The 112,616-nt window shown below is 70.1% G+C and carries 106 protein-coding genes and 1 pseudogene (1 of these 107 running past the window's edge); 47 read left to right on the forward strand and 60 right to left on the reverse strand.

All coding sequences use genetic code 11. The annotated features are described in order from the left end of the window. Positions 1-198: 198 nt before the first annotated feature. On the forward strand, positions 199-2,208 hold the full coding sequence (locus ACIBHX_RS39270; RefSeq protein ID WP_397072537.1) for a prolyl oligopeptidase family serine peptidase: 2,010 nt from the start codon (positions 199-201) through the stop codon (positions 2,206-2,208). Position 2,209: 1 nt separating this feature from the next. Here ACIBHX_RS39270 and lanKC read toward each other — a convergent pair whose 3' ends face one another. The 5 genes from lanKC to ACIBHX_RS39295 all read right to left on the reverse strand — a co-directional run bounded on the left by lanKC (position 2,210) and on the right by ACIBHX_RS39295 (position 8,714). Then, positions 2,210-4,726, reverse strand: coding sequence for a class III lanthionine synthetase LanKC (lanKC, locus tag ACIBHX_RS39275; RefSeq protein ID WP_397072538.1), 2,517 nt, complete (start codon positions 4,724-4,726; stop codon positions 2,210-2,212). Between the two features lie 30 nt (positions 4,727-4,756). After that, complete coding sequence (locus ACIBHX_RS39280) at positions 4,757-5,344, reverse strand: hypothetical protein (protein WP_397072539.1); 588 nt, start codon at positions 5,342-5,344, stop codon at positions 4,757-4,759. Between the two features lie 70 nt (positions 5,345-5,414). Beyond that, positions 5,415-7,304, reverse strand: a complete 1,890-nt coding sequence (locus ACIBHX_RS39285) for a prolyl oligopeptidase family serine peptidase (protein WP_397072540.1) — start codon at positions 7,302-7,304, stop codon at positions 5,415-5,417. Further along, on the reverse strand, positions 7,301-8,539 hold the full coding sequence (locus ACIBHX_RS39290; protein ID WP_397072541.1) for an MFS transporter: 1,239 nt from the start codon (positions 8,537-8,539) through the stop codon (positions 7,301-7,303). Before ACIBHX_RS39290 ends, ACIBHX_RS39285 begins: the two co-directional genes overlap by 4 nt. 64 nt (positions 8,540-8,603) lie before the next feature. Continuing rightward, complete coding sequence (locus ACIBHX_RS39295) at positions 8,604-8,714, reverse strand: class III lanthipeptide (protein ID WP_397072542.1); 111 nt, start codon at positions 8,712-8,714, stop codon at positions 8,604-8,606. A 154-nt stretch (positions 8,715-8,868) separates the two neighbouring features. Between ACIBHX_RS39295 and ACIBHX_RS39300 the strand changes: the two genes are divergently transcribed. Both ACIBHX_RS39300 and ACIBHX_RS39305 read left to right on the forward strand, forming a co-directional pair. Further along, positions 8,869-10,137 carry an FAD-dependent oxidoreductase gene (locus ACIBHX_RS39300; RefSeq protein WP_397072543.1) on the forward strand — a complete coding sequence of 423 codons (1,269 nt, stop codon included), beginning with the start codon at positions 8,869-8,871 and terminating at the stop codon, positions 10,135-10,137. Then, positions 10,134-11,726, forward strand: coding sequence for an MFS transporter (locus tag ACIBHX_RS39305; protein WP_397072544.1), 1,593 nt, complete (start codon positions 10,134-10,136; stop codon positions 11,724-11,726). Before ACIBHX_RS39300 ends, ACIBHX_RS39305 begins: the two co-directional genes overlap by 4 nt. Positions 11,727-11,819: 93 nt before the next feature. On the opposite strand, the gene ACIBHX_RS39310 is transcribed toward ACIBHX_RS39305, so the two are convergent. Further along, a complete protein-coding gene (locus ACIBHX_RS39310) occupies positions 11,820-12,722 on the reverse strand; it encodes a hypothetical protein (RefSeq protein ID WP_397072545.1) in 903 nt (300 codons plus the stop codon). Positions 12,723-13,133: 411 nt separating this feature from the next. Between ACIBHX_RS39310 and ACIBHX_RS39315 the strand changes: the two genes are divergently transcribed. After that, positions 13,134-13,421, forward strand: a complete 288-nt coding sequence (locus ACIBHX_RS39315; protein ID WP_397072546.1) for a hypothetical protein — start codon at positions 13,134-13,136, stop codon at positions 13,419-13,421. 100 nt (positions 13,422-13,521) lie between these two features. On the opposite strand, the gene ACIBHX_RS39320 is transcribed toward ACIBHX_RS39315, so the two are convergent. Next, positions 13,522-13,935 carry a VOC family protein gene (locus tag ACIBHX_RS39320; protein WP_397072547.1) on the reverse strand — a complete coding sequence of 138 codons (414 nt, stop codon included), beginning with the start codon at positions 13,933-13,935 and terminating at the stop codon, positions 13,522-13,524. Between the two features lie 51 nt (positions 13,936-13,986). On the opposite strand from ACIBHX_RS39320, the gene ACIBHX_RS39325 reads away from it, so the two are divergent. Next, positions 13,987-14,649, forward strand: coding sequence for a TetR/AcrR family transcriptional regulator (locus ACIBHX_RS39325; protein ID WP_397072548.1), 663 nt, complete (start codon positions 13,987-13,989; stop codon positions 14,647-14,649). Between the two features lie 42 nt (positions 14,650-14,691). On the opposite strand, the gene ACIBHX_RS39330 is transcribed toward ACIBHX_RS39325, so the two are convergent. After that, on the reverse strand, positions 14,692-15,507 hold the full coding sequence (locus ACIBHX_RS39330; protein WP_397072549.1) for an NAD-dependent epimerase/dehydratase family protein: 816 nt from the start codon (positions 15,505-15,507) through the stop codon (positions 14,692-14,694). Next, entirely contained in the window at positions 15,504-16,148 is a 645-nt protein-coding gene (locus ACIBHX_RS39335) for a GntR family transcriptional regulator (protein ID WP_397072550.1), read from the reverse strand. The genes ACIBHX_RS39330 and ACIBHX_RS39335 overlap by 4 nt, the downstream gene beginning before the upstream one ends. Before the next feature lie 251 nt (positions 16,149-16,399). On the opposite strand from ACIBHX_RS39335, the gene ACIBHX_RS39340 reads away from it, so the two are divergent. Both ACIBHX_RS39340 and ACIBHX_RS39345 read left to right on the forward strand, forming a co-directional pair. Further along, entirely contained in the window at positions 16,400-17,845 is a 1,446-nt protein-coding gene (locus ACIBHX_RS39340; protein ID WP_397072551.1) for an exo-alpha-sialidase, read from the forward strand. Positions 17,846-18,132: 287 nt separating this feature from the next. Further along, positions 18,133-20,919 carry a hypothetical protein gene (locus ACIBHX_RS39345; RefSeq protein WP_397072552.1) on the forward strand — a complete coding sequence of 929 codons (2,787 nt, stop codon included), beginning with the start codon at positions 18,133-18,135 and terminating at the stop codon, positions 20,917-20,919. 43 nt (positions 20,920-20,962) lie between these two features. On the opposite strand, the gene ACIBHX_RS39350 is transcribed toward ACIBHX_RS39345, so the two are convergent. Next, positions 20,963-21,454, reverse strand: a complete 492-nt coding sequence (locus tag ACIBHX_RS39350) for a hypothetical protein (RefSeq protein ID WP_397072553.1) — start codon at positions 21,452-21,454, stop codon at positions 20,963-20,965. Between the two features lie 175 nt (positions 21,455-21,629). On the opposite strand from ACIBHX_RS39350, the gene ACIBHX_RS39355 reads away from it, so the two are divergent. Together ACIBHX_RS39355 and ACIBHX_RS39360 are read left to right on the forward strand one after the other, a co-directional pair. Further along, the gene (locus ACIBHX_RS39355; protein ID WP_397072554.1) at positions 21,630-23,456 is read left to right on the forward strand and encodes a sialidase family protein; all 1,827 of its coding nucleotides are present in this window, start codon (positions 21,630-21,632) and stop codon (positions 23,454-23,456) included. Between the two features lie 13 nt (positions 23,457-23,469). Then, on the forward strand, positions 23,470-24,897 hold the full coding sequence (locus ACIBHX_RS39360; RefSeq protein ID WP_397072555.1) for a sialidase family protein: 1,428 nt from the start codon (positions 23,470-23,472) through the stop codon (positions 24,895-24,897). Positions 24,898-24,945: 48 nt separating this feature from the next. Here ACIBHX_RS39360 and ACIBHX_RS39365 read toward each other — a convergent pair whose 3' ends face one another. Further along, on the reverse strand, positions 24,946-26,250 hold the full coding sequence (locus ACIBHX_RS39365; protein WP_397072556.1) for a xylan 1,4-beta-xylosidase: 1,305 nt from the start codon (positions 26,248-26,250) through the stop codon (positions 24,946-24,948). A 284-nt stretch (positions 26,251-26,534) separates the two neighbouring features. On the opposite strand from ACIBHX_RS39365, the gene ACIBHX_RS39370 reads away from it, so the two are divergent. Continuing rightward, positions 26,535-27,950, forward strand: coding sequence for an LCP family protein (locus ACIBHX_RS39370; RefSeq protein WP_397072557.1), 1,416 nt, complete (start codon positions 26,535-26,537; stop codon positions 27,948-27,950). A gap of 62 nt (positions 27,951-28,012) precedes the next feature. Continuing rightward, complete coding sequence (locus tag ACIBHX_RS39375; RefSeq protein ID WP_397072558.1) at positions 28,013-29,470, forward strand: LCP family protein; 1,458 nt, start codon at positions 28,013-28,015, stop codon at positions 29,468-29,470. Between the two features lie 58 nt (positions 29,471-29,528). On the opposite strand, the gene ACIBHX_RS39380 is transcribed toward ACIBHX_RS39375, so the two are convergent. Next, complete coding sequence (locus ACIBHX_RS39380; RefSeq protein ID WP_397072559.1) at positions 29,529-29,822, reverse strand: ArsR/SmtB family transcription factor; 294 nt, start codon at positions 29,820-29,822, stop codon at positions 29,529-29,531. 111 nt (positions 29,823-29,933) lie between these two features. Here ACIBHX_RS39380 and ACIBHX_RS39385 point away from each other — a divergent pair, with 111 nt between their 5' ends. After that, on the forward strand, positions 29,934-30,977 hold the full coding sequence (locus tag ACIBHX_RS39385) for a cation diffusion facilitator family transporter (RefSeq protein ID WP_397072560.1): 1,044 nt from the start codon (positions 29,934-29,936) through the stop codon (positions 30,975-30,977). Between the two features lie 9 nt (positions 30,978-30,986). On the opposite strand, the gene ACIBHX_RS39390 is transcribed toward ACIBHX_RS39385, so the two are convergent. Genes ACIBHX_RS39390 through ACIBHX_RS39400 form a run of 3 tightly spaced genes read right to left on the reverse strand, consistent with a single transcriptional unit; the run spans position 30,987 to position 34,026 of the window. Continuing rightward, entirely contained in the window at positions 30,987-32,090 is a 1,104-nt protein-coding gene (locus ACIBHX_RS39390; protein ID WP_397072561.1) for a LacI family DNA-binding transcriptional regulator, read from the reverse strand. A gap of 36 nt (positions 32,091-32,126) precedes the next feature. After that, the gene (locus ACIBHX_RS39395; RefSeq protein WP_397072562.1) at positions 32,127-33,020 is read right to left on the reverse strand and encodes a PfkB family carbohydrate kinase; all 894 of its coding nucleotides are present in this window, start codon (positions 33,018-33,020) and stop codon (positions 32,127-32,129) included. 4 nt (positions 33,021-33,024) lie between these two features. Next, the gene (locus tag ACIBHX_RS39400) at positions 33,025-34,026 is read right to left on the reverse strand and encodes an SIS domain-containing protein (RefSeq protein ID WP_397072563.1); all 1,002 of its coding nucleotides are present in this window, start codon (positions 34,024-34,026) and stop codon (positions 33,025-33,027) included. Between the two features lie 184 nt (positions 34,027-34,210). On the opposite strand from ACIBHX_RS39400, the gene ACIBHX_RS39405 reads away from it, so the two are divergent. The 5 genes from ACIBHX_RS39405 to ACIBHX_RS39425 all read left to right on the forward strand — a co-directional run bounded on the left by ACIBHX_RS39405 (position 34,211) and on the right by ACIBHX_RS39425 (position 39,360). Further along, complete coding sequence (locus ACIBHX_RS39405; RefSeq protein ID WP_397072564.1) at positions 34,211-35,512, forward strand: ABC transporter substrate-binding protein; 1,302 nt, start codon at positions 34,211-34,213, stop codon at positions 35,510-35,512. A gap of 7 nt (positions 35,513-35,519) precedes the next feature. Continuing rightward, positions 35,520-36,407 carry a carbohydrate ABC transporter permease gene (locus ACIBHX_RS39410; protein ID WP_397072565.1) on the forward strand — a complete coding sequence of 296 codons (888 nt, stop codon included), beginning with the start codon at positions 35,520-35,522 and terminating at the stop codon, positions 36,405-36,407. After that, positions 36,401-37,237: a carbohydrate ABC transporter permease gene (locus ACIBHX_RS39415; protein ID WP_397072566.1), complete on the forward strand. Its 837-nt coding sequence runs from the start codon at positions 36,401-36,403 to the stop codon at positions 37,235-37,237. The genes ACIBHX_RS39410 and ACIBHX_RS39415 overlap by 7 nt, the downstream gene beginning before the upstream one ends. Positions 37,238-37,445: 208 nt before the next feature. Beyond that, entirely contained in the window at positions 37,446-37,865 is a 420-nt protein-coding gene (locus ACIBHX_RS39420) for a hypothetical protein (protein ID WP_397072567.1), read from the forward strand. A gap of 76 nt (positions 37,866-37,941) precedes the next feature. Next, positions 37,942-39,360 (forward strand): LuxR C-terminal-related transcriptional regulator, encoded by a 1,419-nt coding sequence (locus ACIBHX_RS39425; protein ID WP_397072568.1) that lies wholly within the window; start codon positions 37,942-37,944, stop codon positions 39,358-39,360. On the opposite strand, the gene ACIBHX_RS39430 is transcribed toward ACIBHX_RS39425, so the two are convergent. Next, positions 39,357-39,584, reverse strand: coding sequence for a hypothetical protein (locus ACIBHX_RS39430; protein ID WP_397072569.1), 228 nt, complete (start codon positions 39,582-39,584; stop codon positions 39,357-39,359). The two genes, ACIBHX_RS39425 and ACIBHX_RS39430, sit on opposite strands and share 4 nt — an antisense overlap. Positions 39,585-39,705: 121 nt before the next feature. On the opposite strand from ACIBHX_RS39430, the gene ACIBHX_RS39435 reads away from it, so the two are divergent. From ACIBHX_RS39435 to ACIBHX_RS39445, 3 genes are all read left to right on the forward strand, one after another. Beyond that, on the forward strand, positions 39,706-41,031 hold the full coding sequence (locus ACIBHX_RS39435) for an NAD(P)/FAD-dependent oxidoreductase (protein WP_397072570.1): 1,326 nt from the start codon (positions 39,706-39,708) through the stop codon (positions 41,029-41,031). A gap of 93 nt (positions 41,032-41,124) precedes the next feature. Continuing rightward, a complete protein-coding gene (locus tag ACIBHX_RS39440) occupies positions 41,125-42,105 on the forward strand; it encodes a Dyp-type peroxidase (RefSeq protein ID WP_397072571.1) in 981 nt (326 codons plus the stop codon). A 5-nt stretch (positions 42,106-42,110) separates the two neighbouring features. After that, on the forward strand, positions 42,111-42,920 hold the full coding sequence (locus tag ACIBHX_RS39445) for a family 1 encapsulin nanocompartment shell protein (RefSeq protein ID WP_397072572.1): 810 nt from the start codon (positions 42,111-42,113) through the stop codon (positions 42,918-42,920). A gap of 17 nt (positions 42,921-42,937) precedes the next feature. Here the strand turns inward: ACIBHX_RS39445 and ACIBHX_RS39450 are convergent, their stop codons facing one another. The 3 genes from ACIBHX_RS39450 to ACIBHX_RS39460 all read right to left on the reverse strand — a co-directional run bounded on the left by ACIBHX_RS39450 (position 42,938) and on the right by ACIBHX_RS39460 (position 46,202). Further along, positions 42,938-44,140, reverse strand: a complete 1,203-nt coding sequence (locus tag ACIBHX_RS39450; RefSeq protein WP_397072573.1) for a hypothetical protein — start codon at positions 44,138-44,140, stop codon at positions 42,938-42,940. Between the two features lie 153 nt (positions 44,141-44,293). After that, on the reverse strand, positions 44,294-44,833 hold the full coding sequence (locus tag ACIBHX_RS39455; protein WP_397072574.1) for a hypothetical protein: 540 nt from the start codon (positions 44,831-44,833) through the stop codon (positions 44,294-44,296). A 325-nt stretch (positions 44,834-45,158) separates the two neighbouring features. Then, positions 45,159-46,202: an MASE1 domain-containing protein gene (locus ACIBHX_RS39460; protein WP_397072575.1), complete on the reverse strand. Its 1,044-nt coding sequence runs from the start codon at positions 46,200-46,202 to the stop codon at positions 45,159-45,161. A gap of 203 nt (positions 46,203-46,405) precedes the next feature. Between ACIBHX_RS39460 and ACIBHX_RS39465 the strand changes: the two genes are divergently transcribed. Then, complete coding sequence (locus tag ACIBHX_RS39465; RefSeq protein ID WP_397072576.1) at positions 46,406-47,239, forward strand: alpha/beta fold hydrolase; 834 nt, start codon at positions 46,406-46,408, stop codon at positions 47,237-47,239. A gap of 533 nt (positions 47,240-47,772) precedes the next feature. Here ACIBHX_RS39465 and ACIBHX_RS39470 read toward each other — a convergent pair. Both ACIBHX_RS39470 and ACIBHX_RS39475 read right to left on the reverse strand, forming a co-directional pair. Beyond that, positions 47,773-48,153, reverse strand: a complete 381-nt coding sequence (locus ACIBHX_RS39470; RefSeq protein WP_397072577.1) for a hypothetical protein — start codon at positions 48,151-48,153, stop codon at positions 47,773-47,775. 191 nt (positions 48,154-48,344) lie between these two features. Further along, positions 48,345-49,382 (reverse strand): TIGR03118 family protein, encoded by a 1,038-nt coding sequence (locus ACIBHX_RS39475; RefSeq protein ID WP_397072578.1) that lies wholly within the window; start codon positions 49,380-49,382, stop codon positions 48,345-48,347. A gap of 290 nt (positions 49,383-49,672) precedes the next feature. On the opposite strand from ACIBHX_RS39475, the gene ACIBHX_RS39480 reads away from it, so the two are divergent. Both ACIBHX_RS39480 and ACIBHX_RS39485 read left to right on the forward strand, forming a co-directional pair. After that, a complete protein-coding gene (locus tag ACIBHX_RS39480; RefSeq protein WP_397072579.1) occupies positions 49,673-50,437 on the forward strand; it encodes a DUF2182 domain-containing protein in 765 nt (254 codons plus the stop codon). A 145-nt stretch (positions 50,438-50,582) separates the two neighbouring features. After that, the gene (locus ACIBHX_RS39485; protein WP_397072580.1) at positions 50,583-51,974 is read left to right on the forward strand and encodes an AAA family ATPase; all 1,392 of its coding nucleotides are present in this window, start codon (positions 50,583-50,585) and stop codon (positions 51,972-51,974) included. Here the strand turns inward: ACIBHX_RS39485 and ACIBHX_RS39490 are convergent. The 4 genes from ACIBHX_RS39490 to ACIBHX_RS39505 all read right to left on the reverse strand — a co-directional run bounded on the left by ACIBHX_RS39490 (position 51,967) and on the right by ACIBHX_RS39505 (position 55,768). Then, the gene (locus ACIBHX_RS39490; protein WP_397072581.1) at positions 51,967-53,172 is read right to left on the reverse strand and encodes an amidohydrolase family protein; all 1,206 of its coding nucleotides are present in this window, start codon (positions 53,170-53,172) and stop codon (positions 51,967-51,969) included. The genes ACIBHX_RS39485 and ACIBHX_RS39490 overlap by 8 nt on opposite strands. Positions 53,173-53,182: 10 nt before the next feature. After that, complete coding sequence (locus ACIBHX_RS39495; RefSeq protein WP_397072582.1) at positions 53,183-54,019, reverse strand: hypothetical protein; 837 nt, start codon at positions 54,017-54,019, stop codon at positions 53,183-53,185. Further along, positions 54,016-54,546, reverse strand: coding sequence for an RNA polymerase sigma factor (locus ACIBHX_RS39500; RefSeq protein ID WP_397072583.1), 531 nt, complete (start codon positions 54,544-54,546; stop codon positions 54,016-54,018). The genes ACIBHX_RS39495 and ACIBHX_RS39500 overlap by 4 nt, the downstream gene beginning before the upstream one ends. Positions 54,547-54,667: 121 nt before the next feature. Then, entirely contained in the window at positions 54,668-55,768 is a 1,101-nt protein-coding gene (locus ACIBHX_RS39505; RefSeq protein ID WP_397072584.1) for an ROK family protein, read from the reverse strand. Between the two features lie 79 nt (positions 55,769-55,847). Between ACIBHX_RS39505 and ACIBHX_RS39510 the strand changes: the two genes are divergently transcribed. The 7 genes from ACIBHX_RS39510 to ACIBHX_RS39540 all read left to right on the forward strand — a co-directional run bounded on the left by ACIBHX_RS39510 (position 55,848) and on the right by ACIBHX_RS39540 (position 62,172). Further along, on the forward strand, positions 55,848-57,107 hold the full coding sequence (locus ACIBHX_RS39510) for an ABC transporter substrate-binding protein (protein ID WP_397072585.1): 1,260 nt from the start codon (positions 55,848-55,850) through the stop codon (positions 57,105-57,107). Further along, a complete protein-coding gene (locus tag ACIBHX_RS39515; RefSeq protein WP_397072586.1) occupies positions 57,104-57,970 on the forward strand; it encodes a carbohydrate ABC transporter permease in 867 nt (288 codons plus the stop codon). Before ACIBHX_RS39510 ends, ACIBHX_RS39515 begins: the two co-directional genes overlap by 4 nt. Next, positions 57,967-58,773, forward strand: a complete 807-nt coding sequence (locus tag ACIBHX_RS39520; RefSeq protein WP_397072587.1) for a carbohydrate ABC transporter permease — start codon at positions 57,967-57,969, stop codon at positions 58,771-58,773. The genes ACIBHX_RS39515 and ACIBHX_RS39520 overlap by 4 nt, the downstream gene beginning before the upstream one ends. Further along, positions 58,770-60,050: a Gfo/Idh/MocA family protein gene (locus ACIBHX_RS39525; RefSeq protein ID WP_397072588.1), complete on the forward strand. Its 1,281-nt coding sequence runs from the start codon at positions 58,770-58,772 to the stop codon at positions 60,048-60,050. The genes ACIBHX_RS39520 and ACIBHX_RS39525 overlap by 4 nt, the downstream gene beginning before the upstream one ends. Before the next feature lie 41 nt (positions 60,051-60,091). Next, entirely contained in the window at positions 60,092-61,081 is a 990-nt protein-coding gene (locus ACIBHX_RS39530; protein ID WP_397072589.1) for a CapA family protein, read from the forward strand. Between the two features lie 178 nt (positions 61,082-61,259). Beyond that, entirely contained in the window at positions 61,260-61,592 is a 333-nt protein-coding gene (locus ACIBHX_RS39535) for an STAS domain-containing protein (protein ID WP_397072590.1), read from the forward strand. 13 nt (positions 61,593-61,605) lie between these two features. Next, positions 61,606-62,172: a flavodoxin family protein gene (locus ACIBHX_RS39540; RefSeq protein ID WP_397072591.1), complete on the forward strand. Its 567-nt coding sequence runs from the start codon at positions 61,606-61,608 to the stop codon at positions 62,170-62,172. Here the strand turns inward: ACIBHX_RS39540 and ACIBHX_RS39545 are convergent. The 8 genes from ACIBHX_RS39545 to ACIBHX_RS39580 form a co-directional block, all read right to left on the reverse strand. After that, positions 62,144-62,785, reverse strand: coding sequence for a helix-turn-helix domain-containing protein (locus ACIBHX_RS39545; protein ID WP_397072592.1), 642 nt, complete (start codon positions 62,783-62,785; stop codon positions 62,144-62,146). The genes ACIBHX_RS39540 and ACIBHX_RS39545 overlap by 29 nt on opposite strands. A gap of 83 nt (positions 62,786-62,868) precedes the next feature. Then, on the reverse strand, positions 62,869-63,633 hold the full coding sequence (locus ACIBHX_RS39550) for an SDR family NAD(P)-dependent oxidoreductase (RefSeq protein ID WP_397072593.1): 765 nt from the start codon (positions 63,631-63,633) through the stop codon (positions 62,869-62,871). Positions 63,634-63,747: 114 nt separating this feature from the next. Continuing rightward, complete coding sequence (locus ACIBHX_RS39555) at positions 63,748-64,356, reverse strand: hypothetical protein (protein ID WP_397072594.1); 609 nt, start codon at positions 64,354-64,356, stop codon at positions 63,748-63,750. 116 nt (positions 64,357-64,472) lie between these two features. Then, positions 64,473-65,045 (reverse strand): hypothetical protein, encoded by a 573-nt coding sequence (locus ACIBHX_RS39560; RefSeq protein WP_397072595.1) that lies wholly within the window; start codon positions 65,043-65,045, stop codon positions 64,473-64,475. A 103-nt stretch (positions 65,046-65,148) separates the two neighbouring features. Continuing rightward, a complete protein-coding gene (locus tag ACIBHX_RS39565; RefSeq protein WP_397072596.1) occupies positions 65,149-66,939 on the reverse strand; it encodes a S8 family serine peptidase in 1,791 nt (596 codons plus the stop codon). 36 nt (positions 66,940-66,975) lie between these two features. Further along, positions 66,976-67,245 carry a hypothetical protein gene (locus ACIBHX_RS39570; RefSeq protein WP_397072597.1) on the reverse strand — a complete coding sequence of 90 codons (270 nt, stop codon included), beginning with the start codon at positions 67,243-67,245 and terminating at the stop codon, positions 66,976-66,978. Further along, positions 67,242-67,535, reverse strand: a complete 294-nt coding sequence (locus ACIBHX_RS39575) for a hypothetical protein (RefSeq protein ID WP_397072598.1) — start codon at positions 67,533-67,535, stop codon at positions 67,242-67,244. Before ACIBHX_RS39575 ends, ACIBHX_RS39570 begins: the two co-directional genes overlap by 4 nt. Positions 67,536-67,553: 18 nt before the next feature. Beyond that, the gene (locus ACIBHX_RS39580) at positions 67,554-68,888 is read right to left on the reverse strand and encodes a hypothetical protein (RefSeq protein ID WP_397072599.1); all 1,335 of its coding nucleotides are present in this window, start codon (positions 68,886-68,888) and stop codon (positions 67,554-67,556) included. Between the two features lie 199 nt (positions 68,889-69,087). Between ACIBHX_RS39580 and ACIBHX_RS39585 the strand changes: the two genes are divergently transcribed. Then, on the forward strand, positions 69,088-69,882 hold the full coding sequence (locus ACIBHX_RS39585) for an SAM-dependent methyltransferase (protein ID WP_397072600.1): 795 nt from the start codon (positions 69,088-69,090) through the stop codon (positions 69,880-69,882). A gap of 158 nt (positions 69,883-70,040) precedes the next feature. Next, positions 70,041-70,196, forward strand: a complete 156-nt coding sequence (locus ACIBHX_RS39590; RefSeq protein WP_397072601.1) for a hypothetical protein — start codon at positions 70,041-70,043, stop codon at positions 70,194-70,196. A 49-nt stretch (positions 70,197-70,245) separates the two neighbouring features. On the opposite strand, the gene ACIBHX_RS39595 is transcribed toward ACIBHX_RS39590, so the two are convergent. From ACIBHX_RS39595 to ACIBHX_RS39630, 8 genes are all read right to left on the reverse strand, one after another. Beyond that, complete coding sequence (locus tag ACIBHX_RS39595; RefSeq protein WP_397072602.1) at positions 70,246-72,177, reverse strand: hypothetical protein; 1,932 nt, start codon at positions 72,175-72,177, stop codon at positions 70,246-70,248. Between the two features lie 69 nt (positions 72,178-72,246). Continuing rightward, a complete protein-coding gene (locus tag ACIBHX_RS39600) occupies positions 72,247-73,230 on the reverse strand; it encodes a LacI family DNA-binding transcriptional regulator (protein ID WP_397072603.1) in 984 nt (327 codons plus the stop codon). Then, on the reverse strand, positions 73,227-74,897 hold the full coding sequence (locus ACIBHX_RS39605) for a glycoside hydrolase family 36 protein (protein ID WP_397072604.1): 1,671 nt from the start codon (positions 74,895-74,897) through the stop codon (positions 73,227-73,229). Before ACIBHX_RS39605 ends, ACIBHX_RS39600 begins: the two co-directional genes overlap by 4 nt. Next, positions 74,894-75,706 carry a carbohydrate ABC transporter permease gene (locus ACIBHX_RS39610; RefSeq protein ID WP_397072605.1) on the reverse strand — a complete coding sequence of 271 codons (813 nt, stop codon included), beginning with the start codon at positions 75,704-75,706 and terminating at the stop codon, positions 74,894-74,896. Before ACIBHX_RS39610 ends, ACIBHX_RS39605 begins: the two co-directional genes overlap by 4 nt. After that, positions 75,703-76,611 (reverse strand): carbohydrate ABC transporter permease, encoded by a 909-nt coding sequence (locus tag ACIBHX_RS39615; RefSeq protein ID WP_397072606.1) that lies wholly within the window; start codon positions 76,609-76,611, stop codon positions 75,703-75,705. The genes ACIBHX_RS39610 and ACIBHX_RS39615 overlap by 4 nt, the downstream gene beginning before the upstream one ends. Positions 76,612-76,639: 28 nt before the next feature. Then, positions 76,640-77,980, reverse strand: coding sequence for an ABC transporter substrate-binding protein (locus ACIBHX_RS39620; protein ID WP_397072607.1), 1,341 nt, complete (start codon positions 77,978-77,980; stop codon positions 76,640-76,642). 254 nt (positions 77,981-78,234) lie between these two features. Continuing rightward, the gene (locus ACIBHX_RS39625; protein WP_397072608.1) at positions 78,235-79,485 is read right to left on the reverse strand and encodes an ABC transporter substrate-binding protein; all 1,251 of its coding nucleotides are present in this window, start codon (positions 79,483-79,485) and stop codon (positions 78,235-78,237) included. A gap of 45 nt (positions 79,486-79,530) precedes the next feature. Next, positions 79,531-80,385 (reverse strand): AraC family transcriptional regulator, encoded by an 855-nt coding sequence (locus tag ACIBHX_RS39630; protein WP_397072609.1) that lies wholly within the window; start codon positions 80,383-80,385, stop codon positions 79,531-79,533. Between the two features lie 97 nt (positions 80,386-80,482). Here ACIBHX_RS39630 and ACIBHX_RS39635 point away from each other — a divergent pair, with 97 nt between their 5' ends. The 3 genes from ACIBHX_RS39635 to ACIBHX_RS39645 are packed head-to-tail and all read left to right on the forward strand — an operon-like array spanning position 80,483 to position 82,112. Beyond that, complete coding sequence (locus ACIBHX_RS39635; RefSeq protein WP_397072610.1) at positions 80,483-81,235, forward strand: phytanoyl-CoA dioxygenase family protein; 753 nt, start codon at positions 80,483-80,485, stop codon at positions 81,233-81,235. A 21-nt stretch (positions 81,236-81,256) separates the two neighbouring features. Next, positions 81,257-81,643: a hypothetical protein gene (locus tag ACIBHX_RS39640; protein ID WP_397072611.1), complete on the forward strand. Its 387-nt coding sequence runs from the start codon at positions 81,257-81,259 to the stop codon at positions 81,641-81,643. A gap of 16 nt (positions 81,644-81,659) precedes the next feature. Continuing rightward, complete coding sequence (locus tag ACIBHX_RS39645; protein WP_397072612.1) at positions 81,660-82,112, forward strand: MarR family winged helix-turn-helix transcriptional regulator; 453 nt, start codon at positions 81,660-81,662, stop codon at positions 82,110-82,112. 27 nt (positions 82,113-82,139) lie between these two features. On the opposite strand, the gene ACIBHX_RS39650 is transcribed toward ACIBHX_RS39645, so the two are convergent. Further along, entirely contained in the window at positions 82,140-83,333 is a 1,194-nt protein-coding gene (locus ACIBHX_RS39650; protein ID WP_397072613.1) for an MFS transporter, read from the reverse strand. 82 nt (positions 83,334-83,415) lie between these two features. Continuing rightward, the gene (locus ACIBHX_RS39655; protein WP_397072614.1) at positions 83,416-84,342 is read right to left on the reverse strand and encodes a LysR family transcriptional regulator; all 927 of its coding nucleotides are present in this window, start codon (positions 84,340-84,342) and stop codon (positions 83,416-83,418) included. Positions 84,343-84,572: 230 nt separating this feature from the next. Between ACIBHX_RS39655 and ACIBHX_RS39660 the strand changes: the two genes are divergently transcribed. From ACIBHX_RS39660 to ACIBHX_RS39675, 4 genes are read left to right on the forward strand one after another with little or no spacing between them, the layout of a single operon-like run. After that, positions 84,573-85,460 carry an ABC transporter substrate-binding protein gene (locus tag ACIBHX_RS39660; protein WP_397072615.1) on the forward strand — a complete coding sequence of 296 codons (888 nt, stop codon included), beginning with the start codon at positions 84,573-84,575 and terminating at the stop codon, positions 85,458-85,460. 2 nt (positions 85,461-85,462) lie between these two features. Continuing rightward, on the forward strand, positions 85,463-86,308 hold the full coding sequence (locus tag ACIBHX_RS39665; RefSeq protein WP_397072616.1) for an amino acid ABC transporter permease: 846 nt from the start codon (positions 85,463-85,465) through the stop codon (positions 86,306-86,308). After that, a complete protein-coding gene (locus ACIBHX_RS39670; protein ID WP_397072617.1) occupies positions 86,305-87,069 on the forward strand; it encodes an amino acid ABC transporter ATP-binding protein in 765 nt (254 codons plus the stop codon). Before ACIBHX_RS39665 ends, ACIBHX_RS39670 begins: the two co-directional genes overlap by 4 nt. Before the next feature lie 23 nt (positions 87,070-87,092). Beyond that, positions 87,093-88,226, forward strand: coding sequence for an NAD(P)/FAD-dependent oxidoreductase (locus ACIBHX_RS39675; protein WP_397072618.1), 1,134 nt, complete (start codon positions 87,093-87,095; stop codon positions 88,224-88,226). A gap of 13 nt (positions 88,227-88,239) precedes the next feature. Here ACIBHX_RS39675 and ACIBHX_RS39680 read toward each other — a convergent pair whose 3' ends face one another. Next, on the reverse strand, positions 88,240-89,475 hold the full coding sequence (locus ACIBHX_RS39680; protein ID WP_397072619.1) for a serine hydrolase: 1,236 nt from the start codon (positions 89,473-89,475) through the stop codon (positions 88,240-88,242). Between the two features lie 8 nt (positions 89,476-89,483). After that, positions 89,484-91,664: a prolyl oligopeptidase family serine peptidase gene (locus ACIBHX_RS39685; RefSeq protein ID WP_397072620.1), complete on the reverse strand. Its 2,181-nt coding sequence runs from the start codon at positions 91,662-91,664 to the stop codon at positions 89,484-89,486. Between the two features lie 81 nt (positions 91,665-91,745). Here ACIBHX_RS39685 and ACIBHX_RS39690 point away from each other — a divergent pair, with 81 nt between their 5' ends. Further along, positions 91,746-92,366, forward strand: a complete 621-nt coding sequence (locus tag ACIBHX_RS39690) for a TetR/AcrR family transcriptional regulator (protein WP_397072621.1) — start codon at positions 91,746-91,748, stop codon at positions 92,364-92,366. A gap of 40 nt (positions 92,367-92,406) precedes the next feature. Here ACIBHX_RS39690 and ACIBHX_RS39695 read toward each other — a convergent pair whose 3' ends face one another. Beyond that, positions 92,407-92,946 (reverse strand): CGNR zinc finger domain-containing protein, encoded by a 540-nt coding sequence (locus tag ACIBHX_RS39695; RefSeq protein WP_397072622.1) that lies wholly within the window; start codon positions 92,944-92,946, stop codon positions 92,407-92,409. A gap of 79 nt (positions 92,947-93,025) precedes the next feature. Here ACIBHX_RS39695 and ACIBHX_RS39700 point away from each other — a divergent pair. From ACIBHX_RS39700 to ACIBHX_RS39715, 4 genes and pseudogenes are all read left to right on the forward strand, one after another. Next, a pseudogene (locus ACIBHX_RS39700) lies at positions 93,026-93,979 on the forward strand (zinc-binding alcohol dehydrogenase family protein). 58 nt (positions 93,980-94,037) lie between these two features. Then, on the forward strand, positions 94,038-94,424 hold the full coding sequence (locus tag ACIBHX_RS39705) for a tautomerase family protein (protein ID WP_397072623.1): 387 nt from the start codon (positions 94,038-94,040) through the stop codon (positions 94,422-94,424). A gap of 96 nt (positions 94,425-94,520) precedes the next feature. Further along, positions 94,521-94,856, forward strand: a complete 336-nt coding sequence (locus tag ACIBHX_RS39710; RefSeq protein ID WP_397072624.1) for a YciI family protein — start codon at positions 94,521-94,523, stop codon at positions 94,854-94,856. Further along, positions 94,853-96,175, forward strand: coding sequence for an RNA polymerase sigma factor (locus tag ACIBHX_RS39715; RefSeq protein WP_397072625.1), 1,323 nt, complete (start codon positions 94,853-94,855; stop codon positions 96,173-96,175). The genes ACIBHX_RS39710 and ACIBHX_RS39715 overlap by 4 nt, the downstream gene beginning before the upstream one ends. Here ACIBHX_RS39715 and ACIBHX_RS39720 read toward each other — a convergent pair. Then, positions 96,144-97,109, reverse strand: a complete 966-nt coding sequence (locus ACIBHX_RS39720) for a hypothetical protein (RefSeq protein WP_397072626.1) — start codon at positions 97,107-97,109, stop codon at positions 96,144-96,146. The two genes, ACIBHX_RS39715 and ACIBHX_RS39720, sit on opposite strands and share 32 nt — an antisense overlap. Positions 97,110-97,189: 80 nt before the next feature. Here ACIBHX_RS39720 and ACIBHX_RS39725 point away from each other — a divergent pair, with 80 nt between their 5' ends. After that, entirely contained in the window at positions 97,190-98,272 is a 1,083-nt protein-coding gene (locus ACIBHX_RS39725; RefSeq protein ID WP_397072627.1) for a sensor histidine kinase, read from the forward strand. Continuing rightward, the gene (locus tag ACIBHX_RS39730; RefSeq protein WP_397072628.1) at positions 98,260-98,931 is read left to right on the forward strand and encodes a response regulator; all 672 of its coding nucleotides are present in this window, start codon (positions 98,260-98,262) and stop codon (positions 98,929-98,931) included. The genes ACIBHX_RS39725 and ACIBHX_RS39730 overlap by 13 nt, the downstream gene beginning before the upstream one ends. 12 nt (positions 98,932-98,943) lie before the next feature. Here the strand turns inward: ACIBHX_RS39730 and ACIBHX_RS39735 are convergent, their stop codons facing one another. The 12 genes from ACIBHX_RS39735 to ACIBHX_RS39790 all read right to left on the reverse strand — a co-directional run bounded on the left by ACIBHX_RS39735 (position 98,944) and on the right by ACIBHX_RS39790 (position 110,619). After that, positions 98,944-99,624 (reverse strand): winged helix-turn-helix transcriptional regulator, encoded by a 681-nt coding sequence (locus tag ACIBHX_RS39735; RefSeq protein ID WP_397072629.1) that lies wholly within the window; start codon positions 99,622-99,624, stop codon positions 98,944-98,946. A 4-nt stretch (positions 99,625-99,628) separates the two neighbouring features. Then, a complete protein-coding gene (locus ACIBHX_RS39740) occupies positions 99,629-100,294 on the reverse strand; it encodes an alpha/beta fold hydrolase (RefSeq protein WP_397072630.1) in 666 nt (221 codons plus the stop codon). After that, entirely contained in the window at positions 100,291-101,229 is a 939-nt protein-coding gene (locus ACIBHX_RS39745) for an LLM class flavin-dependent oxidoreductase (protein WP_397072631.1), read from the reverse strand. The genes ACIBHX_RS39740 and ACIBHX_RS39745 overlap by 4 nt, the downstream gene beginning before the upstream one ends. 70 nt (positions 101,230-101,299) lie before the next feature. Beyond that, positions 101,300-102,712 carry an amino acid permease gene (locus tag ACIBHX_RS39750; protein ID WP_397072632.1) on the reverse strand — a complete coding sequence of 471 codons (1,413 nt, stop codon included), beginning with the start codon at positions 102,710-102,712 and terminating at the stop codon, positions 101,300-101,302. A 100-nt stretch (positions 102,713-102,812) separates the two neighbouring features. Next, complete coding sequence (locus ACIBHX_RS39755) at positions 102,813-103,520, reverse strand: aspartate/glutamate racemase family protein (RefSeq protein ID WP_397072633.1); 708 nt, start codon at positions 103,518-103,520, stop codon at positions 102,813-102,815. Next, positions 103,517-104,749 carry an NAD(P)/FAD-dependent oxidoreductase gene (locus ACIBHX_RS39760; protein ID WP_397072634.1) on the reverse strand — a complete coding sequence of 411 codons (1,233 nt, stop codon included), beginning with the start codon at positions 104,747-104,749 and terminating at the stop codon, positions 103,517-103,519. The genes ACIBHX_RS39755 and ACIBHX_RS39760 overlap by 4 nt, the downstream gene beginning before the upstream one ends. Beyond that, complete coding sequence (locus ACIBHX_RS39765; protein ID WP_397072635.1) at positions 104,750-105,619, reverse strand: family 3 encapsulin nanocompartment shell protein; 870 nt, start codon at positions 105,617-105,619, stop codon at positions 104,750-104,752. Further along, entirely contained in the window at positions 105,616-106,440 is an 825-nt protein-coding gene (locus tag ACIBHX_RS39770) for a class I SAM-dependent methyltransferase (protein WP_397072636.1), read from the reverse strand. The genes ACIBHX_RS39765 and ACIBHX_RS39770 overlap by 4 nt, the downstream gene beginning before the upstream one ends. An 11-nt stretch (positions 106,441-106,451) precedes the next feature. Then, positions 106,452-107,273 carry an SDR family NAD(P)-dependent oxidoreductase gene (locus ACIBHX_RS39775; protein WP_397072637.1) on the reverse strand — a complete coding sequence of 274 codons (822 nt, stop codon included), beginning with the start codon at positions 107,271-107,273 and terminating at the stop codon, positions 106,452-106,454. Further along, positions 107,257-108,216, reverse strand: a complete 960-nt coding sequence (locus tag ACIBHX_RS39780) for a sulfotransferase (RefSeq protein ID WP_397072638.1) — start codon at positions 108,214-108,216, stop codon at positions 107,257-107,259. Before ACIBHX_RS39780 ends, ACIBHX_RS39775 begins: the two co-directional genes overlap by 17 nt. Positions 108,217-108,226: 10 nt before the next feature. Beyond that, on the reverse strand, positions 108,227-109,375 hold the full coding sequence (locus tag ACIBHX_RS39785) for an MFS transporter (protein ID WP_397072639.1): 1,149 nt from the start codon (positions 109,373-109,375) through the stop codon (positions 108,227-108,229). Beyond that, positions 109,372-110,619 carry a DegT/DnrJ/EryC1/StrS family aminotransferase gene (locus ACIBHX_RS39790; protein ID WP_397072640.1) on the reverse strand — a complete coding sequence of 416 codons (1,248 nt, stop codon included), beginning with the start codon at positions 110,617-110,619 and terminating at the stop codon, positions 109,372-109,374. Before ACIBHX_RS39790 ends, ACIBHX_RS39785 begins: the two co-directional genes overlap by 4 nt. 469 nt (positions 110,620-111,088) lie before the next feature. Between ACIBHX_RS39790 and ACIBHX_RS39795 the strand changes: the two genes are divergently transcribed. Further along, positions 111,089-112,270, forward strand: coding sequence for an acyltransferase family protein (locus ACIBHX_RS39795; RefSeq protein ID WP_397072641.1), 1,182 nt, complete (start codon positions 111,089-111,091; stop codon positions 112,268-112,270). Between the two features lie 15 nt (positions 112,271-112,285). On the opposite strand, the gene ACIBHX_RS39800 is transcribed toward ACIBHX_RS39795, so the two are convergent. Then, positions 112,286-112,616, reverse strand: partial view of a TIGR03620 family F420-dependent LLM class oxidoreductase gene (locus tag ACIBHX_RS39800; RefSeq protein ID WP_397072642.1) — the 3' portion only. It continues 554 nt past the right edge of the window; the window shows 331 of its 885 coding nt (coding positions 555-885); its start codon lies beyond the right edge, outside the window — the gene reads right to left on this strand; the stop codon is at positions 112,286-112,288.

The raw sequence follows: 112,616 nt of genomic DNA on the forward strand, positions 1-112,616 counted from the left end.
CTACCTGGTGGCGATCGGCCTCATAGGCCTGGCCCTGGTCACCGCCCACGCCCTGCTCCCCCCCCCGACCCCGGGCGGCCGGGCGGGCGCGGCGCCCCCCCCCCCCCCCGGGGGGGCGGGCGCGGCGCCCCCCCCCCCCCCCCCCCCACCACTCCGGTCGGGTCCCCTTCGCGCATGAAATGTGATATTTCACATATCGTGGAACTTCTCTCCCGTACCGGCCGCTTCACTTACGGCTCCCCCCGCGCGATAACGGTGCACGACGACCAGGTGGCGCTCTTCCTGCGCTCGACCGGCCCCGAGGACCCGGTCGAGAAGCTGTGGACCGTCGATCTCACCACCGGCCAGGAACGACTCCTGGCAGATCCGGACGCTCTGGCCCCCCACCGCGGCGACCTCGCTCCCGAAGAACGGATGATCCGCGAACGGGTCCGCCTGTGGGCTCCGGGCATCGGCACCTACGACAGCGACGGCGTCCACGCCGTCTTCACCCTTGGCGGCCGGCTCTTCCGCAGCCACCTCGCCACGGGCGAGACCGAGGAACTCCCCACCGGCGGGCCGGCGTTCGACCCCAGGATCAAGGGCGACAAGATCGCCTATGTCGTCTCCGGGCGGCTCCTGGTGCTCGACAGCGAGATCACCCGGATCATGACGACGGAATCCCACGTGAGCTGGGGCGTAGCGGAGTTCGCCGCCGCCGAGGAACTGGGGCGGCTGCGGGGGCACTGGTGGTCACCGGACGGCGGGCTGCTGCTGGCCGCTCGGGTGGACGAAACGGGCGTGCCCCGCCGCCACCTGGCCGACCCCGCGCGCCCCGAGCAGTCCCCGCTTCGCCTGCCGTACCCGCAGGCCGGAGGGCCCAATGCCCTGGTCGAGCTGCATCTGCTGGGACTGGACGGCGCCCGCAAGCAGGTGCTCTGGGACGACCGCCGCTTCCCCTACGTGTCAGCCGTGGACTGGAGCGACCGGTTGGTGATCACCGTCCTGGATCGGCTCCAGCAGCACGGTCGGCTCCTGGAGGTCAACCTGGCCACCGGCACCACGTCGGAGCTGCAGGCATTCGGCCACCCGCAGTGGATCGAGCACGTGCCCAGCACCGATGGCGACCGGGTTCTGGAGATCGTCGAGAGGGGCGAGGTCCAGGCGCTCGCGATCGACGGCGAGGTCGTCACCCCGCCCTCGCTCTATGTCCGCAAGGTGGCCGGGCGGCTCGGCGCGGACTACGTTCTGGAGGCCCACGAGAGCGACCCCGTCGAGCAGCATGTCTACCGCCTGTCCCCCGACGGCGACCTGACCAGGATCACCCACGAGTACGGCGTTCACAGCGCCATGGTCAGCGGCTCCACGCTGGTGCTCACCTCCGGCACGCTGGAGAGCATGCGGACCCGCCGTTTCATCGGCGACCTGGAGGTCGGCGACCTGTCCGCGGCCGTGCCGTACCGGCCTCGCCCGATCCTCGAGCGTGTGACCGTGCACCAACTGCCGGCAGCGGTCCTCTATCCCGAGGATCACGTGCCCGGCGAGCGGCTGCCGGTCCTGCTCGACGTGTACGGCGGGCCGGGGCACCAGGTGATCGCCGCCGAACCGGGCCGGTGGATCCGCAAGCAGTGGTGGGCCGACCAGGGCTTCGCGGTCGTCACCATCGACAACCGCGGCACGCCCAACGTCGGGGTCTCCTTCGGACGGGCGATCTTCCGCCGGTTCTCCCAGGTGGCGCTGGACGACCAGGTATCCGGGCTGCACGAGCTGGCCGAAAAGCACCCCGACCTGGACCTGTCCCGGGTCGCGGTCCGGGGCTGGTCCTACGGCGGCTACTTCGCCGCGCTGGCCGTGCTGCGCCGGCCCGACGTCTTCCACGCCGCCTGCGCGGGAGCGCCGCCCACCGACTTCCGCTGGTACGACACCGCCTACACCGAGCGCTACCTTGGCCTGCCCCAGGACAACCCCGAGGGCTACGCCGCCGACTCGCTCATCGCCGACGCCCCGAACCTGTCCCGCCCCCTGCTGCTCATCCACGGCCTGGCCGACGACAACGTCTACCCGCTGCACACGCTGCGCCTGTCCGAGGCGCTCACCCGAGCCAGGCGTCCGCACTCGACCGTGCTGCTGCCCGGGGTCAGCCACATGACGCCTGACGGCATGGCGGAGCACGTGATGGCCCTCGAGCTGGACTTCCTCCGCCGAAACCTTCCTCACCGTCCGGCATGATCTACTCTGCGATGGAATCCAGCGTGAACAGCGGGTCGGGGGCCCCGGTGACCAGGTGGTGCGCGGTCAGGAGCACCCCGGCCGAGCCGCTCCACAGGTCGGCGCTGAGCTGGAGGAACCGGTCGCCGACGAAGCGGATGCCGCCGTCGTCACCGGGGATCGCGTACTTGAACAGCCCGGCGCCCGACCTGATCGCCTCGGCCCGCAGGCCCGCCTGGGAGAGCGTGAGAGCCAGCCCGGCCATCCCCTGGAAGAGGCCCACGCCGACGGTGAACCGTACCGTGCAGTTGCGCAGGCAACGACGCAGCACGCCGGCCAGCTCGGCGTCCTCGACGACGGTGAGATACCGGGAAAGGACCGAGGCGTAGCCCGCGCTTCCCGCGAAGAGGTAGGGCATGTTGCGCTGGTCCACGGCAGACACCCGGAACCCGAGCGCGTCCGTCTCCACGGGAAGCCGGTGCCGCAGTTCGTCGCGCAGCAGCTGGAGCCCGCGTTCGAGCGGCTCCCGATCGCCGGTCAGGCGGGCCAGGTAGTAGAGGGCGAGCGCGACGCCCGGCCGCCCGTGCACCAGGCCGGCGGCGTCGTCGGGCCCGAGCTGCCCCGGCGTGCCGAGCAGTTCCCCGGCCCGGTCGAGGTGATGCTCGTCCCGGGTGCGGCCGTAGAGGGACAGGTGCGTCATGGCGACGCCCGCCGCGCCGCCTCCGTAGGTCGCGGAGGTACGGCTCAGCGGATGCCGGTCCGCGGCGGCCAGCAGCTCCGCGGCGGCCTCCGCCTCCCCCAGCGAGGCCAGCACCCAGGCGATCCCGGCGCTGCCGTACAGCAGGCCGGGCGGCATCGAGTGGCGCTCGGCCAGCGACTCGTCACGCAGCCGGGCGACGATCTTCCTGTCGACCGGGCGGCCCGCGACGTGGAGGGCGTGGAGCACGCCCGCCGTGCCGTGCGCCACGCACCGGGTGTTGGAGGAGAACCCGGCTGGGGTCGTCGGGTAAACCCACCGGGGGTTGCCGGGCTGCGCCATGGTCTCGATCGCGTCGGCCGTACGGCTGCTCAGCCGGCTCAGCCAGGTCAGCGGGTCGCTTGCGACCTCGTCGGGCGTGGGCAGGGCCCGGCGCCGGGGGCGCGGATGGACGCGGGTGACCCGGGACCAGAGGCGGTCGGGCAGCGGGGCGAGCGCGGTGACGTCGTGGTGAATGTGGTCGAGGACCTCCGGCGCGCGGATCACGACCTCGTGCAGCGGGAAGACCATCAGCTGCGCCACCGCCGACAGCGCGTAGTCGTCGAGGTCGCGCGGGCTCACCGAGCGGCTGGGCTCGAACGCCTCACGCGGGATGTAGCCGGGCGCCCCCAGCGGTACGGCGGGGCCGTCGGCGAGGAGGTGGGCGGCCTCGAAGTCGACGAGCCGGACCCGCAGGTGGTCGTCGACGAGCATGTTCTTGGGGTTGACGTCGACGAAGGCGTACCCCAGCTCGTGCAGCGCCGCGATGGCGGCCTCCGCCTGGCCGAGGATGTCCAGGCACCGCCGGTAGTACTCGGCGAACACCTCCGGCGGCTGCTCGATCTTGACGACGGGCGAGTTGGCCACCACCCACTTGCTCAGCGTCGTCCCGGGCACGAGCTCGGTGACCAGGTAGGTGTTCTCCCAGTGGGAGAACAGCTCGATCGGCTCCGGGCACAGCCCGGGGGCCTGGGCGTGCACGGCCTTGAGCGTTTCGTACTCCTGCTCCAGCCGCAGCTGGGCGCTGCGTGCCTCGGCGTCGTAGCCGGTGTGGGCCCAGGCCTCCTTGACGAACACCTCGCGTCCGTCCGCGGCACGGGCGCGGTAGGCGCCGCCCGCGTTGCTGTGCTGGAGGACGGCCTCGAAGGTGTAGCCGGCGAAGCTGACCGCCTCGTCGCCGTCGTCCTCCGGGGCGGCGAACAGGTCGGTCACGCCGGGCGGGAGCACGAACTCGGGCCGCCGCTCGTCGGGGATCTCCCGCCCGGCGGGGTCGAACAGCGTGGCCTCGCGGGTGCCGTCGGGCCGCAGCCGGAACCGTTCGCGGAAGGAGCCGTAGCGGTAGAAGACGCAGGAGCCGAAGCGCCGGTCGCTGCGGACGTACGGCCCCGCGAAGCCGGCCAGGTCGTGCTCCAGGCGGATCAGCAGCGCGCGGGCGACCTCCGGGTCCGGCGGGTAGAGGGCGCAGAACTTGCCGCCCTGGGCGCGGTTGCCGTGCTTGCTGTGGACCCACAGGAAGAACGACTTCCCGCTCAGGTGCTTGAACGACACCGAGAACTCCACGCAGGCCGCGGCGACCAGGTCGAGGACCCGCTGGGCGTCCTCGACCGCGCTGGAGACGTGGATCTTCCACCCCTGCTCAGGCACCTCCACGCCGGGCGGCGCCCAGTCGGTCCAGATCTCCCGGCTGCTCCGGCTCCAGTCCTGCGGCATTCCAGCGGGCCGGTACGGCAGGCCGGGGTCGATGAGCTCGAGTGGTTCGTAGTAGTCGGCGTGCGCCAGCGTGAACGCGAGCTGTTCCTGCATCGCGCTTCCTTCCTCGTCGAAGTCGAAGTGTCAGAGCCAGCCGCGTCGAACCGCTTCGACGCCCGCCTCGAACCTGCTCGAGGCCTGCAGCCGGGCGGTCAGGCGGGCGATGCGCCGCCGCAGGTGCCGTACCGACACCCCGAACTGATGCGCGGTGGCTTCGTCGGTGCTGCCGGAGGCCATGAGCGCGAGCAACCGGCGGTCGTCGTCGGTCAGACCGGGTTCAGGCAGCTCGCGGGCCTCGTTCCAAAGCCGTTCGAACAGCCGCAGGAACCCGGTCAGCAGACCCGGCTGGCGCACGACGAGCGCGCCCCGGGCGTGGTCCTCCGGGTCGATCGGCACGACGGCCACCCGCTCGTCGATGACGACCAGCGGGTCCAGCCGCCGGTCGAGCACACGGACGCGGGCCCCGGCGGCCAGCAGCCTGTCCGGGTCTCCCAATGTGCGACGTTCGTGGACGAACCGCAGGTCCACGCCCCTGCGCAGGTAGAGCGCCGTCGGTGATGGGTGGACGCAGAACAGGCTCGTCCGGGTGAAGAACGACAGCTCCTCCAGCCGTTCGCGCACCTCGTGCTCGCCCTCGATCCACTCCACGCCGAGCTCGTCGGGCAGCGACATGATCACATCTCCCTCGTGGCAATTTGGCCCCCTTCGCTGGAGATGGCGTGACATATCCGTTCCGTCGCCGTTACACGGCGAGCCCGGTGTGCCGGGCGACGAAGGCGAGCGCCGCGGCCGACCGCCAGATCCCCCGCTCGCCGCCGGCCCCGGTGTGCCCGGCTCCCTCGATCGCGTAGTGCAGGACCGGCCCCCTCCCCGGGGCGCGCTGCAGGCGGGCGGCCATCTTGCGGGAGTGCAGCGGGTCAACGCGCGTGTCGTTGCTGCCGGTGATCAGGATCGCGGCGGGGTGGCCGCGGGACACGTTGTGGTAGGGCGAGTAGCCCAGCAGCGCCTCGAACTCCGCCGGGTCCTCGGGCGAGCCGTACTCCTCCCGCCAGACCGCCCCCAGCCCCCACCTCTCGTAGCGGATCATGTCGAACGGCGCCCCCGCGCAGCCCACGACCGCGTACGCCGCGGGGCGCTGGACCGCGGCCGCCATGGCCAGCAGGCCGCCATTGCTGCCGCCCAGCAGGGCGAGCTCGTGACGCGGGGACCAGCCGTGCCTGACGAGCCAGTCGCCGGCCGCGTGCAGGTCCGCGAGTGCGGTGGGCTTGTTCGCGCCGCGGCCGTCCTCGTGCCAGCGGCGTCCCCGCTCGCCGCCGCCCCTGACCCCCGCGACGGCGACGCAGCCACCGCTGAGGACCCACGCCAGCAGGTCCGGCTGGTAGGCGGGCCGGGCAGGGACGCCGAACCCGCCGTAGACGGCCAGGATCGTCGGCCGCGGACCGCGCGCGCCGTGGGAGAGGATCGTCAGCGGGACCTCGGTGCCGTCGGCGGAGCGGTAGGCGTGCCGGCTGACCTCGACGTCCACGCGTGCGGGCGGCGGGCCGTACGGGGTCACCCGCCCGGTGCGCGCGTCCAGGTGCCACACCGACGGCGGGGTGTCCCAGCTCGCGTAGCCGAGCGCCAGGACCTCCGGGTCACCGGTCGGCCTGACCCAGCTCACCGTCCCCTCCCCCGGCAGCCCGGCCTCGGCCAGCAGCGCGCCCGTCGCGGGGTCGTGCACGGTCATCCGGCTGACGCCGTCCCGGTGGCGCAGCGCGACCAGGCGGGTCGAGGTGAGGGTGATACCGAGCAGGACCGTGCTGTCCTCGGGCACGAGCACCCGCCAGGGCCCTCGCCCGTCGCCCGCGAGCACCTGCCCGAAGTCGCCGCAGGTGGCCAGCAGCCGGCCGTCGGCGTCCACCGCGACGTCGGCGTCGATCGACAACGGCTGGAGAAGACCGCCGGTCCTGACGTCGGCGACGCTCGTGCGCCTGGCCCGAGCGGTCCCGTCCCTGGCGGCGACGACCAGCCACCTGTCGTGCCAGAGCGCCACGTGGTAGCGGGTGGTCGCCGCCTCGTCGCCGATGACCTGTTCGTCCCCTCCTGCGGTGTGGTGGTGGACGCCTGCGCCGCGGGTGTAGAAGAACGACTTCTCGTCGGCGCGCCACTCGACCGGCGAGTAGCGGGTGTCGGGGATCGACTCGACGACCTGGCCGGTGGCCACGTCCACCAGCGACAGCGGGGTCCTGTCCTCGGCTCCTGCCACGCGGACCTGGACGGCCACGAGGCTCCCCGCCGGCGAGGGGTGCCAGCGCGCGATGACCGCGTCGGGGTGCAGGCCGGACGCGGCCACGACCGTCCGCCAGCCCGCCTCCCACACCTGGAGCTCGCCCTCGGCGACCCGGAACCTGCGGGCTCCCGCGTACTTGACCGCGGCTTCCGCGCCGCGGGGGGCCAGGTCGCGCAGCATCCGGGCGAACCGCTGCCTGCCGGGCAGGCCTTCCAGGTAGCCGACGCTGAGGGACTGCTGGTCGCGCAGCCAGCTGCGGGTGTCCTCGGAGTCGGGGTCCTCCAGCCACCTGTACGGGTCGGCGACGGGGCGGCCGTGGAAGGTCTCGGTCACTCCGTCGCGCCGCGCTTGCGGATATTTCACGAAAGCACCTCTGCCGGCGGTGGGGCAGGCGTACGGCCCCGCCGTACCGCGATCAGCAGGATCGTCACCGCGACGAAGGCGATGCCCTGGCACACCCAGATGCCGTCACGGATGCCGAGGCGCTCCCCCAGAACCCCGCCGAGCAGAGCGCCGACGGCGCTGGCGAGCGTGATGAGCGACGACATCAGGGTGGTCATCCGGCCGAAGTACTCATCGCCGATATCGTCGGACAGGATCGTGATGAGCGCGAGGTTGCTCGCCGCGCCGAACAGCCCGGGCAGCGCGATGCCGATCGTGACCAGCGTGAGGATCGACCAGAGAGGCCCACCTGCCAGCGGCAACGCGGTGGTGGCCACGACCGAGGACAGCGAGCACATCAGCATGAGGCGGCGCGGCGGGATGCCGCGCTTGAGCACCCTCGGGGCCAGCAGCGAGCCCAGGGCGCCCAGCAATGTGGCGACCACCATCGGGGCGCTGTAGAGGGCGACAGGCAGGTGCAGCGTGTCCAGCAGGTAGAGCGCGCGCTGGGCGAGCGTGCCGTTGGTGGCCACGTTCAGGATGACCGCGTAGATCGCGTAGGCGGTGAGCAGCGGGTTCCCGAGCACCACCGAGACCCCGGCGCGCATCTCGCGCAGGATCCCGGTCCTGGGCTTGGGTTCGGTCGTGCGCCGGTCAGGCGAGCGGAGCATCCGCAGGAAGGAGGCGCTGAAGGCGTAGGACAGCGCGTCCACGAGGAACATCAGTGGAGCGCCCACGGTCGCCAGCAAGGGGCCCGCGATGCTCCCGGCGATCGTGCGCGAGACCATCTCCGACGACTGCAACCGCCCCCGCGCCGCGCTCAGGTCCTTGACGTTCTCCAGGCCGCGCAGATGGGTGAAGTACAGCGCGTACACGAAGATCTGCGACAGCCCGATCAGGAAGCCCACCCCGCACAGCACCGCCACCGACAGCTGTCCGGTGAACGCGGCGGCCGCGCAGGCGAGCACCACGGCGCCGCAGATCAGGTCGACCAGCACGAGCACGCGCCGCGGCCGGAGAATCCGATCCGCCAGCACCCCGCAGATCGGCCCGAAAACCAGCGCGGGAATGGTCGCGCTGACCACGATGAAAGAGATTTCCCGCGGGGTGGCGTGCAGGCTGGTCACGGCGACCACGGAGGTGGCGGTGGCCGTCAGGGAACTGCCGAAAACCGAAGCGGTCTGCCCCGCCAGATAAAGCCGTAGATCCGAAACCATGGTTACTCCGAATCGGGAGACGGGCGCGGGAGCGAGCAGGTTGCTCCCGCGCCCCGGATGATTCCTAGTTCTCCGCGTTGCCGCAGTGCGACCAGCTCAGCGTGCTGAGAGCCGCGTCCTCTTCGACGCCGGCGTCGACAGCGATCTGGGCCTGCAGCTTCAGAACGTCACTCATTTCGAGTTCCTTTCGATGCGTGCCATGAATTTGTTCACGGCGCCTGATCAACATCATTACTTACGACCGCGCCCGTGTTGTGGTCAGCAACCGGACATAGACGATGTCAAGTAGCTGACATTCGACGGAGAAGAGGCCAGATTAATGTGAATTCGTGGTCCAGAGAAATGGAATAGTCGTCATCGGCGCCGGGCTCACCGGAATGTCGGTCGCGATGATGCTCGCCCGGCGCGGCCTGCCCGTGCTGGTCGTCGAGCGCGACCGGCGCGAGGCGTTCGGCCGGCGCGAGGGATATCCCGCCCTGCGGGCAGGAGCGGCGCACGCACGACGTCCTCACCAGCTCATGGCAGGGGCGCGTGACGTGCTGCGGCGGTCGCTGCCCGATGTGGCCAAGCGGGTCTACGAGCTGGGCGCCCGGGACGTGATCGAATACCCCGGCGCGTCACAGGCCGCCTTCATGAGCCTGCGCAGAGCGCTGCTCGAACGCGCCATGCTCGAGTGCGCGGACGGCCTGCCGACGCTGACCCTGCGGTTCGGGGAGCGCGTGCTCGGGCTGTCCTGCGCGGACGGAACCGTCCAAGGAGTCCGTACGGCCGGCGGCGTCCTGCCCGCCCGGCTGGTCGTCGACGCGACCGGGATCCGCACGCGGCTCGGCACGCCGTACCTCGGGATGAGGTCGTACCTCTACTACACCTCACGGCCGGTACGGCTGACCGCGGAGGGGTTCGCCGCCACGCGGGGGGCGGTGTCGCTGCGAGCCGAGCCGGAGCTGGAGGAGGGCGGGCACGTGCGGCTGTTCCTGCACGATCCGCCATTCGCCTCGATCCTGGTCGCGCTGCGTGGCGAGGGGCAGCCGCCGGAGCAGCGGGTGGTGGAGGAGACCTACCGGGCGGTGCTGTCGTCGCGGCGGCTGGGAACGCCGCTGCGGGGCGTGGAGCCGCTCGCGCCGATCCAGGACTTCGGCTATCTGCGCAGCAGGATCCGGCTGTCGCCCACCTCGCAGGTGCACGGGCTCCACCAGGTCGGGGACGCGCTGGCCGCGCTCAACCCGCTCACCTCGCGCGGCGCCGGGCTCGGGCTCATCCAGGCGGAGCTGCTGGCCGAGGCCGTCGCCCGCGACGTGGACGACTTCGCGGCCCAGCAGGAGGTCATGGCGAGCGCCTACCACGAGTGGGTCGCGCCGCACTGGGCGATGGGCGTGGTCCAGGCGTTCCTGCGGCCGGGCGCCGAGCCGCCCGCCGAGGCCGCCGACCTCGTGGCCACCGCCAGGCGCAGGTGGCGCCGGATCCGCGAGCTCCGCCAGGCCTGGCACGGGGATCAGGGGGCGCTGCTGAAGGACCACAGGAAGACCGTGCTGGAGGTGCTGGCGCTCCAGGCACCGCCCGCCGTACTCGACTCTCTGCCCGAAAGGACGAACCCGTGAAGTACGGACATCCCCCGGCGTTCTGGTCCGGCGTGACGATCACCATGGTCGGGGTGCTGTTGCAGTTGCCGGACTACCTCATGGCGGGCGACATGCACTACCACCTGGCCGGGATGCCGATCTCGACCGGGATGGGCATCGGCATGGTCCTGATGTTCATCGGCGTCGGCATCACCGCCTACGGCCTCTTCCCTCCCGCGCGGAGCCGGCGGCCCGAGCTGAGCAACGTGAGCATCGCGCCGCTCGACGACGCCAGGATCAAGCCCGCCCACGTCGGGCTGCTGCTGGTCATGGCCGCGGCGATCACGATCGACGTGATGAAGCCGACCGCGTTCGCCTTCATCGTCCCGGGCGCCGCCGCCGAGTACGGCCTGCGCGGGCCGCTGAACCCGACCGCCCACGCGCTGCCGGTCGGCCTCTACCCGCTGGCCGGCATCGCCGGCACCATGATCGGCTCGTTCGTCTGGGGGTGGCTGGGCGACCGCATGGGGCGGCGCGCGTCGATCCTGCTGGCGGCCATCATCTTCATCGCGACCTCCACCTGCGGGACGATGCCCGAGTTCTGGATGAACCTGGTCACCTGCCTGGTCATGGGGCTCGGCGTCGGCGGCATGCTGCCGCTCACGTTCGTGCTGCTGTCGGAGACCGTGCCGCGCAGGCACCGAGGCTGGATGATCGTGCTCATCGGCAGCGACATCGCCGGCGCCTACATCATCGTGAGCTGGCTGGCCTCCACCTGGGCCTCGCCCGGGCAGTTCGGCTGGCGGCTGCTGTGGCTCGTCGGCCTGCCCACCGGGCTCGTCCTGATCCTGCTGAACCGCTGGATCCCCGAGTCGCCACGGTTCCTGATCATGCAGGGGCGCTCCGCCGAGGCCCGGGCCGTCATGCGCAAGTACGGCGCCGCCGTCGTCGAGACGCCCTCCTCCGAGCTCGCCGTCGAGCAGTCGCTCCATCGGGGCTCCCGGCTGATCCTCAGCAGGCCCTTCCTCGGGCTGACCGCCGTCGTCGTGCTGCTCGCTCTCAGCATCGGCACCACGCAGTACGGATTCCAGCAGTGGATGCCCTCCAACCTTCAGCGGCTCGGCTTCTCCCAGGTCAACGCCAGTGAGATCCTCCGCAACGCCGCGATCATCGGATTCCCGTTCAGCCTGCCCGTCGCGCTGCTCTACGGGTTCTGGAGCAGCAAGAAGACCGTCATCCTGGTGATCGCGCTGATGGGCGGATCGCTGGCCGCCTTCGCACTGCTGGGCGACCGCGTCGCCGCCAACCACGGCCTGCTCTACGTCCTGCTGGTCGTGCCCGTGTGGGGGATCAGCATCCTCAATGCCGTGCTCGCCGCCTACACCGCCGAGATCTACCCCACCGTGATCCGCGCCCGCACCAGCGGCCTGTCGGCCGGCGCCACCAAGGCCGGCGGCGTGCTCATCCTCGCGCTCGTGGTCACGGCGGTCGCCGTCCCCTCGGTCCGCGTCACCGCCGCCATCGGCGTGGTCCCCATGGCCCTGGCCGCCGTCGCCCTCATCGCCTTCGGCCCGGAAACCCGCCACAAACAACTCGAACGCATCACCGCCGAAGAGCTGGCGGCGTGAACCTCAGCCGATTGTTTGGTCGACTCTAGGGGTGTCCGATGGATCCTTGTTCGTAACACACCCGGACAGAAATCCACTGGACACGCCCCCAGGCTACTTGACGCAGCCCTGAATGGTGTTCATCGGACTGCAGTTATCGGGGATGTTGTCACGGATAACCGAGTTATGGATGCTGACATTGGCGTTGCCGGTGGCGATTCCGCCGCCGCCGGATCCCTTGTTCCGCATGACCACGACGCGATCGAGCGTGGTGGTTCCCAGGTTGGAGATGCCTCCTCCCAGGCTGCCGGATGTGTTGTCGGTCACTATGCTCTGGATGACGTGCGACACGCCAGATCCCTGAGTGTTCAGCCCACCGCCGTTGATCGGTGCACTGTTCTTGGTCAGGGCGCTGTTGGACATCGTCAGCATCCCGAAGTTGAGGATGGCGCCGCCTCCGACGCCCGTCGACGAGTTCTCTTTCAGCGCGCTGTGGGAGATCGTCGCCTTGGCGCCCGGAGTATTAACGAGCGCGCCACCGTTTCCTGCGTGGTTTCCGGCCATGAGGGTCTGGTCCAGAACCACGGTGCCCGCGTTGAGGATCCCACCGCCTTGGCCCGCCGTACTTCCGCCACGGATGGAGATCCTTTGGACATGAAGGGTTCCCCCGGATGCGACCTCCAGGACACGGAAGGCGTCGGGTGCGCTCGGATCGCGCCTGATAGTCGTGCTCGCCCCGCCCACCAGAGTGATGTCGCCGGTGATGACCGGGAGTGCGTCGCCGGCGTCACTCGTGGTGGTGTAGTTGTAGACACAGGCCGGCGCGAGAAGGAGCCTGGCGACTCCCATCCCGTTGGCTGTTTTGATCTGAGTGACGAGCGCGTCCGGGTCGCACGGGACGTGCACGTCCTTCGCCAGACCGGACATCGCCTGTGCCGGCTGCGACGCCGCACCCAGCGTGATCCCCGCGAGAGCAGCGGCCCCCATGCCGCCGATGATTCTAGAAAAAGAGCCCATCGGGCCGCCCCTATATAGAAATGGACATTCGTCCTGTCGGTAACGAATGGCGTGCCTGTCGACATCGCCGACAACAGGGAAACATGCCGGGGCTAAGTGGATGTTCGGGGCGCCTCTTTGTTCGGAACAGTTGACGAAGCTTTGCAGGCGCCTTTCATGGCGCCAGCCGCCTGCTGCGATGCCCGACGTCCAAAATCCTGCTCTGGCCGAGCCAGCATCTACCTCAGCGAGACGGCGCGCCCGGAAGGGCTTTCCTAGCTGATCCTTGACGGATCACAGACAAGGCCGCGCGAGCGGTGTCGGCGATTCCACCCGGGCTGATGGCAATGTGCTGGAGGGTCCTCCAGCGGCCTTTGAGCAGGGCGAATCCGCGTTCACCGAGGTGATCTCAGCGGAATAGCCTCCGGCCAGTTGCTCGCCTACACCTCAGCGCCCGCGCTGGTCACCCTCACCTACGCGGTCTTCGCGCTCGGGGCGGTGCTGCTCTTCCCGGCTTTCGTCGCCCTGGCCCGGTGGGCGGGTGGCGGCCTGGCCTTCTGGGGCGCCACCCTGCTGGTCGCCGGGCTCCTCGCCCGCCTGTACTTCGCCGGTGCCGACCAGACCGCCTTCCAGCTCACCGAGGTCATCGGGCGGGACCAGGCGACGTACGCGATCATGAAGGAGTACGTCGACATCTCGCTGGTGACCGGGCCAGACTGACCACGATCGCCTTGTACGGCAGGCCAGGGAGACCGAGACGCCAGGAAAGGGAAGCGCCGTGGCCTGCTGAGCCGCGCGTCGGTCGGCCGTCTGGCGCGGATCAAGGCCCGGTTTGGGTGTGCTGGGCGGTGGTGTAGAAGCGCACCTCGTGCCCGTCGGGGTCGTGCAGGTTCGGCAGGATCCAGCCGATGGTGGCGAGGTGCACCCCGGCGTGTTCCTCGCCGAGCGAGGTCAGGTGTTCGGCGAGCGCGTCGATGGCGGGCTTGTCCGGCACGCCGATGGCGAAGTAGTCGAACCCGGCCGCGACCTTGGCCCGGTCCGGGTCCAGGCGCAAGGCGAGCACGGGGCCGCCGCGCGGGTGGTCGAGGGCGCAGCCCATCAGGACGCCCTGCTCGGTGAACTCGATGCCGATCTCGTAGCCGAGCCGGCTCTGGTACCAGGCCAGGGAGCGTTCCAGGTCGCTGACCGGGAGCTTGAGGTGGTGCACTCCGTCGAGCCGCGGGATGTCCGACATGACCCCTCCTGTTTGCAGTCTCACTGCATCGATGCAGTTATACTGCATTCCATGTCGGACCCCGTCAAGCGCGATTTGCGCGCCGCCCGTGTCGCCGAGACCGAGGACAAGATCCTTCGCGCCGCCACCGACCTGTTCCTCCGGCACGGCTACGCCGCCACCACCCTGACCGCCGTCGCCGAGCAGGCCCGCGTCGGCGCCCGCACCCTGTACGTCCGCTTCGGCACCAAGGCCGCCTTGCTCAAACGCTGCGTCGACGTCGCCTTCGCCGGCGACACCGCCGCGATCGACATCCGCGGCCGGGACTGGTACACCCGGGCCGGCACCGCGCCCACCGCCGAGCAGCGCATCGCAGCCCTGGCGGGCGGCGGCCGCCAGATGATGGAGCGCGCCGGGGACATCCTGGCCGTCGCACTGCAGGCCGGCGCGACCGAGCCGGACCTGGCCGCCGCCGCCCAGGCCGGCCGCCAAGCCACCCGCGACAACATCGCCCAGTTCTGGACCAAGATGGCCGACGACGGGCTGCTGCCGCCCGGCCACGACCTCGACTGGCTGACCGACACGACCGCCGTGCTCGTCCACGCGGAAACGTACCTGCTGGCCCGCGACATGATCGGCTGGACCCCCGACGGCTACGAGCAGTGGCTCACCACCACCCTCACCCACCTGCTCACCGATCCCGGCCCACCCGCACACGAGCGTCCGCCAAGCTGATCCGAGGCAAGAACGAGCCGATCCTCTCGTGTCCTGCGGGTATCAAGGAATACGGTCGGCGTCCGGTCTGGCGGCCCAGCCTCCGTACTCGTACTGCGTGTACTGACCACCCTGATAAGGCTCGGTGTACGGCTGGAGCCGGTCGGCGAACTCCTCCGCGTCGTCCTCCGGCCGGTATCCGAGGGCACTCGCGGCGGGGCTCTGCGACCACCACGAGCGCGTGTTGCGGGAAACCCCGTAGATCGTGACGTGGCCGATCCCGGCCGGAGCCGCCAGGCACGCCTCGTAGAGCCTGGACGCGTCGGAAGGGCTCAGCCAGGTGTGCAGGTGACGCGGCTCCGACGGTTGTTCCTCGAAGGAGCCGATCCGCACCGAGACGACGTCGAGACCGAACCGATCGGCGTACATGCTCGCGACCGCTTCCCCGAAGGCCTTGGCCGCGCCGTACAGGCCGTCCGGACGTACGGCCTCCAGCCCGTCGAGCGTACGGCCCGCGGGGTGGAACCCCGTGATCCGGTTGGAGCTGGTGTTGACGACCCGCGGCACTCCCTCGAGCCGGCAGGCCTCGAACACGTTGTAGACGCCTTCCAGGTTCGCGCCCTTGAGCGCGGCGAAGTTCGTCTCGTCAGCCACGCCGCCGAGGTGCACGACCGCGTCCATGCCGCGTACGGCGGCCCTGACCTGGTCGAGATCGGTGAGGTCGGCCTGGACGAACTCCTCGTGCTCCGCCGCCTGGCCGACGGGCCGGATGTCGGACAGGCGGACCTGAACGATCTTGCGAAGGAGAGTGCCGCGCAGCGAGGTGCCGATGGCGCCGGCGGCTCCGGTGACCAGGACGCGGCCCGGAAGCCCGCTCATCCGTTCTCCTCTCCGGCCAGGCTGAGCCCCCGCAGGTAGTTGCTGCGGGTGGCCGCGGCCGCGGCGCCCGCGTCGTGGTCGAGGACGGCCTGGATGATCTCGGCGTGCTCGCGCGCGGACTGCCCATCGGGTCCGCGGTTGCGGAAGTACAGCGACACGACGCGGCTGGTGTGCATCTCCAGCGAATCGATGCTGGAGGCGAGGAACCGGTTGCCCGTCCTGCTGACCAGCACGCGGTGGAACGCCATGTCGGCCAGGCGGGCCCTGTCGATGGCGCCGTCCTCGATCGCCCGCAGAAGGTCGCTGTTGTGCCTGCGCATGGCCGCCACGTCATCGTCGGTCGCGTACGGCGTGCCAAGCTGGGCGGCCAGCGTGTGGAGCGCGCCGAGCGGGGCGATGATCAACGCCAGGTCATCGGGCTCGGCCTCGGCGACCTTGGGCCTCCGGCGGGGCATGGCGGTCACCATGCCTTCGCGCTCCAACTGGATGAGCGCCTCTCGGACGGGAGTCCGGCTTACGGAGATCTCCTGCGCGATCGTCGCGTCGTCGAGAATCTCCCCAGGTCGCAGACGACCCTCCACCAGCCCGCTGCGGAGATACGCGTACGCCACATCCCGCGCCGACGTAACTGAGTGCTCCAAAACCACAAACAATATATAGTATGAAGTACACCGGAAGGTCAATCGTGGCGTGCACCGCCACTGCTTCGGCATGTCACAGCAACCCCCTGCACGTCTCGACCTGGGCAGGATGAGGCCCGCCAGTCATGGGGGACGAGCAGCCCTAATTCTGGTTCTGGTCGGGAGGATATGCGGTCTCCGGCATTTGGGCCTCCAAAGTCTTCGACAGGAAGCCTATTTTCAGGGAGCCATTCCAGCACCAGGAGGTACCCGTGTTATTACCCTCCGTACGCAGATGGGCTGTCGCGCCCGCCGCCGCGCTCTTCGCGCTGGTCCTGGCGGCAGCGCCCGCCCTGGCGAACGTCGCGATCACCCAGATCGGTGAGGACCCGTTCACCAACGCCACCAGCCAGCACAAGACGCAGGTCGAGCCCGACACCTTCCAGTACGGCTCGACCATCGTCGCCGCCATCCAGACAGGACGCTTCTTCGACGGCGGCTCCTCGGGAATCGCCTTCGCCACCTCTACCAACAACGGCGCCACCTGGACACAGGGCGTGCTGCCCGGCATCACCACGTTCCAAGGCGGGCCGTACGACAGGGTCACCGACCCGGCCGTCGTCTTCGACGCCAAGCACGGCGTCTGGCTGGCCTCCACGCTCGGGCTGTCGGAGGCGGGCGGCGTGCACGGCGCCGCCGTACTCACCAGCCGCTCCACCGACGGGCTCACCTGGGGCAATCCGATCGTGGTCAACGTCGGGAACGACCCCGACAAGAACTGGATCGTCTGCGACAACACCGCCACCAGCCCGTTCTACGGCAACTGCTACACCGAGTGGGACAACTTCGGCAACGGCGACCGCCTGCAGATGAGCACCTCCAGCGACGGCGGCCTGACCTGGGGCCCCGCCAGGAGCACCGCCAACAACGCCACGGGACTCGGCGGCCAGCCCGTCGTGCAGCCCAACGGCACCGTGGTCGTGCCGGCAGCAAGTGCCAACGAGAGCCAGATCATCGCCTTCACCTCCACCAACGGCGGCGCCAGCTGGACCAGAACCCGGCGTGTCGCGGTCGTCAGCCTGCACACGGTCGCCGGAAACCTGCGCAGCGGGCCGCTGCCCTCGGCGGAGATCGACGCCTCCGGCAAGGTGTACGTGGTCTGGCAGGACTGCCGCTTCCAGGCCGGGTGCGCCGCCAACGACATCGTGATGAGCACCTCCACCAACGGCTCGACCTGGAGCTCGATCACCAGGGTCACCAACGACGGCGGCGACCACTTCATCCCCGGAATCGGCGTGGACCGCTCCACCTCAGGCGCCTCCACCAGGATCGGCGTGACCTACTACCGCTACCCGGCGGCCAACTGCACCGCGGCGACCTGCCAGCTCACCATCGGATTCACCTCCTCCACCAACGGCGGCTCCTCCTGGTCGGCGCCCACCCAGGTGGCCGGGCCGATGAACCTGGCCTGGCTCGCCGACACCAGCCAGGGGCGCATGGTGGGCGACTACATCTCCACCTCTGTCCTGCCGGGCGGCAACGCCTACCCGGCCTTCGCGGTGGCCACCGCCAACTCGGGGAGCAGCTTCTTCGAGCACATGTTCACCGTCACGGGCGGCCTGCCGATCACCGGCGGCACCCTCGCCGCCGAGACGGCCCCGGCCAACGGCGGCAACGCGGGGACGACCCCCTCGGCACAGAATTCGCACCGCCACTGAATCGGGAACCGCCTGCGCACGGCAACCACCGTGCGCAGGCACGCCACGAAAGCAAAATCAGCGGTCAAGGAGGCCACTGCCAGTGACGGCCAGTTGACGCCGCTGAAGGGCTGATCTGGCCGCGAATAGGCCGCACCTGAGGGCGCGACCACTTCTGGGCGTCAGCGCGCCCGCAAACAGCTCTCCTGACTTTCCGCATGACGAAGGTTATGAAAATGAGTCTTGTTTGCGGCGAATGAACGGCCCACTCTTCGCGCGCACCACGTCGTTCGTGAAGGGAGCCCGCAATGCCATCTGCGTTACGCAGCGTACGCGTCATCCTCGTCGCGTTCGTGACCGCGGTCGGCGCGTTATCCGCCACGGCACCGCAGGCGCACGCCGTACCGCCGACACCCCCGCAGGTGACCGTCCAGCAAGCCGATCACCAGGACGTCTCCCCACCCCTCAGCTCCATCACCCCGACAGGGACGCCGCAGACCCGGCGCGTCTACCCGCTGCGGCCGATGCCGCAGAGGCCGCAGACCAGCGCGTCCGACCCGGTCGTGCAGCGCAGCCAGCAGAAGGCGGTCGCCGCGCCCACGCCGATCACCAACTTCGACGGCGTCGGCCAGGGCAACTACTCCATCACCGGCGTGCCCCCCGACCCCAACTCCGCGGTCGGGGCCAGCCAGGTGGTCGAGCTGGTGAACACCGCGTTCGCCGTCTACAGCAAGACAGGAAGCCTGCTGTACGGCCCGGCCGACACGAACACGTTGTGGAGCGGGTTCGGCGGCAGCTGCCAGACCAGCAACGACGGCGACGCGACCGTCCGCTACGACAATCTGGCGAACCGGTGGGTGATCACGCAGTTCGCCAACGTGACCTCGGCCAGCGGCCCGTACTACGAGTGCCTGGCCGTCAGCCAGACCTCGGACGCGACCGGCGCCTACAACCGATACTCCTTCCAGTACGCCAACTTCCCCGACTACCCGAAGCTGGCGGTCTGGCCTGACGCGTACTACCTGACCTACAACCTGTTCAACAGCAGCGGCACGACGTTCCTCGGTACTGAGGCGTGCGCGATGGACAGGGCGAAGATGCTGGCCGGGCAGGCCGCCACCCAGCAGTGCTTCACCACATCGGCCACCTACGGCAGCCTGCTGCCCTCCGACCTGGACGGTACGGCGGCGCCACCGGCCGGCGAGCCGAACACCTTCGTGGCGCTCGGGACCACGGCCACGACGCTGGTCTACTGGAAGTTCCACGTGGACTGGACGACCACCGCGAACACCACGTTCACCGGCCCGAGCACGCTGACCGTGGCCGGCTACAGCCCGATGTGCGGCACCTCCGGCACGTGCGTGCCGCAGTCGGGGACCTCGCAGACGCTGGACGCGATCTCTGACCGGCTGATGTTCCGCCTGGCCTATCGCAACCTGGGCGACCACGAGTCGCTCGTGGTCAACCACAGCGTCGGCACCGGCGTGCGGTGGTACGAGCTGCGCATGTCGGGCGGCAACCCGACCGTGTTCCAGCAGGGCACCTACTCCCCCGACGCGACCTACCGGTGGATGGGCTCGGTCGCGATGGACAAGGTGGGCAACATCGCGCTCGGCTACACCGCCTCCAGCTCCTCCATCCATCCGCAGATCCGCTTCACCGGACGGCTGGCCGCGGATCCGGCCGGGCAGATGACCCAGGGCGAAGGCACGCTCGTGGCGGGCAACGGATCGCAGACCTCGTACTCGCGCTGGGGCGACTACTCCAGCATGAGCGTCGACCCGACCGACGGCTGCACCTTCTGGTACACCCACGAGTACATCCCGGCCAACGGCAACTTCAACTGGCACACCCGGCTGGCCTCCTTCCAACTGCCCAACTGCACCGGCCCGCCGTCCAACAACTTCTCCATCGCGGTCAACCCCACCTCGGGCACCGTGACGGCCGGCGGCTCGACCACCGCCACCGTCAGCACCCAGGTCGTCTCCGGCACCGCCGAGACCGTGGCGCTGTCGGCCTCCGGGCTGCCCTCCGGCGCGACCGCCTCGTTCAACCCCGCGTCGGTGACGGCCGGCGCCTCCTCGACGATGACCATCACCACCTCGGCCTCCACTCCGCAGGGCACCTCCCCGATCACGATCACCGGCACCGCGCCGTCGGCCACGCACACCGCGTCGTACTCCCTGACCGTCAACCCGACGGGCGGCGGCGGCCTGACCAACGGCACCTTCGAGACCGGCAACCTGTCCGGCTGGACCACCACCGGCACCGCCGCGGTGACCACCTCGGGACCGCACGCCGGGACCTATGCCGCCCTGGTCGGGGCGACCCCGGGGGCCACCAACGGCGACTCCTCCATCGCCCAGACCTTCACCGTTCCCTCCGGAGTGGGCACGCTGGGGTTCTGGTACAACATCGCCTGTCCCGACACCGTCACCTACGACTGGGCGACCGCGACGCTGCGCGATAACACGGCCGGCACCACGTCCACGGTCCTGCCCAAGACCTGCACGAACACCGGCGCCTGGGTGAACGCCACCGCGCCCGTCACCGCAGGGCACTCCTACACCCTCACCTTGACCAGCCATGACGACAACTACGCCGGTGACGGCACCGCCGTGAAGTACGACGACGTCACCCTGGCCGCCGCCGCTCCCAACCCGATCACCAACGGCACCTTCGAGACCGGCAACCTGTCCGGCTGGACCACCACCGGCACCGGCGTGGTGACCACCTCCGGCCCGCACGCCGGGACCTACGCCGCCCTGCTCGGGGCGACCCCGGGAGCCACCAACGGCGACTCCTCCATCGCCCAGACCTTCACGCCCAGCGCCTCTGGAACGCTCGGGTTCTGGTACAACATCACCTGCCCCGACACCGTCACCTACGACTGGGCCACCGCCACCCTGCGCGACAACACGGCGGGTACGACCGCGACCGTGCTCGCCAAGACCTGCACCAACACCGGCGCCTGGGTGCAGAAGACCGCGCCCGTCACCAGCGGGCACTCCTACACCCTCACCCTGACCAGCCACGACGACAACTACGCCGGTGACGGCACCGCCGTGAAGTACGACGACGTGGCCGTCTCCTAGAAGATCGATGGTGTACGGCACGGCCGTGCCGTACACCATCTCCTCAGCCGACGCCCCGCAGCAGCGTGAAGGTCGACAGGAACTTGTCGTACTGGGCGAAGGCGGGCGAGCGGTGGGAGGCCTGGAAGGTGAACGTGCCTTGCGGGGTGCCCGTCAGGGTCGTGACGAGCACGCCGGAGATCGTGTTCAGGCAGCGCTTGCCGGTGAAGGAGCCACTCAGGCGGACCTTGCGGCAGTAGACGTTGCCCTGCCTGCCGCCGCTCGGCGGCGCGCCGAGCTTCCTGGTGAGGACGAACTGGTCCGTGACGTGGGGCGGAGCGATGGTCAGCCGGATCGAGCGGTGGCTGCCGTGCTTCTCTCTGACGATCCAGCCGGGCGGGTGCCAGATCGCGAACTGGCCGTACTGGCTGGTGTAGATCTCCCAGCGCGGGGGCGGGCCGGTGGTGGGGGTCGCCGCCACGCTGAGCGCGGATGTCGGTGCGCAGGCCGCCAGCAGCAGGCAGCCCGCCGACAGGATCAAGGAGTGCCTGGCCATCCTGATCGGCCTCCTCGGCAGATGTCACCACTGTATGTCCGGATGCGGACATTGTTCAGGGGTTGGCGGTGCAGAAGGTCGGGCATACGGTCGCGTTCGCGGGTCATCCCTCCGAACCGGGTGGGGCATCGTCGGGGGGAACCCGGCTACACCCTCATCGTGTCTTGGAGGCAGGATGCGTTTTCGCCATGCCCTCGTTCTGACCAGCACACTCTTACTCCTGGGGGCGGTCGCCCCCACCGCCACGGCCTCGAGCTTCGGCTACAACGACCTCAAGCCATGGCAGAAGCGGCTCGCCTCGGGCGCGCTCACCGACGCGCTCGCCGAGACCAGCGCCGCCAGGCAGGCGCTGACCGGATTCAGGAAGGCCACCCCGAGCTGCGACGGCCGCCGCGGCGACAACATCAAGGTCAACCAGAACTGCGCCAACATCACCGATCCCGACCTGCACGGCCGCGGCCAGGCGCAGAACGAGACGTGGATCGCCGCCAACCCGAACAACCCGCGGCAGGTCGTCTCCTCCTACAACGACTACCGGCGCGGCGACGGCACCTGCGGCGTGTCCTACAGCGCCGACGGCGGGTCGCACTGGGCCGACGCCACGACCCCGAACGGGTTCACCAGGGGCGGCACGTTCGGCGGCTTCCCCCGCGAGTACTGGCAGGCCGGTGGCGACACCTCGGTGGCCTGGGACAGCCGCGGCAACGCCTACCTGTCGTGCCAGGTGTTCAAGCGCGGCAACGGCGTCACCGAGGACGCCGACCAGTCCAGCGCGTTCTACGTCTACAGGTCCACGGGCACGGGCGGGGCATCGTTCAACTTCGCCGGACGGCCGGTGGCCGAGCACGACGACCTGGCGGGCGCAGGCGACTTCCTGCTCGACAAGCAGCTCTTGACCGTCGACCACTATGTGGCCAGTCCGTTCCGCGACCGGATCTACGTCACGTGGACGACCTTCGCCGCCGACGGCACCGCCTACATCTACGGCGCCCACTCCGCCGACTACGGCGAGAGCTTCAGCGCCCCGGTGCTGATCAGCTCGAACTCGGCACTGTGCTCGAACACCTTCGGCATCCCGACGCCGCAGGGCTCGTGCAACGTCAACCAGTTCTCCGACCCGGCGGTGGGCCCGGACGGCGCGCTCTACGTGACCTGGGCCAACTCCAACACCACGCCCACGAGCGCCGGAGACAACCACCTGCAGATCCTGCTGGCGCGCTCGACCGACGGTGGCGCCACGTTCTCCCCGCCGGTCAAGGTCGGCGACTACTTCGAGCTGCCTGACTGCCCCACATACCAGGGCGGCGCGGACCCGGGCCGTGCCTGCGTCCCGGAGAAGGGCACCACCACCAAGTCGATCTTCCGCGCGGCCAACTACCCCTACGTCGCGGTCAACCCGCGCAACCCCAGCCAGGTCGTCGTGACCTACGGCTCCTACCTCAACCGCAACTCCGGCTCCTGCACGCCCGCCGGGTTCACCGGTCCCCTGGGCAACCCGCTCTACAACGGCGTGAAGGGCGACTGCAACAACGACATCGTGGTCTCCGAGTCCTCCACCGCGGGCGGCGGCTTCACCGGCGGCTCTGCCGACGTGCGCACCCTGCCCTCGGTGGGCGACAAGAGCGACCAGTTCTGGCAGGGCATGGACTTCTCACCGTCAGGCAGGCTCGTGGTCATCGCCTACGACCGCCGCTACGGCGACGACCAGCAGACCGGCTTCTCCGACATCTCCCTGTCGCTCCGGTACGGCGGAGCCTTCCAGACCCGGCGCGTGACCTCCTCCAGCATGCCGCCGCCCACCCAGTTCGGCGGCACGTTCTACGGCGACTACATCCAGGTATCGGCCACCTCCGACACGGCCTACCCGTCGTGGTCCGACACGCGCGCACCCGCGCCGTTCCTGTGCCCGGGAGGCGGCCCGCCCGAGGTGTGCACCGTGCCGGCGCCCCAGGCCGATCCGGCCAACGACCAGGACATCTACACCGCGAGAGTTCCCGATTAGCAGGAGGCACACCATGCTCTCCAGAAGACTGACGGCCTTACCGGTCGTGATCTTCGCGGCGCTCACCCTCTTCGCCGCCCCGGTGCTGGCCAACGTCGCGGTGACCGAGATCGGCGCCGACACCTTCACCAACGGCACCAGCCAGCACAAGACCCAGGTCGAGCCCGACTCCTTCCAGTTCGGCTCGACCATCGTGACCGCCCAGCAGACGGGCCGCTTCTTCGACGGCGGCTCCTCCGACATCGCCTTCGCCACCTCCACCAACAACGGCGCGACATGGACCAGGGGCAACCTGCCCGGCATCACCACGTTCGCCGGAGGCACCTTCAACCGGGTCAGCGACCCGTCAGTGGCCTTCGACGCCATGCACAACGTCTGGATGATCTCCTCGCTGGCCCTCACCGACACCAGCGGCGTCGTGGGCGCCGCCGTCGTGACCAGCCGGTCCACCGACGGCGGGCTGACCTGGAGCAACCCGGTCACCACCGCCTCGGCCGGCGGCGGCAACCTGGACAAGAACTGGATCGCCTGCGACAACACCTCGGCCAGCCCGTTCTTCGGCCGCTGCTACACCGAGTTCGACGACAACGGCGCGGGCAACGCGATCAAGATCGCCCGCTCCACGAACGGCGGACTCAACTGGACCGTGGTCAGCACCTCCGCCACCGGCCTGGGCGGGCAGCCCGTGGTACGCCCGAACGGGACCGTGCTGGTGCCCTACCTGAGCAACAGCAACCAGGTCCGCTCCTTCCGCTCGATCGACGGCGGCGTGAGCTGGCGGGCCACCGTCCTGATCGCCACCGTCCAGGACCACGCGGTCGCCGGAGGCCTGCGCAGCGAGCCGCTGCCCAGCGCGGAGATCGACTCGGCCGGCACGGCCTACGTGGTGTGGCAGGACTGCCGCTTCCAGTCCGGCTGCCCGGCCAACGACATCGTGATGTCCAAGTCGACCAGTGAGACCACCTGGGGCGCCGTCACCCGCGTCACCGCCGACGGCGGTGACCACTTCATCCCGGGCATCGGCGTCGACCGCACGACCTCGGGCGGTACGGCCAGAGTCGCGGTGACCTACTACCGCTACCCGACCGCCAACTGCACGGCCGCGACCTGCCAGCTGACCGTGGGCTACACCTCCTCCACCAACGGAGGCGGCAGCTGGGCGGCGCCCACGCAGATCCAGGGGCCGATGACGCTGTCGTGGATCGCCAACACCAGCCAGGGCCGGATGGTCGGCGACTACATCTCCACCTCGGTCATCCCCGGCGGCAACGCGTTCGCCGCCTTCACCGTCGCCACCGCCCCGAGCGGCAGCACGTTCAACGAGAACACGTTCACCTTCACCGGCGGCCGCCCGATCACCGGCGGCCCCGCCAGGCTCGCCCCCGACACCGCGGTCGCGACCGGCGAACCCGCCCCGACCGAACTCCGCACCGCCCGCTAGCGCAGTGGGGCCGGGTGACAGCCCGGCCCCACTGGAGTTCAGAGATGCTCAGCCGTTCGTCCACTTGATCTCGTATGGCGCGAGTGTGACGCTTTTGCCGTCCACCGTCGCGCTCAGCCGGCCCCCCGTGGTGTTGACCATCAGGAGCTTGTCCTTCTGCGCCAGCACGCGGACCCTGGAATCGGAGGTGATGACCTGGCGCAGCTTGGTGCCGGCCGGGAACCACCTGACGAAGTTGCTGATCAGGTCGCCGGTGGGGAGCGCGGAGCCATCCTGAGAACTCCACATGCAGCCAGCGCAGTCGCCCTGCTTGGTCTGCGGATTCCAGTACAGGGCGGTGGCGGCGCCGGAGGCCGCGAGTTCGATCATGGAGACCGCCTGCACCGCCAGCCGCATGTCCTCCGGCCACTTGGTCTTGCCGTCCTCGGGCATGATGTACCACTCCGACCACCAGATCGGCAGGTTGCCCGTCTTCTCGCGCAGCCACCGGGTGGCCGCGCCGAACTTGGCCGTGGCGCCGAACGGGTCGGGCAGCAGCTCATGGTCGTCCGTAGGAGAGGCGCCGTCGACGACGACGAAGTCGGCGCCCCTCTTGTGCTTGTTCCAGTAGTCGAAGGCGTCCAGGACCGGCTGGTCCACCGCGCCCCACTTGCCCTTGAGCTCGGACGCATCGACGTCGCTGACGCTGTCCATGCCGAGGTACGGCCCGCCGATCTTGGCGTCCGGCCTGACGGCCTTCACCGCGTCGTAGACCTTGTTGTAGAAGGTGGTGTAGCCCGCGATGTCCGGCGGCTGGGAGTGATCGGGCCAGAAGCCCTTGAGCTCGTTCCACACCATGAAGTAGTCGACATTGTCGTAGCGTTGCGCGACCGCAGCGGCCAGCTTGGCGAAGTCGTCGAAATGCGCCGGCTCCGGCGCCGCCTCGAAGTGCTCCTTCTGCCAGGAGGTCTGCCCCGCGGGCCCGCCCTTCATCCAGTCAGGCGCGCAACACAGCGTGATCACGGGCAGGCCGCCGGAACGGTCCATGAGCCGCATACGGCTGTCGAGATCCTCGAAGTGGAACTCGCCGGGCTGCTCCTCCGGGTTGCCCACGCCGAAGCCCATGATGTGCTGGTTCTGCAGCATCGGAACCCGTGACAAGGTCTGGGAAGCGCCGTCGAGCAGCCGCTGGTCGCCGTTGTTGCCGCTGGTCTGGGTGTGCGTGAGTCCCCAGCGCGGCCAGCCGGGATCCACGGGCGGAGGCTCGGCCACGGCCGAAGTCGCGGGCGCGCTCGCCGGGCCCCCCGCCGTGGTCGCGCCTTCAGGAGCGACCGCCGAGCACGCCGACATCCCGGCCACCACGAGCGCCGCCATGACGACGGTCGTGGTCCGGCGAAGCCGCGTCGAACCCCTGCCACGCCACCCCATCAGACCCCTCACCCGATCGTCATGACTCTCGCCCAACGGAGAGTGGCATGTCCGGCATACCGGAGACCAGGTGGAGCCGACAGTTCTCAGGCAACTCTCATGAAACGAGCGCGCTTGGTTGCAAGACAGTCAAAAAGTTGCGCACCCGGGCAAGCGTGCCCGAATCTATGATCGCGAGTGCCGCCATAACGGACCTCGGAGGTTGACCAAGACTCTGATCAAGAGGGCAGATGGGTAACAAGCGGGGTGCGGGAGCGGCCATCGGCTGGACGCTGCTGTCGATCCTGGTTCCGGGGGCCGCGCATCTGCGGGCCGGGCATCGGGTGGTCGGGTTCGGTCTGCTGGCGCTGTTCCTCGGCGCGGGCGCGACCGTGGCGGTGATGGTGGTCTCGTCGGGCGGCGCGGCCGTACTGACCGAGGCGTCATGGGCGCGGGCGCTCACCGGAGGCGCCATCGGCGTCGGCGTGACGTGGGGGCTGCTGGTGATCGCCTCCTACGCGACGCTGCGGCCGCGGCGGCGGCTGGTGTGGTCGGATGCGGTGGCGCTGGTGCTGGTGGCGGCGGTGCTGGCGCCGTTCGTGGTGGCCTCCCGAGCCGTCTCAGAGGTGAACGACACGCTGGGCGACGTCTTCACCGCCCCCGAGGAGCCCACCCCCATCAATCACGCCGACCCATGGGCCGGCCGCGACCGGATCAACATCCTGATGCTCGGCGGCGACGGCGCCGCGGACCGGCGCGGGACCAGCATCCGCACCGACAGCATCAACGTGGCCAGCATCGACGTCAAGACTGGCGACACGGTGCTGTTCGCGCTGCCCAGAGAGATGGAGAACGCCCCGTTCCCCAAGGACAGCGTGATGGGCAGGCTCTTCCCAGCGCCCAAGGGCTTCTACATCTCAGGGCCGGGCCGCGAAGCCGAGGACCTGCTCAACGCCGTCTGGATGTACGCCGACATGCACCCCGAGCCGTTCCACAACTCCCCCACCCGCGCCCCGGACGCGATCAAGGGCGCGGTCAGCCAGATCCTCGGCCTGAAGATCGACTACTACGTGCTGGTCAACATGTGGGGCGTGGCCCACCTCATCGACGCGCTCGGCGGCGTACGCATCCACGTCGAGCAGAACATCTGCTACGGCGTGGGCCGCAGCGACGGCGGCGTCATCAAAGCCGGCACCCGCGTGCTGAACGGCAACGACGCCCTCTGGTACGGCAGGGCCCGCGACCACGACGGATCCACCTGCGCCGGCGGCGACAACCACACCCGGATGCGCCGCCAGCACTGCGTCATCTCCGCCATGCTCAACCAGCTCGACCCCTCCACCGTGCTGTTCAAGTTCAACCAGCTCGCCCGTGCTGCTCGTCAGACGTTCAAGACCGACATCCCGCGCGGCAGGCTGCAGGACCTGGTGCCGCTGGCCGACACGGTCAAGAAGGCCCGCGTCACCACGCTGTCGTTCGTCCCGCCGAAGTACAACCCGGCCTACCCGGACTTCCGCCGCATCAGGGCCGACGTGCGCAAGGCCATCGCCCGCTCGCATGCCACCACGACCCCGGTCCAGGCCAAACCCAGCACCACCCACTCGCCGAAACCCACCAGAACCCTGGTGGCGGCGACGGGCAAACTGTCGGACGCCTGCTCGGCTTAGGATGGGCACCGACTCAATGCTTGCTATATTGCGCAACTATAAAATCGGGCGCGGGAGCAAGCATGAGCACACGTACCAGAGGAACCCGGCGCGGGCAGCGCCGGGCTCCGCGGCGCTCCCGCGGCAGGATGCCACTGGTGGTGCTCATCTGCGCGACCCTGGTCGCCGTGGTCGCGGGTGTGGTCGGCACGATCTACGTCAAGTTCGACTCCAGCATCAGCACCTTCGACGAGCAGGGCGTCGAAGGTAACCGCCCCGCGGCCAACGTCGCCGGGCAGAATATCCTGGTGCTCGGCTCCGACTCCCGCTCCGGCGGCAACGCCAGGCTGGGCGGCGGCAGCGGTGACGTCGGGCGCTCCGACACGACGCTGCTGGTGCACGTCTATCGCGACAACAAGCACGCGGTGGCCGTCTCGATCCCGCGCGACACACTGGTCGACATCCCCCGCTGCCGGCTGCCCAACGGCACCTGGACCGCGCCCCAGACCGGCGTGATGTTCAATGCCGCCTTCTCGGTGGGCCTGACCGCCAAGGGCAACCCCGCCTGCACGCAGAACACCGTGGAGAAGCTGACCGGCCTGCGCGTCGACCACACGATCGTGGTCGACTTCAACGGCTTCGCCAAGATCACCGAGGCGGTCGGCGGTGTCCAGGTCTGCCTGCCCAACGACGTCTACCAGGGCGACCTCAACCCGAATCGCGCCTCCCGCGGTCAGCTTCTGTTCGCCAAGGGTCCCCAGACCGTCTCCGGCCAGAAGGCTCTGGACTATGTGCGCATCCGACACGGCATCGGCGACGGCTCCGACATCGGCCGCATCAAGCGTCAGCAGGCCTTCATCGCCGGCCTGATCAAGAAGGTCAAGGCCCAGGGGCTGGATCCCGGCACCCTGCTCCCGCTGGCCGAGGCCGCCGCCTCCGCGATGACGGTCGACCCCGGGCTCGGCTCGGCCCAGAAACTGCTGTCCTTCGCCCTCGGTCTGAAGGACATCGACCTGCACAACACCAAGTTCATCACCCTGCCGTGGCGCTATCAGGGTACGCGCGTCGCGATCGTCCACCCCGACGCCGACGAGCTGTGGGCCGCGCTCAGGGCCGACCGCACCCTTGACGGCACCGACGCCAGCGGCAGAACCCGCCCCTCCCCGAAGCCGAGCACTCCCATCTCCGGCGCGGGAATCCGTCTGGCCGTCTACAACGGGACCACGGTCCACGGCCTGGCCGCCCGCGCCGCGGCCAAGCTCAAGGCCGCCGGCTTCACCGTCACCGCCGTCGGCACCGCCGCCTCGCAGCAATCGCTCAAGACCACCATCCAGTACGGCGCGGCCACCGCCGACCAGGCGAAATCCGTCGCCCGCATGTTCCCCCGAGCCCACCTCCAACAGACCACCACGCCGGGAATCACGCTCGTCCTCGGCACCGACTACACCCCGGCGGCCACCCCGACACCGGCCCCCACGACGTTCACCGGCAAGGCACGCTCCGCGGACGACGACCCATGCTCCAACCTCTCCTACGGCTGAGCCCTCCCCCGTACATCAAGACCACCAGCAGCCGGAGACACGGTCCGACGCCTGGGGGTCATTCGTGTCGGGGGATGCCGGAGACCTCGTGGTCGGCGTGGAAGAGCGCCTCGTTGATGAGGGCCCGGACGTGGACGTCGCGGGCGCGGTAGAGCACACGACGGCCGTCCCGCCGGGTCTCCACCAGCCCGGACAGGCGCAGCTTGGCCAGATGCTGAGAGACGGACGGCCTGGCCACCTCGATGGCGGTGGCCAGGGAACTCACGTCGTACTCGCCGTGGGACAGCAGCCACATCAGCCGGAGCCGGGTGGCGTCGCTGAGCATGCGGAACGCGTCGACCGCGGTATCCACCTGCGCGCTTGTCGGTTGCTGTTGCGGCGAGGTGGCACCTGATCCGTTGTCGCGTGCATACATGGCTACATATAATCCTCCCGACGACGTTCAACGCAAGCGAGGCGCGGCATGGCTGAACAATCGCACGGGCATGGCCATGGGCACGGGCACGGCCATGGGCATGGGGGCGCGCTGAAGCGGGTGATCTCCCGCGCCGGCCACGCCTTCGCCCCGCACAGCCACGACAGCGCGGACAAGACCGACTCGGCGCTGGAATCCAGCAGCCGCGGGATCCGGGTGCTGGCCGTCTCCTTCGCCGCGCTCGTGGTCACCGCGCTCATCCAGGCGGTCATCGTGGCCGTCTCCGGCTCGGTGGCGTTGCTCGGCGACACGCTGCACAACTTCGCCGACGCGCTGACCGCGGTCCCGCTGGCCATCGCGTTCTCGCTGGGGCGGCGGGCGGCCACGCGCCGCTTCACCTACGGGTACGGCAGGGCCGAGGACCTGGCCGGGATCATCATCGTGCTCCTGATCGCGGCCTCGTCCGCCCTGGCCGGCTACGAGGCGATCACGCGTCTTCTCCACCCGCAGGACGTGCGGGCGCTGGGCTGGGTGGCCGCCGCGGCGGTCGTCGGATTCCTCGGCAACGAGTGGGTCGCGCGATACCGCATCAAGGTGGGCCGGGAGATCGGCTCCGCCGCGCTGGTGGCCGACGGGTTGCATGCCCGCACCGATGGGTTCACCTCGCTTGCCGTACTCCTTGGAGCTGGCGGCGCGGCACTCGGCTTCCCCATCGCCGACCCCGTCGTCGGCCTGCTCATCACCGTGGCGATCCTGTTCGTGCTGCGTGACGCGGCCCGCGAGATCTACCACCGGCTCATGGACGCGGTCGACCCGAAGCTGGTCCAGCAGGCCGAGACGATCCTGACAACGGTCCCCGGGGTGCGGCGGGTGGGGTCGGTACGGCTGCGCTGGATCGGTCACGCGCTGCGCGCCGAGGTGGACATCGCGGTCAGCCACGAACTCTCCCTGGTCCAGGCCCACGCCGTCGCGGTCGAGGCCGAGCACCGGCTCATCCACGACCTGCCCCGCCTACGCGCCGCCACCGTCCACGCCGACCCGGACGGACCCGCCGGCGTCGATCACCACGCCGCCCTGACAACCCACCTTTAACGCGGACGGTCAGGTAGGGAGTGGAGCGACTGAGGAGCGGCGGATCATGCGAGAGCGGAGCGTGTGCATCTCGCGGCGTGGTTCCGCGCCGTCGAGGGTGTCGAGGAGCATCTGCGCCGCCTTCTCGCCGAGCTGGTGGACGGGCTGCTCGATCATCGTCAGCGGCGGCTCCATGACCGCCGCCCACGCGCTGTCGTCGAAGCCGATGAGCGCGACGTCGCGCGGGTAGGACAACCCGGCGGCGCGCAGGGCGCGCAGCGCGCCGGTCACCGCGTCGGTCTCCGTGCAGAACAACGCGGTGATCCGGTCGGGGAGGGCGAGCATCCTGGCCACCTCCTGCGTGGCCCGCTCCTCGACCTTGGGCCCGACCATCACCAGCTCGGGGTCGAACGGGATGCGCGCGTCGTCGAGCGCGTCGAGGTAGCCGCGCAACCGCTCGCCGTCGGTCCACAGGTTGCGCGACGCCTCCGCGAGCAGCTCGCGCCGGGTGGCGGGCGCCTGCGGCGCGGGCGGCCCCCACACGAACCCGATGCGGCGATGGCCCGCCTCGATGAGCGTCTCGACGGCTTCGCGCGCCGCGTCGCGGTTGTCGATGACCACCGCGTCGAGGTCGAGCGCGGAGATCGCGCGGTCGACGAGGACCACGGGGATGCCGCGGTCCATGGCCGCCTCGATGTGCGCCACCTCGCGCTTGTCGACCGCGGCCGAGGCGATGATGACGCCGTCGACGCGCTTGTCGATGAGCACGTTCGTGGCCGCGATCTCCTCTTCGAGGTTCTCGTACGTGCTCAGCACGATCGTGTCGAAGCCGCGCGCACGCGAGGTGTCGCAGATGCCGCGCACCACGCCGGCGAAGAACGGGTTGCCGATGTCGGCGACGATCACCCCGAGGGTGTGGGTCACGCCGGTCGACATGCTCCGCGCGAGCGCGTTCGCCCGGTAGCCGAGCTTCTCGGCCGCCGCCAGCACCCGCTCGCGCAGCTCCGGGCTGACGTATCCGTATCCGCCGAGGGTACGGCCGGCCGTCGCCCTGCCGACGCCCGCCTCCGCGGCCACCTCGGAGATCGTCGGCCGCCCACGCTCAGCCCGACCCTGGCCCCGCTCAGCTGGCATGGATGGCGTCCCTCATTTCTCGCGTCCGGAGGCTCATCACATGCTAGTCACGGTGGGTAGCCCCGTGCGTAGCGCAGTGGGCCTGCCGTACCCGAAGGCGCCTTCGACGAAGCACTGCTCGTAGGCCGCCTGCGCGCCCCCGCGCAGGGCCTCCTCGATCATGCCGGGGCGGGCGGCGGCCTCCGCGGACCAGCCGCGGCGCAGCAGCGAGACGGCGAAGCCGGCCAGGAAGGCGTCGCCGCAGCCCATCGTGTCGATCGGGTTCTCGACGCGGTGGGCCGTGGTGGCCATCGTGACGCGGCCGTCGGTGGCGATGGCCCCGTCGACGCCACGGGTGCCGAGCGCGAGCCGGGCACCCCGTCGTACGGCGTCGGACAGCAGGGCCCGCGTGGCGGCTTCGTCGAGGTGGGAGCAGGACAGTAACACCAGGTCGGCGTGCGGGCAGACGCGGTCGAGGTAGGAGGGCGCGCGGAACTCCTCCTCGCTGGAGAGGTCGAAGCTGACCAGCGTGCCGAGTCCGGCGAGTTTGCGCAGCTCGTCTTCGCTGCGCGAGTAGACGCTGGAGTGCACGAGGTCGAAGGACGACACGTAGGCCAGCAGCTCGCCGTCCAGCACGAGGGGCTCGCGCACCGTGACGCCGCCGCCGTTCCAGCCGAGGAAGACGCGGTCGCCGCCGTCGACGCGCAGGGTGGAGACGCCCGTCTCGCCGGCGCGCACGACGCAGCGGTCGACGGAGACTCCCTGGGCGGCGATCGACTCCCTGAGGAAGCGGCCGAGGCCGTCGTCGCCGAAGACTCCCAGGTAGGCGGCTTCGAGACCGAGGCGGCCGGCGTAGACGGCGACGTTCACGCTGTTGCCGCCCGGGTAGTCGAGGCCGCGGTCGACGAACCGGTCGACGATGTTGTCGCCGAAGCCGAGGACCTTCGCCATGGGCTCAGTAGTCCATGACCCGGTAGTAACGGCGCAGGTCGAGCGAGTGGTCGCGGACCCGTTCCAGGTGCTTGCTGACGCGGCCCAACACGGTGTCGAGCACGAGCGGCGCGAGCAGACCCCGGAACTCGGGGCTGATGCCCACGAGCGGGTAGTCACGGGTGTCGAAGACGGTGACGTCCTTGGACACCCGCCTGGCGAAGGCCTCGACGCGTTCCGTGAGGGGCCGCGTCTCGTCCTCGCCCTGGAAGATGATCACACTGGTGTCCTCTTCGAGCAGCTCGAGCGAGCCGTGGAAGAACTCGGCGCTGTGCACCCTGGTGGTGCGCAGCCACTGCATCTCCTCGAGGATGCACATGGAGTACAGGTAGGTGAAGCCCCACAGGTTCCCGCCGCCGACGAGGAAGTGGTAGCCGGTGTCGCGGTGCGCCTCGGCGAAGGCGATCGCCGCCGGCTCGGCCTGCTCGGCCACGTCGAGGAGGATCCGCGGGATGTTCGCGAACTCGTCGGCGAACTTCTCGTAGCCGTCGAACTCGCCCCTGCGCCAGAGCAGCCTGCCCATGAACAGCAGCATCTGCATGTCGAAGGGCCACGTCTTCGGCTCGGTGACCAGGGCGATGTCGACCTTCTCGGCGACGGGCGAGTCGGGGTGGCCGGTGAAGCCGATCGTGTGGGCGCCCTTGGACCTGCAGTAATCGATGGCGCGGATGCTGTCGTCGGTGGTGCCCGAGACCGAGGTGAAGATCGCCACCGAGCGCTCGCCGAGCCTCGCGTCACCGGAGACGATCAGCTCCGCCGCGATGGCGGCGCGCACGTCGAGGGTGGAGCGGCGCCTGGCGAGGTGCTCGTACGGCCACATCTGGGCGTATGTGCCGCCGGCGCCGACGAGGAAGAGGTTGTCGAAGCCCTCCTCGACGAGGCGGTCGACCAGCTCCTCGATTTCGGGCCGCAAGGCCACCGCGCTCTCCAGCTGGGAGAGGAATTCGGGCTCGTCGAATCCGAGCATCGTCGCGTCCTTCCAAGAGTTCTGAGACCGGTATCACGCGGGCATCAACCTGGCACAGCCATCGCTACGCCGTCAACAGCCCAGCTTGCCGTACGTGTCGATAAAGATCTTGATGGTAGGGCTGGTACCGGTCTCAGTTCATCTGTACAGTCGGCCCAACTCTCCCCCGAGAGAAAGGAAGCCCATGCGCCCTCTCGCGCTGACGACGTTCGCGATCCTCGCCCTCAGCGGCTGCGCAGCCGGGGCGACGAACGCCCCCGCGGCCGACATCGCCGCCAAACCGGAGTTCTCCGGCACCCTGAGCATCCTCACCAAGTTCGCCGGCGAACCCCTCAGCTCCTACTTCGAGAAGCTCGCCGCGGCGTACGAGCGGACGCATCCCGGGGTCAAGGTCGAGCTCATCCAGGAGACGGACCAGAGCATCAAGGACAAGACCAAGACCCTGACCGCCTCCAACGCCCTGCCCGACATCTACTTCACCTGGACGGGCAACTGGGCGGAGAACTTCGTCCGCGGCGGCCGCGCCGCCGACCTCACCAAGGTCATCGGCCCGGGCACGCCGTGGGGCAGGACGTTCAGCAAGGCTTCGCTGTCGGCCTTCGCCTACGACGGGAAGTACTACGGGATCCCGCTCTACAACGACGGCAAGTTCATGGGCTACAACAAGGCCGCGTTCGCCAAGGCCGGGGTCAAGGTGCCCACCACCTTCGAAGAGCTCGTCGGAAGCTGCGCCGCGCTGCGCAAGGCCGGCTACGAGCCCATCGCCTTCGGCAACAAGGACGGCTGGCCCGCGCTGCACTACCTGCAGCAGCTCTTCGCCTACGACGTGCCGCCCGCGACCTTGGAAGCCGACTTCCGGCCCCAGACGGCCAAGCTCGACCACCCCGGCTATCTCACCGCGCTGAAGCAGTTCAAGACCCTGGTCACCGACTGCACCGGCTCCCGCGAGGGCACCAACGGCGTCCTCTACACCACGGCGCAGGAGGCCTTCTCCCGCGGCAAGGCGGCCATGTACTTCCAGGAGGTCCTGGAGTTCGACAACGCCACCGCGGGCAAGGGGCTCGAGCCCGCCGACTTCGGCATCTTCCCGCTGCCCGTCCCCCAGGGCGCGGGCGGCGACCCGAAGACGATCGAAGGGGCGCCCGAGGGTTATCTGGTCAACGCCAGGTCACCGCGCGCCGCACTCGCCGTCGACTTCATGAAGTTCGTCACCGGCCTGGAGAACGCGAAGACCCTGTCCGCTCCCCCGTACGGCCAGCCCAGCACGGTCGTCGGCGCCGTCACGGAGAAGACCTCGAGCAAGGCCGTGTTCGAGGGCATCGAGCTGGTCAATCGCGCACCGCGGCTGGCCATCTGGCTCGACACGGTCACCGTGCCGGAGGTCGCCGACGCCTGGCTGTCCGGCGGCGAAGCGCTCATCACCGGCGCGATGACCCCCGAGAAGGTGCTCGACAGCGTGCGCCAGGCCTCGGCGTCGGCCAAGTAGCCGCACCATGCGCGCCATCTCTCAACGGGCGCTCGGGCTCGCCTGGGTCGTGCCCGCCCTCGTCCTGGTCGGCGTGTTCGTCTACCTGCCACTCGTGCAGAACTTCGGATTCAGCACGCTCAAGTGGGACATCTACAGCGGAGAGCAGGAGTTCGTCGGCCTCGAGAACTACCGCAAGCTCCTCGACGATCCGGTCTTCTGGTCATCGTTGCTCAACAACGCGATGTACGCGGTGATCTCGATCGTGTTCCAGGTGTTCGGCGCGCTCCTGCTCGCCGCGCTCATCGAGAGCATTCGCGGCGACCGGTGGCGGCGCGCCCTGCGCGCCGTCTACTTCATCCCCTCGGCGATCTCGCTGACCGTCGCCGGCCTGCTCTTCTACTTCATCTACGAGCCCAACCTGGGCCTGCTCAACCACGCACTCGCCGCCGTCGGGCTGGGAGAGTACGCCCAGGCATGGCTCGGGCAGGAGAGCACCGCGATGCCCGCGGTCATCGCGATGAGCCAGTGGCAGGGCTTCGGCTACTCCACCCTGCTGTTCGCCGTCGCGATCCAGCGCATCCCCTCGGAGATCTACGGCGCCGCGGCCCTCGACGGCACCGGGCCGGTCCGCCGCTTCTTCCAGGTGACGCTGCCCCTGGTCCGGGAGATGACCGGGCTCATGACCATGGTCACCATCTCCGGCGCCTTCCAGGTGTTCAACGAGGTCATGGTGATGACCAGCGGCGGGCCCGACAACTCGACCCAGGTGCTGGGCACCTGGCTGTACCGCAGCGGGTTCGTGCGCAACAACTTCGGTTACGCCGCCGCGGTCGCGACGGTCATCTTCGTGATCACGCTGGGCATCGCCATGGCGCAGCTGTGGGTCACCCGTAGGAGAAGGGTGGAATGGTGAGCCGCCTGAGCCTGCTCGGCGTGATCGGCCGCGTGTTCCTGTGGGCCTTCCTGCTCTGCCTCGCGGCGGTCGTGCTCTATCCGCTGCTGTGGATGGTGCTCAACGGGTTCAAGACGAACGCCGAGCTCTTCGGCGACCCGTTCGCGCTGCCCGTCGACTGGAGCTTCGACAACTATCGCAAGGCGTGGAACCGCGGGGTCAGCGACTACCTCACGACCAGCGTGCTGGTCACGCTGACCTCGACGGTCGCGACCGTGTTCGTGAGCGCCTGGGCCGCCTACGGCCTCACCCGCGTGGCCGTCCCGCTCAACAAGGTGATCTCCGCGCTGATCCTGGGCGGCCTCATGCTCGCACCCACCGTGGCACTCGTCCCACTGGTGCGGATGTTCCAGGCCATGGGCCTGTACAACACCTTCTGGGCGCTGCTCATCCTGTACACGGCCTTCCGGGTGCCCTTCACCACCTTCCTCATCCGCGCGTACATGATCGATCTGCCGCGCGAGGTCGACGAGGCCGCCAAGGTGGACGGCGCGGGGCGGCGGACCGCCTTCTGGCGGATCATCCTGCCCATGTGCAAGCCGATCCTCACCTTGACGGTCCTGCTGCACATCCTCTTCGCCTGGAACGAGTACCTGTTCGCGATGGTCTTCACCAGCGGCAGCGGCGTGCAGACCCTCCCTGTCGGCCTGACGAGCCTGATGAGCAAGCACGGCACGGACTTCCCTGTCGTCTTCGCCGGCATGGCGATCGCCGCCGCCCCGGTGGTGCTGCTGTTCTTCCTCGGCCAGCGCTACATCGTCAAGGGCCTCGCCGACGGGATCGGGAAGTGACGCTGACACCGGATGGTGCACCTCCGCAGGCGACACCGAACTCCCGGACCAAAGGCAGTTCGTCATCGAGGACGAAGGGCGCGTGGTAGATCGCTGAAAGGCTCCTTGGAGCAGGTCGAACGAGCGACAAGGAGATCACGTATGTGGAAGAGGTCCGTCGTGGCGATGGCGGCGGCACTGGCCGTGCTGCCCACTAGCCCAGCGGTGGGTGCACGACGACGGGCGCGTCGACGCGGGCGCCAACCTCGACGGCATCATGCTCGGCCAGGTCGCCCGAAGCGGCGTCACCAAGCCGTTCCTGCAGGTGGCGGGGCAGACGACCACCAGGGCGAGCGAGCCTACCTGGAAGAGCTTCTGGCAGGCCTCCACCGGCTGGAAGCGCGAGGTGCGCTTCACGGGAGTGCAGCACTTCTCCTTCTTCGACCTCCAGGCGATCTTCCCCCAGCTGGCGGGGAAGCTGCCGAACGTGCCCGTCACCGACATGATCGGGACGATCGACCCGGCCCGCTCGATCGCCGCTCAGCGCGCCTATCTCACCGCCTTCTTCGACCAGTGGCTGCGCGGACGGCACAGCCCCCTCTTCGACGGCCCCAGCCAGGCCTATCCCGAGGTGAAGCTCATCCCGTGAGTGCAACCTGGGTTGCACACGGATCTCCGCCTCCAGGCGGAAGCCGGGCGTGAGATCGTTTCCTACCGTTGACCGTGTGCTCGCCCGCCACCAGGACACCCTCGTCATCGCATTGCTGGCGCTGTGCTGCCTGATCCAGATCAGGTACCTCAGCACCGGCGCGGACAACGCCTGGGCCACGCTCAGCCTGCACGCGGCGCTGCTGGTTCCGCTCGCGTGGCGCCGCCGCCACCCGGTCGCCGTCTTCGCGATCGTAGCGCTGGCAAGCCTCATCGGGTGGCTGGCGGGCTTCGCCCTGCTCGCCGCCAACGGCGCGGTCCTGATCGCGATGTACGGCGTGGCCGCACTCAGCCGGCTACGCTGGGCGATCGCCGCCGGAGCCGTCGCCGAGTTCGGCATCGCGCTCCTGGTGATCCGGCCGAACGCCTCGCTCGCCGTGCTGGCGAAGGAGTACGCCGCCTTCTCCGTCTTCGTCGTGGCGATCTGGATCGCCGGCATCCAGGCCGGCACCCGCCGGCGCTACGTCGCCAGCCTGGTGGAGCAGACGAGACAGCAGACCCTCATCGCGGCGGCGGCCGAGCGCGCGCGGATCGCCCGCGAGCTGCACGACGTGGTCGCGCACGACGTGAGCGTGATCGTCCTGCACGCCGACGGCGCCGGGTACGCCCTGCGCACCGAACCCGATGTGGCCGACCAGGCGCTCCGGACCATCGCGGATACAGGCCGGCGCGCGCTCGCCGAGATGCGGCGGCTCGTCGGCCTGCTCCGCGACGACGCCGACTCGCGGGAACCCTGCGCACCCCAGCCCGGACTGGCAGGACTCACCGAACTCGTCGAGCAGGCCCGCGCGTCGGGACTGCCGGTCGAGCTCACCCTGCGCGGCCCCACCCCGTCGCTGCCTGAAGGGCAACAGCTCGCGATCTACCGGATCGTCCAGGAGGCGCTGACCAACGCCCTCAAACACGGCGGAGCCGGCACGCGTGCCCGCGTCGAAGTCGACTTCCGTCCCGGCGAGGTCAGGATCGACATCGCCGACGACGGCCAAGGGGCGCCCAAGGTCCTCATCCTCACGACCTTCGACCTGGACGAGTACGCCTTCGCCGCGATCAAGGCCGGAGCCTCGAGCTTCCTGCTCAAGGACGTGCCCGCGGCAGACCTGTTCAGCGCCATCAGGTCCGTGCACGCGGGCGACGCCGTCATCGCACCGAGCGCCACCCGGCGGCTCCTCGAACGCTTCGCCGTACACCTCCCGGACGGCAGCCCCAGGCCGGAACCTGACAACCTCACCGCACGAGAACAGGAGGTACTCCTGCACGTGGCACGCGGCCTGTCGAACGCCGACATCGCCCAGCACCTGCGCCTCGCGGAGGCGACGGTGAAATCACACCTCAACCGCATCATGGCCAAACTCGGCATCCACGGTCGCGCCCAGGCCGTCGTCTACGCCTACGAGAGCGGCCTGGTCACCCCGGCCGACCAGCGGAAAGGACCTTAGGGGTTCATGCCCGAGTCCAGCCAGTTCTGGAAGGTCGCCACATCGCCTTCGCCCCAGGCGCCGTCGCAGGGCATCTCGCCGTTGATCAGTTTGTCGAGGATCCTCTGGCCGTTGTGCCAGACATCGTCATAGGACCATAGATCAAAGTGGCCGAGCATGGCCTGCCGGTCCTTGTCCCGGAAAAGCGGCTTGATGTCGGTGGCGAAGCTGGGTGCTGTTTCCATGCCAGAGGTTGTTTCCGGACTCCGAGCGCAGGCAAACATCCAGATGAACGGGTGCGGGCCACATCGACGCCCACGACCTGCGCTGGGATAATGGCCTGACCTCCACGGGGGGAGGCCGAAGATGAACCGACCGACGCGCGTCCTCATCGTGGGCGGCGGGTACGTCGGCATGTACACGGCGTTGGGCATCCAGCGGAAGCTGCCGCCCGGCCGGGCCGAGATCACCGTCGTCGACCCGCACTCGAACATGACCTACCAGCCGTTCCTGCCAGAGGCGGCGGCCGGATCGGTCGAGCCGCGGCACGTGGTGGTCTCGCTGCGCCGGGTGCTGCGCCGGTGCCGGGTGCTGACCGCCGCGGTCACCCGGGTGGAGCACGCGCGGCGGATCGCGACGGTGCAGCCCGTCGAGGGCGAGCCGTACGAGATTCCCTACGACCTGCTGGTGATGTGCCCGGGCTCGGTGTCGCGGCTGTTGCCGATCCCGGGCCTGGCCGACCACGGCATCGGCTTCAAGACGATCGGCGAGGCGATCTACCTGCGCAACCATGTCCTGTCCCGGCTGTACCTGGCCGCGTCGACCCCGGAGCCGCGGATACGCCGGCGTGCGCTGACGTTCGTGTTCGTCGGCGGCGGTTATGCGGGCGTGGAGGCGATCGCCGAGCTGGAGGACATGGCCAGGTACGCGCTGCGGACCGTCGACGGCGTCGAACCGCGTGACATGCGCTGGGTCCTGGTCGAGGCCGCGACTAGGATCATGCCCGAGGTGTCGCCGTCGCTGGCCGCCTACACCGCGCAACGGCTGGCCGAGCGGGACATCGACGTGCGGCTGTCGACCCGGCTGGACTCGGCTACCGGTGGGCGGCTCGTGCTCAGCGACGGCGAGACGTTCGACGCCGACACACTGGTGTGGACGGCGGGCGTGAAGGCCAACCCGATGCTGAGCGAGACCGACCTGCCGCTGGATGGCAAGGGCCGGCTGCCCTGTCACGCCGACCTGACCGTCCGCGGCGTCGAGGGGGTGTTCGCGGCCGGCGACTGCGCCGCCGTACCCGACCTGTCGAAGATCGCCCAGGACCCGGACGCGCTGTGCGCGCCGAGCGCTCAGCACGCGGTACGGCAGGCCAGGCGGCTGAGCGCCAACCTCGTCGCGACGGTGTACGGCCGGCCGCGCGAGAACTACGTGCACGCGTACGCGGGCTCCGTCGCCTCGCTGGGCCTCTACCGGGGCGTGGCGGAGATCTACGGGATCAAGCTGCGCGGGATCCTCGCCTGGTTCATGCACCGGACCTACCACGTGTCCCGGATGCCGACGTTCAACCGGAAGGTGCGCGTGCTGGCCGACTGGACCGCGGCGCTCTTCTTCCACCGCGAGGTCGTCGCGCTCGGCCAGCTGCAGCGGCCACGCACCGAGTTCGAGGTCGCCGCCGGCAAGTACGAACTACCCTGAGCCCGCCGCGCCGTGCCTGAAGCCGGCTCCGGGCTCCCAGGAACCCCGCCGGTTACTCTGACCTTGTTCTTCTCCATGATCGACGGGAGCCACATGGTCACGACACAGCCCGTGGTACGGCCGCCCGCGAGGGCTGCCATGTTCGTGGTCGTCACCGTGGCACCCGGCGGCGAGACGGCCGTCCGAGCCGGGCTCCAGGACCTGCCCGGCCTCGCCCGGTCGGTGGCGTTCCGCGCCCCCGACGACGAGCTCACCTGTGCCGTCGGCTTCAGCTCCGCAGGCTGGCCCCGGCTGTTCGACGGCCGGCAGCCGCGCGAGCTGCACCCCTTCCAGCCCCTGCACGGCCCCCGCCACCAGGCGCCGGCCACCCCGGGCGATCTTCTCTTCCACCTGCGTGCCCGGCGCATGGACCTCTGCTTCGAGCTGGGACGGCTGATCGTCGAGCGGTTGGGCGCCGCCGTGACCGTCGTCGACGAGGTGCACGGGTTCAAGTTCTTCGACGAGCGCGACCTGCTCGGGTTCGTCGACGGCAGCGAGAGCCCGATGGGCCAGGCGGCGGCCGAGGCCGTGTTCGTCGGCGACGAGGACCCGCCGTTCCGCGGCGGCAGCTACGTGATCGTGCAGAAGTACCTGCACGACCTGGCGGCCTGGCAGTCGCTGACCGTCGAGGAGCAGGAACGCGTCATCGGGCGCACCAAGCTGGCCAACGTCGAACTCCCCGACGGCGTCAAACCCGCCAACTCCCACGTCGCGCTCAACACCATCATCGAGGACGGCGTCGAGCGGCAGATCGTGCGCGAGAACATGCCGTTCGGAAGCATCGGCCGAGGTGAGTTCGGCACCTACTTCATCGGCTACGCGCGCACGCCCGCGGTGACCGAGAAGATGCTGCGCAACATGTTCATCGGCGACCCCCCAGGCAACACCGACCGCATCCTCGACTTCTCCACCGCCGTCACCGGCGGCTTGTTCTTCGTGCCGAGCGCCGACTTCCTCGACGACCTCGACGCGCCGTCCACCGACGCCGCCGGAACCACCGGGTCGCTGAGCATCGGCAGCCTCAAAGGAGCCTGAACGCCATGACCATGCCAGCCAACAACCTGCACCGCGAGCTCGCCCCGATCACGCAGGAAGCCTGGGCGGAGATCGAGGAGGAGGCCCGCCGTACCTTCCGGCGGCATGTCGCGGGACGCCGCGTCGTCGACGTCCCCGACCCGGCCGGACCGCAGCTGGCCGCAGTCGGCACCGGGCACCTGTCCGACATCGAGTCGCCCGCGCCCCACGTCACGGCCCAGCTGCGTCAGGTGCAGCCGCTGGTCGAGCTGCGGGTGGAGTTCACCGTCAGCAGGGCGGCCGTGGACGACGTCGAGCGCGGCTCCAAGGACTCCGACTGGCAGTCGGTCAAGGACGCGGCTCGTGCCATGGCCTTCGCGGAAGACCGGACCGTCTTCGACGGGTACGGCGCCGCGGGCATCGACGGGCTGCGCGCACGAAGCTCCAACCCGGTGCTCAGCCTGCCGTCCGAGCCCCGCGACTACCCTGACACGGTCAGCCAGGCCCTGTCGTCGCTGCGGCTGGCCGGCGTGGACGGGCCGTACGCTCTCCTGCTCGGAGCCGACGCCTACACCGCGGTCAGCGAGACCTCCGACCACGGCTACCCCATCGCGGCCCACCTGACCAGGATCCTGGACGGCAAGCCGATCTGGGCACCGGCTCTCCACGGCGCCTTCGTGCTGTCCACCCGCGGTGGCGACTTCGAGCTGCGGCTCGGCCAGGACCTGGCGATCGGCTACACGGCTCACGACGCGAGCACGATCCAGCTGTACTTCCACCAGACGCTGACGTTCCTGACCTACACCGACGAGGCCGTCGTCGCCCTCCAAGCCTGAACCCGGCCGGCCGGCGGCTACAGGAGGATGCGCCGGCGCCTCGCCCTCTGGGGTGGGACCTGGATCCTGGACAGTTCCCGCATGGCCCGCTGAGCTCCCGTGCTCCTGGCCAGGTGCAACGCCTGGCGGGCCGCCTCGACCGACCGCTCGCGCTCGTGGGCGTCGGCATAGGCATGGGCCGTGCAGGCCAGCGCGTACGCGGCGGCGTACGTCGACGGGACCTTCCCAGGCGCCCCTTCCAGGATGTCGATCGCGTCCCTGGCCCGGCCGAGCGAGACGAGACAGGCGACACACAGGGTGTTGTGCGCCTCGGGTGAGCAGTCGAAGCGGTAGGGCGTGTCGTCCTCCGATTCCGCGAGTGACTGGGCGGACTCCTCCAACCGGCGACGGCACATGTCCAGGTCTCCGGCGAGGGCATGGCCCTGCGCTTCGTGATGCCGCGACAGCGCGTCCATCCGCGGCGGGAGGTGGCCGTGCACGCGAGCGGCGACAGCCAGGTCGACAACGTGGCCCGGGTCGCCCTCCGCGTCGGACAGGCCGCTCCGCTGGGCGAGCGTGTAGGCCTCAAGCAGCGCGTCCGCCGCTTCACGGGCATCGCGGATGGCCTCGTCCGACCAGGCCAGCGCCTCGTCCGGGTCGCCGTTCTCATAGTGCATGCGGCTGATCAGTTCCGCGTTCTCCGCGGCGAGCGTCAGCAGGGCGTGCCTGACGGGGGAACTGGCGTCGCGATGGAATTCCTCGATCCCGGTGAACACGGGGCGCAGGGCATTGATCTGGTCGGCAGGCCGGAGGTCGGCTTGCGTGTAGACGTCGATGATCGCCCTGAAGTACCTGACCGTTCCGTCGTCGGCCCGCCTGGGCTCCTCGATCGCTCGACCGGTGCGCTCCTCCTCCTCGGCCGTGAACATGCCCGGCAGCAGGGGTATGCCGGTCAGGTAGTGCCACAGCGTGGTCCCGGTGGCGTCCCCGACGAACGCCTCCGCCTCGTCCACGCCGAAAGCCCGGCAGAGCAGCTGCGTGTACTGCTCGTCGGGTCGCTGCTCCCCGGACTCCCAGAGCTGAATCATCCGGGCGAGCGTCTCCTGTGCGGGCAGCCGATCACGCTCGGTCTCGTCGGCTGCCTCCGCCATCCGGTTCGCCAGTTCTCGCTGGCTCCACAGCCGTCCGCGGCGCAACACCCGCAGCCGGGCGGCCCAGATCGGAACATCGATGTCGACCATTGGCGTGCCCCCACTGTCCTAGCGACTATCGATCCATTCGTGGCTATTTGTCCCCAGTATCCGCTTTGTGAGTCAACTCGTCAGCCGCGAACCGCCAAAGATGTTCGGATCGGCTCTGTCGCCTTGGAGCTGTAGGTGTATCGCCATGCCGGCTCACCAGAGGTCTGGGTAGTAGCGGGGGCACACGCAGTTCCTGTCGTCCTGTGGCGGGTCCACGACCTGGCCTGCGACCGCAGCCAGCAGCGCCTCGATCGACCTGGCCGAAGCCACCGCGGCGTCCGTGACGCTGTAGTGATCAACGGTGTCGGCCACGCTGATGTTCAGACGGTCGCCGTGCGACCAGACGTGGGCGCGCTGCCCGGCGATCTCCACGTGCCCCGGCTGGCCGATCCCGGGAAAGCGCGGCATGGCGACCGGGAATCGGGAGAACTCGGCCGCGGAATAGGCGACGCCGGGGACCGGCTGCGGATGGTCGGGGCGAAGCCGCCGCACGGGCACGTCGAGTACGGACAGTGTCCGCACGAGGTCCACCTCCGTCTCGACCTGCAGACTGACCAGCAGGTGATCGCCATCATTGGCGTGCCCACCGTACGCGCGGCAGAAGCGGAAGTAGGCCAGCTCGCGCGCCCACGCGCGAAGCCGCGCCGGCGGGTGACACTCGTACAGGTAGTCGGTCCAGCGCTTCCCGTCCACCCGCCGGATCGTATAACGCAGCGCATCGAAGCTCATGCGGCCGTGGCGGGCCGTCGACCTGCTCGTCGGCGCTGTCCCGGCGGGCCGCGACGACGATGAGGGTGCCGCCAGGTGCCACCAGCCGGCCGACGTTGACGATCGCGGTGTGCCGGTGCGGGTCGGGTGGGGTCACCTTCGGCGATCGACCGCGGCCAGCCGAACGCCCTGGGCACCCCAACCGCCGGAGGTGTGCGCCAGGATTGCCGGAATGACCACAGGCCACACAGACTGTGACATCGGGAGGGCGATCCGGCTACCCGGCCGGCGAGATCCACCCGCTGCCGGCTCAGCGCTCGCCGTCTGTGCGGCTCGTCGACTGGGACGAACCCCGGAGGAAGTTCCTGACCTCCTGCTGCTCCGCGCTTTGGCCGCCTTCGATCCTGGCCATCACGTCGGTGAGCCGGTCGCAGACCTGCTTGATGTTCCTGTGAGCCCGGTTCCGCTCGGCGATGACCGCCGCGAGCAGGAGCGCTGTCAGCGCCGCCGACCCGTTGAACGCCTGGAGGGTGACCATGTTGGTGAAGAGATCATGGTCGGCGAACGGGCCGGTACCGCGCGCGGCGGAGAGGATCGCGATCATCGTCACCAGCAGCGCGCACACCACGGCCCCGACGAGCTCGAAGCGCAGAGCCGCCCAGATCAGGAACGGGAAGACGAGGAAGAGCAGGTTGACGGAGCCAGACGTCGCCATCACCGTCACGATGGTGATGCCCACCAGCAGCGCCACCGCCTCCACCCACCGGGACAGCGCGACGCTCGCGGACGACCGGTAGGTGTGGCGGATCACCAGCAGGAGCGGTGTGCACACGAGCACGCCCATCGCGTCTCCGGTCCACCACACCGACCATGTCGGCCAGAACTTGTCCAGTTCCAGCGCGCCGGACAGCACCAGGGCGCCGGTCCCCATGGTGGCGCTCACCAGCATTCCGCCCAAGGCGCCGAGGAACACCAGCGCGAGCGCGTCCCGCAGCCGGTCGAGCGTGGTACGGAAACCCACGCGGGTGAGCAGCAGGTAGGAGCACACCGGAGCGAGGGTGTTCCCCGCGGAGATCACCACGACCGCGAGGGCCGTAGGCCCGATCGGCACGTTGACCAGGAACGCGCCCAGCGTGATTCCCGGCCAGATCCGGAGGCCCATGAGCAGGAGGCAGGCCAGGGCGATGCCCGTGGGGGGCCATAGCGGCGTCACCTGCCCACGGACCAGTTCGTGCTGAAGCCCCAGCTTGGCTGCTGCGAAGTAGGCGCCCGCGACGCCAAGGGTCTGCAGGCACAGAACAGCGAGCCCGCGGAGCCGACTGGTGTCCTCCGACACGCGCGATTCCCGTCTCATTCAGATCGAGGCTCAACTCACCTTATCGCCTCACAGCCCACGGCATAAGAGCTGGTCAGGGGCAGGAGGATCACATCCCCCGAGTACGGATCCGGGGCTCGCTCCCGTGATGTCCGCCGTCGCATGGTTGTGTACGAGGTGTTACGGCGTCCTGGCGTGATCATCCACCTGGCGCCAGAGCACTATCGAGGGGAACCGCATCCATGGCTGAATGGCAGTTGACCGAGACGTTCTCCAGCACATCCGGCGCCGTTCGCTGGGGCCGGCTGGGACATCCCGGCCGGCAGCCAGTCGTCCTTCTGCACGGCACGCCGTTCTCCTCGTATGTCTGGCGCGCCATCGCCCGCGCGCTGGCGCGCGACTATCAGGTGTTCGTCTGGGACATGCCCGGCTACGGGGCATCGGAGAAGGCCGCAGGCCAGGATGTGTCGCTGGCCGCCCAGGGGCGGGTCTTCACTGAACTGCTGGCCCACTGGGGTCTGCGAGAACCGCTCGTGGTCGCCCACGACTTCGGCGGCGCCGTCTCGCTGCGGGCGCATCTGCTGCACGGCGCCCGCTACCAGGCACTCGCCCTGGTCGATCCGGTCGCGCTGGCGCCGTGGGGATCGCCGTTCTTCCGGCTCGTGGGCGAGCACTCCCAGGTCTTCGAACAGCTGCCGCCCGCGCTGCATCGTGCCCTGGTCCGTGAGTACGTCAGTTCCGCCAGCAGCCCCGGCCTGCATCCCGCGGTGCTCGACCGGCTCGTCCAGCCCTGGCTCGGCGATCCCGGTCAGGCGGCCTTCTATCGGCAGATCGCCCAGGCGGACCAGCGTTACACCGACGAGGTCCAGGACCGGTACGCCGAGATCAGCATCCCGACGCTGGTCTGCTGGGGCCAGAACGACACCTGGATCCCCGTGGACAAGGGACGGGAGCTCACCGCCCTGATCCCGGACGCGAAATGGGAGCCGATCGCCGACGCGGGCCACCTCGTCCAGGAGGACGCCCCCGCCGAACTCACAGCCGCCCTCATCGCCTTCCTCCAAGACCCACGCTGACCGGAATCCCGAAATCCAGGAATCAAGCGGGGTCCGTCAGGGTGACGCGCAGAAAGAAACGACTTCCAGAAGGCAACCGGAACGCCCAAGGGTGCAGAATGCGAATTCGCGAGCTCCGATGAGAGGATCACGAAGTATGCGCTCGCGATCGTTCTGGCCGCAAGCGCCACTACAGGTCTCGCCTGCACATGCAGCCGCATTCCAGGACCCAGCGGTTCTACCGGTCCCGGCTGATTGCAGCGGCCACATTGAGGACGTGGACACACACGCCGCGCCAATCTGCGAAAGTACAACAATGACCGGGGATGATAATCGCCACTCTGGCCCCGGGCAAGAGGCTGCACCTCTTCAAAAAGTACTGAAATAATCGCCAACGGCCACGGCGGGTTTGTGAAAGGTCGTTATCTGTGCGGCCACATCTACAACTACCGCGCCACCTGGTGACGGGAAGAATGACCCGGTGAGGGCCGCCTCCAGCGGCCCGGCTCATGCTCACGGAAGCATGAGCCGGCCGGACGTCATCGGGAATCGCGCTAGGGAAGGACGGTCTGCTTCTGCCCGCAGCGGTCGAACTTGAGCTTGTACGGCTTGCTCACGCAGGCCCAGAACTCGATTTTCCCGTGCGCCATGTTCCTGGTCTTCTGTTCGACGCAGTCCTGGTTCTTGTAGTAATTCATGTACTGGTACGAGTGGCCGCCATAGTTAACCCTCGCCATGGCGTAGCGATGGTCGGTGCTGCGATCGCAGATGAGAATCTTGTTGCCGCTCTCCAATGCGACCTCGGCCAGGACGGCGCCATTCCCGTCGGTGATGTAAGCCTCCGGAGTGTTAGCGGCGGCCGCCGAGGCGGCGGTCGCGCCCACCATGGCGAACGCGAGTCCGGCGATAGCGGTGACCATCAGGGCCTTCTGCATTTCATCCTCCTTGTCGGGATCTCGGTACTAATGACTGCGAAAGACGCCGAGAAGTTCACGGAAAATGTCAGAAGGGTCGACGACGCAGGCCCCCAGCCGCGCCAGCACGCGGATGACCGCGGGCAACGAAACGCCCGCCCTCGGTTGAGGGCGGGCGCTTCTCGTTCACGGCGAGCGATCGGCTGAGCCGATCACGGGTCTCGGCGGATCAGGCCGAGCAGGCCGTCTTCCTCATCATTGATGCCGGCGGCGAACCAGAGTGCGTTCCTGCCACCGTTGGACGAGTTACCGCGAATCAGCCCCCACAGACCGTCGATCGAGATGGGGTCGCCGTCCGGATCACGCAGCGGGCCCTGGAAGCGCCCGGTGAACCTGTTGAAGGCGTTGATGCGGCCGTCACCGAAGTTCCCGATGAGCAGGGAGTGGCTGAACTTGCCGAAGTTGCGCGGCGGCAGCGTGACCGCCCACGGCGCGTTCAGCGGACCACGGCTGTGGAAGCGGTGGATGAAGGCGCCCCTGGAGGTGAAGAAGCTGACGAAGCCCAGGCCGGCGCCCTTCACCTCTTCCCCGGGGTCGTCGGGGTCCTGCTTGGCGTAGGTGACGAACACCTTGTGGCCGATCCTCTGGACGTTGAACGGCGAGAACCCCTTGGGAATCTTCGGGTCGACGAAGCTCGGCCTCTTCTGCAGCTTGAAGTTCGTGTTGTACACGTCGACCGTGCCGTGGAAGAAGTCCGCGGCGAGCAGCAGGTTCCGCGTCCTGGTGCGGATCTGGGTCAGGCCCTTGTAGACCGCGTCTTCCTTCGTCGCCCCGACGATGGCGTGGGTCCTGTCCACGTCCGGGTTCCAGCCCTGGATCGTGCCGCTCTCGGTGGCGAACAGGTACTTCGCGGGAGCGGAACGGCCATCGCTGCGGATCCTGAAGTCCCTGGTCTTGTTGAACACCTGGCCGGTCGGGCCGCCCTCGACCTCGACCTCGAGCGGCACCTTCCTGATGGGACCGGCCGAGCCACCGCCCGTGTAGACGAGGGCCAGGTCCGCGTCAGCGGCAGATACCCACAACGCCTTGCCCAGGGACATGCCCCACGGGTTGATCAGGTGCGGATCGGTGATCTGAGCTCTGCCAGGGATGTTGGAGACCAGGTCGATCTCCTCGAACTTGTTTCCGTGCTTCCCGTGATGACGCGGCCACGCCGCGGACTCCGCCGGAACAACGGTCGTGACGCTCATGGTGAGCGCCACCGACCCCAGGACGATGAGACGGGCTGTGCGCCCGATGGACAGTACGGACGCTAGGCGCCCTCGTCTTGCTGCCTGCATGTGACCTCCACCACATGACCACTTATCGCGGTCAGCCAATCACTTTCCGCTGTCAAATCCAACGAACTAGGAGGTCAACACGCCATTCGAGATAGATGGCAATCGGTCGGTCTTGTCCGAAGCCCGGCTGCGCCGGGCATGCCGTACCGCGACGGTTGTCAGACAGGAGCGGCGGGTATGCCCGCGCCAGGGGGGACCACATGGCCGGCGGCACGGAACACGGGCGGCATTTCGCCCCCGCCTGGGCAGCGATCCTGGTATTTGCCGCTCTTGCCTGGATCGTGACGCTGCAGCAGGCGGGTGGCATGGGGGTCGGGCCCGGGACGATGGGCCTGACGTTGCCGATCTTCCTGGCGCTCTGGGTGATCATGATGGCGGCGATGATGCTGCCGTCGGTGGCGCCGGTCGCGCTCGGCTGGGCGCGGGCGATCAGGAGGCGGACGAGCGGGCTCGCGCAGGCGGGGCGGATCGTCCAGTTCCTGCTCGGCTACCTGGTGGTGTGGGCGGCGTTCGGCGCGCTGGTGTTCGGGCTGCTGGCCCTGACGGACCGCTGGCTGGGGGCGGTGCCCGAGGCGGGGCGGTGGATCGGCGCGGCCGCGTTCGCGCTGGCCGGGTTGCAGCAGTTCGGGCCGCTCAAGCGGGTCTGCCTGCGGCACTGCCGTTCGCCGTTCACGCAGTTGCTGCACTACAGCAGGTTCGGCGGGCCGGGGCGGGACTTCCGGGTGGGCGCGCATCACGGGCTCTACTGCGTGGGCTGCTGCTGGGGGCTGATGATCGTGCTGATCCCGCTCGGCGTCATGAACGTCGCGGCGATGGCCGGGCTGGCGGTCCTGATCTTCCTGGAGAAGCTGTGGCGGTACGGCCGCACGCTGGCCACCGTCGCCGGGGTCGCGTTCCTGGTCCTCGCAGCCCTGGCACCCTTCCAGCCCTGGCTGCTGCCGGGGCTGTCGATGCAGGGTTCGTAGTTCGTGTGCTCGCCGTAGCTGGGTTCTGGGGCATGGTCATCTCGCGGACCCGGTGCGCGGGCTCGCGGTCATGACCGAGCTGCGCGGGGACGACTGCGGATAAATCGCGCGCGATGCGGAGGTAGGGTCTGCCAGGGTGAGGCTCATGGATCTCAGTGACGCCACGCAGCTGGCGCGAGCACTAGGCGATCTGATCCGCGACGCCCACCAGACGATCGAGCAGGAGCAGCAGACCCCAGAGCTGGTAGCCCGGGTCATCGGACACCTGGGCTGCGATCTGCGGCACATCGTGAACGTGGTCGAGAACCTGCCCGGCTGGGAGCACGTCAACCTGCAGCGCGGGGTCGACTCCTACCTGGCCGCGCACGGCCGGCAGGGCGAGTGGTTCGGGATCGCCGGGCACGGACGTGAGCACGAGAGCATCGTCAACATGCTGGCCGGCGCCGCCCGCGGCTGGGACCGGTACGAGCCCGGTGCGGTGGACTACAGCACGGCCGCGGTGGGGCCCGACGAGACGACCGAGGTCATCGCGCTCGGGCTGATCCTGGCGCGGTCCCCCGACGGCGCGCCGGTGGTGATCGGGCTGCGCGGGGCTCGGGAGCACACCCCGCAGTGCGAGGTGGTGGTGCTGGCCAAGGAACGAGCCGACGCCACCCGCACCCGCGACGAGATCTCCCGGCGGATGCGCGAGCACGACGTCTACCAGGGCCAGGTGCTGTCGTTCGAGTGGAGCGAGCATCGGGGCAACGACCTGGTGACGTTCCTGCCCCGGCCGCGGCTGGACGCCGGCCAGGTGATCCTGCCGGAGGACGTGCTGGACACGATCGAGCGGCACATCGTGGAGATCGGCGAGCAGGCCGTACGGCTGCGCGAGCACGGGCAGCACCTCAAGCGCGGCCTGCTGCTGCACGGGCCGCCCGGCACGGGCAAGACGCACACCGTCCGCTACCTGATGGGCCGGATGCGCGGCTGCACCGTGATCGTCATGACCGGCTCGGCGATCAGGTACGTCACCCAGGCGGCGGGGCTGGCCAGGCGACTGCAGCCGGCGATCGTCATCCTGGAGGACGTCGACCTGGTCGCCCGCGACCGCTCCTTCACCGAGGACGGCAACCCGCTGCTGTTCTCGCTGCTGGACGCGATGGACGGGGTGGGCGCCGACGCCGACGTGACGTTCGTGCTCACCACCAACCGCGCCGACGTCCTGGAGCGGGCGCTGGCCGACCGTCCGGGACGGGTCGACCTGGCCGTCGAGATCCCCAAGCCCGACGCCGGCGGCAGGGCCGCGCTGCTGCGCCTGTACGCCAGGGACATCCGGCTCGAGGCCGACCTGGAGCCGATCGTGGCCAGGACCGAGGGTGCCACGGCGTCGTTCTTCAAGGAGCTCGTACGGCGAGCCGTCCTGTCGGCCGGCGCCGTCCTCACCGGCGAGCACCTGGGGCGCGCTCTGGACGAGATGCTCGACGAGCGGGCGGCGCTGACCAGGTCCCTGCTCGGCTCGGGCGAGCGCGAGCGCGAACCCGCCCCCTTCATGTGAACTCGGTGCGCGTGCGGGTGCTGGCGACCACCCTGCCGCCCACGACGACGTGCCGCGGCGGGGCGTGCAGAGTGAGCGCCTGCCTGACCGTCCGCCCCTCCAGGACCACGAGGTCGGCAGGGGCGCCGGGGACAAGGCGGTGGACGGGCCGGCCGAGCACGCGGGCGGCCTCCACCGTCACCATGTCGTACAGCCTGTCGAGGTCGGTGCGGGCCTCCAGCAGGTGGGCCGCCAGGAAGGCGACCTCGAGCAGGTTGTGCCGGCCGAAGGGGTAGTAGGCGTCCTCGATGTCGTCCTGCCCGAGCGCCACCGGCACGCCCGCGTCGGCGAGGGTGAAGACGGGCAGGTGGAGCGGCCCGGTGTGCGGGTCGCTGACGAATCCGAGGCCGGCCGCGCGGCACAGCCCGAGCAGCCGGCGCAGGTAGAGCTCGGGGTAGAGCGCCATCGCACGGGCGTGCTGCGCGCTGCCGCGCACGCCCGTGGCCAGCAGCGCCGACGCGAGCATCTCGGTGGTGCGCAGCCCCGGATCGCCGGCGTCGTCGACGAGCATCGCCACCCGCCTCCCCGTACGGCGGGCCAGCTCCACCATCCGGCGCACGTGCTCGGCGGCGTCGGCGTCGGTGTACTCGATCCACGGGATGCCGCCCACGACGTCGGCGCCGAGCCGTACCGCCTCCTCGATCAGCTCTTCGGTGCCGGGGCGGCGCAGCAGCCCATCCTGCGGGAAGGCGACGACGCGGACCTCGACCCGGTCGCGGAACTCCTCGCGCAGCGCCAGCAGGGCTTCCACACCGGTCAGCCCGGCGTCGGGGTCCACGTCGGCGAAGGCCTGGACGGCGCGGACGCCGTGCCGTACGGATTCCAGCAGCGCCCGCCGGGCACGGTCGAGGACCGCGGCGGCCGTCTGGTCGCGTTTGACGGCCGCGGCGGCCTCGATCGCCGCCATCGCCGCGCTCATGCCGCCCTGGGTGTAGGTCTCGACCGCGTGCGGGCCCACCAGGTCGAGCGTGTGCACCTTGCACAGGTGCAGGTGCGCGTCGACGAACGGCTCGGTCACCAGGTTGCCCTCGGCGTCGATGACCGTGTCGGCGTCGGCACCCGCGTCGGGCTCGACCACGGTCAGGACCCCACGGTCGGCCCCCAGCATCCACCGCCCCGGGCGCCCCCGCAGCCCGGCGTTGCGAATGAGCAGCTCCACACGGCCGACCCTACGACGCGAGCTTCCGCGTGACCATGAGGCGGACCTGGCCCGGCTGGGGTTCGTCGGCGTTCCAGATGTGCCAGTCCTCCCCCACCGGGGTGTTCTGCTTGGTGGGATACATGACGTACGGGTTGCCGATAGGAGGGCGGGGGTCGGGAGCGGGCTCGGTGACCAGGTAGGTGACCTTGAGGCCGCGCTTTTCCAGCTCCGGCAGGGCCTCGCCCACGGTCTTCCCGGCGTAGCCCGCCGGCGTGGCAGGCAGCGTCGAGATGTGGTGCGGCGTGTCGTCGGGGACCAGCTCGCAGGGCGCCACCGGGTTCCGCATGAGGATCGTGCTGGTCTCGGTCCAGCCGTAGACGGGGTCGTTCGACAGGGTCCAGACGAAGGTCTGGCCTGGCTTGAACAGCTTGGTGTCGATCCGCATCCGCCAGCCCATCTCGTCGGCGCCGGCGCCGGGAATGTTCGTGGGCGGCTGGTAGAGGCCGCGCGGGATGTCCTCGACGTAGACGCCGCGCGGCTCCTGCGCGCACTTCTTGCCCGCGGGGACGTAGTCCACGACGGCGGGCACGTGGAGGCTCTCGAGCTGCCTGGTCAGCCCGGCCGCGTCGTGGAAGTCGCGCACGGTCACGTACACGATGCCGTCGGAGTCCTTGGTGACGGCGTAGGCGGTGTCTCCGCCGCCCATCGTGGAGACGGTGACCACGCTCGCCCCCACGGTGACCGCCGCCGCGGCGGCCGCGGCCAGGACCAGGCGGCGGCGTGGCCGCCTGGCCGCGCGCTTGGCGACGTACTCCTTCAGCTCGGCGAGCCGGCGCTCTTCGAAACCGGCGAGGGATCCGTTCATGAGGTTCCTTCCAGGATCGGGTGGCCGGTTTCGGCCTGGAGCCGCCGGTGGGCGCGGTGCAGCCGGACCCTGGCGGTGCCGACGCGGATGCGCAGGGCGGCCGCGGCGTCGGCGACCGACAGGCCGTCGACGTCGACCAGCTCGGTCACGGCCCGCAGGCTCGCGGGCAGCCCCGCGAGAGCCGACAGCAGCGGGCGGGCGGCACGTTCCGCGTCGATGCGTTCCTCGAGCCGGGCGATGTCGTCGGCGTCCAGCGGGCGCCGCCCCGCGGCCCTGCCGTTCTTGTGCAGTTCCCTGGCCACCCGGCGCTGCTCGGCGGCCACCGTGTTGCGCGCGATCCCGAACAGCCACGCCTCCTGGCTGCCCCGGTCGGGCCGGTAGGTGTGGGCGGTGTCGATGGCGGCCAGGAAGACCTCGGTGGTGAGGTCGTCCACCGTGTGCGGATCCGTCATCCGGCGGGCCACGAAGCGGCTCACGCGTTCGGCGTGTCTTCGGTAGAAGGTCTCGAACGCCGCGGGATCTCGCATCGTCTGCCGGAGATCCTCCGATGGATTGTCTGCCATCCACGTGTGCCTTCCGCCGTCTCGGTCCTTTCCCCTTATTGGAAATCCGGCGGTCCGGACATTACATCCGCAGCACGGCGGGCGTTCAGACGCCGAAGAGGGCGTGCTCCACGTGGTCGAGGGCCAGCCGTACCGCACCGAGCGCGGCCGACTCGGCGCCCAGCTCCGAGGTGACCACCCGCACCGGGAACAGGCAGAGCTCGGCCAGCTCCTCGCGCAGCGGCGCGGCGAGCAGCTCGCCCGCCCCTGACAGGCCACCGCCGAGGACGACCAGCTCCGGATCCATGGTCAGCACGGCGGCACCGACGCCTCTGGCCAGGTCGCGGGCGAAGGCGCGGACGATGGCCGTCGCCTCGGCGTCGCCGGCCTGGACGCCCTCGAAGACGCGGTCGCTGCCGCCGTAGGCGAGGAAGCCGTCGAAGGCCGTGTACCACCCGAAGGCCCGCATCACCCCGATCTCGCCGGCGGCGCCGTTGCGTCCCTGGTGGACCTTGCCGCCGATGAGCAGCCCGGCGGCAATGCTGCGGCCGGCCAGCAGGCACAGCACGTCGCCGGCGTCGACCGCGGCGCCCCTCCAGTGCTCGGCCAGCGCGGCCAGGTTGGTGTCGTTGCCGACCAGGACGGGGCCGTCGGCCAGGCCCTTCAGCTCGGTGGGCAGGTCGACGCCGGCCCAGCCGGGCAGCCTGTCGCTGACCAGTATCCGGCCGTCGGCCGGGTCGACCACGCCGGTGGTGGCCACGCCGAGCGCGCGGACCTGCCCGCTGTCGACGCCGGTCGCGCGCAGCGTCCTGCGCACGACGGCGCGGGTGGCGGCGACCCTGTCGGCGGTGCCGGCTTCGGGGGTGACGGCGGTGCGCCTGCGATCGAGGATGCGGCCCTTGAGGTCGGCGGTGATCGCGAGCACCTTGTGCGGGCCGATGTCGACGCCGACCACGTGTCCCGCCTCGGCGCGGAACCGGTAGCGCTTGGCCGGGCGACCGACCGGACGCGGATCCCCCACCTGCACGTCGACCTCCTCGACGAGGTCGGGCAGTCCCGCGATGACGTCCTCGACGGTGGCGCGGGAGATGGAGGTGATCTTCACCAGCTGCGTGAGCGTCAGCTCGTCCGCCGCGTGCAGAGCGCGCAGCACGGCGGCCGCGTTGAGGCGGCGGAGCAGCGAGGGGTCCTGTCCTGTCAGGGTCACGATCCGATGGTAGGGCATTGCGAATTATTTGAGGACCCTCTAAAAATATGTCGTGCGCCCCCCAGCAGAAGGGATCGTCATGAAGAAGGTCATCGTCCTGGCCACCTCCGCCTTGACACTCGCGGCCTGTGCTCCCGCGGGCAGTGACACCCAGCAGCCGACGGCCGGGAAGAAGGAGATCTCCTTCCTGGTCTTCGAGACGCCCAACCTCACCCCGCAGTACTGGGACGAGGCGATCAAGCGCGTCACCGACAAGCACCCGGACATCGTGGTGAAGAAGCTGGTCGCGCCGAGCGCGGGCGAGCGCAACGCCTACGCCAAGCAGCTGCTGGCCTCCGGCCAGCTGCCCGACGTCATGCAGGCCATCGCGCCCAGCGGGCTCGCCGAGGGCGGCAATCTGTACGCCTGGAGCGAGGAGGAACTCAGGAACTACGACTACCCGCACTCCAACCCGCTGGGCGGCAAGATCTACCAGCTGCCGTACAACTCCCAGCCGACGCCGCTGGTCTACTACAACAAGAAGCTGTTCGCCGAGGCCGGCATCACCGCCCCGCCGAAGACGTACGCCGAGCTGGTCGACGACGCGGCCAAGCTCAAGGCCAAGGGAACCAACCCGTTCGTGGTGGGCGGCGGCGGCAAGGACGCCTTCGCCGCCGGCTACCTGTGGATGGCGCTGGTCGGCGCCGACGTCTACGCCAAGCAGCCGGACTTCCTGGTCAAGCGGCGCAAGGGCGAGGTGAGGTTCTCGGACCCGCTGTTCGTCAGGGCCACGCAGAAGTTCGCCGACCTGGTCGCCAAGGGCTACGTCGACAAGGCCGGGCTGAGCCGCGACTATCCCTCGACGGAGAAGGCGTTCCTGGACGGCAAGGGCGCCATGTACCCGATGGGCTCGTGGTTCGCGGCGGTCAAGGCGCCCTTCGACGTGGGGGTGTTCGCCTGGCCCACCGACAGCGGGGAAACGGTCGTGCCCTCCTACACCGGCGGCGGGCCGATCGTGAACGCGCACTCCAAGAACCTGGAAGCGGCCAGGACGTTCGCGCTGGAGTTCAACCAGAACGCCGCCAACAACGACGTGCTGGTCAAGAGCGATGCCGCGATCATCGCGATCAAGGGGTACCGGCCGCCGCAGATGGGCCCGGTCTACAACGCCACGCTGGAGGTTCTCAAGTCCGGCAAGGCGGTCAACGCCTTCACCGTCGAGACGGGTGACGACTCGCTGCTGCCCGGCGTGGGCGACAAGGTGTTCGCGCTGGCCCAGGAGATCATCGCGGGCAAGGCCGACGGCGCGGCCGCGGCCAGGGCGCTGGATCAGGAGTGGGTCAAGGCGGGCGGTCAATGAGGCCGGGACGCTCCCGGCTGGGCTACCTGCTGAGCTTCGTCGCGCCAGGCGTGCTGGTCTACGTCTGCTTCGTGCTGGCGCCGATCCTGCTCAGCTTCGGCTACAGCCTCACCAACGCCAGCCTGGTCAACCCGCGTACGCGCTTCGTGGGCCTGGCCAACTACGCGGGCCTGCTCACCGACCCGGCGTTCCTGACCTCGCTCAAGGTGACCACGATCCTGACGCTGATCGTCGTGATCGTGCCCAACGTGGCCGGGGTGGGCGTCGCCGTCCTGCTGGATCGCCGGGGCTGGCTGTACAACGCGCTGCGCAGCGTGTTCTTCGTGCCCGTCGTGCTCAGCTCCGTGGTGGTCAGCGTCGTGTGGATGGCGATGCTGCAGGACGACGGCCTGATCAACCGGCTGTTCGGCATCCGGGTGGGCTGGCTGTCGGACCCGGACCTGGCGCTGTACTCGATCGGGATGATCATCAGCTGGCAGATGCTCGGCTTCTGTTCGGTCGTCTATCTGGCCGGGCTTCAGGGCGTGCCGCGCTCGCTGATCGAGGCCGCCTCGATCGACGGCGCGACGGCGTGGACGCGCTTCCGCAAGGTGACCTGGCCGCTGCTGGCTCCCGCGCTGACCACGAACACGGTGATGCTGCTGATCACCGGGTTCAAGGCCTACGACCACATCCAGGTGCTCACCGCCGGCGGACCCGGGCTCGGGACCACGGCCACGGTCGCCTTCGACGTCATCCAGATCGGCTTCACCGCCAACCGCACGGGCGAGTCGTCGGCGATGGCGATCCTCATGCTCGTGATCATCGCGGTGGTCTCCGGCGTGGTGCTGCGCGTGCTCAACCGCCGGGAGGTGAACCTGTGAGGAGACTGCTGGCGGTCGCCGTGGCCGGCGCGTTCTTCCTGCCGCTCTACCTGGTGGTGGCCAACGCCTTCAAGCACGGCCCGGACATCACCGCCGCGCCCGCCGCGCTGCCGATCCCGCCCACGCTGGACAACTTCGTGCAGGCGCTGACGCGGCCCGACGGGCTGTTCTGGAACGGCCTGATCAACAGCGTGAGCGTGACGCTGCTGTCGATCGTGATCCTCACGGTCGTGTCGGCCATGCTCGGTCACTACATCTGCCGGACGCAGTCGCGGGTCTCCCGGGCCATCCTGCTGGTGCTGCTGGCCGGGCTGATGATCCCGCCGCAGGTGATCCTGGTGCCGGTCACCCAGGTGCTCAACCTGACCCACCTGATGGGCACGATCAGCGGCCTGGTCCTGTTCAACGTCGGCTACTACGTCCCGTTCGGGGTGTTCGTCTTCTCCGGCTTCATCCGGGCCATCCCGGTGGAGCTGGAGGAGGCGGCCGCGATGGACGGCTCGGGCAGGTTCGGCACGTTCTGGCGGGTGGTCTTCCCGCTGTTGCGGCCGGCCACGGCCAGCGTGCTGATCTTCCTGGGCGTGTGGATCTGGAACGACTTCCTCAACCCGCTGATCATCCTCGGCCCGGCCGGCGGCACCACGGTCACGGTCGGCGTCTACCGGGCGCTGGGCCAGTACCAGCGGGATTACGGCGGCATGTTCGGCCTGATGGTGCTGTCGGCGTTGCCGATCCTGATCTTCTATCTCGCGCTGCAGAAGCATTTCGTCAAGGGACTCACCGGGGGAGCTGTCAAAGGATGATCAACCTGAGGGACCACGTCGGGGAGGTCCTCGACCGGCCGATCACGCTGGCCGTCGTCGGCGCGGGCGCGCGCGGCGCCGCCTACGCCGAGCTCGCCGCCTCCTGGCCGGAGCGGGTGCGGGTGGTGGCGGTCGCCGAGCCGGTCGAGGAGGTCAGGTCGCGCTTCGCCGTACGGCACGGCCTGCCGGACTCGAGGGTCTTCGGCGACTGGCGGGAGATGGCGGCGCAGGGGCGGATCGCCGACGCCGTGATCGTGGCGACGCTCGACGCCGACCACCTGGCGCCCACCAGGGTGCTGGCCGAGCAGGGCTACGACATCCTGCTGGAGAAGCCCATCGCCCCCACCGAGGCCGAGACCGTGGCGATCGGCGAGGCGGCGGCGCGCACCGGCGCGATGATCGCGGTGTGCCACGTGATGCGGTACACGCCCTACACCCGGCGCCTGCGCGGGGAGCTGCCGCGCATCGGTGACATCGTGTCGATCGAGCACCTGGAGCCGGTCGGCTGGTACCACTTCGCGCACTCCTTCGTGCGGGGCAGCTGGCGGCGGACCGACGAGGCCACGTTCGCGCTGCTGGCCAAGTCCTGCCACGACATCGACTGGCTCGGCCACCTGGTCGGGCGGCGGGTCGAGCGGGTGTCGTCGTTCGGCGGGCTGCGGCACTTCCGCGCCGACCAGCGCCCCGAGGGCGCGGGCGAGCGCTGCCTGGAGTGCCGGATCGAGCGGTCCTGCCCCTATTCGGCGGTCCGGCTGTACCGGACCGGGCTGCGCGAGGGCGGCACCAAGCGGTACTTCACCCGGGTCGCGACCGGCGGCGTGCTCACCGAGGAGGCCGTGACCCGGGCACTGGCCGAGGGCCCCTACGGGCGGTGCGTGTACGCCAGCGACAACGACGTCGTCGACCACCAGGTGGTGAACCTGGAGTACGAGGACGGCATCACCGTCTCGTTCACGATGACCGCCTTCACCCCGCTGGAGAACCGGCACACCAAGATCTTCGGCACGAGGGGCCAGCTCACCGGCGACGGACGGTTCATCCACGTCTATGACTTCCTTTCCGAGCAGACCACGACGATCGACACCTCCCTGGACGGCTCCAGCGCGGCCGAGGGCCACGCGGGCGGCGACGAGGCGCTGATGGACGCGTTCGTCCGGGCCCTGCACGAGGGCCGGCCGGAGCTGGTGCTGTCGGGGATCCAGGAGAGCGTCGACAGCCACCGGGTGGTCTTCGCCGCCGAGCGGGCCCGCCGTACGGCCGGCGTGCAAACCCTCTGAGCCCCCTGGCGGGATCCTGACCTGCGCGGTTAGCTGGAGTTGTGTCCGTCACCGTGGCCATGGCCGGAGACACGATGCTCGGACGCGGCGTGGCCGAGCAGATCGACCGCGGAGCCGGCGTCCGGTCGCTGTTCTCCGCCGACGTGCGGGCCCTGCTCGCCGGGGCCGACTTCGTGCTGCTCAACCTGGAGTGCTGCATCTCCGACCGCGGCCATCCCTGGGGCGGCCCCGGCAAGGTGTTCCACTTCCGCGCCCCGCCCCGGGCGGCCGACCTGCTGAGCGAGCTGGGCGTCGGCTGCGTCACGCTGGCCAACAACCACGCGCTCGACTTCGGCTATGACGCCCTGGCCGACACCTTCGACCACCTGGCCCGCGCCGGCATCCGCTTCGTGGGCGCGGGCCAGGACGAATCCGCCGCCCGCCGGCCCGCCGAGCTGGCCGTCGACGGGCTCCGGCTGGGTGTCGTGGGCTTCGCCGACCACCCCGCCGACTTCGCCGCCACGGCCGGGCGGCCTGGCACCGCCTACGCCGACCTCGACGCCGGGATGCCCGGCTGGCTTCCCGCCACCATCGCCGGGCTGCGGGAACACGTCGACGTCGTCCTGGTCACCCCGCACTGGGGCCCCAACATGATCACCGAGCCGCTGCCGTCGGTGCGCACCGCGGCGCGGACCCTGGTCGAGGCGGGTGCCGACCTGGTGGCCGGGCACTCGGCGCACGTCTTCCACGGCGTCGCGCCGCGGGTCATGTTCGACCTGGGCGACTTCATCGACGACTACGCCCGGCACCCCTACCTGCGTAACGACCTCGGTCTGCTGTGGCTGGTCACGCTCGACCGGAGCGGCCCGGTACGGCTGGCTGGCGTTCCGATCCGGCTCGACTACTGCCGCACCCGGATCGCTTCCGGCGACGACCGGCGGTGGGTGCGGGAGCGGCTGGCCGCCGCGTGTGCCCGCTTCGGCTGCGCCGTACAGGAGGACGAGGACGCGCTGGCGGTGGAGTGCGCCGCCGCCGGCCTCGACGTCCTCTGAGGAGCCGTACGGCCGGCATGACCTCCCCGGGGTGCCGGCCGTACCCGTCCCGGTGGCACGTCGGTCGGCTTGGCAAAGCCATGCGGGACCTTTGCTGACCACGCTTGGGACTTTCGTCCCTATTTGCGGTGATAGCGTGCCAGGAAGCATGGCTTTCTGACGACCACCGGAGAGCCTCATGACCGATCCTCATGATCACCACGAGTTGCGCGCGACCGTGTCGCGGCAGCCGGAGTTCGTGCTGTCGATCAGTGGCGAGCTGGACCTGGCCACCGCCCAGGCGCTGCGTGACATCGTGCTCGATGCGCTCGCCCGGCACGAGTCCACGCTCGTGCTCGACCTGTCCGGCGTGCGGTTCTGCGACGTGGTCGGGCTGGGCGTGCTGCGCGCGTGCGCGGCCGATGCCGCGTCGAGTGGTGGCCGTCTCGTGCTGGTCGGGGTCCCGCAGCAGGTCCGGCGCGTGATAGAGATCAGCGAAGCGGCATCGAGGTCTCCGTCCTCTGGAGCATGAGGAGGCCCCGACCATGTACGCGCTGGTGATCTACGAGTCGATGTTCGGCAACACCCGGCGCGTGGCGGAGGCCGTGGCGCAGGGGTTGTCGTCCCACCTGTCCGCCGAGACCGTCGAGGTGAGCCTGGCTCCCGCCGTCGTCGGCGGCGAGGTGAGCCTGCTGGTGATCGGCGGGCCCACGCACGCCTTCTCCATGACGAAGCCCACCACCAGGGCCTCGGCCGCGCGGCAGACGACCCGGCCGCTGATCTCGCCCGGCATCGGCATCCGCGAGTGGCTGGACCGGGCCCACCTGGAGCCGGTGCGGGCGATCGCCTTCGACACCCGGGTACGGCACATGCCCGGCTCGGCCGCACGTGCCGCGCTCACGCGGTTGCACCGGCTTGGTGCCAGGATCGCCGGGCCGACACAGAGCTTCTACGTCATCGACATGACGGGGCCGCTCATGGACGGCGAGCTGGAACGGGCGCGTGAGTGGGGCGAGGAGCTCGGCGCCGCCTGCCGGATGCCGAACGGGGATGCGCTGCCCGACCTCCGGTGCAAGGGCCACGTCAGCGGGAGTGGATGCGGCGGCCGGTGATCTGGTGGGGGACGATCCTGACGTACAGGTTCCGCTCGCCGCCCGCCCAGGGAGTGACGTCCACGTCGGGCGGCTCGGTCAGGTGGTGCGCGGGCCCCTGGATCAGGACGCTCCACCCCTGCCGTGAGGCCTCGTCGATCCTGTCGATCTCGAAGGCGATCTTGAGGTTCACGCCCTCCATACCGGTGCGCAGATCGTCGTCCATCGGGCCGCCGTCCGCGGTCCTGAAGACGATCGCTCCCTCGTGCACGCAGTAGTTCACCGGCATCACGGTGGGCCCGCGCGACCCCTCGAAGGCGACGCGCCCGATCCCGCCCTTCTCGATGAGCCGCAGGCACTCCTGCTCGTCCATCCGCTCCAGCACCGGATCGGCCATCGCCGGCCCGTGCCCCGGCGGACGGTCGGTACGACCGCCGAGCAGTTCGTCCACGGTGGTCCTCAGCGCGGACGCGAGCTTGTACAGCGCTCCCCCGCTGGGCGACCCGGGCTGCTCCTCCAGATACCGCAGGTATCCGGGCGACATGCCGGCAAGCTCGGCAACGTCCTCGCAGCTGAGTCCGAGTCGTTCGCGGTGGTGCACGATGCGACGCCCCAGATCGCTACCCACAGTCATGATGCTACTCCTCGCCCTCCCACCGCCCCCTTCGCCGCCGGGCCACGGTACGGCCGGCCGTACCAGGTCCAGCGGAGGGTGATCTACGCGATGGGTCCGAGCCAGGTCCCGCCGGAGACGTCGACGGTCTGGCCCGTCACCCAGCGGCCCTGCGGGCCCGCCAGGAAGCCGACGACGTCGGCGACGTCCTCGGGCTCGCCGAGCCGCCCGAGAGCGGTGATGGACTCCAGCCCGGCGACCACCTCGGGGATGCCGGTGTAACCCGCGGTCATGTCGGTCCTGATCGCGCCGGGTGCGACGGTGTTCACGGTGATGCCGCGCCTGCCGAGCTCGTTGGCCAGCGTGGGGGCCATCGACTCCAGTGCCGCCTTGGTGATGGTGTAGCCGATCTGCGTGGTGACCGCGAAGCGGCTGGCCGTCGAGCCCATGTTGATGATCCGGCCGCCGTCGTTCAGCAGCGGCAGCGCGCGCTGGATCACGAACAACGGCGTGCTCACGTTGATCGCCAGCAGCCGCTCGAACTCCTCCGGGGTGATGTGGGAGATGGGGTTGGTCGAGGCGATGCCGGCGTTGTTGACCAGGATGTCCAGCCCGCGTCCCGCCAGGCCCGCGGTCAGGCCGTCGAACAGCTCGTCCAGCGCGCCGGGCTCGCCGAAGCGGGCCTTGACGGCGAACGCGCTTCCGCCCGCCTCCTCGATGAGTGCCACGGTCTCCTTGGCCGCCGCCTCGTTGCCGCCGTAGTGGACGGCGACCAGCGCGCCCTCCTCGGCCAGCCGCATCGCCACCGCCCGGCCGATGCCCCGCGACCCGCCCGTAACCAGCGCCGTCTTACCCGTCAGCATGCCCATCGTCGTACTCCTCGCTGGGTAGCCGGCCCCTGGTGGATCCGGCGATGGGTCAACCCTGGCCGGGGCCGCTCACCGCACGCTCACCGCTGCCTCACCGGCCCCGGCGAGGCGGGACTACACCTGCCAGCGGGCCAGAATCGCGGACGCCTCCCCGGGCGAACCCTGGCGTAGCGCCGAGATGACGTCTCTGACCTGTGGGGGAAGGCCCAGCGAGGTCAGCTCCGCCAGCACGAAGGGCAGCGCGGGCGGGTTCAGGGCCAGGTAGCTGACAGGTACGAGGGCGTCGCACAGCACCATGCCGGCGGCGAAGTCGAAATCCAGCCCGCGTACGGCGAGCTCCGCGAAGTGCGCGTCTCCCGTCGCCGCGTACAGGTTCAGCAGGAACAGCGCGATCCCGGCGAGCCCCAGGTAGAGCCCTGGCAGGTAGGAACGGACGCTCAGCGGCTGCGTGAGCAGCCATTTCACCAGGACCTCGGGCAGCGGGCCGACCCTGTTCAGCAACAGCATCGGCCCGCATGCCCCGTAGGCCACGCTGAGAGGGTTGGTCAGCAGGACGCGGGGATCGGCCGTCCACAGCGAATCCCTGCGCGTGACACCCGCGCTGTCCAGGGTGTGCCGGGCGGTCGACTCCAGGGCGCCGCGGACCGCGGCGAGCACCTCGGCTCTGGCCGGGCCGGTCATCAGGCCGCGACCGTCGCCTCGTTGCTCCAGAGTGATCGCCATATCCCGAGGCTAGGGTCGTCGGCGGCCGATTCCCTGAGTATCCCCTACTCATTTGCCGTGCCGGGAACGCCCGGCATCAGCCCCTGTCGCAACCGCCCACGCGCCCCTCGAGGCGGTCAGTTACGGGTGAACTGGAGGGTGGAGACGGTGGTCCAGCCGTTGCGCGCGCGCTTGTCGACCATCTTGAGCGTGGTGTCGTCGCAGGTGAAGGCGGCGTGCTGGACCAGGGGACCGTCGTAGACGCCCTCGGCCAGGTCAGAGCGCACCGACCAGGACGGGCCCTTGGTGTCCACGTAGGTGGTCCTGGCCTTGGCGTTGCCGGTGGCGCCGGCGCGGGAGGTGGTCAGCACGCCCTGGCGGTCGCCGGTCGTCGTGACGCGCACCCTGAGCACGCCGGTGTACTGGTCCCACCCCGACGTGGCATCGCTCCCGTTCTTGAAAGCGATCCTCTGCGAGGCGGTGAAGTCGTAGGTCGCGGTGGTCGCGGTCAGCGTGAGCCTGGTCCCGGCGCCGCCCTTGGAGACGTCCGTGGCCGAGGGGCTGTTGACGGTCTTGCCCTTGGTGACGATCTTCATGGCGGTGAGCTTCCACTGACCGAGGGAGCACTTGGGAGAGGCCTCCGCCGGCACGGCGAGGGCCCCGGAGATCAGCACGGTGGCCAGGCCAAGACCTAAAGCATTTCGGAACATCAAAAATCCCCTTATGTCGCAGGTTCCGAGGAAGATATCGGACCCTGGACATAGGGGATCAAGCGGGCGTCCGGAAGCCCTGGGGCTTCCGGACGCCCGCCTGCTACCACCAGCCGAACGGGCCTGGCACGCGCGGATCCTGCGGCATCTGGACCGTCTGCGTGGCCCACGCCTGCACGGGCACCCCGAGCGGCGGCAGCAGCCCGGCCAGCTGCATCTCGCCGGTGAGCTGGTCGAGCATCGCCCTGATGTCGCCGAAGTTCGGCACCACGCCGGTCACCGTCTTGGCCAGCGCCCGGAAGGCGTCCGGCAGCCCCGCTCCCGTGCGGTTCGAGTCGCCGAGGTCCAGCGGCGTACAGCTGGACTTGATGATCTGGAAGAGCCGGTCGACGCGCCGGGAGTCCCGTGACCTGAACCCGTCCTGGAAGTCGTCGTGGTGCGCCAGGACGAGCGCCGCCAGTCCTGTGATGTGCGGTGCCGCCATCGACGTGCCGTCCCATGCGGCGTAGTCGTCCGGCGGGATCGACGACAGCACGGCCACACCCGGCGCGCAGACGTCCACCTCGGGCCCGTGGCAGGTGAACTGGGCCGAGAAGTATCCGTCGGAGGTGATCGGCTCGAGAACCTGGGCGGCGTGCGAGCTGTCCTCCGGGTACGTGCCGGACTTGCCGATCGCGGCGACCGTCAGCACGATCGGCATGTTGCCGGGGAAGTTGACCGGCCCGGCGTCGTTGCCCGCCGCGACCACGGCGGCCACACCCGCGTTCCTGGCCTCCTCGATCTTGGCGGCGACCAGTGCGGAGCCCTCGGGCGTGCCCAGGCTGAGGTTGAGGACGTCGATCTCCTGGTGGATGCAGTAGTCGATCGCCTCGATCAGGTCGCTCAGCCTGCCACCGGGGAAGATCTTGCAGGCGTGCACCTCCGCCTCCACGGCGAAGCCGACCACGCCCCTGCCGTTGTCCGAGCCGGTGATCACGCCCGCGCAGTGCGAGCCGTGGTGGACGGTGTCCACCCGCCAGCCGAGGGGCTTGTGGTCGACCAGGTCGACGCCCTTGGTGACCTGCCCCTCCAGGTCGTTGTGCTGCCCGCCCACGCCCGAGTCGATGATGGCGACCTTGACACCCGCGCCGCGGAAGGTGGGCGGGAGCCGGTGCAGTTGCATCGCCTCCTGTCCCCAGCCGAAGGTCTGCTGCTCGGGGAAGTTCGGGAAGGTGTCCGACAGCTTCTTCAGCACGACCAGGTTGTCGCGCTCCGTCGACAGCGCCGGCCGGTTCGTCAGCATGCTCCAGAGGCCGCTCTCCGGCTTGAACTCCACCACGGCGATCGAGTCCGGCGTCTCCCCGGTCAGCGTGACCGAGGCCTTGCCGTCCTGCCCGGTGACCGTCTGCGCGGGCCAGAGCGAACCGGTGATCTGGATGGTGGTGCCGGGGATCGGATTACCCGCCGAGTCCGTGACCAGGAAGGAGAAGGTCGAGTTGAGCCCGAGCGGCAGGACCATCTTGGTGTTCGGGGCCTTGGCTGCCACGGCCGTGTAGGTGAGCAGGTGGTCCCGCTCCAGGTGCACCTGGGGCAGCTGGCGCGTCAGCGAGTCCGCGTGCTCGGGCGTCATCTCCGCCACCGTCACGTCGGGAAACGCGACCGTGTCCGCGCTCAGCAGGCCCACCTTGGACGGCATCTTCAGCTGCCGGTTCACCTTGACCTCGGGGTCACGGTCGAGCATCTCGTGCAGCTTGTCGGAGTCGAGGGCAGGCGTGCCCACCCCCATCGCCCCGAGGATCGGCTGCGGAACCGCCGCCACCATGTAACGCCGCGGGCGGCTCTCGACCGGAGTGGGCGCCGCCCCCCTCCCGCGGCCGGACGACCTGGGCGGCCTGGGATTGCTGTTGTCGCTCATTGCCTCATGACTCTCTTCAAAGATCACACTGATGCGCTAGTAGAGCTGGACGGGGGAATCCGGCTCGATCGTCACCTGGGGGCCGAATTTCGCCTTGAGCTCGTCGGCATGCGCAGGCGTCATCTCCACCGTGACCAGGGTCGGCCCCTCCGGCGGGCCCAGCTTGCGCTGGACCGTCACCTCGGGGTCGCGGTCGAGCTCACTCGCCACCGTCGCCAGCACGGACGGGTCCGCGCTGCCGACGATGAACGGCGCGCGCCCGGGTCGGCCGTTGGCCGACCCGGGCTCGTCCGATGGCTTGCTCACGGCGACGGGCGGTTCTGCTGGCCGAGGCGGCCGATCTGGGCGACCACCGTCTGGATCTGGGCCAGACACGCCTCGAACTGCCCGGCCCTGTACAGGCGCACGGCCTGCGCGGTCAGCGGCACGGCCTCCGCCAGCTGCGGCGACCGCGGGACCACCGTCTGCAGCCAGCCGTGCAGCTGCTGCAGCGCCATCGCGCACTGCACCTGCAGCTGGCTCGCCTGCGCGCTGCCCACACCGGGCGCGAGGCCCACTCCCCCAGCGGTCATGCCCCAGCGCTCCTGTCCGTCCATCGGAACCATCCGCCCCTCTCAGGCCCCAGCGCCGACGGGCATCTGCTGCTGCTGTGGCATCCCCTGCTGGCCCGCCATCTGCGGCGTCGCCTGGTCGATGATCTGGTTCAGGATCTGGCGTACGGCGGGCAGGCCGTACTGCATGCCCAGGTGGGCCACCTGGGTCCAGAAGCCCACCGGGTTCGCCGCCGCCGCCTGCTGCGCCTGGAAGGGCGAGAGGAGCCCACCGAGCGCCCCGCCGATCACCCCGCCGATCGACTCACCCACGTCGCCGCCGATCCATCCGCCCAGCTCCCGCCCGGCGAAGCTGCCGCCGATGCCGCCGACGACGCCCATCGGCGCCACACCCTGCTGCTGGCCGTACTGACCCTGCTGGCCCTGCTGGCCGTACTGCCCCTGCTGGCCGTACTGACCGTACTGGCCCTGCGGACGCTGCTGGCCCTGCTGGCCCTGCTGCGCCGCGAGCTGCTGCATGTACTGCTGGCGAAGGTGCGGCGGGATCTGCTGCGGCGTCTGCGCCTGGAACGGCCACAGGCTCTCCGCGATGTCGCCCACCACTCCACCGAGCTGGGAGCCGATCTGCGCACCCTGCTGTCCACCGATCCAGTCGCCCAGCTGGCCGCCCGCCCAGCCACCGACCGAGCTGCCCACTCCCATGGGCGCGACGCCCTGCTGCTGACCGTACTGACCCTGCTGGCCCTGCTGGCCCTGCTGGCCGTACTGGCCCTGCTGGCCGTACTGACCCTGCTGGCCCTGCTGGCCCTGCTGGCCCTGCTGCGCCGCGAGCTGCTGCATGTACTGCTGGCGAAGGTGCGGCGGGATCTGCTGCGGCGTCTGCGCCTGGAACGGCCACAGGCTCTCCGCGATGCCACCCACCATTCCACCGAGCTGGGAGCCGATCTGCGCACCCTGCTGCCCACCGATCCAGTCACCCAGCGCGCCGCCCGCCCAGCCACCGGCCGTGCTGCCCAGACCCATCGGTGCCACACCCTGCTGCTGGCCCTGCATGCCCTGCTGGCCCTGCTGGCCGTACTGGCCCTGCTGGCCGTACTGGCCCTGCTGGCCGTACTGGCCCTGCTGGCCCTGCTGCGCCGCGAGCTGCTGCATGTACTGCTGGCGAAGGTGCGGCGGGATCTGCTGCGGCGTCTGCGCCTGGAACGGCCACAGGCTCTCCGCGATGCCACCGAGCGTCCCACCTAGCTGGGAGCCGATCTGCGCACCCTGCTGCCCGCCGATCCAGTCGCCCAGCTGGCCGCCCGCCCAGCCACCGGCTGCGCTGCCCAGCCCCATGGGCGAGACGCCCTGCTGGCCTGGCTGCATGGGTCTGGGCGCGTTCGGCTGAATGTATGTCATGGTCTTTCCCCCGAGACTGACAGCCAGCTCCGCTGCTGGCTCACCACGGCTGACTACATACCGCCGTTGTCTGATTACTAAATGCGACAGAGGCAACAGTCTCGCCAAGACGAGGAGCGAACATTTTGCTCCTGATCAGGCAACCGAGCGCGACCGGCCTATAGTGCGTGCAACCATCGTTCGGTAGGAGGCGATCGCCGTGACCGAGCAAGAGCCGCCCCAGCTCGACACCAGGACGCCACACTCGGCCCGGGTGTGGAACTACTGGATCGGCGGCAAGGACAACTACCCGGTCGACCGGCAGGTCGGCGACCAGGTCATGGCCGCCTATCCCGACATCGTGGAGATCGCCCGCGAGTCGCGCCACTTCCTGGCGCGCGCCGTCCGGTTCCTGACCGGCGAGGCCGGCGTCGACCAGTTCCTGGACCTGGGCACGGGGCTGCCGACGGTGGACAACACCCACGAGGTGGCCCAGCGGGCCGTCCCGCATGCCCGGATCGTCTACGTCGACAACGACCCGCTGGTCCTGGTGCACGCCCGCGCCCTGCTCACCTCGACGCCCGAGGGCAGGACCGACTACATCGACGCGGACGTCCGCGACGTGGACAGGATCCTGCGGGCCGCCTCGGCCACCCTGGACTTCTCCCGTCCGGTCGCGGTGATGATGCTGGGCATCCTGGGCAACGTCGCCGACTACCAGGAGGCCCGCGACATCGTGCGGCGCCTGATGGCGGCGGTGCCGTCCGGGTCGTACCTGGTGGTCAACGACGGCACCAAGGACGCCAAGGCCGCGGAGGCCGAGGCCGCCGCCGCGATGCGCGCCGAGGCCGGCGACCCGTACCGGCTCAGCACGCCCGACGAGATCGCGGCCTACTTCGAGGGGCTGGAGCTGGTCGAGCCCGGCGTCGCGCGGACCGCGGCGTGGCGGCCGGAGCTGCACCAGCTGAAGGCCGACCTGCTCGACGTGCACTGCGGCGTGGCCAGGAAGCCCTGACCCCGCCCTCAGCGCACGTTCTCTCCCTCCACGTAGGTGGCGAGCACGGCGGTGCCGCCGGCCGGTGCTTTTACTGACGCGATTAGACGTCGCTGGTCAGGGCAGTGGGAGTGGGCCGCGCGACCGCGTGGCGACATGCTCGGCTCCAAGGGGGCATCATGATCATCCTTGGCGTGATTCTGCTGGTGCTGGGATGGCTCACCGGCCTCTCGATCCTCTACACCATCGGAGCCATCGTCCTGATCGTCGGACTCGTGTTCCTCGTGATGGGCTCGGTCGGGCGTCCGATGTTCGGGCGGCGATATTGGTTCTGAGGCCCAGGGCCCCCGGGGCAGGCTTCCGGGGGCCGCGGGTACGGGCGAGCTAGCCGACGATCCTGGCCGTCGCGGTCTCGTGGCCGCGGACGGGCACGACCGCGACCGAGTAGCGGACGCCGTCGATGTCGCGGGCCATGCCGGGCACGCGGTGGCCGTTGACCTCGAGCCACCGGTGCTCGCCCAGGAAGCGCGCCTCCCAGAAGCGCAGGCCGTCCGCGCCGTTGGTGAACGTGGTGGCGGTCTGCCCGTCGTGCCGTACGGTGACCGTGCCGTCGCCCACCGGGACGTCCGCCACCTGGAGCCAGCCGATGTCGGCGGGCAGGCGCGACTGGGTGGCGATGGTACGGCGGGGCGCGTCGGGCTGGATGCCCATCAGCCCCTCGACCGTCTGGCTGACCAGCGTGAACGGCACCTCGGGGTAGTCGCCGTTGAGGCCTTGGCGGTTGCTGACGTGCTTGACCTCGCGCTGGTCGTAGACGTACCGCATCCACTTCCACGCCGTGTCGGCGCGGTTGTGGCGGAAGAACGTGTCGGGCAGGTAGGTGATCGCCTCGATGTTGCTCGGCTTGCCGGAGCCTGAGGCTTGGGTGTCGATGAAGTCGAGGTAGGCGTCGTTGCGCGGGCCGGCGTCGATGATGCCCTTCATCGGCATGAACCAGCTGTTCTCCTTGCCGAAGCCGGTCAGCGGGGTGCCGTCGACGGTGTAGGCGCGCACGAAGTCGGTGGTTCCCGACTTAACACTCCATTCCTGGTTGAAGTACCGCTTGAGGTCGCGGGCCTTCTCGGCGATGTCGCGCGACAGCCGTACCTCGTGCTTGTCCAGCGCCATGTCGGCGAGCGCGCGGTAGGCCTGGTACTGGGCGCCGATCCCGTCGCCCGCCTCGGCCAGCGGTTCCCCGCTGACCTCGTTGTAGCTGGCCACGCCCTGGAAGATGCCCTTGCCCGTGCCCTCGGCGACCCCGTTGGGCTTGGCGCCGTCGTGCAGGCTGATGAAGTCGCCGGTCGCGTGCGTGTAGTAGTCCCAGAAGGCCGGGTCATCGACATAGGTACGGTCGCCCGTCCAGCGGAAGGCCTCGTCGGACTTCTCCACCAGCTCGAAAGTGGCGGGGACCTCGCGGACGAAGTTCGTGGGCGACTTGTAGTCGATGGTGTGCCAGGTCTTGGCGTCGAAGTTGATCGCCCAGACCGGGTAGTACTTGTGCTCCTGGGTCGCCGAGGCGGCGAAGGAGCGGAGCATGTTCCTGTTCTCCTCGTCGAAGCCCAGCAGGTGGGCGCCCGCGAGCTGGTGGGCGAAGTCGCGCGAGTAGTACGCGGTGCGGTGGGCGTATCCGGCCCAGTAGGTGGGGGTGTAGGGAGCCTCGCCGGGGTTGACGGGTGGGTTTTCGCTGATGTTGATCGGGCCGACGGCGCCGTCCTGGTGCACCCAGCTCCCCGCCTTGGCCTTGGCCCAGTCGAACAGCTCGACCACCTTGGCGTTGGAGGAGGTGACGACCGGGTTGGCGCGCGCTCCCGGCGAGATCATCACGTCGTCGGCGTTGACCCAGCCGGAGCCCGACCCGAAGGCGATCTCGAGGGTGTCGCCCTGGGTGAGGCTGAGGTTGGAGACGGTGTAGCGGCTGTAGATGTCGCGGGCGGGCAACGTCACCGTGCCCACGTCGGCGCCGTTGCGCCGGAGGCCGAACGTGCCGCCCGCGCCGCCGGTGGCGATCCACGCCGAGATCGAGTAGCTCCCGGTCGTGGGGACCGTGATCGTCTGGCTGACGCTCTTGCCCGGGCCGTCGTCGAGGTAGATGAGCTTGGCACCGCCGTGCGGGTAGTTGGTGGCCACGCCGGTGCCGGAGGTGAACGTCCAGCTGTCGGCGCCCTTCTCGAAGCCGGGGTTGACGACCACGAGCGGGCCACCGGTGGCGGCCTGGGCGGGGGTGAGGGCCGCGGCGGCCAGGAGGGAGGAGCCGAGCAGGGCAGCTAACACTTTCATGTGAAATCTCCCGATGATCGGATGAATTTCCAGCGAAGCCGCAGAGGGGTCCGCGGCTTCGGCGAGTGTCTAGCGGGGTGAGGCGGTGGAGGCGCGGACCACGAGCTCGGGGCTGAACAGGAGCTCGCCCTTGGGCACGTCCTGGTTGCCGACCAGGGCGACGATGGTGCGCGCGACCGCCTTGGCCAGGCGGTCGACGGGCTGACGGACGGTGGTCAGCGGCGGGTCGACGAACTCCATGATCATCGACCCGTCGTGGCCGACGATCGAGACGTCCTCGGGCACCGACAGGCCCTGGCGGCGCACCGCCCTGATCGCCCCGAGCGCCATGTAGTCGCTGGCCGCCACGACCGCGGTCGCGCCCTGGGCGAGCAGCTCGGAGGTCGCCGTCTGGCCGCCCTCGATCGTGTAGTACTGCCGCACGACCAGCGCGTCCGCCACGTCGCGCCGCCGCAGCGCCGTACGGAAGCCCTCGACCCTGCGGTCGGCGACCTTGTTGCCCGAGGGCCCTGAGGCCAGCCCGATGCGGCGATGACCCAGCGCCCACAGGTGGTCGACGGCCAGCTCGGCCGCCAGGTGGTCGTCGGTGGACAGCACCGGCGCGTCATGCCCCTCGAAGCCGCCGTTGACCCCGACGAAGGGGATCCGCCGGGCGGCCAGCACGTTGTAGGTCTCGGGGTCGGCGCTGTCCAGCGTGTTGCTTGCCGACAGGAACACCACCCCGGCGACGCCGTGGTCGGCCAGCGCGGTGACGAACTCCCGCTCCTGTATCCCGCCGGGCAGCGCGGGGCAGAGCACGCCTTTCAGCCCGTGCGGCGCGAGCGCGCCCTCGATCAGCTCGGCGACGTCGGCGAAGAACGGGTTCGACAGCTGGGGCGTGATCACCGCGACGATGTGGCCCCTGGTGGAGCGCTCGTAGCCGAGCTCGGCCATGGCGCGCTCGACGGCCTCGCGGGTCTTGGCCGACACACCGGTGCGCCGGTTGATGACCCGGCTGACGGTCGCCTCGCTCACCTCGGCCCTCGCGGCCACCTCAGTGATGCCGATCTTCACGGGTTACCCTCCAGAACAGCCATCCCGGAAGCCGGTACGTTCAGGATGCCCAAGCCTGCCGGAATCTGCGTGGCCGACGGATCGATCCTAGAGCCCTCGGCGTCGTGGACCCGCCTCACCGCGAACCCCTCCCCCGCGACCTCCACGACGAGCCTGCCCGAGGCCGTGCCGTTGACGACCGTGATCTTCCTGAAGCGCCCGTCGAGGGGAACCACGCGGTCCGCGGTCACCGTGATCACGCACTCGTCGCCGCGCTCGGCCCGCACGACCGGGTACAGCTCGTCGGGGCGCCCCGGCTCGAGCTCGCCGTCCAGCAGCAGCGGCCGCAGCTCGCGCCAGCGCTCCAGCCAGAACGCCACCATCCGCCGGTGTGCCTGCGGCAGCTCGCCGATCCTGGCGGAGATCTGGGGTACGGCGTGCAGCGTGCCGATCAGCTGGCGCGCGGCGCTCCGCGTGGACCCGGCGGGGTCCCACATGAGCATGTCCCCGTGCACGGCCCCGCCGGCGGCACGCAGCGCGATGTCCACAGTCCGCACCCGGTTGGCGACGGCGTCCGCCGGGCAGTCGTCGGCGCGCAGCATGTTCCCCAGAGGCGTGCCCGGTGCCACGTACGGCTGGCGGAACTCGATCAGCGCTTCCGGCCCGAGTTCGGCGGCCAGCTCGGTGAGCAGGTCGTGCATCGCGGCGCCCGCGCCGTCGCCGTAGAGCGTGGCCTGGTCCAGGAAGTCCAGCTTCAGCCCGTCCGGCCCGTAGTCGCGCACCAGCCGGACGCACAGGTCCACCACATGCCTGCGCACCTCGGGCAGCCGCGGGTCCAGCACCCGGGCGCCCGGCACGCCGCTCGGCAGCGGAGCCAGCGGCGACAGCGCCTCGAAGCACTCGGCCTGCGGCCCGAGCAGCAGCGGCGCCACCCAGATCAGGTACTTCAGCCCCATCCCTTGCACCCGGGCCACATGCCCCGCCAGGTCCGGAAATTTCGCCAGATCGGGCCGCCAGTCCCCCACACCCGCGTATCCGCGGCCGTTGCCGAGCTCCTGCCACCCGTCGTCCAGGATGAGCGCCCCGCAACCCAGCTCGGCGGCCAGCCTCGCCTCCGCCTCGACGGGCTCGTGCGCCACGTCCTGCGAGAAGCCGTACCAGGTCGAATAGACCGGCACCCGCGCGCCCTCGGGCACGGGCCGCTCCTCAGGCGCCCGCCGCAGCGCGCGCATCGCCGCGGCGACGCTCGGCGCCTGCGGCGCGAGAGCGATCCGGTACGGCGAGCGCCTCGCGGGGACGTGCAGGTGGACCACGAAGGTCTTGCTCTCCTCGGAGACCCCGTAGCGCATCGTGACCTCAGGCACCGGATCCAGCGCCGCGAAGGCCAGCATCGAGGCGCCCGAGCTGTCGTACAGGCAACCGGCCGCCGCGCCGCGCACCAGCGAGACGTGCGCCAGCCCGGCCCAGTCGGCCACGATCGTGCGGTTCCACCACGCGTCCGGGTGCCAGAACCCGACGGCGTCGCCCAGCGGCACCGACAGCCGGATCTCGGCGGCCTCCGCACAGTGGATCTCCAGCACGCCGTCGCGCAGCTCCCAGGTCGCCGACTCCGGCAGTACGGCCAGCCGTACGGAATCCAGCAGCGGCTCGGTCGGCGCGGGCACCAGCCCGGCGGTCGTCACGCTCACTCTTTCACCGCTCCCGCGAGAAGTCCGGACACGAAGTGTCGTTGCAGAAGGAGGAACAGGATGGCCATGGGGATCGCGGCGACGGCGGTCCCGGCGAGAATCTGGCCGTAGTCGGTCTCGTTGGCGCCCTGGAGCGAGGCGATGGCCAGCGGGATCGTGTACGCCTCGCGGGTGCGCAGCGCGATGAGCGGCCAGACGAAGTCGTTCCACTGGTAGAGGAACAGGTAGATGCCCAGGGCCGCCAGCGCGGGCCGCATCGGGGGCAGCACCACGCGCACGAACAGCCGCAGCTCGCCGCAGCCGTCGACGCGCCCCGCCGACAGCAGCTCGTCGGGCAGCGCCGACATCGACTGCCGCATCAGGAAGATGCCGAACGGCAGGGCCAGGTTGGGCAGGATGATCGCCTGGTAGGTGTTGAGCCAGTCCAGCGACAGCATCATCTTGAACAGCGGCACCAGCGTGACCTGGCCGGGGATGACCAGGCCGAGCATGATCAGGCCGAACAGCGCCTCCTTGCCGCGGAAGGTGTACTTGGCGAAGCCGTACCCGGCCATCGTGCACACCAGCCCGGCCAGCAGCGTGTAGATCGTGGCGATCAGCGCGGAGTTGAGCACGACCCGGCTGAAGCCGATGCTCGACTCCAGGTGGGCCAGGTTGTCCAGCAGGTGGGCGCCGGGCAGCAGCGGCGGCGGGCTGCCGAAGACCTCCTCCGTGCTGCGGGTGGCGCCGACGATCAGCCAGTAGAACGGCACGAGCACGACCGTCACCGTGACCAGCAGGAACGAGGTGAGCATGATCCGCCGCGTCATCGCTTTTCCCCCAGGAAGCGGAACTGGACGATGCCGAGGATCCCGATGATCACGGCGAGGGCGTAGGCGATCGCGGAGGCGTAGCCGAAGTCGAAGAACCTGAAGCCGTTGTTGTAGAGGTACAGGCCGACGGTGACGGTGCTGTTGTCGGGGCCGCCGTTGGTCATGACGTACGGCTCGTCGAAGAGCTGCAGCGTGCCGATCGTGGACATGACGAGCGTGAGCAGGATGACCGGCCGCAGGCCGGGAATCGTCACGTGCCTGAAGCGGCTCCACGCTCCGGCGCCGTCCACGGCCGCGGCGTCGTAGTGGTCCTGCGGCAGGGCCTGCAGCCTGGACAGGTAGATCACGGCGTTGTAGCCGGTGTAGTGCCAGGTCAGTGCCAGGCCGATGGCGACCCTGGCCCACAGCGTGTGGCTCAGCCACGGGATCGGGCCGGCGCCGAAGAGCCCGAGGACCCAGTTGACCAGGCCCGACTGCGGGTTGAGCAGGACGGCGAACAGCATGCCGTACGCCACCAGCCCGGTGATCATCGGCAGGAAGAAGCCCAGGCGGATGAAGCCCCTGAAGCGCAGTACCGCCGAGTTGAGCGCCACCGCCAGGCCGATCGCCAGGGCCAGCATGATGGGCACCTGGACGACCAGGATGATCGCGGTGTTGCCCAGCGCCTTCCAGAACAGCGGGTCGGTGACCAGGCGCCGGTAGTTGGCGGCTCCCGCGAAGGTCTGCAGCGCGCCGTCGGTCCTGAACAGGCTGAGCCAGAACGACCAGGCGATCGGGTACAGCTTGAAGATCGCGAACAGCGCCACCGCGGGCAGCACCCACAAGTAGGGCGCCGCCTTCATCCCGCTCAGCCGCGCCACCCGCGGCATCGTGGTGGGCTTGGCGGCGGTCACCGTGGCCATGCCGTACTCCTGGGCGTTCGGGCGCAGGTCATCGCTGGACCTTCCGGCCCGTCTGCTGGGCCAGCAGGTCGGCGGCCTCCTTGAGTGCGGCGGCCGGGTCGGCGCCCTTGAGCAGGACCTTGCTCTGGGCGTCGTCGACGACCTTGAGCGCGCGCGGGTAGTCGGCGGAGTAGTTGGTCACGTAGGAGGGCTGCTTGAGGGCGTTGAGGAAGATCTCGCCCTTCTTCTGCCCGCTGAAGAAGGCCGACGACTCGTGGAAGATCGGGTCGTCGTAGGCGGACATGAGGGCGGGCGCGATGCCCTTCCCCTTGTAGATCTTGACCTGGTTCTCGGGCCGGGTGAGCACGAACTCGGCGAAGGCGTAGGCGGCCTCCCGGTACTTGCTGGTCCCCGCCACGGCCAGGTGGGTGGAGTTGACCGTCGCCGAGACCTTGCCGCCCTGGGTCACGGCCGGCGGCAGCCGTACCTTCCACTTGCCCTTCTCGGCGGGGACGGTCTCCTCGATGATGCCGCCGAACCAGGTGGGCATCGGCTGGACGGCCACGGAGCCCTTCTTCATCGCGCTGATCATCGTGTTCCAGCCGCCGCCCAGGTCGGCGACCAGGCCGGCGTCGTTCAGCTTCTTGATGATCGTGAGGGCGGTGACCGCCTGCGGCGTGTCGAGCGTGATGTTGCCCTGGATGTCGAAGTAGAAGCTGTCCTGCAGCTGGAGCAGCATCTGGAAGAGGCCCGCGGAGTCGGCCTGGGTGGCGGCCTTGTCGACACCGAGCAGCTGGACGCCGGTCTTCTTGAGTTCGGTCCCGGCCTCGATCAGCTGGTCCCAGGTCTGCAGCGCCTCGACGTCGATCCCGGCCTTGTCGAACAGGTCGGCGCGGTAGTAGAAGCCGGCCGAGTTGGCCTCCCAGGGCAGCGCGTAGACCTTGCCGTCGCGGCTGACGGTCTCCCACATGCCCAGGGCGAACTCGCCCTTGTGCCGGTCGGCGCCGAGGGGCACCAGGTCGGCCAGCCCGCCGGGGAACTTCTCGATGTAGGCGGGCAGGTAGTCGACGCCGATGTGCAGCACGTCGCCCAGGCCCTGGCCGCCCGCGGCCATCCCTGCGGTGATCTTGTCCCAGATGGCGGGGTTGCCGATGTCCTGGACGTCGACGGTGATGCCTGGGTACTGCTTCTGGAAGTCGGGGACCAGCTCCTTCATCATCGCGGCCGGCCCCTGCCAGCTCCAGACGGTGATGCTCCCCTTGGCCGCGGTGCCGGTCGGCCCCACCTTGGCGGGCGCGGCGCCTCCCCCGCCGCCGCACGCGGAGAGTGCGGCGCCTCCCGCGGCCAGGGCACTGAGCTGGAGAAAGCGTCGACGGTCGAGGTTGGCCATGGTCGGTCTCCCGGGGGGTGCAGAGATGGTGGCCTGACGCGCCGAGACGTTACCTCGCCGATTCGCCGACTTGCAAGCATTGAACGAAAACTTTCAGGCAGTCATTGACAGGCTGCCGACAGCGCGCTGAAATAGCACCAATCCCACAAAACTCCACATCTATCGGGAGAGTTCATGTGCGAACCCGTTCGGATCGGTACAGCAGAAAAGGCGCGAGCCCGCAGGCCACGCGCCTTTCCGCCGCTGATCAAGGGCTACGAGGAGTGGGTGCTCCAGTAGTCGTCCGCGGCCTTCTGGATCGTCTCCAGCACCTGCTGGAGGCTGTCCGGCTCGCCGACGAACCTGCCGAAGCCGTCGAGGGCTGCCGTCAGCACCGGCGGCGGCGTGGCCTCGAAGTAGCGGTTGACCAGGCGGTACTTGCCGCCGCCCGCGTCCTTGGTGACCTGACCGAGCGCCTCGTCCTTGATCTCGACCTTGGGGTTGGCGCTCACGTCACCGCGGCTGCTTGACCACTTCTCCTGAGCCGGGGCGGTGGTCCACCACTTCAGGTACTTCGCGCTCGCCTCGGGGTCGGGGGCCTTGGCCAGCGAGCAGAGCGGGCCGCTCTCGAAGATGATCGAGGGCTTCGGCAGTGCGGGGTTGACGTTGGGGATGACGAAGAAGCCGTAGTCCGTGCCCGCCTTGAGGTCGCGCTGGGTCATGCTGGTGTTGAACCAGGTGCCCGAGGAGACCATCGCGGTCTTGCCGCTCTTGAGCAGGTCGGCCGGGTCGGTCTTGTCGCCGGGGTTGACGAAGTAGCCGGCGTCGATGAGCTGCTTCCACTTCTGCATGACCGCGACCACGCCCGGGTCGGTGTACTTGGCCTTGCCGGTGGACAGCTTGTCGTACAGATCCGGATCGGTGCCGGCCATCAGCTGCTCGAACCAGACGAAGGAGAACAGCACGCTGGTGTGGTAGAAGGGCGTGACCTTGTTCTTCTTCAGCGTGTCGGCGATCTTGACCAGGTCGTCCCACGTGGCCGGGGGCTGCAGGCCGTACTTGTCGAAGACCTTCTTGTTGTAGAACATGCCCCAGTAGGCGACGTTCAGCGGCACGCAGTACTGCTTGCCGTCGATCGTGTAGTACGGCTGGAGATCCGGCGAGAGGTCGCCCGCCTTGATGGCCTCCTGCCAGACGGCGGAGGTGTCGGCCACCTGCTTCTGTTTGACGATCTCCTGGAGCTGGCCGCCCGTGGTCCAGGTGAACAGGTCAGGCTTGACGTTCGTGCGGAACGAGGCCTTGATGAAGGCCTGGTAGGTCGGCTCGTCGGTGTAGCCGACCGGCTTCATGTTCAGGCCGATCTGCTGCTTGGACAGGGTGCCCATCTGCTCGAAGTACTTACTCCAGGCGCCCTTGTCGTTGTAGAGCTTCAGCTCCGTCTTGCCGGCTTGTTTCGGGGCGGTGCCGGCGGAGGAGCATCCGGCGAGGACTAGGCAGGCGACGATGGCGGCGAGTGACCGGATCACGCGCGGCCTCCTGTTCGGTTGGGGGCCCGATGGTGAGTGATCTAATCACTTGATGTCTCGGGTGTCCATAGCCGAGGGAACCACGGCTCGCCGCGCGGCTTCCCGGTGGTCGCGGGGCGTCATGCCGTACCTGTCCTTGAACAGGCGGGCGAAGTACGACTGGCCGGAGAAGCCGCAGCGCTGGGCGATCTGCCCGATCCCCTCGGTCGTCGTGGTCAGCAGCAGGGCGGCGTGCTCGAGCCGCCGCTCGACGACGAAGGTGATGGGGCTGCAGCCGTAGTGCCTGCGCATCGAGCGGGCCAGGTGCCCGGGGCTGACCGCGGCCAGCGCCAGCAGGCGGGGCAGCCCCTCGCGCAGGTTCTCCTCGCGGCTCATCGCGACGCGGGCCGACACCAGCCAGCCCGGCCGCTGGTCCACCGCACTGCCGTCGGCCCCCTCCAGCAGCGGGACGACCGCCGACCAGAGCCTGACCAGGTCCAGCATCCGCGGCAGGCCGGCGCCCAGCGCCCTGGCGAACTCCGCGCCGACCTGCCCGCCGGGGTCGGTGCGCACGGAGAGCGGCAGGTCGCGCCGGTCCCACTCGGGCAGCCCGACGAGGTCGGCGAAGACCCGCCAGCGCTCGCTCGGGAAGGCGATGTTGATGAAGCGCATCCCCTCGGCCGTGGCCGAGAACTCGTGGCGGTCGTGCGGCCTGACCAGCACCACGTCGCCCGCGCGCAGCGGCTGCTCGCTCTCGCCCACCCGCTGGGCGCCCGCCCCCGTGGTGACGAAGACCAGCTCGTGGAAGTCGGCGTGGCTGTGCGGCTCGGGCCGGTCGCGGCGACTGCCGCTCACCGGCACCAAGGCCGCGTGGTACGGCAGGCCGGCCGCGAACTCCACCCACCGCAGCACGGTCGACATATCAGGAAATTAATACTTATGGAGCGGCGAGTTCTAGTAACTCCCGGCCGTAAGGCCGAAGAATCCGGATCGACACCGATCCGCAGAGGAGCACATGGTGAACGCCGACTACGACCGTGACGGCTACTTGATCTTCCGCAACGTCATCGACCGGCACCTGATCGCCGAGGCGAGCGCCCATGTCGAGTGGCTGCAGGCCAAGTACCCCGACCGCCTCGGCGAGGACCTGGCCACCGAGCTCGTCGCCGACGACCCGTTCTGGGTGCGGCTGGTCAGCGACGAGCGGCTGCTCGACCTGGCCGAGCTGTTCGTCGGCCCGGACATCGCGCTGTTCGCCTCGCACTACATCAGCAAGCCGCCCTTCTCCGGCAAGCCGGTCCTGTGGCACCAGGACGGCGCGTTCTGGCCGCTGGACCCGATGCGCGTGGTCACGCTCTGGCTGGCCGTCGACGAGGCCACCCCGGAGAACGGCTGCCTGCGGGTGGTCCCGGGCTCGCACAGGCAGGATCTGCACGAGCTGCGGCAGCGCGACGACATCGACAACGTGCTCGGTTCGGAGAGCGCGGTCACGGTCGACGAGTCACAGGCCGTGGACCTGGTGCTGGCGCCCGGCGACGTCGAGGTCCACCATCCGAACATCCTGCACAGCTCCAGCGCCAACACCTCGCCCAGGCGCCGCTGCGGGCTGACCATCCGCTACATCCCGACCTCTACCCGGATCACCAGCGAGCAGCAGCCGTTCGTCTCGGCGCTCCTGCTGCGCGGCGATCCGGGGGTGAACGTCTACCAGCCCTTCCCCGTCTACCGGGAAGGTGAGCACATGTCTTTCAAGGGATTGACTGTCAAATGATTTGATAATTAAATGGCTTGAGTGAATCTCAAAGTCTTCTCCAACGTCGCCGATGAGGCGCGAGCCGTGACGCTGGTCGCGATCGCGCTGTCCTGGCTCGGGCTGGTGATCCACAACTTCGCGGACCTGCCGGGCCAGACCCTGCTCAGCCCCGAGACCGCCGTCCCGACCGTCGGCTATCTGGTGGCCGTGCCGCTGTGGTGGCGCTTCAGGCGGGTCATGTCCTGGGTGCTGCTCGGCTGGGGATGGCTGCAGCTGGTCGGCGGCGGGATCATCAGCGTGCTGCCGCTGCCGTTCCTGCCGTTCGAGCCGGAGCAGACGCTCTACCACTACGCCTTCCATGTCCTGTACGGCGCGCTGCAGGTGCCGCTGCTGATCGTGCTCACCCGGTACCTGCGCGGCCGGTGATAGCCTGGCCGAAATCATGGACAACCTCGCGCGGTCGCTCACCAACGAACTGCTCGATCTGAGCAGCGCCATCGACCTCATCGGCAGTGCGGCGGCCGCGCGGCTGGGTATCAACCAGACCGACCTGATCTGTCTCAACCTCCTGGTGCGCAACGGGCCGATGAGCCCCGGGCAGCTCGCCGCCGCGCTCGGCCTGACGACCGCGGCGATCAGCGCCATGGCCACCAGGCTCGAAGCGGGCGGCTACGCCCGCAGGGAGATCGACCCGAAGGACCGGCGGCGGGTGCTGATGCATGCCTCCCCCGCCGGGGCGCGTCAGGCCTTCGGCTTGTTCGACGACTTCTACGAGGCGACCACCGAGCTCTACGCCTCCTCGAGCGAGCAGGAGCTGCGCGCGCTCGTGGACCTCGTCGCCCGCTTCCGCCAGGTCATCACGGACCACGCCGCCAGGATCCGCTCGGGCGCATAGGAGAGGGCGGGTACGGTGACCCGCCCTCTACCCGTCAGACGCGGGTGAAGTGGAACGGGCAGTGGGTCCGCGGTCAAGAGCGACGACCAGTACGGTCGCCACGGCCAGGCAGGCGCCGATCCACGTGACCGAGGTGACCCCGGCGCCGGCGTTGAGGGCGATCCCGGCCAGCCCGGGGACGAGGCTGATGCCGAGCTGGAAGGCGGAGACGGTGCCGGCCCCGGCCAGGGTCGGCGCGTCCTTCGCGATGGTGAACACCCGCCCGTAGATGGCCGGGTTCAGGATGAATCCGGCGATCCCCAGCAGCAGGACTCCCGGGACGACGGCCACCGCGTGCCCGGCGAAGATCCCGAGCAGCGCCGCGCTGACCGCGATCCCGGCCGCCCCGGTCAGGAGCGCGCGCGTGGGCCACCTGTCGGCGATCCGACCCCCGATCGAGAGCCCGGCGAACGCGCCCACCCCGAACAGCGTGAGGATCGCGGGCACCCACACGCCAGCAATGCCGGTGATACCGGTCAGGAACGCCGCGAGGTAGTTGAACACGATCATGTAAGCGGCGGTGCTCAGGATCGTGACCGCGTAGACGACCCACAGGCGCGGCCGCCTCATGGTCCGCAGCTCGTTCCGCACGCTGAGCTCTCCCTGTGCACGGGTCACCGGGAGCGCGGTCGCGATCAGGATCGCTCCGAGCAGGGTGAGCGCGACCACGCCCCAGAATCCACCCCGCCATCCCGTGAAATAGCTGAACAACGCCCCCGCCGGGCCACCGGCGATCATCGCCAGGCTCAGCCCGCTGACCACCACCCCCGAGGCGCGCGCGGTGCGGTCGGGCGTGACGAGCCCGATCGCGGTGACCGCGGCCACCGCCCAGTAACCCGCATACGCCAGCCCGCACACGAACCGGGTCACCAGCAAGATCGCATAGTTGTCGACCAGCAGCCCGAGCGCCACGCAGGCGGCGAACACCACCTGGGTCCCCACCAGCGTGGCCCGCCGCGGCCAGCGCAAGGTCAGCACGGCCAGCGGCGGCCCGCCGACCATGACCCCCACAGCGAACGCCGAGATCAGCGCTCCCGCGGAGGACAGCGAGATCGCCAGGTCGTCCGCTATCGCCGGCAGCACTCCGGCGAGCAGGAACTCCGCACTCCCCATCGCGAACAGGCTGAACGCGATCAGGTACACCCCCAGCGGCAACCTGGTGCTTCTTGTCGCCTCGATCATGGCGATCACCTCCGGCGCGCCATGCTGGGCTTCCTCTCTTCCCCTCGACAACTTCCGTTGCCATTTCCGGGACAGCCGAGGCTCAGACGGCGGTGGGGACGTCCGTGGGGCGGCGGAGGGATTCGGCGGCGCTGGCGAGCATGGTGGTCGCGTGGCCGAGCAGGGGGTTCGGGTCGGCGGCGCGGCACACGGTGAAGACCCTGCGGACATGGGAGGGGTTGCCGAGCCGGAACACGCACACGTCGTGCGACTCGATCATCGCGAGTTCCGGCACGATCGCCACGCCGAGCCCCTTGCGCACGAGTTCGAAGGGCAGGTTGTAGTCGTTGGTGCGGAACAGCACGTCAGGGTCGAAGCCGCTGGCCGCGCAGATGTGCGACAGGTTGAGCGAGGCGTCCATCCCCTCGGTGTAGGAGATCCACCGCTCGGCGGACAGCTCGCCGAACTGGATGCGCTTCCTGGCGGCCAGCCGATGACCGGTCGGGACGAGCACGTAGAGCGGCTCCTCCATGATCAACGTCATGGTCAGGTCGTTGGGCCAGTTGTGCGGCACCATGCCGTACTCGAAGACCACAGCCAGATCGAGCCGCCCCTCGTTCACGGCAGGAATGGTCCTGTGCGGATCCCCCTCCTCATAGCGAATGTCCACGTTCGGGCGGTCGCGCAGGAACTCGGCCAGTACGGCGGGCACCAGCCGGAACCCGGCGGACCAGAAGCTGCCGAGCCGCAGCCTGCCACGGTGCGCGCTGGCGAACGAGCGCATCTCCTCCTCCGCCGCCTCGAGATCGGCCAGCAGCCTGGCGGCCTTGCGGGCCAGCTCGGCCCCGGCCGCGGTGGGCCGGATGCTGCGCGGCATGCGCTCGAACAGCTGGACGCCCAGGCTCCGCTCCAGCGAGGAGATCTGCTGCGAGATGGCCGAGGGGGTGAATCCGAGGCGCTTGGCCGCGGTCCTGAGCGAGCCGGTGGCGACCACCTCGCGGATGGCCCTCAGCTGGATCGGAGTGAGCATCGACCCAACTTAACAGTCCGGCGGTTTGCATCACCACAGTGCGATCGCCGCGGAACGGCGAAGCGGGCCGCACATGCCTTCCAACTGGTGAAGATCAAGGATAAGGATAAGGAGAACTGAACAGCATGTGCGCGAACGCGCGTGCTCGCCCACCTTGCCGTATCGGAACGGACCCCCATTATTGGTCCTTAAGGAACCAGCACTAAACCCGAGAGGGGGTGTCCTGCGCGATGCGGTTCACCCAAGCAGCCGCCGCATTCGGCCTGGCGGGACTCCTGTCCGTGACAGCCTGTTCGGGAGGCGGCCCGTCCCAGGCGGCCGCCCCGGCACAGCAGAAGAGCCAGGAGCTGCACGACCTCCTGCCCGACAAGATCAAGAAGAGCGGCACGCTGAACATCGCGGCGGGCCACAACTATCCGCCCCTGGTCTTCCTCGACACGGACAACAAGACGGTCGTCGGGCTCGAGCCCGAGCTGATGACGGCCATCGGCCAGGTGCTCGGCGTCGAGGTGACCTACAGCCAGGCCAGCTTCGACAGCCTCATCGCCGGCGTCCAGGCACGCCGCTACGACCTGGCCATCCAGGCGATGCTCGACAAGCCAGAACGCCGCGAGAAGGTCACGTTCGTCGACTACTTCAAGACCAGCAGCTCCCTCCTGGTCCAGGACAAGGACGCGCAGACGATCCGGTCGCTGGAGGATCTCTGCGGCAGGACCACGGCCGTCGAGCAGGGCACCGCCCAGGCCGACGACGCCGAGCAGCAGAACAAGAAGTGCACGGCGGCGGGCAAGCCGGCGGTCCAGGTGCTGGTGTTCCCCGACACGGTCGGCTGCCTGCAGGCCGTCTCCACCGGCCGGGCCAACGCCTTCATCGGCGGCACCCCCACCATCACCTACCAGGCCGCCCAGTCCGGCGGGCGGATGAAGCAGGTGGGTCAGCCCTACCGCTTCCTGCCGTACGGAATCCTGGTCAACAAGGAGGACCAGGCTCTGGCCGGCGCCGTGCGGCAGGCGCTGCAGAAGCTGATGGACAACGGCTCCTACGCCAAGATCCTGACCAAGTGGCAGATGTCGTCGGGCTCTCTCGACAAGGCCGTGATCAACGGCGGCGAGTCTTGACCATGACGCAGCAGACCACGCGCCAGGATTCGCGGACGGAGATCCAGGCGGTACCGCTTCGCCGGCCAGGGCGGTGGGTGGGCGCGGGAGTCCTCGGCTTCCTGGCGATCTTCCTGCTCCAGGGCTGGCTGGCCAACCCGCGCATGCAGTGGGATGTGGTGCTCGAGTACCTCTTCTCGGCCTCGGTCCTGCGTGGGCTGGCCACCACGCTGATGCTCACGGTGCTCGCCATGATCGTCGGTATCGCCGGCGGCGCCGTACTGGCGGTCCTGCGCATGTCGCCCAACCCGCTGCTTGCCGGGCTGAGCGCGTTCTACATCTGGATCTTCCGCGGCACGCCGTTGCTGGTGCAACTGCTGTTCTGGTACTTCCTGTCGGCGGTGGTGCCGAAGATCGGGCTCGGTGTGCCCTGGGGGCCAACGTTCCTGGAGTTCGACACCAACCAGATCATCACCCAGCTCACCGCGGCGATACTCGGCCTCGGGCTGCACGAGGCGGCCTACATGGGCGAGATCGTGCGCGCGGGGATCGCCTCGGTCGACCCCGGCCAGACGGAGGCGGCCCAGGCCCTGGGCCTGACCCGCTTCCAGACCCTGCGCAAGATCATCCTCCCGCAGGCCATGCGGGTCATCATCCCGCCGACGGGCAACCAGGTGGTCTCGATGCTCAAGACCACCTCCCTGGTGTTCGCCATCGCCGTGCCGGAGCTGCTCACCTCGGTCCAGGGCATCTACTCCAGGAACTTCCAGCAGGTCCCGCTGCTCACGGTGGCGTGCTTCTGGTACCTGGTGGCCACGACCGTACTGAACGCCGGGCAGCACTACATCGAACGCAGGTTCAGCAGATGAAGACCGTCATCCGCGCGGAGGGCGTGCACAAGCGCTACGGGACGCTCGACGTGCTGAAAGGCGTCGACCTTGAGGTCACGCAGGGCGAGGTCCTGGCCCTGATAGGCCCGTCGGGGTCCGGCAAGTCCACCTTCCTGCGCTGCGTCAACCACCTGGAACGCATCGACGGCGGTCGTCTCTACTTCCGCGACCGCCTGGTCGGCTACGAGGAGCGCGAGGGGAAGATCCACGAACTGCCGGACACGGCGATCGCCGCGCAGCGGGGCGAGATCGGGATGGTCTTCCAGCGCTTCAACCTCTTCCCGCACATGACCGCGCTCGAGAACATCATGATGGCGCCGATCCTGGTCAAGAAGGAGCCGAAGGCCGAGGTGCGCGAGCGCGCCCACGACCTGCTGGCCAGAGTCGGACTGGCCGACAAGGCCGGCAGCCGCCCCGACCAGCTGTCCGGCGGCCAGCAGCAGCGCGTCGCCATCGCCCGCGCGCTGGCGATGCGGCCCGATCTCATGCTCTTCGACGAGCCGACCTCCGCCCTCGACCCCGAGCTCGTCGGCGAGGTCCTGGACGTCATGCGCGACCTGGTGCGGGTGGACGGCATGACGATGATCATCGTCACCCACGAGATGGGATTCGCCCGCGAGGTGTGCGACACCGTCGCCTTCATGGACGGCGGGGCCGTCGTCGAATCCGGGCCACCCGCCGCCGTCCTCGGCGAGCCCCGGCACGAGCGCACCCGGACGTTCCTCAGCAAGGTTCTCTGATCCTCCGAACGAAAGATCTCCACGTGTCCCGCGTCATCGTTCTCGGCGCCGGAGTCCTCGGTGCCTCCGTCGCCTACCACCTGGCCACCGCCGGGGTTCAGGTCGTCGTCATCGAAGCCGGCGGCCCTGCCGCAGGCACCTCCAGCGCGACCTTCGCCATGGACGTCACCCACCTGAAGACCCCGCGCTCCTACTACGAGCTGAACCGTGGCAGCGCGGCGCTGCACGCCACGCTGGCCGAGGAGCTCGGCGGCCCGTCCTGGCGGCACCCGATGCCCGCCATCCAGTGGGGCGACAGCGACGAAAGCCAGCAGGGGCTCAGGGAACGCGCCGTCCGCCTCAAATCCTGGGGACATCCCTGCCGCATCGCCGACCCGTCCGAACTGCGCGAACTCGCCCCCGCCGTCGACCCCGCCGCGTGCACGGCCGGCGACATCGTGATCCACGACCAGAGCGCCTGGTACGACGCGCCGCTCTTCGTCCAGCGCCTGCTCGACCGTGCCGCCACGCTCGGCGCCGACATCAGGTACGGCCTGCGCGCGAACGCTCTGATCCGCCGCGGCGACACCGTCGCCGGCGTCGAGACCGGCACCCGGCGCTGGGAGGCCGACTGGGTGATCAACTGTACGGGGCCGGACGCCGACCGTGTCGCCGCCCTCGCCGGGACCGGCCTCCCCATGACCCGGATCCCCGGTCTGGTGGGCGAGAGCACGCCCATCCCCGGTCTCCGGCTCGGCGCCATCCTGGCCACGCCCGAGGTGGACCTGCGTCCCGCCCCCGGAGACCGGATCTGCTCCATCTCCTGGCCCGTCGACGCGCTGCTGTCAGGTCAGAGCGACGACGCCCTGGCGGACCGGTTGCACGCCGGCGGCCAGCGCGTCCTTCCCGCGCTGCGCACCGCCCGGCTGGCGGGCGCCCGCCTCGGTGTCCGGCCTGTGCCGGCGGACGGCCTGCCGCTGGTGGGCGCTCACCCCGCCGCCCCCGGCCTGTACCACCTCGTCACCCACAGCGGCGTCAACCTGGCCCCCGAACTCGGCCGCCTCGCCGCCCGGGAGATCACCGAGGGCAGGAGCCAGGAACTCACCGAATACCGCGTGACCCGCCCCATCCCGGCCTCGGTACGTGACGAGAGCCTGACCCTCATGACCACCCGCTAGCCGAGCCGGACCATCACGCGGTACGGCGGGCGGCGAAGGCGCCGTTGAGCAGGCGTACGGCGCGGCCGTCCGCACCCATGACGAAGGCCAGGTCCCACATGTGGTTGCCGGTGAAGCCGTCGTCGGCGGGCAGGAATCGGTGATCGCCCAGGGGGAGCAGGTCCGTCCCCGAGGAGGAGAGCCGGACGTGCAGCCGCCCGTCGGCGCAGGTCACCTCGTAGCGTGAGTCGTGGGTGGCGTAGGTGCCGACGTAGCGCTCGGGTGCGAAGGGCGTGGCGGGATCGGGGGTGGGCAGCGGCGGCTTGGCGATGCCGAGCTCTGACCGCATCACCTCCCGGATCACCGCGTCGGCGAAGGGGTAGCCGCGGTCGGCCACGTTGACCACCGTCGCCACGGCCAGGTCGTGTTCGGGGAGCCACAGCAGCGTCGAGGACCCGCTGGGCGTCGTGCCGCTGTGGCCGTAGACGCGCACGCCGTCCCAGATCTTCAGGTAGGGGCCCAGGCACCAGTGGTCGGCGAAGCAGCGCGTGGGCACGTCCACCTGCGGCGTCTGCATCTGCTCGACCGTGTCGGGCGACAGGACTCCCCCGCCGGCGCGCAGGAACAGGCGGGCGAAGGCGACCAGGTCGGTGGCGCTCGCGCAGAGCGTGGATCCGGCCGGCCCGAGGCCGCGGGAGAAGAAGAACGGCCGGACCAGCTCGCCGCCGGCGTGGCCGACCGCCACCCGGTGGTAGAGCAGCTCGTCGGCCACGCTGGCGGTGTGGGTGAGCCCGGCGGGGACGAGCAGCAGGTCGCGCAGGGCTTCGTCCCAGCTCTGTCCGGTGAGCCGCTCGACCAGCAGGCCGGAGACGACGGTCGAGGCGTTGGTGTAGCCGAATCCGGCGCCCGGCTGGTGGATGGGCGGTATGTCGGACAGCAGCTCGACGTAGTCGGCCACGGTCGGCACGTCGACGTAGGGACCGTTGTCCAGTCCGCTGGTCATCGACAGGAGCTGCCGGGGAGTGACCGCGCCGAGAACGGGCGCGTCGAGGTCCACCAGCCCCTTCTCGGCCAGCAGCATGACCAGCGCGGCCGTGTACACCTTGGTCGTGGAGCCGATCTGGAAGAGCGTGTCGCCGGTCACCGGGGTGCCGAGTTCGGCGTTGGCCAGCCCGGTCGCGTAGGAGCGCACGGATTCGCCGCCGGCGACGGCGACCTGGGCGCCGACGACGCCCAGCGACGCCGCGATCTCCTCGATCATGTGGTCCATGAGGTCTCCTAACCGAACAGGGTCGAAGGGTCGAAGGGGATCGGCGCGAGCCGATATCCGGCGGGCGGCGTGACGCCCAGCAGGTGGCGGACCAGGTAGTCCCAGCGCCGCCGGATCACGTAGTGCTCGAAGCCGATGAAGGCGTGCTCGGCCCCGGGCACGATCAGCAGGTCGAAGTCCCTGTCGGTGGCGATCAGCCGCTCGACCAGCCGCATCGTCAGGTGAGGCGTGACGTTGTCGTCCAGCTCGCCGTGGACGAGCAGCAGCCTGCCGCGCAGCCGGTCGGCGAACTCGGGGTTGGCGGCGCGGGCGTAGGCCTCGGCGTCGTAGGGGCCCTGGTAGCTCTCGCCCCACAGCGCGTGGTAGAGCCGCTGGTCGTGGTTGCCGCATTCGGCGACGCCGACCTTGAAGACGTCCGGGTGGTCGAGCATGGCCCTGACGGTGGCGAAGCCGCCGCCCGAACGGCCGAAGACGCCGACGCGTTCCAGGTCCAGCCACGGTCTGGTGGCGGCCAGCTGGCGCAGGGCCGCCACGTGGTCCTCGAGGTGGCCGGCGGATTCCAGCGCGCCGTAGGAGGCGTCGTGGAAGTCCTTGCTCCTGCCCGGGGTGCCGCGCCCGTCCAGGGCGAGTACGGCGAAGCCGAGCGCGGCCACGGCCTCGGCGTCGTAGCCGTACATGCCGGGGTCGAAGGTGGGCTGGACCCGGTTCATCTGGGGTCCCGGGTAGGGGTGGTCGATGACCGGGTAGGAGGCGGCCGGGTCGAAGTCGTGCGGGAGGTACAGCACGCCGTACAGGTCGGTCTTGCCGTCGGCGGCCTTGACCCGCACGCGCTCGGGCGGCCGCCAGCCCGTCTCGAGCAGGCCGGCGATGTCGGCGCGTTCCAGCTCTACCAGCACCTCGCCGTCCCAGCCGCGTACGGTGACCACCGGCGGGACGCCGACCGCCGAGGCGGAGTCGACGAAGCAGGAGCCGTCGTCGGCGACGCTCACCGCATGGTCCAGGTCGTCGTCGGTGATGCGGGTGAAGCCGGTGCCGTCCAGCGCCACCCGGCACACCTGCCGCAGGTAGGGGTCGTGGGGCACCAGGCCGGCGGCCGTGAAGTAGACGCCTGACGCGTCGGCGTGGAGCAGGTCGGTCACCGACCACTCCCCCGCGGTCAGCCGCACGAGCCGCTCGCCGTACAGGTAGAGGTGGCCCCAGCCGTCGCGCTGCGAGTACCACAGCACGCCCTCGGGGATCACCTTCACGATCGGGCGGTGCGCGAACTGCTGAGTGGCCTCGACCCTGGTCGTCCCGCTCTCCACGACCAGCGTGCGCACCTCGCCGGTGTCCGGGTCCAGACGGCGCAGGCGCAGCGTGCGCAGGTCGCGCGACTGCTCCAGGTAGTGGACGGCGCCGTCCCACCACAGCCGGCCGAGCGAGATCGGCGACAGGTACGGGATCAGGATCGGCTCGGCCTTGGCCCGCACCGCGGTGCGCGTCGCCACGTCGAAGACGACCAGCTCGCCGCGCGGCAGGACCTCGTCGCCGGGCAGCGGGTAGCGGTAGGTGTGCAGCACCGGCCGCCCGCCGCCGGCAGGCGCGCTCTCGATCAGGTGCATGGGCAGCACGCCGCGCTGGTCGAGCCGGTGGGTGACCAGCCTGCGCGAGTCCGGCGACCACAGCATCACGGGCGGCAGGTACGGCAGGCCGAGCCGGCGGGCCAGCGTCCGCATCGCGGCGGAGTCGGGGTTGACGCCGTAGCCACGCTCCTCGGTGCCGTCGGTGGTGAGCGGGTGTTCGAGGCCCGTCTCCAGCTCGCGCAGCCACAGGTCGTGCCCCTTGCGGAAGGCGGCGTAGCGGCCGTCGGGCGAGACCACGTCGAGCGGGCCGCGCGGGGGGAGCTCGGTGAGGGTGTAGGTGTCGAGCTCGCAGCGCCGGCGCTTGCCGTCGGCGTCGAGGTCCACCGCGCCGTCCACGAGGGAGATCGACGTTGGCAGGCCGCCGAGGGCCGCGGCCAGCCGATCGTGGTCGAAGGCCGGGACCTTCGTGCGCGCGGCCGGGTCGACGAGGTGGAAGCGCCCGCCGGAGCGGTACCAGAACCGGCCCTGGTCCCAGACCGGCCTGACCTTCCCGCCGCGGACGAGCGTGTCCCTGTTGTGGCCGAGCAGCAGTTCGGCGGTGCGGTACCTGTCGCTCATATCGGTCATGCCATGAAACGTACATGTACAGTATGCGTGACGCATGGTCGCCGATCACGAAGATGCGGCGCGTGGATTGGAGAACCGGACATGCCCAGAGCGCCGCGGGGAAGCCTCAGTCACCGGTTGATCGTGGAGCGGGCGATCCGGCTGATGGACGACGAGGGGCTCGAGGCGGTGACCGTCCGGCGGCTGGCCCAGGATCTCGGGGTGCGGCCGATGGCGCTCTACACCTACTTCCGCGGCAAGGACGAGATCCTCGCCGCGCTCTACGACCACCTGCTCGCGAGCCTGGAGCTGCCTGACTCGCCCGACGCCGGGCTCGACGGCGTCAGGCGGATCATGACCGACTACTTCCGGCTGCTGACCGAGCACAAGGCGCTGATCAAGGCGGGCTCGGGCGGCGAGGCCGACCTTCGGCTGAGCGAGGTGATCTACATGCTGCTGCTGGGCACCGGGCTGGACCGCAGGACCGCGGTGGGCGTGGCGGCGAGCCTGGTCAGGTTCACCGTGGGCAGCGTCGCGCTGTACCAGGAACGCAGCGCCTGGGACGCGGACTCCGACCACTGGAGCAAGGTCCGCTCGTCCCTGCGCGACCTGCCCGCCGACCGCTACCCGATCATGCGCTCCTTCGGCGACGACCTCCCGGAGTTCACCCAGCAGCAGGCCTTCGAGTTCGGCGTCGACCTCATCCTCCGCGCCGCCCGCTAGCTAGCCGGGGGTGCCTCGACCGCCGCTTCTGCGTGCTCCTCTAGCTGGAGGCCTGGCGGGCCCGGTAGCCGGCCACCTTGGCCTGGTTGCCGCAGCGGTCCATGGAGCACCAGCGGCGGCGCCGGGCCTGGGAGTCGTCGAGGAACAGCAGCGAGCAGTCCGGGTTCTCGCACTTCTTGACCCGGTCCAGCAGGGACCCGCCGACCAGCAGGATCCCGTCGCGCGCGACGGCCGACAGGACGGCCCGCACGCCCCCGCCCTGCCAGCGCACGTCCCCCTCTCCCAGCTGGGGCGTCACGTCGGGCAGCCGGGCGGCCGCGTTGACCGTCTCGACATCGCCCAGGTCCGGCCGCTGCCCGCGCATGGCGGCGGTCAGGACGCGGTGCAGCGCCTCGCGCAGGGTGCGGGCCTCCGTCAGGTCCGCCGCGGAGATCTCGTACGGCTCGGCCGGCCCGTAGGCCTGGCTGATCCACTGCCGCAGCGCCTGCGTATCGGCCAGCCGTTCGACGGGAACGGCGTGCCGCATGCCCAGCGTGGCGACGAAGTTCAGGCACGGCCGCCCGCCGATGAAGGGGAACATGCCCGAGATCATACCCCGTTGACACCGGCTCAACAGGTGTCGCACTATGTAACCTCTTCAACCAGTGACAGGAGCGGGCATGCGCGTGGTGCGGATCGAGAAGTTCGGCGGACCTGAGGTCCTGGTGCCGGGACAGGCGCCGGATCCGGTGGCGGGGCCGGGCCAGGTGCTGGTACGGCTGGCCGCGGCGAGCGTGAACCGGGCGGACGTCCTCATCAGGTCGGGCGCCTATCACCGGGCCGGACGGCCGCCCCTGATCCCCGGCCTGGACGGTGCGGGAACCGTGGTGTCGGTCGGCGAAGGCGTGACCGACGTACATCCGGGACAGCGGGTGATGGGCCTGGGCCATGGCATGTACGCCGAACTCGCCACCATCCCCGCGCACGACCTGGCGGTCCTGCCCGGCGATGCCGACCTGACGGTGGCCGCGGCGGTCCCGTCAGTCTGGATCACCGCCTGGTACTGCCTGCACCGCCTGGCCGGGGTCGCCAAGGACGAGACCGTGGTGGTCCACGCCGCCGCCAGCGGGGTCGGGACCGCGGCCGTGCAGGTCGCCGCGGAGGCGGGCGCCCGTGTCATCGCCGTGGCCGGCACTCCGGAGAAGGCCGCCTGGGCCGCCGCGTTCGGCGCGCTTCCCGCGTCCGGCGAAGAGGAGGTCGCCCGGCTGACGGACGGCCGCGGCGCCGACGTCGTGCTCGACACGGTCGGCGGGCCCGTGTTCGCCCAGAGCCTGCGCCAGGTCGCCTACGGCGGGCGCGTCGTGGCCCTGGCCAACGTCGCCCTCGAGCCGAGCCTGGTCAACACGCGCGACTTCTATCCCAAGAACGCCACGATCCGCGGCTTCCAGCTCACCAACCTGATGGACCACGGCTACGAGCCGCGCGAGGACCTCCAGGAGATCGCCACCCGCATCGCCTCCGGCGCCTAACGGGTGCCGATCGAGGCCCGCTTCCCCCTGGAGCAGGCCGCCGAGGCCCACCGCCGGCTGGAGCAGCGCACCACCCGGGGCAAGCTCGTCCTCACCATGGACTAGCTTGCGTTCTGTACCTACTAGTATGTACGGTGACCGCTGATCTGAAAGGACGGAACCCATGCCCTTCGTTCGCATCGACGCCCTCCGCGCAGACGAGAAGCGGTTGGAGGCCCTCGGCCGAGCCGTGCACGACGCCCTGGTCGAGGCCATCGGCATCCCGCCGGACGATCTGTTCCAGGTGCTCAACGGCCACGACGACGGCCGCCGCCTCATCCGCTACGACGACGGCTATCTGGGCATCCACCGCGACGACGACCTCGTCTTCTTCGCCATCACCATGCGCTCCGGCCGCACGGCGGCCCAGAAGCAGGCCCTCTACCGGAGGATCGCCGACCTGGCCCACGAGTACGCGGGCACCGAACCCCGCAACGTCTTCGTCACCATCACCGAGAACGAGCCTCTCGACTGGTCCTTCGGTGACGGCGTCGCCCAGTACGCCCTGTAGAGGAGCGTGTGCCCGGAGAATTTCTCCGGGAGGGCTGTCCGGATAGGCGGACGCCGTTCGTCACCATGGTGACAAGACAGAGCGAGGAGGACAGCGATGAAGTACATGATGTTCGTCTGCACGGACACCGAGCCCGACACCGACACCGCGCCCGAGCCGGACATCGACGTGTGGGTGGCCGAGAACGACGCCGCCGGGCGGCGGTTGCAGGGCAGCGTGCTGGCGCCGAAGGCGGCGGCCACCACCGTGCGGGTGCGCGATGGGCAGTTGCTGGTCGCCGATGGGCCGTTCGCGGAGACCAAGGAGGTGATCGTGGGCTTCGATCTGCTCGAGTGCGCGGATCTGGACGAGGCGATCGAGGTCGCGCGGACCCACCCGATGGCGCGCGGCGGGCGGCTGGAGATCCGGCCGCTGGCCGACTTCGAGCAGTGACCGATCCCGCGCGGGCGGCCGCCGACGCGGCCGCGCACGCCCATCCACCGGCCGCCCATGCCTCTCCACCGGCCGCCGACGCCTATCCGCGGGCGGCGGATGCGGCCGCTGAGGCCTATCCGCGGATCGTGGCCACGCTCATCCGGATCACGGGTAACTGGAGTCTGGCCGAGGACTGCGCGCAGGAGGCGCTGGCCTCGGCTCTCGAGCGGTGGCCACGTGACGGGGTGCCCGCCAACCCGGGCGGGTGGCTGATGACGGTGGCCCGCAACCGGGCCCTGGACGTGCTGCGCCGTACCTCTGTCGAGCGGCGCAAGCTCCGGGAACTGGCGGTGCTGGCGGTGACCGCGGCGACCGGGGAGCCCGAACCTGAGGAGGAGGTCGTGGACGATCGGTTGCGGCTGATCTTCACCTGTTGCCACCCGGCGCTGGCGATGGAGGCGCGGGTGGCGCTGACCCTGAGGACGATCTGCGCCGTGCCGACCGCGGACATCGCGCGGGCGTTCCTGGTCAGCGAGTCCACCATGGCGCGGCGGCTGACCAGGGCCAAGACCAAGATCTCCGACGCGCGGATCCCCTACCGGGTGCCCGGCGGGGCGGCCCTGGGTGAGCGGCTGCCGGGCGTGCTGGCGGTGCTCTACCTGCTGTTCACCCACGGCTACAACGCCGACGGCGAACCGGCCTTCGCCGAGGAGGCGGTCCGGCTGGCCCGGCTGCTGTCGCGGCTCATGCCCGCTCAGCCCGAGGTCGGGGCGCTGCTCGCGCTCTTCCTGCTGCAGCACTCCCGGCGCGACGCCCGCCGCGACGCCGCCGGCGACCTGGTGCCGCTCGCCGACCAGGATCGTTCCCGCTGGGACCACGCCGCGATCACCGAGGCCGTGACCATCCTCACCGCCCTGCAACACGAACACGAACACGAACACGACATGGGGTACGGCGGGCCGTACGAGCTGCAGGCGCGGATCGCCGCGTGCCACGCCACCGCCGCGACCGCGGACGACACGGACTGGGGCCGGATCGCCGCATGCTACGACCGGCTCGCCGAGATGCAGCCGAGCCCGGTGATCGAGCTGAACCGGGCCGTGGCCCACGGTTACGCCCACGGGCCGGCGGCCGGGCTCGAGTTGCTCGAGCGAGCCAGGAGGGACGGCGCCCTCGACAACTACCCGCTGGCCCTGGCCGCCGAGGCGGACCTCACGGCCCGCAAGGGCGACCGGGAGCGCGCTTCCACGCTCTTCCTCCAGGCGGCCGAGCAGACGCACAGCGAGTCGGAACGCCGCGCCCTCGTCACCCGCGCAGCGGAACTGCTCGCGCCCTGACACGATTCCCCAGGAGCACCAGCAGGAAGACCATCACCACCCCGAGCCCGGCGAGCCCGAGCCGGTCGGCCGCGGTGTCGGCGTTGGCGATCAGGCCGAAGGCGGTGTGCGCGACCAGCGCCCCGCCGGCCAGCGCGAGGAGCTCCAGGTCGCCGAGACTCCAGCGACGCAGCAGCCAGACAGCGCAGACGCCCAGCACCGCGGCCGCCACCATCGGCACCCACACCCACCCGCCCCGGGTGAACGCCGGATGGGTCGCCCCGCCGAAGGGGAACAGCAGCGCCAGATACGCGAACGCCGCCAAAGCGCCGACGACCCCGGCACCCCAGGCACGAACCGGCATGGAGCCACCCGGCCGCGACGCTCCTACGAGGCCGGCCGCCACCAGGACCGCGACGGCCGCCAGACACCCCACCACGACCACGGCGGGCGCCTGGTATCCGGGGTCCATGGCCGGCGGGACGCTCAGCCGTACCAGCAGAGCGCCCAGCACGAAGACCACCCCGGTCACGATCATCCCCAACCGGCCCAGGTAGGGGCGATCCCGCAGGGCAGGGAAGATCAGGTCGACCAGCAGGATCGGTATGGCGGCGCTGAAGACCGCGTGGTACGGGATCATGAGCTCGGCATAGGCGCTGTTCAGACCGAGGATCCTGGGCGCCCAGCCCGCCGCGCCGTACAGCGTGGGGCTGGAGAGCGCCTGCAGGGCAAGGCCTTCCTCGACGATGCCGTAGGCGGCGCCGAGCAGCAGGACGCCGCGCCAGCCCGTCCCGGCCCGCCGTACCAGCTCGCGGATGAGGACGGTGCCCGCGCCGTAGAGCGGTATCCAGAGCGGCAGGAGCCAGATCTGGCGGATCGGCGGGTTGCCGAGCGTGAACTCGGCCACGAGCGGGGTGATGGCCGCCAGCAGCAGCGCGGCCCAACGGGGATTCATGGTCCCACGGTGGCCGCCGGAGAGGGGCCCGCGCTGCTGACCAAAGTCCGGACCGTGGCAACCCAGGTGACAATCAGGAGATGCTTCCAGATGTACGGCCGGGCCCCCTGCGCACCCGGCGGGACCGAGCGGTGGCGGTGGGCGGCTTCGGCTGCGCGGTGGCCGGAGCCGCGGCGGTCCTGTGGGGTGACCAAGGCGCGTACCTGTTCGTGGATGTGGTGGGCGGCGGGCTGGCGTGCGCGCTGCTGTGGTGGTCGCGCAGGTGGCCGGCCGTGGTGGCGCTGGCCGTGGTGGCGCTGTCGGTGCCCGCGGCGGCCGCTTCGGTGGCGGCGGGCATAGCAACGCTGGTCGCCGCGCTCTATCGCAGGCCCGCCGTGGCGATGGCGGTGGGCGCGGCGGGGGTGGCGGCCACGCTGGCCAGGTTCTGGCTGCGCCCGCCGGGGATGGCGCCGTATCCGGTGTGGGCGCTGGTCGCGGTGCTGTTCGGCTGCGCGCTGACCGGGTGGGGCATGCTGGCGCGGGCCCGCCGCGAGCTGATGCTGTCGCTGCTGGAGCGCGCCCGCAGGGCGGAGGCGGAGCAGGAGCTGGCCCGCCAGGTGGAGCGGCTGGCGATCGCCCGCGAGATGCACGACGTGCTGGCGCACCGGCTGTCGCTGCTGGCGCTGCACGCGGGCGCGCTGGAGTTCAACGCGCAAGCCGATCCGGGCGAGGTGACCGAGGCGGCCAAGGTCGTCCGTTCCAACGCCCACCAGGCCCTTCAGGAGCTGCGCGCCATCGTCTCGGTCCTGCGCGAGACGCCGGACGATCTGGGTTCCCTGGTCGAGGAGTCGCGCACGGCCGGCATGCGCGTCGACTTCGCCGACGGCGGGATCCGCCTGCCCGCCGCCACGGCGCGGACCGCGTACCGCATCGTCCAGGAGGGCCTCACCAACGCCCGCAAGCACGCGCCCGGCCGCCCCGTCACCATCAGGCTGGACGGTACGGCGGGCCAGGGCGTGACCATCGAGGTGCGCAACCCGCTGGCCGGCGCGCGAGCGGACGGCGCGGGATCCGGGCTGGCCGGGCTGAGCGAGCGGGCCGCGCTGGCTGGCGGCAGGGTGGAGCGGGCGGATGCGCTCGATGGCGAGTTCCGGCTGATCGTCTGGCTACCATGGCCGCTGTGAGCCCCATTCGCGTGCTGATCGTGGACGACGACCCGCTGGTCAGGTCAGGGCTCGGGCTGATGCTCAGGGGCGCGGACGACCTGCTGGTGGTCGGCGGCGTGGGCGACGGCGCGGACGTGCCCGCCGCGGTCGAGGCCCACGCCCCGGACGTGGTGCTCATGGACCTCCGGATGCCCGGGCTGAACGGCATCGACGCCACCCGGCTGCTGCGCGGGCGCCCCGAGCCGCCGCACGTGCTCGTCCTGACCACCTTCGACGCCGACGAGCTGGTGTTCGGCGCGTTGCAGGCGGGCGCGAGCGGGTTCCTGCTGAAGGACACCCCGCCGGAGGGCATCGTGGACGCCGTCCGGCGGGTGGTCTCGGGCGAGCCGATCCTGTCCCCCTCGGTCACCCGGCGCCTGATCGCCCACCTCGTGCCCGAGGAGCAGGCCCGGCGGCGCGCCGACGCCGAGCGCATGCTGGCCCGGCTCAGCGACCGCGAGCGCGAGGTCGCCGTGGCGGTCGGCCAGGGCAGGGCCAACGCGGACATCGCCGCCGAGCTGCACATGAGCGTCGGCACCGTCAAGGGCTACATCTCCCGGATCCTCACCAAGACCGGCCTGGACAACCGGGTCCAGCTGGCCCTGGTCGTGCACGGGATCAGCACCCGAGCGGGGTGAGCTGGTCGTCCGTCAGCTGTTCGCAGGGGTGCGGTCGCCCGCCGGGGGCCAGACGAACAGGTCGCTGAGGGCGTGCAGGAGATCGGGGTCGCCGCAGGCGCGGGCGGTGCCGTCGGCGAGGGCCTCGGCGAAGGTGATGCGGCGGGCGGCGATGCCTGCCAGGACGCTCTCGCCGGTCTCGATGACGACGTCCGGGCGCTGGGCGGGGCCGTGCAGGGTGTCGATGCGGCCGTCGTCGACGTCGACGTGGAAGAGCTCGTCGCCCACGCGGAACTCGTAGACGGCGCGCAGGCCCGCCGCCGCCTCGGGCACGAAGCAGGCACGCAGCCCCAGGACGGCCCAGCCCGGGTGGAACGACTCCTCCTCATGCCGCTCCCCCATCGCCCACTTCATGCCCCACCGGGCCAGTGCCAGCACGGCGGGCTCCAGCTCGCGGCCCGCCTCGGTGAGCTCGTAGGCCGGGGTGCGGGCCGGGGGCGGGAGCGTGACGCGGCGGGCCAGGCCCTCGCGTTCGAGGTGTTTCAGCCGGGCAGACAGCAGCCCTGTGCCCAGGCCGCGCAGGCTCTTCTGCAGGTCGCCGAACCGTTTGGGGCCGGTCAGCAGCTCGCGGACCAGCAGCAGCGTCCACCGCTCGCCGATGACGTCCAGGGTGCGGGCGGTGGCGCAGAACTGGTTGTACGATCGCTGGTCCACTTCATTACTGTAATGCGCGCGCTTCCTGATCCCGAACCCCGAGCAGGATGTCCGCGAGAAGCGCAGGATCGGTGATCATGACGTCGTGCGGGCCGGCGATCGGTACCGGCCGGTAGCCGATCGCCTGCGTGAAGTCGGCGAACGGCAGGCGTGTCTCGGCCCCGTAGACGCCTGTGCCGGGGATCCCGTCCACCGCGCCGGTCAGGCGGGTGGCGTCGGTGAAGGTCCGCAGCGGGTGCGGGCGCATCTGCTGCTCGGCCCACCGCGCGTCGTCAGGGTCGGTGATGCCCACCCATACGGCCGGCGGGGGCGGCATCTCCCCGCCTGCCGCGCTCGCCTCGAGAGCCTCGCTGAACCACGCGGGCGCCAGGGAGAAGAGGCTGGCGCCGTCGGGGCCCGCCCAACCCTCCACGAGCACGACGTGCGCGACCTGGCCGGGCCGGGTGTCGGCGGCCTGCCGTACCACCAGGCCGCCGTAACTGTGGCCGACGAGCACCACACGCTCGCCCACGGCGTCGAGGGCCGCGACCACCTCCGCCACGTGGTCGTCCAGCCCCACGTCGGGGCCCGCCGACAGCTCGGGGACGAAGGTCCTGCCCAGCAGCGGGACGACGCGGTCCCACGCCCAGGCGCCGTGCCAGGCCCCGTGGACGAGCACGAAGGCGGTCACCGGGCCTCCCCCTCGCGCAGCAGCGGCATGACCCGCTCGGCGAACTCGGCCAATCCCTTGTCGTGATCCTCGACGGCCAGGCGGATCACGAGGTGCCGCGCGCCGGAGGCGACGTAACGGCCGAGCCAGGACGCCGCGCCGGCGGGCGTGCCCGCGTACATGGCCTGGATGGCGCCGATCGCCTCCAGCGGGGCGTCGTAGTAGCGCTCGATGCTGGCCCGCATCCGCAGCCTGGCGCGGTCGGGGCTGTCGTCCAGGCACACGGTCGCGTACAGCGCGGGCGTGGCGGTGTCGCCGCCGGCGTTCCGGATCACGGCCAGCTCTTTGGCGTAGGTCTGCCAGGCGGGCGGGTAGGGCAGCCAGCCGTCCGCGAGCCTGGCCACCCGCCGCAGCGCCGCCTCGCCGCCAGCGGCCAGCCAGATGGGCGGCCCCTCCGGCCGCACGGTGCGCGGTGCCACCCGCACGTCGTGGAAGGCGAAGTGCCGGCCGTCGAAGGACACCTCCTCCCCCGACCACAGCAGGCGCATCGCGGTGATCGTCTCCTCCAGCCTGCTGACCCGGGTCTTGTAGTCGACCCCGATCGCGGTGAACTGCGCCTCGGTGTTCGGGGTCGGGAACCCGGCGCCCAGTCCCGCGACCAGCCGGCCGCCGGAGATCCTGTCCACGGTGGCGAGCTGGTGGGCGAGCGGGATCGGATGCCGCAGCGCCGCGAGCAGCACGGCCGTCCCCAGCGTGACCCGCTCGGTCCCGGCCGCCACGGCGGCCAGCAGCGTTATCGCGTCGGCGCGCTGCCTGGTCACCGGGCTGTCACCCGCCCACACGGAGTCGAAGCCGAGCTCCTCGGCCAGGCGCGCGAGCCGTACGAGCGATCCGATGTCGTGGTCGCCGAGCACGATCCGGTCGCGCGTGGGCAGCAGAAAGCCGATCTCAGTCATGTGCCCCAGACTAGGGCAGTACTTCCTGTTTTTGAAGTAGCACCTTTCAAATCAGGTAGTTACGGCGTCGCTAGGGAGCCTCCTGGCGGTGGAGGTCGGAGTGGCGATAGCTGTAGGTGAAGTAGATGATCATGCCGATGATGAACCAGACGATGAAGCGCACCCACGTCACCGGGCTCAGGAAGGTGATCAGCCACAGCGAGAAGACGACGCCGATGGCCGGGGTGAACGGCATGAGGGGCGTGCGGAACGTCCGTGGCAGGTCGGGACGCCGGTAGTGCAGGACGATGATCGCGATGCAGACCACGACGAAGGCGAGCAGGATGCCGATGTTGGTCAGCTCCGCCGCCTCCCTGATCGGCAGGAACCCGGCGATGAGCCCGGAGACGACGCCGACGATCCAGGTGATGCGCACCGGCACCCGGCGCTCCGGATGGAGGTAGGCGAACCAGCGCGGCAGCAGCCCGTCACGGCTCATCGCGAACCACACGCGGGTGACGCCCAGCATGAAGGTGAACATGACGGTGAGGATGCCGATGATGGCTCCGACCGCGATGACCCCCGCCAGCTTGGTCAGCCCGACCGAGGCGAATGCCGAGGCGAAGCCGCTCTCGGGGTCGATGTCCTTGTAGTTCTGCATGCCGGTGAGCACGAGGCAGGCCAGCACGTACAGCACCATCGAGATGGCCAGCGAGTAGATGATCGCCTTGGGCATGTGGCGCGTGGAGTCCTTGGACTCCTCGGCGGCCGTGCTCATCGCGTCGTACCCGAACACGGCGAAGAACACCGTGGCCGCGCCGGTGATGGCGCCGCTCACGCCGAACGGGAAGAACGGGTGGTAGTTGGCCGGGTTGATGAAGAAGAAGCCGACGGTGATCACGACCAGGACCACCAGCACCTTCAGCGCGACGACGATCGTCTCGAACCGCGCGGCGGTCTTGATGCCCCGGTTGAGCAGAAACGCGATGAGCAGGCACAGCAACACCGCGAACAGGTCCACCCTGTGCCCCGGCCCGGTGCCGGGCGCGCCCAGCATCCACGCGGGCAGCTGGATGCCCAGCTCGCCGACCAGGAAGCCGAAGTAGCCGGAGATGCCGATGGCCACGACCGCGACGATCGCGGTGTACTCCAGCAGCAGGTCCCAGCCGATGAACCAGCCGACCACCTCGCCCAGTACGGCGTAGCCGTAGGTGTAGGCGGATCCGGCCTTCGGGATGAGCCCGGCGAACTCCGCGTAGGAGAACGCCGCGGCGGCGCTGGCCACGCCGGCGATGAGGAAGGAGACGACCACGGCGGGGCCGGCCGTCTGGTTGGCGACCGCGCCGGCCAGCGCGAAGATGCCGGCGCCGATGATGCCGCCGATGCCGATCGCGGTGAGCTGCCACAGGCCGAGCGTCCGTTTCAGCTCGCCCTCGTGTTCGCTGGCGATCTGTTCCACCGGCTTTCGGCGGAACACGCCCGAGCCGCCTCCGAACGTATGCATCCGTCTCGCCTCCCTGGTCACGACGCTGTCACCTGCGAGGGGATTGATGCGAAAGTACCCATTTGGCGGAGATCCAGGCGTCCGGGCGCCGACCGGCCCGCTATGGCTCGTGCGGGGCCTGGCCGTAGGGGCGGCGGGTGAGGGTGGCGTGGACCATGGTGGTGAGCGTCACGATGTCGAAGACGGGCAGCCCGATCGCGGCCTGGATGGCGTGGGCGAACGGCACCAGGTCGGTGCACTCGATGAGCAGCGCCCCCATGTCCGGGTTGTCCTTGGCGAGCTGCTCCACCTGCCCGAGTACCTCGCCTTCCAGGCGGGCCACGTCGAGGGTGTCGCGGCGCCCTTCGAGCATGACCTCGCGGAACTCCGGACAGCCGGACATCCCGGTCATGCAGACGGGCACCTGCTCGCCGCCGATCGCGGCCAGGTGGCGCCCGGTCAGCGCGGGCTCCTTGGCCACCAGCAGGCCGACCCGCTGCGACGGGCGGAGCATGCGGTGGATCATGGGCAGCTGGATCAGGCTGGAGGCGAACACCGGGATGTCCACCGCGTCGGCCAGCCGTTCCTGGAAGAGCACCAGAAAGCCGCAGCCGCTGGTGATCGCCGCAGCCCCGCGGGCCTGCAGGTCCCTGGCCGCGGCGATGAACGGGTCGAGCAGCCGCGGGTCGGCCTGGGTGACCACCCGCTCGGGCGTCGCCCCCTCGACCACCTGGTAGATCACCGGAAAGCCGAAGGTCGCGGGATTGCGGATGTGTCCGGGGATCTTGGTGAAGGTGGTCTCCAGGCACAGCACGCCGATCGGATTCACACAGGTCTCCTGCGGTAAGAGAAGGGCTCCGGATCGAGGTCGGGGGCGGCTCCGGTCAGGAGCTGGGCGAGCAGCCTGCCGCCGGCGGGCGCCAGCCCCAGCCCGATGTGCCCGTGCCCGCAGGCCAGCGACACGTTCCCGGAGGCTCTGCCGATGTACGGCAGGCTGTCGGGAGTGCAGGGACGCAGGCCGCTCCACGTCTCCATGGTCGCGGCGGGCGACAGGGCGGGCAGGTGGGCGCGCACGGTGCGCAGGATGCCCTCCACCCTGCGCGGCGAGATCGTGGTGGACATACCGGACAGCTCCAGCGTCCCGCCGAGGCGCAGCCGGTCGCCGAGCGGCGTGATGGCGACCTTGCCCTCGCTCAGCAGCACCGGCCGCCGGGGCGCGCCGCCCGGATTCTTCAGCGTGATGGTGTACCCCTTGGCGGGCTGGAGCATGAGCCGCAGCCCGAGCCGCCGGGCAATGGCGGCCGACCAGGCGCCCGCGGCGACGACGATCTCCCCGGCCCGCAGGTCGCCGCGGCTGGTCCGCACCCGCCTGACCTGACGCCCGGCCGTCTCGAAGCCCAGGACCTCGGTGGATTCGAGCAGCTCGACCCCCATCCCGGCGAGCCTGTCCGCCAGCTCCCCGAGGAACTCGGGAACCCGCAGGTAGGCGCCCTCCTCGTTGTAGAGCGCGCCGCTGATGTCGAACTCGACGCCGGGTTCGAGCTCGCTCAGCTCGCCGGGCGACAGCTCGCGCAGCGGCACGCCGTACGAGCTGAGCTGGGGGACCGTACGGCGGGCCCGGTCGAAGCCCTCAGGGGTGCGGTAGGCGATCACCATGCCGTCGGCGGTGAGCGTGCCGGGGCCGCACAGGTCGCGCAGGATGGCCAGGCTGCGCTGCTTCATGTCGAGCAGGACGCGGGAGGTGGCGGCGGCCGCCGGGGCGGTGCACAGGCGGCGGAACCGCCACAACCACGCGATCAGGGCGGGGTCCGGGCGAAGCTTGACGAAGAAGGGGCTCGATGGGTTCAGCAGCCACCGCAGCCCCATGGCGGGCACGCCCGGCTCGGCCAGCGGAGCCGAGCCCTGCGTGCCCACGAAGCCGGTGTTGCCGTGCGAGCAGGACTGCGGGCCGCCGATCGGCCCCCGCTCGACCACGGTGACGGTGGCGCCGGCCGTACGCAGGTAGTAGGCGCAGAACAGGCCGGCGACACCGCCGCCGATGACCAGCACGTCGGGCATCTACAGGCTCACGACGAAGAAGTTGGTCGGCAGGTTGATCACGATGCGTTCGTAGATCTCCGCCATCAGCGTGATGCCGGGCTCGGCGAACGTGCCGGGCGGGGGTTCGGCGAAGCGGATCACCGAGCGGCCGGCGTCGAACAGCAGCGCGCCGTGCCCGAAGTCGCCGACGATGGCCGTGCCCGGCTCGACCAGGCGGGTCCGGACGATGAAGACGCCGTTCTGCTCGACGTCGTCCATCAGGCGGCCCTCGCCCAGGTAGGTGTAGTAGTCGACGGGGTTGATGATGAGGCCGTCGGCGGTGCCCCCCATCTGCTCCACCTCGTTGCAGGCGGCCAGGATCGTCGAGACGAACGGCCCCTTCGACGTCATGCGGCCGATCCCCGGCAGGTTCAGCAGGCCCTCGGGACCTCGGATGATCGTGTTGTTCTCGGCGGTGGCCAGGCGGACGATCAGCCGGTAGTTGATGAACGACTCGAACGTGTCGATGTCCTCCCACAGATCGGGCGGCACCTGCACCCAGGCCGTGGTCGGCAGCAGGCCGGGCACCGGCGACTTGTGGAAGCGGCTGGCCGCCTCGCGGCGCACGTCGGCCTCGAACACCTCGGGGTCGCCCGCGCCGGGCGGGCTCTCGTGCCAGTAGAAGCGCCGCGGGTCCCGGGACAGGTCCACGACCTTGAGCATGTTGCGGGCCGGGTAGCGCGGCTTGCGCCGCGAGCTGGTCAGCGAGTCGGTGATGGTCACGTCGAACTCGACGTCGGCTTCCAGTCCCTTGTCGGCGCAGGCCTCGGCGAACCTGCGCCCGGGCGACATCTCCTGCTTACGCTGGGCCACGACCTCGGCCATGGTGCGCTTGATCTCCGATTTCACTGCGGCCTCCTGGCGACGAAGACTCCCCAGCCGAACTCGCCTTGGTCGATCGCGATCTGGATCTCGCCGCACGACTCCGCGAAGGCGAGGATCCAGTCCCTGGCGGCCGGGTCCTGCGTGGATTCCGCGCGCTCACGGGCCATGGCGCCCAGCACGCGGTAGGTCTGTCTGATGTGGCTCTCCAGGTTGCGCGCCAGCAGGATCTCGAACCCGGCCCGCTCCAGTGCCGCCTGGTAGCCGACCAGCGAGTAGCCGCTGCTCCACTTCACGCGGTCGTAGACGTGCCTGCGGGCCCGCTCCCCGATCTCCTTGGCGGGCTGCAGGAAGTCGGAGAAGGCGAAGATCCCGCCGGGCCTGAGCACGCGGAGGATCTCGGCGTGGCTGCGCGCCTTGTCCGGCACCAGGAACAGCGCGTCCTGGCTGACCACATGGCTGAAGGTTTCGTCCGGGTACGGCATGGCCGTGGCGGAGCCGTGGCTGAACTCGATCCCGAGCCGCGGATCGGCCAGCTGCCTGGCGAACTTGATCCGCTCCAGGCTCAGGTCCAGCCCCTCACCCTTGCACCCGTGCCTGGTGGCCAGGTGGATGAGGAAGTTGCCGCACCCGCATCCCACGTCCAGCACGTGCGAGGAGGCGTCGATGCCCGCCTCGGCCGCCATGATCTGCGAGGTGCGCTCGGCCGCCGCCCGGTAGTCCCGGTCGTCCTCGCCGGCGAAGTAGCCGGTGTGCAGGACGCCCTCGCTGTCCCAGAAGCTGAGGTAGGTCTGTGTGGTCTGGTCGAAGAAGTCGCCGACGTCCTTTTCCGTGTACGTACTCGACATCGCTGGCTCCCTTAGGTGTAGGTGTCCTTGCGCGCGCCGGTCAGGTGGGGCAGGTCGGGGCCGGCGATCGAGGCCCCGCCGTCTACGGCGTGCACCGCGCCGGTCACGAACGAGGCTCGCTCGCTCGCCAGGAAGGCGGCCACGGCGGCGATCTCCTCGGGAGCGGCCAGGCGGCCGATCGCGCTGTGGTGGCCCATCCGCGCGAGCTGCTCCTCGATGTCGCCGCCGAGTCTGGCCGCGGCCCGCTCCATGGGCGGGGTGCGGGTGTGGCCGGGGGCCAGCACGTTGACGGTGATCCCGTCGTGGCCGACGTCCGCGGCCAGCGCCTGGGCGAAGCGCACCAGCGCCGCCCTGGTCACGCCCGACAGCGCCAGCGGCGGGATCGGCACGCTGGCCGTCTCGGAGGCGATGTAGAGCAGCCGCCCCCAGCCCGCGGCCCGCAGGTACGGCAGGGCCGCCAGGGTCAGGTTCACCGCGGGCATCAGCACGGTGTCCACGGCCGCCTGGTAGTCCTCCACCTCGAACCCGGAGGCGGGCCCGATGGGCGGGCTGCCGCCGCTGACCAGCACGATGTGCAACGCCCCGAGCTCGGCGGCGACCTGCTCGACCCAGCGGCGGGCGGCCTGCCTGTCGGTGACGTCCACGCTGGTCGCGTGGACGCGGCCACGCGACACCCGCTCCAGCTCGTGCCCGGCCGTCTCGAGCCGTTCCTTGTCGCGTGCGCCGATCGCGACGTGCGCTCCCTCCTTGGCCAGCTCGAGGGCGGTGGCCAGGCCGAGGCCGCTGGAGCCGCCGGCGACGAGGGCGACCCTGCCGTCAAGCCCGAGATCCATGGCTCTCCTTCTGCCGCGGGCCGCCCGCGAGGGTGCCGCCGTAGCGGTAGCCGTACCGGTGGAAGAGCGGGGTGGACAGGGTGACCGCGGCGAGCTTGGCGGGCAGCGAGAGCGTGTCCTTCCAGGTGTCGTCGCGGTCGCGGATGACGGTGGTGCCGGTGCGGAAGCGGTCGGGGTTGCCGGTGACGGTGTGGTTGGTGTGCAGCTCGACCGTGCGGTCGCGGATGGGGTTGGCGGCGGGGTCGGCGCCGCACAGCCGTACGAGCTTGTCGATCGTCGCCTCCGGGTCGGCGGTGAAGTCCTCGTAGCGCAGGAAGAGCGACTGCCGCGGGAAGCGGCGGGTGATGGCGTGCGAGGCCAGGTTGAAGCCGTGCCAGTAGAGGGTGCTCATCCAGGACGACATGGCGTAGACGTACTGCTTGGGCTGCCGCCAGGAGTGGGCGACCGCGCGCGGGTCGCGCACGAGGTGCACGAAGTAGGGGGTGACGCCCTCGAGGTAGGGCAGGAGCGCCGCCTCTCCGGGGATCTTGGTGGTGTCGACGATCACGCGGGAGCCGGTGCGCTCGGCGGCGGCGTGGTAGGTGCGGGTCATCAGGTCGGCGTGCGCCCTGATGTCGTCGCCGTCGAGGCCGCGGCCGAGCACGCGCCAGGTGTGCCGGGTGCGCACGCAGGCGCGCTGGCGGCGGATGACGGTGGCGGCGAAGTCGGGCAGCGAGACGCCGTCCGGCTTGCCGAGCGGGAGGATCTCCGACCAGACGGGGCAGTCGGTGAGCGCCGTCCCGCAGCCGCACAGGTTGTTCACTCCCCTGCCGGTGCCGTTCTTCCACAGGAAGTGCAGCTCGCCGACGTGGAAGAAGCCGGGGATCTCGTTCAGTACGTTGCCGATTATGGTGCTGCCGTTGCGGCACCATCCGGTGATGCAGAGGACCTTGATCTCGTCCACGTTCTCTCCCTCAGCTCGCCGCGGCCGGCTGTGCGGGTGACTGGGCGGCCGGCTGGCGGACGCACAGGGCCACGCCGACGGCCGCCACCGCGCAGGCGGCGCCGACCAGGAACACGGCCGGGTAGCCGAAGCCGCCGGCGACCAGCCCGATCAGCGGACCCCAGACGGCCAGGCCCAGGTCCCAGAAGGACGTGTACGCGCCGATCGCCGCGCCCTGCTTGGTCTTGTCGGCGAGGTTCATGACCATCAGCGCGAGCGATGGGTGCAGCAGCGAGAAGCCCACGCCCATCACCACCCCGCCGAGCACGGCCACCGGCAGGTTCGGCGCCAGCGCGATGATCAGCAGTCCGGCCGCCTCGCCCGCGCCGCACCAGATCACCATCCGGCGTGGCCCGACCTTGTCCGGCAGGTGGCCGATGATCAGCCGGGTGCCGGCGTAGACCAGGCTGAAGGCGCTGAGCACGGCCACGCCCGAGCCGATGCCGCGGGCCTGCAGGTGCAGCACCACGAACGCGGCCAGGCCCGCGTACCCGGCGGCGGCCAGGGCCAGGGCGGTGCCGGGCAGCAGCGCGGGACGCAGCAGCAGGCCGCCGCCGCCGGCCTGCTCGGGCTTGGCGGGGGCGGGTGCCAGGCTGACCAGGACGAATCCGATCAGCGCCAGGGCGATGCTGAACGCCCACACCGCCCCGTAGCCGTAGCGCTGCAGCGTGGCGCCGAGGAAGGTGCCGGCCGAGATGCCGCCCCACATGCTCACGCCGTACAGGCCGATGAGCTGGGCACGCCGCTCGTGCGGCGCGAGCGACACGGTCCAGACGGCGCCCGCGGTGAACAGCGCCGCCTCGCCGACGCCGAGCAGCAGGCGGTCGGCGACCAGTCCGGCCACGCCGATCGGGGCGAAGTAGAGCGCGCCGCCCGCGGCCACGATCAGCGCGCCGGTCCGCATCACGTTGCGGTGCCCGTGTCTGTCCGCCAGGTACCCGGCCACCGGCCTGACCAGCAGCGCCGTCAGGGCGGTCGCCATGACCACCAGGCCCACGGTGAAGTCCGCCGCGCCGTACCTCTCGGTGACGAAGCCGGGCAGCACCGGGATGGCGGCCGTGAGGCCCACATAGCCGGTGAACAGGCCGCCGAAGACGCCGATGAGGGCGCGACGGTTCATGTGGCCGCCACCTTGCGAACCGCCTCGATGAGGTGGTCGCAGTCCTCCACCGACAGGCACGACGACAGCGGGACGTCCACGGCCTGCCGCAGGTAGCGGGTGGTGCGGGGCAGCAGCGCCTGGATGGCGGCCCTGTCCATGGCGCCGAACAGGAAGCGCCAGTTCCAGAAGACGCGCACGTTGGTGTCCTCGTCGGAGCCCAGGTTGCGGGCGTCGATGCCCTCGCCGCACAACGCCTTGGCGAACCACTTGGCATCGCCGTACGGCACGCGGAAGATGAACGCCTCGCCCAGGAACGCGCCGGGGGCGACCGGCTGGCGGATGGCGATCTGCGGCACGTCCTTCAGCGCCTCGGAGACGTAGGTGTAGTTGTCGTGGAAGCACTTCAGCCGCAGCGGCAGCCGGTCCAGCTCGGCCCGCAGCAGCGCCGCGCGGATCTCGTCCATGCGGAAGCTGAGCAGCGGCAGGTCGAGATCGGTGTCGATGGGCGGGGCGCCGTCGGGGAAGTGCCGTTTCAGCCGCCCCTCGTAGGCGCCGGACAGGACGACGGCACGGGCGAACAGCACGCTGTCGTCGGTGACCAGGAAGCCGCCCTCACCGCAGTTGAGCGACTTGTCCGACTGGGTGCTGAAGCCGCTGGCCAGGCCGAACGTGCCGAGCTTGCGGCCGTTCAGCTCGGCGCCGAGCGCGGGGACCGCGTCCTCGAACAGCGGCACGCCCATCTCCTGCGCGAACGCGGTCAGCGCCGCCAGGTCGGCGGCGAAGCCGCGCATGTGCACCACGAGGATCGCCTTGATCTCCGGGGTCCAGCGGCGGCGCAGGTCGTCGACGTCCATGTGCAGGTTCTCGTCCACCTCGACCAGGTACGGCGTGCAGCCGGCCAGCACGATGGCGCTCGGGGTGGCGACGAAGGTGAAACCCGGGCAGGCGATCAGGGAGCCCGGCGGGATGCCGGCCGCCATGATGGCCAGCGCGATCGCGGTGGTGCCGCTGGAGACGGCCAGCGCGTGCCTGGAGCCGAAGTAGTCGCACAGCTCGGCCTCGAACCGGCCGCACTCGGTCTCCTGCGGGGATCGGTGGTCGTAGCGGAAGTACAGGTGGCTGCGGATGGCGCGGAGCGCGGCCTCCTCGTCGTCCTGGTGGACGAAGACGGCGCCTTTGTCGTACGTCGGCCAGGGAGTGTGCCGGACCGGCTGCCCGCCGTTTATGGCAAGACGCGCCGGAACCTCCCTCTCGCTGTTCACCGTCTGGCTCCTCGAAATTTGGCTGGTGGAATTTCGCGTGCAGGTGAACGTGACCGCCTTTTGATGGGTGGTGGCGGCTTTGTGGGAATGCTTCTGAGGGGGAGCGCGAGAATGCCCGATCAGCTGCTCTGACCTGCGGCTAGAAAACACGGCTGCTCCCTACGCCGCGCCCGGCCGGAAAATGCTGGTGATCGTCCGGGAAAGCCGAGGGGTGAGACAACTAACCCGAGGCGCCGGTGGCCGGGTGGGGCGCCTTTTGATCAAGCTTGGTGCGAATTACCTCCTGGATATTCTCCGAGCGCCGTGATCATGTCAATCGTCAGAATTGATCTGATCACTTTGGATGGTTTTGGCAAGTTTTGTCCTGGATGCCGGGGCACTTGATCTTCCTGGCGCGCTGATTTGGGGGTTTGCCACCAATCTCGGGCGACTCGTCTGGTTTGGAAGATCTGACCGATACGGTGACTTCATGTCCACCGTCCGCGTTGAAGATCAGAACGTCGCCCGGCAGGCATCGGCACGGCTGGCCTGGCTGGACGCCCTGCGCGGGCTGGGCGCGCTCGCCGTCGTGGGCGAGCACCTGCTGACCTGGGCCATGCCGTGGCTGCGGCCCACCTGGTTCAACCTGGGCATGTACGGCGTGCTGGTGTTCTTCCTGGTCAGCGGCTACATCATCCCGGTCTCGCTGGAGCGGCACGGCGACGTGCGGGCCTTCTGGATCGGCCGGATCTTCCGCCTCTACCCGCTGTACCTCGCGGTCATCGGCGTGGTGCTCGGTCTGTCGTGGTGGATTCCGGTGCGCGCGGAGGTGCCGCGGGATCCCTCGTCGGTGGCCTCGCACGCGACGATGCTGATCGACGTGGTCGGCAGCGGCGGCGTGGTGAACACCATGTGGACCCTGTCGTACGAGATGGTCTTCTACCTGCTCGTCACCGCGCTGTTCGTCACCGGCGTGCGCGTCGGACGCGGGCTGCTGGCGGTCGGGTTCGGGCTCGCCGCCCTGGCCGCGGGACTGGGGCTGGCCCGGACACCGCTGGTGGGCGGCTGGGTGGCCTGGGTGTCCCTGGCGGTGTTCACCATCGGCCTGATCTGCGTGATCTCCGGCCGGTACCGCAAGGCGGCGGCCTGCGTGCTGGGCGTCATGGCGCTGGCGCTGCTGCTGCTGACCAGCCGCGTACCGTGGTTCGGGGTGGCGATGCTCGCCGTCATGTTCACCGGAACCGCCATCCGGCGGTGGGAGCAGGGCGCCGGGCCGCTCTGGCCGGTGGCGCTGTCGGGCCTGCTGGTGCTGCTGAGCCCGATGTGGGCGGTCAACGCGGGCTGGTGGTGGGTCCAGCCGGACGTGTGGACCGCCACGATCCTCCTGGTCGGCGCCACGTTCGCGGGCGGCATGGCGCTGCGTCGGCGTCGCGTGCCGTACGTGCTGACCTGGCTCGGGGTCATCAGCTACTCCCTGTACCTGATGCACCTGCCGATCCTCACGATCATCATCCGGCTTGCCGGAGACCTGCGCTGGTCCCCCATGCCCCTGCAGATCGGGATCAGCCTGCTCGGCCTGTGCGTGGTGCTCCCCGTCAGCTGGCTCACCTACCGCTTCGTCGAACGCCCCGCCCAGCGACTCGGCCGCAGCCTCCTCCCGTCCAGGTCCTGAGCGCTCTCGCGCGCGTCACCGGTTGCCGAGTAGCGGCAGGTGCGCGGCGAGTTGCTCCCATTGGCGCAGGGGCGGCTCATCGGGTGTGGCGGTGAGCACGTGCAGGCTGACGTGATCCGCGCCGGCGTCGAGGTGCTCGGCGACCCGCCGGGCGACGTCCTCGGGGCCGCCGGTCGCCACCAGCGCCTCGACCAGGCGGTCGTCGAGGGCCTCGGGATCGTCGAATCCGAGGTCACGCAGCAACGTGAGCCGGTTGGGCAGGGCGGCGGCCGCGTGGACGCGCGCCAGCTCGGCCGCCCGTGGCCGGGAAGGGTCGAGGACGGCGAGCTGGGTGACGGCGAGCAGC

The organism is Nonomuraea sp. NPDC050536 (genome assembly GCF_044457685.1).
Classification (GTDB): Bacteria; Actinomycetota; Actinomycetes; order Streptosporangiales; family Streptosporangiaceae; genus Nonomuraea.

Coding starts and splice junctions, on each gene's coding strand:
- ACIBHX_RS39355 (WP_397072554.1), top strand. CDS start 21,630: ATGCGTTTTCGCCATGCCCTCGTTCTGACCAGCACACTCTTACTCCTG.
- ACIBHX_RS39580 (WP_397072599.1), bottom strand. CDS start 68,888: ATGACATACATTCAGCCGAACGCGCCCAGACCCATGCAGCCAGGCCAG.
- ACIBHX_RS39370 (WP_397072557.1), top strand. CDS start 26,535: ATGGGTAACAAGCGGGGTGCGGGAGCGGCCATCGGCTGGACGCTGCTG.
- ACIBHX_RS39525 (WP_397072588.1), top strand. CDS start 58,770: ATGATCAACCTGAGGGACCACGTCGGGGAGGTCCTCGACCGGCCGATC.
- ACIBHX_RS39430 (WP_397072569.1), bottom strand. CDS start 39,584: ATGGAAACAGCACCCAGCTTCGCCACCGACATCAAGCCGCTTTTCCGG.
- ACIBHX_RS39540 (WP_397072591.1), top strand. CDS start 61,606: ATGTACGCGCTGGTGATCTACGAGTCGATGTTCGGCAACACCCGGCGC.
- ACIBHX_RS39795 (WP_397072641.1), top strand. CDS start 111,089: ATGTCCACCGTCCGCGTTGAAGATCAGAACGTCGCCCGGCAGGCATCG.
- ACIBHX_RS39320 (WP_397072547.1), bottom strand. CDS start 13,935: ATGTCGGACATCCCGCGGCTCGACGGAGTGCACCACCTCAAGCTCCCG.
- ACIBHX_RS39325 (WP_397072548.1), top strand. CDS start 13,987: ATGTCGGACCCCGTCAAGCGCGATTTGCGCGCCGCCCGTGTCGCCGAG.
- ACIBHX_RS39410 (WP_397072565.1), top strand. CDS start 35,520: ATGCGCGCCATCTCTCAACGGGCGCTCGGGCTCGCCTGGGTCGTGCCC.
- ACIBHX_RS39395 (WP_397072562.1), bottom strand. CDS start 33,020: ATGGCGAAGGTCCTCGGCTTCGGCGACAACATCGTCGACCGGTTCGTC.
- ACIBHX_RS39745 (WP_397072631.1), bottom strand. CDS start 101,229: ATGACTGAGATCGGCTTTCTGCTGCCCACGCGCGACCGGATCGTGCTC.
- ACIBHX_RS39310 (WP_397072545.1), bottom strand. CDS start 12,722: ATGGGCTCTTTTTCTAGAATCATCGGCGGCATGGGGGCCGCTGCTCTC.
- ACIBHX_RS39770 (WP_397072636.1), bottom strand. CDS start 106,440: ATGTCGAGTACGTACACGGAAAAGGACGTCGGCGACTTCTTCGACCAG.
- ACIBHX_RS39590 (WP_397072601.1), top strand. CDS start 70,041: ATGATCATCCTTGGCGTGATTCTGCTGGTGCTGGGATGGCTCACCGGC.
- ACIBHX_RS39665 (WP_397072616.1), top strand. CDS start 85,463: ATGACGCAGCAGACCACGCGCCAGGATTCGCGGACGGAGATCCAGGCG.
- ACIBHX_RS39565 (WP_397072596.1), bottom strand. CDS start 66,939: ATGAGCGACAACAGCAATCCCAGGCCGCCCAGGTCGTCCGGCCGCGGG.
- ACIBHX_RS39480 (WP_397072579.1), top strand. CDS start 49,673: ATGGCCGGCGGCACGGAACACGGGCGGCATTTCGCCCCCGCCTGGGCA.
- ACIBHX_RS39445 (WP_397072572.1), top strand. CDS start 42,111: ATGACCATGCCAGCCAACAACCTGCACCGCGAGCTCGCCCCGATCACG.
- ACIBHX_RS39575 (WP_397072598.1), bottom strand. CDS start 67,535: ATGGACGGACAGGAGCGCTGGGGCATGACCGCTGGGGGAGTGGGCCTC.
- ACIBHX_RS39435 (WP_397072570.1), top strand. CDS start 39,706: ATGAACCGACCGACGCGCGTCCTCATCGTGGGCGGCGGGTACGTCGGC.
- ACIBHX_RS39710 (WP_397072624.1), top strand. CDS start 94,521: ATGAAGTACATGATGTTCGTCTGCACGGACACCGAGCCCGACACCGAC.
- ACIBHX_RS39460 (WP_397072575.1), bottom strand. CDS start 46,202: ATGAGACGGGAATCGCGCGTGTCGGAGGACACCAGTCGGCTCCGCGGG.
- ACIBHX_RS39295 (WP_397072542.1), bottom strand. CDS start 8,714: ATGAGTGACGTTCTGAAGCTGCAGGCCCAGATCGCTGTCGACGCCGGC.
- ACIBHX_RS39595 (WP_397072602.1), bottom strand. CDS start 72,177: ATGAAAGTGTTAGCTGCCCTGCTCGGCTCCTCCCTCCTGGCCGCCGCG.
- ACIBHX_RS39535 (WP_397072590.1), top strand. CDS start 61,260: ATGACCGATCCTCATGATCACCACGAGTTGCGCGCGACCGTGTCGCGG.
- ACIBHX_RS39655 (WP_397072614.1), bottom strand. CDS start 84,342: ATGCTCACTCCGATCCAGCTGAGGGCCATCCGCGAGGTGGTCGCCACC.
- ACIBHX_RS39705 (WP_397072623.1), top strand. CDS start 94,038: ATGCCCTTCGTTCGCATCGACGCCCTCCGCGCAGACGAGAAGCGGTTG.
- ACIBHX_RS39610 (WP_397072605.1), bottom strand. CDS start 75,706: ATGACGCGGCGGATCATGCTCACCTCGTTCCTGCTGGTCACGGTGACG.
- ACIBHX_RS39620 (WP_397072607.1), bottom strand. CDS start 77,980: ATGGCCAACCTCGACCGTCGACGCTTTCTCCAGCTCAGTGCCCTGGCC.
- ACIBHX_RS39290 (WP_397072541.1), bottom strand. CDS start 8,539: ATGGTTTCGGATCTACGGCTTTATCTGGCGGGGCAGACCGCTTCGGTT.
- ACIBHX_RS39390 (WP_397072561.1), bottom strand. CDS start 32,090: ATGCCAGCTGAGCGGGGCCAGGGTCGGGCTGAGCGTGGGCGGCCGACG.
- ACIBHX_RS39475 (WP_397072578.1), bottom strand. CDS start 49,382: ATGAGCGTCACGACCGTTGTTCCGGCGGAGTCCGCGGCGTGGCCGCGT.
- ACIBHX_RS39470 (WP_397072577.1), bottom strand. CDS start 48,153: ATGCAGAAGGCCCTGATGGTCACCGCTATCGCCGGACTCGCGTTCGCC.
- ACIBHX_RS39510 (WP_397072585.1), top strand. CDS start 55,848: ATGAAGAAGGTCATCGTCCTGGCCACCTCCGCCTTGACACTCGCGGCC.
- ACIBHX_RS39550 (WP_397072593.1), bottom strand. CDS start 63,633: ATGGGCATGCTGACGGGTAAGACGGCGCTGGTTACGGGCGGGTCGCGG.
- ACIBHX_RS39730 (WP_397072628.1), top strand. CDS start 98,260: ATGGCCGCTGTGAGCCCCATTCGCGTGCTGATCGTGGACGACGACCCG.
- ACIBHX_RS39630 (WP_397072609.1), bottom strand. CDS start 80,385: ATGTCGACCGTGCTGCGGTGGGTGGAGTTCGCGGCCGGCCTGCCGTAC.
- ACIBHX_RS39680 (WP_397072619.1), bottom strand. CDS start 89,475: ATGGACCACATGATCGAGGAGATCGCGGCGTCGCTGGGCGTCGTCGGC.
- ACIBHX_RS39500 (WP_397072583.1), bottom strand. CDS start 54,546: ATGCGAGATCCCGCGGCGTTCGAGACCTTCTACCGAAGACACGCCGAA.
- ACIBHX_RS39645 (WP_397072612.1), top strand. CDS start 81,660: ATGGACAACCTCGCGCGGTCGCTCACCAACGAACTGCTCGATCTGAGC.
- ACIBHX_RS39670 (WP_397072617.1), top strand. CDS start 86,305: ATGAAGACCGTCATCCGCGCGGAGGGCGTGCACAAGCGCTACGGGACG.
- ACIBHX_RS39330 (WP_397072549.1), bottom strand. CDS start 15,507: ATGAGCGGGCTTCCGGGCCGCGTCCTGGTCACCGGAGCCGCCGGCGCC.
- ACIBHX_RS39615 (WP_397072606.1), bottom strand. CDS start 76,611: ATGGCCACGGTGACCGCCGCCAAGCCCACCACGATGCCGCGGGTGGCG.
- ACIBHX_RS39280 (WP_397072539.1), bottom strand. CDS start 5,344: ATGTCGCTGCCCGACGAGCTCGGCGTGGAGTGGATCGAGGGCGAGCAC.
- ACIBHX_RS39775 (WP_397072637.1), bottom strand. CDS start 107,273: ATGGATCTCGGGCTTGACGGCAGGGTCGCCCTCGTCGCCGGCGGCTCC.
- ACIBHX_RS39440 (WP_397072571.1), top strand. CDS start 41,125: ATGGTCACGACACAGCCCGTGGTACGGCCGCCCGCGAGGGCTGCCATG.
- ACIBHX_RS39375 (WP_397072558.1), top strand. CDS start 28,013: ATGAGCACACGTACCAGAGGAACCCGGCGCGGGCAGCGCCGGGCTCCG.
- ACIBHX_RS39495 (WP_397072582.1), bottom strand. CDS start 54,019: ATGAACGGATCCCTCGCCGGTTTCGAAGAGCGCCGGCTCGCCGAGCTG.
- ACIBHX_RS39695 (WP_397072622.1), bottom strand. CDS start 92,946: ATGTTCCCCTTCATCGGCGGGCGGCCGTGCCTGAACTTCGTCGCCACG.
- ACIBHX_RS39415 (WP_397072566.1), top strand. CDS start 36,401: ATGGTGAGCCGCCTGAGCCTGCTCGGCGTGATCGGCCGCGTGTTCCTG.
- ACIBHX_RS39350 (WP_397072553.1), bottom strand. CDS start 21,454: ATGGCCAGGCACTCCTTGATCCTGTCGGCGGGCTGCCTGCTGCTGGCG.
- ACIBHX_RS39545 (WP_397072592.1), bottom strand. CDS start 62,785: ATGACTGTGGGTAGCGATCTGGGGCGTCGCATCGTGCACCACCGCGAA.
- ACIBHX_RS39560 (WP_397072595.1), bottom strand. CDS start 65,045: ATGTTCCGAAATGCTTTAGGTCTTGGCCTGGCCACCGTGCTGATCTCC.
- ACIBHX_RS39690 (WP_397072621.1), top strand. CDS start 91,746: ATGCCCAGAGCGCCGCGGGGAAGCCTCAGTCACCGGTTGATCGTGGAG.
- lanKC (WP_397072538.1), bottom strand. CDS start 4,726: ATGCAGGAACAGCTCGCGTTCACGCTGGCGCACGCCGACTACTACGAA.
- ACIBHX_RS39660 (WP_397072615.1), top strand. CDS start 84,573: ATGCGGTTCACCCAAGCAGCCGCCGCATTCGGCCTGGCGGGACTCCTG.
- ACIBHX_RS39360 (WP_397072555.1), top strand. CDS start 23,470: ATGCTCTCCAGAAGACTGACGGCCTTACCGGTCGTGATCTTCGCGGCG.
- ACIBHX_RS39450 (WP_397072573.1), bottom strand. CDS start 44,140: ATGGTCGACATCGATGTTCCGATCTGGGCCGCCCGGCTGCGGGTGTTG.
- ACIBHX_RS39515 (WP_397072586.1), top strand. CDS start 57,104: ATGAGGCCGGGACGCTCCCGGCTGGGCTACCTGCTGAGCTTCGTCGCG.
- ACIBHX_RS39725 (WP_397072627.1), top strand. CDS start 97,190: ATGCTTCCAGATGTACGGCCGGGCCCCCTGCGCACCCGGCGGGACCGA.
- ACIBHX_RS39345 (WP_397072552.1), top strand. CDS start 18,133: ATGCCATCTGCGTTACGCAGCGTACGCGTCATCCTCGTCGCGTTCGTG.
- ACIBHX_RS39750 (WP_397072632.1), bottom strand. CDS start 102,712: ATGCATACGTTCGGAGGCGGCTCGGGCGTGTTCCGCCGAAAGCCGGTG.
- ACIBHX_RS39720 (WP_397072626.1), bottom strand. CDS start 97,109: ATGAATCCCCGTTGGGCCGCGCTGCTGCTGGCGGCCATCACCCCGCTC.
- ACIBHX_RS39385 (WP_397072560.1), top strand. CDS start 29,934: ATGGCTGAACAATCGCACGGGCATGGCCATGGGCACGGGCACGGCCAT.
- ACIBHX_RS39760 (WP_397072634.1), bottom strand. CDS start 104,749: ATGCCCGACGTGCTGGTCATCGGCGGCGGTGTCGCCGGCCTGTTCTGC.
- ACIBHX_RS39365 (WP_397072556.1), bottom strand. CDS start 26,250: ATGGCGGCGCTCGTGGTGGCCGGGATGTCGGCGTGCTCGGCGGTCGCT.
- ACIBHX_RS39400 (WP_397072563.1), bottom strand. CDS start 34,026: ATGCTCGGATTCGACGAGCCCGAATTCCTCTCCCAGCTGGAGAGCGCG.
- ACIBHX_RS39405 (WP_397072564.1), top strand. CDS start 34,211: ATGCGCCCTCTCGCGCTGACGACGTTCGCGATCCTCGCCCTCAGCGGC.
- ACIBHX_RS39465 (WP_397072576.1), top strand. CDS start 46,406: ATGGCTGAATGGCAGTTGACCGAGACGTTCTCCAGCACATCCGGCGCC.
- ACIBHX_RS39555 (WP_397072594.1), bottom strand. CDS start 64,356: ATGGCGATCACTCTGGAGCAACGAGGCGACGGTCGCGGCCTGATGACC.
- ACIBHX_RS39785 (WP_397072639.1), bottom strand. CDS start 109,375: ATGAACCGTCGCGCCCTCATCGGCGTCTTCGGCGGCCTGTTCACCGGC.
- ACIBHX_RS39685 (WP_397072620.1), bottom strand. CDS start 91,664: ATGACCGATATGAGCGACAGGTACCGCACCGCCGAACTGCTGCTCGGC.
- ACIBHX_RS39485 (WP_397072580.1), top strand. CDS start 50,583: ATGGATCTCAGTGACGCCACGCAGCTGGCGCGAGCACTAGGCGATCTG.
- ACIBHX_RS39650 (WP_397072613.1), bottom strand. CDS start 83,333: ATGATCGAGGCGACAAGAAGCACCAGGTTGCCGCTGGGGGTGTACCTG.